The organism is Duganella flavida (assembly GCF_009857445.1).
Lineage (GTDB): Bacteria > Pseudomonadota > Gammaproteobacteria > Burkholderiales > Burkholderiaceae_D > Rugamonas > Rugamonas flavida.
Genome location: NZ_WWCN01000008.1, coordinates 169858 through 278559, shown reverse-complemented (window position 1 = coordinate 278559; position 108702 = coordinate 169858). Strand labels below are relative to the sequence as shown.

The following is a 108702-nucleotide window of genomic DNA, read 5'->3' as shown; positions in this document are numbered from 1 at the left end:
CCACCAGGGCAAACGCGGGGAAATAGTTGAAGAACAGGACCGGCAGCAGCACCGCCAGCAAGACCACAGCGGTAATAATCCTCGTTTTCAGCATCAGTTATCTGCCGGCTCGCCGTCGGCAAGCGCCTGCACGGCCGCCACGAATGGATCGGCCGCTTCTTCAGCGTTGCGCAACTTCCATTGCACGCCTATCCCCATCTCCTGCAGGAATACCGTGCTACGTGCCGACTGACTCATATGCCAAACCGCATCACAATTGCGTCCTCGCGTTGCCCGTTCGACGCCGGGTAGTAACCCTTGCGGCGACCGATCTGTTTAAATCCATAGCGCCCGTAAATCTCCAGCGCCCGCGTATTCGACGGCCGCACTTCCAGCAGCACCGATTCCATGCCCAGCCCGCGCGAACACGCCACGGCCTGGTTCAGCAAAAACCGTCCAAGGCCCTGCCCCTGCTTCTCCGCCGATACCGCCACATTCAGCAAATGCGACTCATCCACCACCGCCATCAACAGGAAGTAGCCGAGCAAATCACCATCCTGGTCGCGCAACACCCAGGCCTCGTAATTGCTGCTCAAGGAATCTTCAAAATTGGCCATACTCCAAGGATGCGGATAGACGCTCTGCTCCAGCGCATACACATCATCCAGATCCGTCTTTTGCATAGGCTCGTAATTGAGCCGGGCCAGATCCCAGACTGGCGCCGTCATGCGCCACCTTCCTTGGAGGCCGCCATTTCGCGGCGCTCAGCCTGCGTGTAGGCGACCTTGTTACGCAGGTAGAGCGGCTGCGCCTCGGCAGCCGTCACCGTGCGGCCAGCGGCAAACGCCAGCGCCGCCAGTTGCGCAACCTGCTCCGCATGCGGCATTACCTCGGCAAAACCACCAGCCGGAAAAGCCTCCGCATAGGCCGACAAACCATTGCCGCAAACGACCGGCGTCCCCTGCGGCTGTACATCACCCGGAGGCGATAGCACCGGCGGTAGCACTGCCACTGGCTGGCCGTTTTCAAAGCGATATTGCGCCCAATAGACCTCGCCCATGCGCGCATCCAGCACCACCAGTACCTCGGCAGCGCCGTGCTGCTGGTGGCAGGCCAGCGCCATCGCGTCCAACGTCACCACCGGCACTGCCGGCAGCTTGCCGCCGAACGCCAGCCCTTGCGCCACGCCGCAGGCGGTGCGCACGCCGGTGAACGAGCCGGGACCGGAGCCATAGGCCACCGCATCGCAATCCTGCAAGGCGATACCGGCTTCGGCCAGCAACTCCTGGATCATCGGCAAAATGGATTGGGAATGGGTACGCACGCCGTTCGAGGCGCGGCTGATGACGGTATCGCCCCGCAGCAGCGCGCAGGAAGCGGTTTCGGACGAAGTTTCAATGGCAAGAATGTTAGGCATCCCGTATTTTAACCCGACGCGCCAGCAGGCGCGACCCCGCGCGGGGAGGTAGAATACGCCCTTGGGCGCTGAGAGCGCCGTTTGCTGATGTGATTATGGCTAGCCTGACCCTGAATTCCGAAAACCGCGAAGACGTAGCCGCCGCCGTGGCGGGCGACCATTGGATCGTCGCCTGCCTGTGCGCCGCATGGTGCGGCACCTGCGCAAGCTACCGCGCCACCTTCGATGAAGTGGCCGAGCGCCATCCGGATAAATTTTTCATATGGATCGACATCGAGGACCATGCCGATATCGTCGGCGACCTGGACGTGGAAAACTTCCCTACCCTGCTAATCCAGCATCACGAAATGGTAGCCTTCTTCGGCACCATGCTGCCGGATGCGGGCATCGCCCACCGGCTGGTGCAATCGACCGCCGCGCAAAGCGACGAAGACATGCAGGAACTGATCATCAACAACGAAGAGCGCGCCCAGTGGCAGCGCGACTGCAACCTGCGCACCTTGCTGCGCGACGCGCTGTAAATTTATTTATTTTCGGGCGGGATCTCGCCAAATACATTTCCTGTTGCATGACCGGCGCGGCTGGACTCTGCGGAGGCGGAGGAAACGTCAAAACTGAAGACCGCGCCTGCGGCATCATCCTCCAACACCTTGTCGGCAAAGGATTTCAGGAGATAGTGTCCATGTCATCCACAATCGACTGGCGTACCCCCGCCGACTCCTGCGCATCGGCCACGCTGATGTAACTATCCCGAAGACTTGGCCGCGCTACTGTGCCAAAAAATGGCGCTTCCCGGCTGGCGGCGTGCGTGGCCTGCACGCTGGCCGCATTGGTAATCGATATCATGATGCTCACCATTGGTTAGCAAAGCAAACTACGCTGCAGATAGTCGATGGTGTAGCCGACCAACTCCTCGCTGCGCTGGCCGTTCTCGCGCTTCAAGGGCTCCGCCGACACCACCCCGCAGCCCAGCGCCAGCAAAAATTCTATCGACAGGCGGGAGGCGGCGTTCATATCCTCATAGGGTTAGCGGTAGGCTGCGCAGGCGTTTGCCCGTCAGCTTGAAGACGGCATTGGCCACCGCCGGTGCTATCGGCGGCACGGCCGGTTCGCCCATCCCCTCAGGATGCGCGGCACTCGGCAAGATGATGGTCTCCACTTCCGGCGCCTGGTTCAAGCGCACCACTGGATAATCATGGAAGTTGGATTGTTCAACTTTACCATCCTTGATGGTCACCGCCCCAAACAGCGCGGCCGACAAGCCAAACACCACGCCCGATTCGGCCTGCTGCGCAATCGTGTTCGGATTCACCGCCAGCCCGCAATCGATGGCGCACACAACGCGGTGCACGCGGATCTCCGTGCCTTCCACCGACACCTCCGCCACCTGTGCGACGATAGTGCCGAATGACTGGTGCAGCGCCACGCCATGCGCGCGGCCATCCGGCGCAGCACCAGCCTTGGCCACCGCCGCATCCAGCACCGCCAGATGGCGCGGGTGCTGGGCCAGCAGCTCACGACGGAACGCCACGCTGTCCTTGCCAGCCGCATGCGCCAGTTCGTCGATGAAGCTCTCTTTGAAGAAGGCATTGTGCGAATGACCCACCGAGCGCCAATACCCAAGCGGCACCGCGCTATCCACGATTACGTGGCTGATGCGCTGGTTGGCGAAGTGGTACTGCATATCGAATTCGCCTTCGGCCGTGGTCTTGTCCGGACCTCCCGGCGGCAAGCCGAGATTGCGCTGCATGAACTGGTGCGAAATCGCGCCGCTGGCCGACTTGTTATCGTAGCCCAGTACATTGCCCTTGGCATCCAGCGTGGCGCTGAAGCGCGCCAGTGACGCCGGGCGGTAGACGTCATGCGTGGTGTCGTCTTCGCGGGTCCAGATCAGCTGCACCGGGTAGCCATCCGCCAGTTTGGCGATGGCGACTACTTGTGCGACCATGTCGACATCCAGCCTGCGGCCAAAGCCGCCGCCCAGCATGGTCACTGTCAGCACCACGTTTTCCGCCGGAACGCCGGCCACCTTGGCCGCCACCTCCACCGCGAAGCCTGGCGATTGCGTCGGCGCCCACAGGAACACTTTGCCGTCTTTGACTTGCGCAGTGCAGTTGACCGGCTCCATCGCCGCATGGGCAAGGAACGGCGCGCGGTACTCGGCCTTCAAACTTTTGGCGACGCCTGCGGCCTTGCTCTCTACCGCATCCATGTCGCCTGCTTTGTAATAGGCGTAGCCCTCTTCCTTATCCAGCTTCGCCGCGAAGTCGGCGTAGATGGCGGCACTGGACAGGCCAGCCAGTGGACCGTCATTCCATTTGATCTCCATCGCCAACGCGGCTTGCCTGGCCTGCCAGAAGCTTTTGGCGATGACCGCGACGCCAGCGCCGGCGCCAGTCTTCTCCGGTAGCACGCCCGCGTAATCGACCACCTTCATCACGCCCGGCATCTTCAGCACGGCAGCGCTATTCACGCTGCCTACTTTACCGCCGATGACCGGCGACATGCGCACCGCCGCGTACAACATGCCCGGCGGACGCGCGTCGATGCCGAAGATGGCAGTGCCATTCACTTTGGATGGCGTGTCACGGCGCGGTTGCGGATGGCCGATCAATTTAAATTCCTGCGGCGATTTCAGACGCACCTCGCCTGGGGCCGCGGTGACAGCCTTCTCGGCCAGCGCGCCATACGCCAGTTGGCGTCCGTCAGCGTGGATCACGTGGCCATTCTCGGTGCGGCAGTCTTCCGCGCGCGCCTTCCATTCGGCGGCGGCAGCAGCAACCAGCATGGCGCGCGCGGTGGCGCCGGCTTCGCGCATCGGCTCCCACGCATCCTTCACGCTGGACGAACCGCCGGTGATGATCAATCCCAGCTCGCGCGCAACCTTGCCCACTACCCAGCTGACGGTGGACTTCAAACGCCCCGTGTCATCCGGATGGAACGGCAGGCCGTCTTTGAGCATGGCGATATTGCCAAAGATTTTATCGATGGGCGCTTGTACCACGCGCACGGCGGACAGCGGTACGTCCATCTCTTCCGCCACCAGCATCGGCAAGGCCGTGTACACGCCCTGCCCCATCTCGCTACGCGGCATGGCCACGCTGATGGTGCCGTCCTTGTTGATGCCTACCCAGCCGTTCAGCGCGACGCCGTCGCCGCTCAACGGCAAATGGTGTGATCCATTCAGGCGCTGGCGCGGCGGAGTGACACCCCAGCCGACCACCAAGGCCCCGGTCACTGCGAGCCCCCCCAGGATGAACCGGCGCCGCGATGGTTTTTTCGCTCCCTGCATAAAGTCTCCTGCGTTTTTTTATTTTTTCCAGCGAGTGTACATATCATCAGCGAGCAGCGGACGGCTGTAGAAGTAGCCCTGCGCCAGGTTACAGCCATGGCGCAGCAGGAAGGCTGCCTGCTCCTCGGTCTCCACACCTTCCGCAATCACGGACAGGTTCATGCTCTTGCCCAGCTGGATAATCGCAATCGCGATCGCTTCATCATTGACGTCAGTCGAGATGTCCTTGATGAAGGAGCGGTCGATCTTCAGCGTCTGCACCGGCAGCTGCTTCAAATAAGCCAGCGACGAATAACCGGTGCCGAAATCGTCAATCGCCAGCGCTACGCCGATCGAGTGCAAGTCGTTGATGAACACCATCGCGTCGCCGGTGTTCATAATCACCGACTCAGTCACTTCCAGCTGCAGGCGCTGCGGCTCCAGTCCAGTGTCCTGCAAGATGTCCGCCACCATGTTGACGATCGAGCCGCGCTCAAATTGTTTGGCCGAGAGGTTGACCGCAATTTTCGGCACATGCAGGCCAGCCTCCTGCCAGCGCACCATCTGGCGGCAGGATTCATGCAGCACCCATTTGCCCAGCTGATTGATGAAGCCCGTGTCCTCTGCCAGCGGGATGAAGCGGATCGGCGGGATCAGGCCCAGCTCCGGATGGTTCCAGCGCACCAGCGCTTCCACGCCGATCAAGCGGCCGGTATCGATTTCGACTTGCGGCTGGTAATTGAGGAAGATCTCTTCTTTTTCGATCGAGCGGCGCAGGAATGTCTCCAACCGCAGGCGCTCAACACCCTCGCCCGTCATCGACGGTGCGTAGAAGCTGAAACCATTGCGGCCGCGCGCCTTGGCCTGGTACATGGCCACGTCGGCGTTACGAATCAGCATATTCAGGTCGGAGGCATCGTCCGGGAACAGGCTGATACCCACGCTGCAGGTGACGAACAATTCATGGCCGGCCACCATGAACGGCTCTTCAAACATCTGCACCAGTTTTTCCGCGACCTGGCTGGCGCCGTACTGGTTGTCGATATTTTCCAGCAGGACGATGAATTCGTCGCCGCCCAAGCGCGCCAGCGTATCGCCTTCGCGCAGGCGGTCTTGCAGCGCCTTGGCGACTTGCTTGAGCAGCTCATCGCCAATGTGGTGGCCAAGTGTGTCGTTGACGTTCTTGAAGCGGTCAAGGTCGATGAACAGCAGCGCCAGTTGCTCACCGTCGCGCGAGGCGCGCTGCAAGGCGTGCTGCAAGCGGTCGTTGAACAGCAAGCGGTTTGGCAGCGCGGTCAGCGGATCGTGGTGCGCCAGGTGGTCTAGCTTTTCCTGCGATTCCTTGGCCTTGGTGATGTCGCTGAAAACGCCGACATAGTGCGTGGTGGCGCCGTACGGATCGCGCACCGCGCTCACGGTCAGGAATTCCAGATATAACTCACCGTTCTTGCGCAGATTCCACAGCTCGCCGCGCCAGAAGCCCTCTTCCACCTGTTGTTTCCACATCTCTTCGTAGAACCCCGGGTCGTGGCGGCCGGAACGCGTCAGCGTGCGGTCCTTGCCGATCACTTCGGCCTCGGTGTAACCGGTGATCAGCGTGAAGGCCGGGTTCACGGCAACGATGGTGCCTTGCGCGTCCAGCACCACGACGCCGTCGGCAATGTGCTCGATCACAGTGGCTGCCAGGCGTATTTTTTCTTCCGCCTCCTTGCGTGCAGTGATGTCGGCGAACACCCAGATGCTGCCTTCGTTGGCGCGGTTGCGGTCCAGCGCATAACCGCTGACCATGCACCAGAATACGGTGCCGTCCTTGCGGCGGTACTGGCGTTCTTCGCTGAAGTAGTCGCCCTGCGACAGCGATGGGTACTGACGCGCGCCCGACGATTCATAGTCGAACGCATTCAGGAACAGCATGGCGGTCGAGTCGCCGGTCATGGCGCCCGGCTCGTAGCCGAACAATTCTTCGCAGCGGCGGTTGACCGAAACGATGGAACGGTGACGCACGAACATCACGCCGAACATCACGTTATCCAGGATCGCGCTTTGCTCGGCCAGTAGCGCTTCGATGCGCATTTCATTGTGCTTGCGCTGGCTGATGTCGGAGATGATGCCGTCGACCCAAGGCGCTTCGCGGTCGCCGTGCGGTTCCGGTGGCTGCGGCTGGCCATTTTCCAGCACCCAGCGCTCGGCGCCGGAGGCATCGACGATGCGGTATTCAACTTCGTAGGACTGGCCGTCGCGGATGGCCTGCGCGATCACACGGCGCTGGCGTTTGCGGTCCTCCGGTGCAATCAGGTTGGTCCACGAGTGGGTGGTGCTACGCATGAATTGCGAGGCCGAGTAGCCGGAGATATCTTCAATGGCGTCGGAGACGAAATCAATCTTGCCGTCAGGGCGGAAGCGGAACACCGCGCCCGGCACCTGCGTGACGATGGTGCGGAAGCGTTCCTCGCGCTGGCCGATATCTTCGAACAAGCGCTTGATCGCTACCCGCATCTGCTCCAGCTGCTGCGCCAGACGGCCCAGTTCATCGCTGCCGGTGACGTCGAGGCGCGTTTCGAAATCGCCGTGGGACAGGCGGTCGGAGAAGCGCATCAATTTGCGCAGCGGTTTAATCAGGCGTGAATTCAGGAACAGCACGATCAGCAGCAGCGACACCGTCAGCTGCGCCGCCAGCACGAATACGTAGGACAGCTGCTTCTCGCGCAGCTCTTGTTGGCTGCGGGCGTCGTCCATCTCGACCATGATGCGGCCGATACGCTCGCCGCGCACCAGGATCTCGCGTTCGGCGCGATAAACGTTACCACTGGCGACGCGCGGCGAACGCACGTGCATGAATTGGGTGTCAGCCTGGCCGACCACCTGCACTTGCAGCACCGAGCGGTCGCGCATCACCGATTCGACCAGCGAGTGGGCCGATTCGGCATTCATATTCCACAGGGATTCCTGCATGCCCAGCGCCAGAATATCGGCGTTACGCTGCAGCGACTCGTTGAGGGCGACGCGCGCCGATTGCTGTTCATGCACGCCGATCAGCAGGTAGCTGCCGATGATGGCCGGGATCACCAGTCCACCAAATACCACCAGCAGCAGCGCGCCATAAATGGACAGACCATACAGCGCGCTCAAGCGGGCGCGCATTCGCTTATAGAGGGTACTAGTCATGCACCGGTACGGCGTAGTGATAAATTGGCATCATCGGTCTGTGCTTGTTACTTGATTGTTACTTGATGGGAATTATGCACGGAAAAATGAGGGAAAAGTGCCGGCACGAGCAAAAATCCCTCAGCCGCGCTATGATCGCGACTCTTTTCCCCACACATAGGAACCGCCATGACCACCTTCTCCATGTACTCCGCCTCCATTCCTGTGTTCAAGCAGATCCTGAATAGCCTGCACACCATCCTGGAAAAGGCCGAAGCCCACGCCACCGACAAGAAGATCGACCCGGCCGCACTGCTGCAATACCGTTTGTTCCCGGACATGCTGCCGTTCACCCGCCAGATCCAGATCGCCTGCGACTTCGCCAAAGGCGCAGCTGCTCGCCTGGGCGGCCAGGAAGTGCCATCGTATGAAGACAAAGAAGCCAGCTTCGCCGACCTGAAAGCGCGCATCGTCAAGACGCTGGAGTTCATCAACAGCGTGCCGCAAGCGCAAATCGAAGGCAGCGAAGACCGCGCCATCACCACCGGCAGCGGCGAGAAGACCAAGCACTTCGTGGGTCAGACCTATTTGTTCCACTACGCGCTGCCACACTTCTACTTCCACGCTACCACCGCTTACGACATCCTGCGCCACAACGGCCTGGAAATCGGCAAGAAAGATTTTATCGGTAGCTATTAATCAGGTGTTCCGGCGCGGGTAGCCCTGCGCCAGGATGCGCTGCCAGACCAGTTCCTTCTGGTCGGCAGTCATCGCCACCCAGTGCGCCACCTCGACCACCGTGCGGCCGCAGCCGCGGCAGATTTCATCAAAGGTGGTCGAGCATACCGCCACGCAGGGCGTGTCGGGACGAATCGGCGCATCGCTCATGGCTTCTCCATGAGTGGCTTTTCCATCAATTTCGCCCAGCCTTGATGCCCGAGCTGCTCCAGCTTCTCAATATTTTTATCGAAAATATCAGACGCGTCCGGGAAAGCCTCGACTGCGCGGTCAATGCTGTCTTCGCGCAGCAGGTGCAGCGTTGGATAGGGCGAACGATTGGTGTAGTTGCCGATGTCGTTTTCATCGGTATCGGCAAACTGGTATTGCGGGTGGAAGCTGGCCACTTGCAGGAAACCGTCCAGGCCCAAGTCTTCCAGCGCAGCATCGGCGACGTCGAGGAATTCGTTGTAGTCGAAGAAGTCGGTCAGCACGTTCGGGTGGATCAGCAGCGTGGTGTCGACTTTTTCAGCATCGGCGTCGGCCAGATACTGTAATTCTTCCATTAACTTTTCCAGCAGCTCTTCCGGCGTTTCCGCCTCGCTGACCACGTAACGAATCTGCTTTTTCACGTGCACCGCTTTGGCGAACGGACACAGGTTCAGGCCGATGACGGCCTTTTCCATCCAGTGAACGGTGTCGGCGATGACCACGTCGCGATCGATGGGACTACTCATATTGCTCTTCCTCGGTAACTGCTCAAAAACAGGATTGTACGCAAATTTGCTGCGATCTCGGCCTTATTTACGGTGAATTCTTGCTTATAAGAATTAGTCATATGGATGACATATTTCTTGACTCGACCCGGTGACCTTCGTACACTCCACGTTTAATTCATAGTCCACGCGATGTTTCCCGTCGCCAACCATGGAAAACTATGCAAGCACGAATTCCAAAATCTGCAGCACTGGCGGCACTGATCGCGCTACTCGCGCCGGCGTTGGCCCAGGCGCACGATGAGGCGCCGGGCCTGCCGACGGTCACCACCGCGCTGTCTCCCCTGCCGAAATCCCCCATCCCTGATGTCACCTCCCTGAAAACCATCAAGCCGGCCAAGGCGGTCGATGAAGAGGCTTTCCGCGAAAAAGACGTCTGGGGCCGCATTCGCAGCGGCTACGCGATTCCCGATGTGAATAACGAGCTGGTCGCGAAGCATGCTAATTGGTACGCCACCCGTCCGGACTACATTGCCCGCACCACCGCCCGCGCTTCGCTGTACCTGTTCCACGTGGTCTCCGAACTGGAAAAACGCGGCATGCCGACCGAACTGGCGCTGCTGCCGTTCATCGAATCCGCGTTCAATCCGAACGCCCTGTCCAGCGCCAACGCGGCCGGCATGTGGCAATTCGTGCCGGGCACCGGCCGCGATTTCAACCTGAAGCAGGATGCTTTCAAGGATGAGCGCCGCGGCATCCTGGCCTCGACCGACGCCGCCCTAACCTATCTGCAACGCCTGTACGATATGTTCGGCGACTGGCAGCTGGCCCTGGCCGCCTACAACTGGGGCGAAGGCTCGGTGCAGAAAGCCATCAAGCGCAACCAGGCCGCCGGCAAACCAACCGATTTCGAAAGCCTGGCCGACCTGATGCCAGCCGAAACCCGCAACTACGTGCCGAAGCTGCAAGCGGTGAAGAACATCGTCGCCAACCCGCAGCAATTCGGCCTGAGCCTGCCAGCCATCGACAACAAGCCGTATTTCACGGCGGTCGACAAGACTAGCGATATCGACCTGACCGTGGCGGCTCATCTGGCCGAGCTGTCGGTAGACGAATTCAAGGCCCTGAATCCACAGTTCAAGCGCCCGGTCATCACCGGCGACGAGCAGACCAAGATCCTGCTACCGAAGGAAAACGCCGAGAAGTTCCACCTGAACCTGGCCCAATGGACCAAGGAACTCTCAACCTGGACCACGCACAAGATCACCAGCGCGCGTGAAAGCATCGGCACCCTGGCCTCGCGCTTCCACACTTCGCCTGAAGTGATCCGCCAAGCCAACAATATCCCGCAAAAAACCGTGCTGAAAGCCGGTTCGACCATCCTGGTACCGAAGATTTCCACCTCGGCCAATCTCGACATCGCCCCGGACGTGGCCAACACCGCCACCGTGGAATACGAAGCCGAACGCGCTAATAGTGGCAAATCGGCCAATGGCTATAAACATGCCAAGGTATCGCTGGTCAAAGCACATGTCCCCCGCGACGCCGCCAAATCCAAGAGCCACCGCAAGAGCAATCACTGACAAAGGTTGCAGTTGCGGCGGTCTCGTCCTACAATCTCGGTCTTAAAAAAACACAACCCCACTGACGTCGCCAGCCAGCTCGTTTGAGCCAGCTGGAGCACGCAGTTGCAATCGGAGTCCCTATGGCGTTCTTGCAAGGTAAAAAAATCCTCATCACTGGTTTGCTGTCGAACCGTTCCATCGCCTACGGCATTGCCCAGGCCTGCAAACGCGAAGGCGCCGAACTGGCCTTCACCTACGTCGGCGAGCGTTTCAAGGACCGCATCACGGAATTCGCGGCCGAATTCGGCAGCAACCTGGTGTTCGACTGCGACGTCGGCAGCGATGAACAAATTGACGCTCTGTTCGCTGACCTGGGCAAGAGCTGGTCGCAACTGGACGGCCTGGTGCACGCGATCGGCTTTGCGCCGCGCGAAGCCATCGCTGGCGAGTTCCTGGACGGCCTGACCCGCGAAAACTTCCGCATCGCCCACGACATCTCGGCCTACAGCTTCCCAGCGCTGGCCAAAGCTGCGCTGCCGCTGCTGAAAGAAGGTTCGTCGGTACTGACCCTGTCTTACCTGGGCGCCGTCCGTGCCATCCCTTACTACAACACCATGGGCCTGGCGAAAGCCTCGCTGGAAGCATCGGTACGCTACCTGGCGGAAAACCTGGGCAAGCGCGGCATCCGCTCGAATGGCATCTCGGCCGGCCCGATCAAGACCCTGGCTGCTTCGGGCATCAAGGACTTCGGCAAGCTGCTGGGCTTTGCTTCGTCGCACGCACCGCTGCGCCGCAACGTCACCATCGAAGAAGTTGGCAACACCGCCGCCTTCCTGCTGTCGGACCTGGCATCGGGCATCACCGGTGAAATCACCTACGTCGACGGCGGCTTCTCGCACGTGATGGGCCTGAACGCGGAAGACTACGCGTAAGTCCCTGTCGCTGCCATGCAATAAAAGCCCTGCTTGCAGGGCTTTTTCTTATCTGAAAGATATTCCCTGGCGTGAAAAAAGTTTATACTTTGTGAAACTATAAACAACATTCAAACTAGGGTTGCACGTGAACAGAATGATCTCGCCGGCTCCGGCGCGTATGCGTAAGGTATTGTTCATCCTTAGCGAACTGCTCGATGAAGACGTAGAGTGGCTCGCCAATGCCGGCGACCGCCTGCGCTATCCCGTCGGCGCCGAACTGATTCCCTGCGGCGGCATGGTGGACAGCATTTACTTGGTACTCGACGGCACGTTCTCCGTACGGGCCCGCAATGGCGACCTGGTCACCGAACTCCATAGCGGCGAAGTCATCGGCGAGATGTCGCTGGTCGATCCGGCCCGCACCACCGCTTCGGTACAGGCCAACGAGGGCGCCTCGGCGCTGCGCGTTTCCCACACCCGCCTGCGCGACAAACTGAACACCGACGCCCCCTTCGCCGCCCGTTTTTACCGCGCTCTGACGGTATTCATGTCGGCCCGCATCCGCCATACCACCAGTCTGTTCGGCCAGGACGAGCAGCCTGCTGGGCCGCATGCAGAGCCGATCAGCGAAACCCAGCTGGAAAAAGCCCACCTCGCCAGCATGCGCTTCGAGCGCCTGCTCAAGCGCCTGGCCAGCTGACGGCAATGCGGCCTATACAAGATGGCGAAACTAGGGCATAATACTGGCCTTGTGCTGAATTCTGCATATAAGTTGATAGCAGGAAGCTATCGAACATTCAGCCAGTTGGATTTACGCAGCTACGCAAGCCTCACAGCGCATCATTAGGATGCCCTTATAAAGCCCTCCCGCCTCTGGTGTCGTCATTTGAGACACCGTCCCGGCGCAAAGCTTTTGTGCCGAAATTTCTTTCGATTTTGATTGAGTCATTTCGTATTGGTAGGCGTTGCTATTTCGCGTTCCGCTTCGGCGTGGGCGCTGCATTTTTACGAAAGAAAAGCATGACATTTGAAGCACTAGGTCTCAACACGTCCATCATTAAAGCCCTGACCGACGCCGGCTACACCGCGCCGACTCCAGTTCAGCAGCAGGCAGTTCCTGCAGCGATCGCAGGCAAGGACTTGTTGGTATCCTCCCAAACCGGTTCCGGCAAGACTGCAGCCTTCATGCTGCCGTCGCTGCACCGTTTGGCCGCTATCGAGCCGGCCCCTGCCGGCAAAACTCCTAATCAAGAAGCGCAAGCCGCCCGTGCCCGCAACGAGCGTCCACGTTTCAAAGCTGCCCAGCCAAAAATGCTGGTGCTGACCCCAACCCGCGAACTGGCGTTGCAAGTCACCACCAACACCGACAAGTACAGCGTCAACCTGCGCCGCATCAAGGCCGTGTCGATCCTGGGCGGTATGCCTTACCCTAAGCAGATGCAACTGCTGGCCAAGAATCCTGAGATCTTGGTCGCCACCCCTGGCCGCCTGATCGACCACATGGAATCGGGCAAGATCGACTTCTCGCAACTGGAAATCCTGGTGCTGGACGAAGCCGACCGCATGCTGGACATGGGCTTCATCGACGACATCGAGAAAATCGTCGAAGCGACCCCATCGACCCGTCAAACCATGCTGTTCTCGGCTACGCTGGATGGCGTGGTCGGCAACATGGCGCGCCGCATCACCAAAGAGCCACAGATCATCCAGATCATGAGCGCGGCCAACAAGCACGAAAACATCACCCAGCGCGTGCACTTCGTTGACGACCTGTCGCACAAGAACCGCCTGCTGGACCACCTGCTGCGCGACGAATCGCTGGACCAGGCGGTAGTCTTCACCGCCACCAAACGTGACGCCGACACCATCGCCGACCGCCTGAACATCGCCGGCTTCTCGGCTGCCGCACTGCACGGCGACATGCACCAGGGCGCGCGTAACCGCACCCTGGACAGCCTGCGCCGCGGTTCGGTCAAGATCCTGATCGCCACCGACGTTGCCGCCCGCGGTATCGACGTGCCGACCATCACCCACGTGTTCAACTACGACCTGCCGAAGTTCCCGGAAGACTACGTCCACCGCATCGGCCGTACCGGCCGTGCTGGCCGCAACGGTCTGGCGATCTCGCTGGTGAACCACGCTGAAGGCATGAACGTGAAGCGTATCGAGCGTTTCACCAAGCAGCTGATTCCAGTGAACGTGGTTGAAGGCTACGAGCCGAAGAAAACCGGCGCGGCACCACGCACCTCGCGTCCAGGCGGCTGGAAGCCGGGCGACAACCGCGGCGGCGCCAAGCCAGGCCAGCGTTCGTTCAGCAAGCCAAGCGGCGCACCACGCCGTGAAGGCGCCAGCGGTTCGAGCGAAGGCTACAAAGGTCCAGGCTTCAAAGCCAGCACCCCGTACAACAGCGACCGTCCACGTCGCAGCTACGGCGACCGTTAATTAAAAAAGCCACCAAGGCAAAACTTGGTGGCTTTTTTTTTACTTCCAACGGACCTATCGCACCCGGCGCGTCGCCAGTCCCAGCAGTGCCAAGCCACTGAGCAGCATGGCGTAGGTTTCCGGTTCCGGCACCGGACCTGCAACCAGCGTCCAGACACCGCTGATGCCCTGGGAATACTTCCTGAATGGGTAGTCGCAGCACTCAGCATCCGTAACCGAGGTGAACGCACCATTAGCCCGGGTTGATATGCTATTGAATATATCGTATTTAGTGCCCGCCACCCGATAGGTGCCGGAAACCCAGTTGATGTAGAAATTGGCTTCGTCGCTTCCCCACGGCAAGACCCCGCTAAAAGTAAAATCGCTGCCTTTGCCTATCGACGACGCCGACATGCTTTGTGCATAGTAGTCAGTAAGGAGTTTAAAACTATAAAAGTCCGTCGTCGCCAGCGCAGTACCGGGATGATAGCTAGCATTGAGCAACAGGGTGGCGGTTACTTCACTGCCCGCGGTCTTGCAGCCGTTGTTGCAGGTGCCGACAAATTGGTACTTGTAGCGCGGCTCAATCTTGATTGCCGCTTGGGCCATGCCGCTAAAGCACAGGCAGAACAGCAGCAGGCTAGCTAGTTTTTTCGCGTGTGAGAATAATTTCATGAGAAAACTCCTTCATTCCGGGGTGGTAAAATGTTGCCTTTATTGAATTCAACATTAGCACCGAAAAAAAAGGGAGCTTGACCGTACGTCTCATTAAATTCCTCAATTCACATGGTGCTTTTTTATTTGCACTTGAACTGCAAACGGATGGCATCCGTCTCGCCGGGCTTAAGTTTGCTGGCGGTTTCCTTGTCGATCACGTTCTGCTCTTCGCGCATGATGAGGAAGGAACCATCGGCCTGTTCGCTGAGGACGATATAGCCGCAATACAGGCTGGTATTGGCGTGCGCGCCGGAAAAATCGACTGCCGCGTAAGTGCCGGGCGCGGCCTGCGGCGGATTGTGATACCAGGTGACCTTCTTGATGTCGAGGCTGATTGGCTGGCCAGCCCGCGCATTGAAGTCCTGCGCCAGTAAACTCCAGCGTGCAAACGACATCTGCTGTTGCTGGGCTGCGCTCAGCATCGCATACGCCTCCTGATACTGCCCGCCCTGCTTCAATGAGAAGTATTTGCGGCTTAGCGCTTCGACACGCTCCTTTTGTTCGCTGCTAGCTTGCCACTTCGGGGAAAGGCTCTCCGCCATGCGCGCATTCATCGCTTGAAACTCTTCCATCAGCTTGTCGCAGGCTGCTTTACTGGCTTGGCAGAGCGCAGTCATCTTCATGTTGACGCCACCGTTTTCCTGCACCAGTTGACGTCGCACCACTGCGGGATGCGCGGCATGATCGGCTGGCGTAAATGACCAGATGGTCGAGGCGCCCTTTTCTTCAACAATAGTCCAGCCGCCCTGCGCGGAAATCGAAACATCGTTGCGCGCCTTAAGCGCCTCCAACGCAGCGGCGACGGTAGGATAACCAACACCGCCCTCCGCCTGCGCCAGCACGGTGGCGGGAAACATCATCGCTGCCAGAAGCAAAGTCCGCATCGCCATTCCTGTCAAATTAGTAATCCTGGACTTTAATCCCACATACTCTTTTTGACAACATTTAATGCTATGCTGAGCACCTTGATAACATTTAAAGGCGGCAATGATGAGCAATGTGAAAAAATGGTCGGCGGAGTTTCTCGGCACCTTCTGGCTCACGCTGGGCGGCTGCGGCAGCGCGGTGTTGGCGGCGGCGTTTCCTGGTCTGGGCATCGGTTTGCTGGGCGTGTCGCTCGCCTTCGGCCTGACAGTGGTGACTGGCGCCTATGCCTTCGGCCCGGTATCGGGCGGCCACTTCAACCCTGCTGTATCGGTCGGGCTGGTGATCGGCAAGCGCTTCAGCGCCAGCGAACTACCCGGCTACATCATTTCGCAAGTGCTGGGCGCAATTGCCGCAGCCGCTGTTCTGTACCTGATCGTTTCCGGCAAAGCGGGCTTCAGCGGCGTGGGCGGCTTCGCCTCGAACGGCTATGGCGCCAATTCGCCGGGTGGCTACAGCCTGCTCTCCGTGCTGGTCTGCGAAGTGGTCCTGACGGCGGTGTTCCTGCTAGTCATCCTCGGCGCCACCGCCAAGCGTGCTGCGGGTGGCTTCGGCGGCCTCGCCATTGGCCTGTGCCTGACCTTGATCCACCTGGTCTCGATCCCGGTCTCCAACACCTCAGTCAATCCAGCCCGCAGCACCGGCCCGGCACTGTTCGCCCAAACCGGCGCGCTGGGTGACCTGTGGCTGTTCTGGGTGGCGCCGATTGCTGGCGCCATCCTCGGTGCGCTGATCTACAACGCCTTGCTGTCGGAAGACTAAGACCGGCGGCGGCGCGAGATCAGCCCCAGCAGCGCCAGGCCGCCTAGCAGCATGGCATAGGTTTCTGGTTCCGGCACGGCCAGCACATCGCCGTCCCGCACCGCCATCGCGCCGATCAGCGCAGTCTTCGGCAACTCGGTGTTGAAGCCGGCGAAGAAGCTGAAGGCGTAGGCGTAATCGGCATGCGTGGCATGGGTGCCGGACAGCCAGACCAGCGCCGGAATCCCATCCGGGCTGGCAAACGGGCCATTGTTGCGCACGGGGATCTGCGGATTGCCGAAGCGATCCACGGCCGGCTGGTCGCCCAGCAGGTCGTAGAACAGGTGTGCCGTCTCCGAGCCGACGCCCTTGGCGGTGCTCGGGTAGTAGCTGGGATCATAGGTCTCGCCAGCGGTTGGCAAGTGCCAGCCGGTCAAGCCGCCCCAGTTGAGGGTGGCCCAGTTATTGGCCTGATCGAAGGTCATCACATTGGCGCCAGTGGTGGTGCGCAGCCAGGTAATGTTGTCATCGGCGTCGTACAAGTAGACGGCATTCGCATCGGTGGCAGCAACCGCATGGAACATCTGGTCGCGCCCGGCCAGCGGCGTGCTGGCCATCGCAGGCAAGGTGGTGGCAGCCAGCAGTAGCGCGGCGCCGATGGAGCTGAGTTTTTTATGATATTTCATGGGATATCCCTTGGGTTGGAACAGCAGGTTTAGACGCCAGTCCGGGCGCCAGCGGTGGTGCATTCATGCACTCCGGGTGCGCCGTGCCACGAAGCCGAGCAAGCCCAAACCAGCAAACAGCATTGCGTAGCTCGCCGGTTCCGGTACTGCCGATACGTTGATGTTGTCGATCTGGACGTAGCTCTGGCTCAGCAGGTTGCCAGTCAGGACTACCGAGGCCAGGCCAGTCCAACCCACGAAGTCGACTGGTGTCAGGAAGCCGACGTTGCTGGTTTGTACGACTCCCGACACGGTCGAGCCATTGGCAAACACGCCCTTGATACCCAGCTTGACGCTCGTCCCGGCGTAAGCGCCCGGCGAAAATTCGAGGCTGTTGAGATTGAACAGTCCAGCATCCTGGCGGCGGAAGGTGACGGCATTGGTCTCGGTGCCAGAGACGATGTCATGCGGTGCAAATGTCAGCACCGTGGTGCCGTTGTTATACGAATCGACGCCGCCGCTTAGCCCCAAGTAATCGAGCGCGGTAAACACAAAGCCTTGCGTGGTGAAGATGGTCGGACGCACGGCCACATGCGCCAGGTCGGCGTTATCGAAGGTGATGATGTCGGCGCGCGCCGGCAGCGCGGCACAGGCGGCAGCGCAAGCGAACACGGACAGCATGGACTGGACGGTAGTTTTCATGTTGAGTTCCCCTTTGGTTGAGTTCAGCCACTGTAGTCATGGCCGTTCGGCGGGGAAATACGGAAATCACCGTATTTTTGTCAACACATCAACGTTGAGGGGATGAAAACGGCGAAGCAGCTGCCGCGTCCCGGCGTGGACGCGATGCGCAGGGCGTAGCCGCACTGCTGGCAGAGGTTTTTGACGATAAACAGGCCCAGGCCGAAGCCTTCGCCCTGCCCGCCTTGCTCAAACGGTTGCAGCAGCCGCTCGCGCGCCGGTGCAGGAATGCCCGGCCCGGTATCGAACAGCTGGATTTCGACGCCATCCGCACGGCGCCGCGCGCCCAGCACGATGCGGCCGCTGGGCGTGTGGCGCACCGCGTTGGCCAGCAGGTTGGCCAAGATGCGATATAGCAGCAGCGAGGAGCCCGTCACCCGTACATCGCTGGCGCGCACCGACAGGCGCAAGCCCTTGACCTCAGCAGCCGGCTGGAACGCTAGTCCCAGCTGCCCAAAAACGGCAGCCAGCACGATCGATTCGGGCAAGCGCTGGTCTTGCCGCGCCTGCTCGATCAAATCCTTGAGCAGGGATTGCGCATAGGCCAGCGTGGTGTCGATATGCGCGGCGACCGGACCGTCTTGCGAGCCCAGCGCGCTGAACGCCAGCCGCAGCGAAGCCAGCGGCTGGGCGATGTCGTGGCTGGCTGACGCCAGCCGTAGCAAGCGTTCGTTGGCTTGCTCCAGCGCCGCTAGTTTGGTCTGCTCCGCCAGCAGCAGTTGCTCGGTCTCGGCCAAGTGGCGCAAGCGGCTCTCGGCCAGATGCGCATTGAAGCGCTCGACCTGGCTGACCAGCGCCGCGCCGAACAGCAAGGCCTTGAACAGGCAGCTAAATTTCGGGACGGCCTGGATGGAAAAGAACGGCGGCGGTTCCAGTTTGAAGACCACGAAGACCGCCACCATCAACGGGATAGCCAGCAACGTCGACACGCCCAGCAAATAAAAGCGCGCCGCCTCGATGCGCCGGACCACGCCCACGCAAGCGACCATGCAGCCGAACACGGCATAGGCCAGCGTGAGCATGATCAGTAGCGCGTCGAGCGGGTGGAGCAGGTGCGCGGCCAGCAGCAGCACGCCAATCAACAGCAGCGTCCGGTGCCAGCGGTAGAGGCGCGGCATGCTGGTCCGCATCTGGAAAAAGTCCATCGCAAAGCCGACATGCGCCATCAAGGCCAGCACGCCAAGCGCGCCGGGAGCCAGCATATTCCAGGCCGGCGCATGCGGCCACAGGAAGGCAAAATTGTAACCCTCGACCTGCGCCACGAAGAAGATATTGGTCAGCACAAAGATGCCATACATGCGGTAGCCCAGCACGCGACGGGCGCCAAGGCCCAGCACGGCCACCGGCACCATCGCCAGCATCAGGCCGGCCACCAGACCGCTGAACAGATGGGTCTCCGTGTCGTCGGCATTGAGCTGGTCGGCACGCCACCAGCGCGCCAGCATCGGCATGCTGCCGTGGGTATGGTAGAACACATAGACCGTGGCCACGCCGGGCGCCAGGGACAGCGGCGCCATCAGGCGGCGATGCCGGACCGGACGGTCGGCATAGGTGCTGGCGGCGTCCAGCGCCAGCACACTGCGTGCCCGGCCGCCTTGCACCTGGTAGACCTGCACCCGGTAGGCCGCCGGCATGCTGAGATCCAGCAGGCGCGCGCCGCCGCTGGTGGAAACATCGATGCGGTACCATTCGCCGCCGGCCAGCATCGGCACACCCAAGCCCGCCATCACTTGCGCGGCAACCGCATCCGGCAATGGCTGCACGCAGCCACGCAAACCGGCGTGGCCGTCCGCCGGTTCGGCACATCCCTGGGCCAGCGTGCGGCCGGCGCAGCAGCACAACAGCAATATCAATGTGATGAATCTTGCAAACAATGCCGCCCCCTGGGATGTTATCATTATTTTATCACCATCCCGAGCGACATCTTTATGGATATCCTGCTAGCTGACGACCACACTATTTTCCGGCAAGGCCTCAAGCTGCTGCTGCACAGCCAGGAAGGGATGCGCGTGGTGGCCGAGGCCGCCAGCCTCGACGAAGTCCAGCCGGCGCTGCAGCAGCAGTCGATCGACTTGCTGATACTCGACTACCACATGCCGGGCGGTGAATCGTCAGCGACGCTGGGGTATTGCAAGCAGCGCTATCCGAAATTGAAAGTGATCGCGCTGACCGGCACCCATTCCGGCATCGTCCTCAAGCAGTTGCGCGATGCGCGGGCAGATGCGGTCTTGCTCAAGGACTGCTCCGGTCCCGAGCTACTGCGCAGTATCGCGCAAGTCATGAGTGGTAAGACCGTGCTCAACGATGCGGTCCAACAGCAAATCGCCATCTGCGACGAGCAACTGACGGCACGCGAACTGCAGACGGTGCAATTGATTTATCAAGGCTACGCCAGTACCGACGTCGCGGCCCAGCTCAACCTGTCGGCCAAGACCGTCGACAAGCACCGCGAGAACGTCATGCGCAAGCTACAGGTCCACAACGTAGTCCAGCTGATCCACAAACTACGCCAGCTCAAGCTAGTGTGAAGAAGCGATCTCTGGAACGCATTGGCGCAGCGATGACGGCTGAAGAAATCCTCGAACAACTCAAGCTACTTGGGCTGGATAGCTACAAAAAAAGACTGCTCAATCATGGCGTAAGACCGTAAAGTGTGAATGGCCTCATCACATTGACAGAAGACTCAATCAATTTCGGCGAGAGGTCGAAGCATAATTCGCACGAGTTTTCAGAACGGCACAATATTCCAGTCCGAGCATCGTCTTCCAGTCTATGACTGCACCAATAACAACATCCGACCAAGATCAGGACATCACCGCGACGGTGTTGCGGGAGCGGTCGCGCTTGTGGAACTTTATCCGTCGCCGCGTGGCCGACCAGACCGACGCCGACGATATCCTGCAAGACGTGTTCTACGAATTCACTCAAGCCTACCGCCTGCCCGATCCGATCGAGCAGGCCAGCGCCTGGCTGTTCCGTGTCGCCCGCAACCGCATCATCGACCGCTTCCGCAAAAAGAAGGAAGTGGCGCTGGAAGACCTCGCCTCGTCCCACAACGACGAGGACGACGACTGCCGCCTCGACCTGATGCTGCCCTCGCCCGACGACGGCCCCGAGGCTGCCTACACCCGCGCCATGCTGCTGGAAGAACTGCAGCACGCGCTCGAAGCACTCCCCGCCAACCAGCGCGAGGTGTTCATCGCGCACGAACTGGACGGCATCAGCTTCAAGGAGATGGCGGCCCAAACCGGCGTCTCGATCAACACTTTATTGGCTCGCAAGCGCTACGCCGTGCTGTACCTGCGCCAGCGCCTGCAAGCCCTGTACGACGAATGAAAGGAGTACCTGCAAAATGCGTCACCACGACATGAGCTACAAGAAATTCAAACTGATGAAGGGCATCTTCATCCTCGCCTGCGCCGGCGTGCTCGGCCTGATTGTGATGGGGCTGTGGAACTGGCTGATCCCAGCCATCTTCCCCGGCGCCAATGCCGTGAATTATTGGCAAGCCCTCGGATTGCTGCTACTCTGCCGCATCCTGTTCGGCGGCTTCCGCGGCCATCACCGCAACTGGCACGAGAAGCGCGAGCACTGGCAGCGCTGGCAAGCCATGACGCCCGAAGAGCGCCAGGCCTTCTTCAAGAACCGCGCCAATTTCTGCCGCCCTGCGCCTAACGAAACGAAAGAATAAGCAATGCAAAAAACCCCTGCGCAGCCGTTCAGCGGCTACCAGAAAACTGTAGTGGCCATGCTGGCCTTCCTGCAGTTTGCCGTGATTCTCGATTTCATGATCATGTCGCCGCTGGGCGCGCTGATCATGCCGGACTTGCACATCGATCCATCCAAGTTTGGCCTGGTAGTGTCGGCCTACGCCTTCAGCGCCGGCATTTCCGGTCTGCTGACCGCCGGCTTTGCCGACCGCTATGACCGCAAAAAGCTGCTGCTGTTCTTCTACACCGGGTTCATCGCCGGCACCGTCTGGTGCGGCCTGGCGCAGAGCTTTGAAAGTCTGCTGGCCGCACGCGTGTTCACCGGCCTGTTCGGCGGCGTGATCGGCTCCGTGGTGCTGGCGATTTCCACCGACCTGTTCCCGCCGCAAATGCGCGGCCGTGTGATGGGCCTGATCCAGACCGCGTTTGCCGCCAGCCAGGTGCTGGGCATCCCGGCCGGCATCTATTTATCGAACCGGTGGAACTGGCACGTGCCCTTCATTGCCATGGCGGCCTTCGGCCTCATCGGCGGCCTGCTGGTGGCGTGGAAGCTGCAACCGGTGGACGCTCACCTCAAGCAGCCGCAAGAGCACAGCGCCTTCATGCACCTGTACCACACGGTGACGGAAAAGCGCTACCTGCTGGCGTTCTGCGTGACCGCCCTGCTGACCATCGGTGGCTTCATGCTGATGCCGTTCAGCAGCGCCTACATCGTCAACAATATGGGCATCGATTTGCAGCACTTGCCAACCGTGTACCTGGTCACCGGCCTGTGCACGATTTTCATCGGCCCGATGATCGGCCGCGCGGCCGATGCCGTCGGCAAGTTCCGCGTGTTCCTGTTCGGCACTGTGCTGTCGATGACGATGGTCGTGGTGTACACCCATCTCGGCCATGTACCGCTGTGGCTGCTGGTGCTGGTGAATTCGGTGCTGTTCGTCGGTATCTTCTCGCGCATGATTCCATTCCAGGCGATTTCGTCGACGGTGCCGAGCATGACCCAGCGCGGTTCCTACAATGCCATCAGCGCCTCGATCCAGCAGCTGGCCGGCGGCCTGGCGTCACTGGCGGCCGGTCACATCGTCACGCAAGCGCCGGATGGCCATTTGCAGCACTTCGACCGCATTGGCTACGTGGTGGTGTGCACTTCGCTGATCGCAGCCGTCCTGCTGTGGCGCCTGACGCGCGGCTTGCCGGTCGCCGCCGCGCCGCAAGCGCAAGCGGCTACCTGAGCGTCAAACCGTACTTGTCCGCCGTGCGCTGCATGAAGCCTGAGCTCTTCAGTTTTTCGAGCTCGGTGCGCACGGCCTGCACGGTGGCTGGCGGCGTGCCGAGGCTGGCCGCCACGTAGTAGTCGCCCATGCCGGGCATCGGCATGGCGCGCTCCAGCTGCGAACAGCGCACCTGGATGCGCTGGCATAAGTCCTTGAGCGTGCGTTCGGACGCCACCATCAAATCCACCCGCCCTACCACCACCTTGCGCAAATTGGTTTCGTCCAGCGCGCCCAGGTCCGCGTTCAGACCCAACTGGTGCAGCTGTTCTTCCACCACGTCGCCACGGTTGGCAGCGATGCGGTAGCGGCGCAGGTCTTCCACCGTGCGCACCTTGATATCGCGCCGCGATGCCAGCTTGTACAGATAAACGCTGCGCGGCGCCAGCGGCGTCACCCACTGGAACAGCTCCTCGCGCTCGGGCGTGCGCACGATGCTGTAGATGAGGACGTTAGGCTGGCTCCTGGCCATCTGGAAGGCGCGCGCCCATGGATAAATCTGTACGCTGTGGTCGATGCCGGCATGCGCCAGCGCGGCTTCCAGCACGTCGGTGGCGTAGCCGGTGACCTTGCCGTGCTCACGATAGCTGTAGGGGGCAAACTCCTCCGTCACCAGCGTCAGCGGCGTCGCCGCCACGGCAGGCACACCAAAAAGCAGCGCTACCGCCCCCACCCAGCGTATTAAATTGTTTCGACTAATTAAGAAAAGCCAATTTTGTTGCCGCATGGCATTATTTCGAATTATAATAATTACAGTTAGTCGTACCCACCACCAACCTTATCAGATTCAAAAGGGAGAAAGTGCATGAACTCCAGAAATATGGATGCCGCCTGCTTGCGCGCGCTACGCCGCCGAGGCCATTCCGACAGCAGCATCGCTGCTATGACGCCTGAAGAAGCGTTTTGCGAATACTGCGCTTACCACGGGATCATGAATCTCAATCCGGGTACGCTGGAGATGCTCGACAAGCTGCGCGGCGACGCCGGCAGGCAATAAAAAAAGCCACCTGACGGTGGCTTTTCAATTGGTGCTTAACGGTAGAAAGCTTCGACCGCGCCTTTCAGCTTGATCAGCATCGGATTGCCGTGACGATCCAGTGCTTTGCCGGCCGGGACCTTGATCCAGCCTTCGCTGATGCAGTATTCATCCACATCGCTACGCTCTTTGCCGTTGAAGGTGATGCCTACATCGTGTTCAAACACGGCGGCAACGTGGAATTTGCTGCGCGGATCGATCGACAGACGATCCGGCAGTGGTGGGAGTTGAGTAGTATCGTTCATGCCGCCATTATATCAGTTCACTCAGCTGGTTTTGAAGATCAGCTGCTTCACACGTTGCAACTTCGGCGCCACCACCGGCACCGTCAGCATGGTGCTGCCGATGGCCATCAGCAGCAGCGCGGTGAAGGTTTCGCTGGTGATGATCTGCTTGTCGAGCAGGATATTGGCGAAAATGATCATGATCAGCGCCTTGGTCTGCAGCAGCCAGCCGATGATGGAGGCCTCGCCCGCTTCCCACTTGAGGATCTTGCCGGCCACATGAATGCCCGCCAGCTTGCCCGTCACCGACGCCACCAGCAGCACGCCAGCCACCAGGAACACGGCCGAGCCGCCCATCGCCCAGTTGGTGCGCAGGCCGGTGCTGAGGAAGAATACCGGCATCACCGCCATCAAAACATTCGCGCGCAGGAAGTCCATTTTCTCCTGGTTGAACCATTCAGCATCCATCACTGCGCCAGCCAGGAAGGCGCCGACCATGAAGTGCAGGCCGGCCCAGTCCGCCGCAAACGCACACACCGCCAGCCAGATGAAGGATAAGTACCAGCGGTCGCTCTCCTCAATGCGCACCATCAGCATACGAAACAGTTTGGTCACGATGGCAAACGCCAGCAGGAAGCCCAGCTGGCGGCCGACGCGGTCCCAGTCCAGCAGGATCACGGCCAGCACGCCCCAGATGGCGATATCGTCCAGGCTGGCGTAGCGCAGGATGCGCTGGCCAATCGGCTGGCGCAGGATCTCCAGTTTTTCCATCAGCAGGATCAAAATCGGCAGCGCCGTCACCGCACAGGACATGCCCACGCCCAGCACAAACTGCCAGTCATGCGCTTTCGGGCCCATCCAGCCGGCATAGCCAACCAGGCCGATGGCGGCAATGCAGCCGAACAGCAGCGGCGTGCCCAGCGCCAACCCCGCCGTGATACTGCTCTCACGGCGGTGGGTCCAGGCTTTTTTCAGGTCCAGTTCAACGCCGGCGATCATCACGAAAATCATCACCGCCCACCAGGCGATGCCGTTCAGCGACTGCACCACTTGCGGGTTGAACACGAAGGAATAGTATTCCGGGTAGGCGCGGCCCATGATGCCCGGCCCCAGCAGGATGCCGGCAATAATCTGCACCACCACCAGCGGCGCGTAGTAATCGGTGCCGCCCAGGCGCCAGATCAAATACGGCACACTGAAAATAATGGTCATCGCGATCAGGAAGATCTCGGTGGTTCCCATATGCATTTCTATCCCCTGTTATGTAGTTATGTAATGATGAATGTGGAAACGATACCATATCTATCGCGGCGATGGCTGCATGTGGCAAAAAACTAACATTCAACAGATTTCAATGTCATTTACTTGATTACTCAAGTATATTTCAAGCATTAATCAAGAAAATGAGAGGATATCATGGACCGAGACACCATCAGCGCCAGCCTGGAATTCACGCTGCGCCTGGCACGCGCGCAAGCCGTGCTGGTGCGCCGGCTCGACCAGGTACTGGGCGGCTACCACGGCATCAGCTTCAACGACTTCATGCTGCTGCACTACCTGAGCCGCGCACCGGGCGGCCGCCTGCGCCGCGTCGACCTGGCCGAGCGCCTGGCGCTGACCGCCTCCGGCGTCACCCGCAGCCTGCTGCCGCTGGAAAAAATCGGCTTGGTCGAACGTCAGCAAGATCCACGCGACGCCCGCGTGGCGTATGCTGCCATCACCAACACCGGCCGCGAACTGCTCGGTAACGCCGTCACTGTCGCCGAGCAGATCAGCAAGGACTTGCTGCGCAGCTGCCCGCCCGCACAATTTGACGATTTGAGCAACGCGCTGGCCCTGGTGGCCGGCATGAACGCCTCCAACTCATGACTACGCTAAAACAAAACGCTAACTTCAAGTGGCTCACGCGCGGCGGCATCATCTCCTCCCTGGGCGACCAGATGAGCATGATCGCCCTGCCGTGGCTGGTGCTCAAACTCACCGGCGACACGCTGGCGCTCGGCTTCGTGATCGCGCTGATGAGCGTGCCGCGCGCGGTGTTCATCCTGCTCGGCGGCGCACTGGTGGACCGCTACTCGCCCAAGCGCGTGCTCATGCTCAGCAAGTACGCCAATGCGGTGCTGCTTGCCTTGCTGACGCTGCTGGTGCTGAACATCCACGCCATGCCGACCATCACGCTCAGCGAATCGCTCTCACTTACCGTCGCGCTGACGCCGCAGTTGTCACTGCAGCTGATCTACGCGCTGGCCTTGGGCATCGGTCTGGCGCAGGCGTTCGGTATCCCATCCGGGACCTCGATCATGCCGCTGGCCATCCCCGCTGAACACCTGCAAGCGGCCAACGGCGTGTTGATGGGCATACGCCAGTTGTCCATGCTGGTTGGTCCGCTGATGGCGGCGGCCCTGCTGGCGATTGCCGGCAAAGGCAGCGATGGCAATGGCGTAGGCGATGCGCGCGGCCTGGCGCTGGCCTTCGGCTTCGACTGCATCAGCTTCATCGTCTCCGCGTGGACGCTGGCAAAGGTGCAGCCACTCGATGCCGCTGCGCCGGAAGCGAAGGCAGCGCAAGCGCCGTCCTCCGTGCTGCGCTCAGTCGGCGAAGGCCTGCGCATGGTGTGGGACGATGTGCCGCTGCGCCTGTGCTTCATTTATTGGGGCACGGTGTCGCTGTTCATTGGCGGCGCGATGCAAGTGGCGATACCGGTGTTGGCCGGCGACCTGCATGGCGCCAGCACCTTCGGCATCCTGATGGGCGCACACGGTGCAGGCACCTTGATCGGCATGGGCATGGCCGCTAAATTCGGCAAGCATTTGCGCTTCGCGGAATTCGGCACCATGCTGCTGCTGGTCGACGCCATCGCCGGTGTTCTCGTCGCGCCGCTGGGCTTCGTGCACGCGGCGTGGCAAGCGTCCATGCTGATGCTGTCGCTAGGCCTGTTGGGTGGCTATATGCAGATTAACGTCTTCACGTGGATCCAGCGCCGTATCCAGCCGCACATGATGGGACGCGCCATGAGCATCTTCATGTTCATCTTCATGGGACTGGCGCCGTTGTCGGCGGCGACCACCGGATGGATACTGACGCTGGTCTCGCTGTCGCAATTGTTCGTCGGTGGTGGCATCATACTGGTGCTGTTTGCCACGGCGGCGTATTTGTTCACGCCGATCCGCAGCATCACCGCCAACGCATCATAAGGACACTGCATGGAAACCAAATGGCTGGAAGACTTCATCTCGCTGGTAGAGACCAATAACTTCAGCCGCTCGGCGGCGCTGCGCCACGTGACGCAGCCCGCTTTTTCTCGCCGCATCCAGTCACTGGAAAACTGGCTGGGCACAGACCTGATCGACCGTACCTCGTATCCAACGCGCTTAACGCCGGCGGGCATTGTGTTCTACGAGCAGGCGCTGGAGATGCTATCGAAGATCAACGGCGCGCGCGAAATGCTGCGTTCAAAACGCGCCGCCGCGCAGACCAGTATCGACCTCGCGGTGCCGCACACTTTGTCGCTCACCTTCGTGCCAAAGTGGCTGACCAAACTCGAAGAAGATTTCGCACCGATCCGCAGTCGCCTGATGGCATTGAACGTCCACGACGCCGTGCTGCAATTGGTCGAAGGCGGCTGCGACCTGCTGCTGTGCTATCACCATCCGCGCCAGCCGGTGCAGCTGGATCCAGGCCGCTACGACATGCTGGTACTGGGCCACGAATCACTGCGCGCCTATGCACGCTGCGATAAAAACAAGGTGCCCGAATTCAAACTGCCGGGCACCAAACGCGCACCGCTGCCCTTCCTCTCCTACACCAACAACGCCTACCTCGGGCGCATGGTGGAGCTGATTTTGAGCGATACCAAAACGCCATTACACCTGGAGCCACATTACGAAACCGACATGGCCGAGGGATTGAAAATGATGGCGCTTGAAGGACGCGGCATCGCCTTCCTGCCGGAATCTGCGGTCACCCGCGAGTTAAAACAAAAACAGCTTGCACGCGCCGACGGCGATACCTCGGACTGGGAAATCGAAATGGAAATCCGCCTGTACCGCGAGCGTCCGTCGGCGCACCGGCGCGGCAAACCGATCGTGGAGCGGCTGTGGGAATTCCTCGATGCGCAGCAAAATCACGGTGCAAAAAAACGCCGCGTTCCGGTATCGGAGAGATAACTATGCATTATTTGCATAGCCGAATGCGCATACAGCATTGGCCGCTCTAAAGGCTCCAAGCCTATGATTCGTCCCACTTGAGCACTGCCACGAGCAGTGTTCACTCAACGAATTCACAGGAGCCTTGAGCATGACCTCTGTACAAGCACAACACGCACTGCCTTCCTACCTCAACGCCGAAGATCTCGGCCCTTGGGGTGTCTATCTGCAGCAAATCGACCGCGTTACCCCGCACCTCGGTAGCCTGTCGCGTTGGGTCGAAACCCTCAAGCGCCCTAAGCGCATCCTGACCGTTGACGTGCCGATCGAGCGCGATGACGGCAGCATCGCCCACTACGAAGGCTATCGCGTGCAGCACAATATGTCGCGTGGTCCAGGCAAAGGCGGCGTGCGATTCCACCAGGACGTGACCCTGTCGGAAGTGATGGCACTGTCGGCGTGGATGACCGTGAAAAATGCAGCAGTCAACGTGCCATACGGCGGTGCCAAAGGCGGCATCCGTGTCGATCCCAAGACCCTGTCGCGTGGTGAACTGCAGCGCCTGACCCGCCGCTACACCAGCGAAATCAGCCTGATTATCGGCCCTAATAAAGACATCCCTGCACCGGACGTCAACACCAACGAACAAGTAATGGCGTGGATGATGGACTCCTACGCCATGATCGAAGGTAACCTGTCGACTGGCGTGGTGACCGGCAAACCAATCTCGCTGGGTGGCTCGCTGGGCCGCCGTGAAGCGACCGGCCGCGGCGTGTTCGTGGTAGGCCGCGAAGCCGCCGCCAAACGCGGTGTAACGATTGCCGGTGCACGCGTTGCAGTGCAAGGCTTCGGTAACGTTGGCGGCGTCGCTGCTACCATGTTCGCGGAAGCTGGCTCTAAAGTCATCGCCGTACAAGATCACACCGCAACCGTGGTGCACCAAGGTGGCCTGGATATCGCCCGTCTGCACAAGCACGTAGCGGAAACCGGCGCCGTTGCTGGCTTCCCTGGCGCTGAAGCGATCCTTGATCGCGATGCATTCTGGGACGTGGAATCAGACATCCTGATCCCGGCCGCACTGGAACAGCAGATCACCGCTGCCAACGCACCGCGCATCCGCACCAAGATCATCCTGGAAGGCGCCAACGGCCCGACCACGCCGGAAGCGGACGACATCCTGACTGATAAAGATGTGCTGATCGTACCGGACGTACTGGCCAATGCAGGCGGCGTCACCGTGTCGTACTTCGAGTGGGTACAGGACTTCTCCAGTTTCTTCTGGAGCGAAGACGAAATTAATGCCCGCTTAACTCGCATCATGCAAGATGCGTTCAATGCGGTATGGACCGTTGTGCAGGAAAAGAAAGTAACCCTGCGCACCGCAACCTTTATCCTCGCTTGCACCCGCGTGCTGCAAGCGCGTGAAGTGCGCGGTCTGTACCCATGATTCACTGAATCCCCAGCAGTTTGCGCCTGCACGGTTTTACGCCGTGCAGGCGTTTTTCGCATTGTAAGGAACAGCATATGAGTACTATCGAACAAAAAGCATTGGCCTATCACCGCGCAGGCAGCGCGGGCAAGATCGCCATCGAAATCACCAAGAGCGTGAGTACGCAAGAAGACCTGGCGCTGGCGTATTCGCCGGGCGTCGCCGCACCGTGTGTAGAGATCAAGCATGATCCGGCCAAGGCCTACGAATACACCGCCAAGGGCAACCTGGTGGGCGTCATCACCAACGGCAGCGCGGTGCTCGGACTGGGCAACATCGGCGCGCTGGCAGGCAAACCGGTGATGGAAGGGAAAGTCGTGCTGTTCAAAAAATTCGCCGGCATCGATGCGTTTGATATCGAGATCGACGAAAGCGATCCGGATAAACTGGTAGACATCATCGCCGCCCTGCATCCAACTTTCGGCGGCATCAACCTGGAAGACATCAAGGCGCCGGAGTGCTTCTACATCGAGCGCAAACTGCGTGAACGTTTATCGATTCCAGTCTTCCACGATGACCAGCACGGCACCGCCATCGTGGTCGGCGCAGGCATGCTGAATGCGATCGAAATGACCGGCCGCGATATCGCGACTGCGAAAATCGTCTGCTCCGGTGCCGGCGCGGCGGCCATCGCCTGCCTGGAACTGCTGGTGGACCTGGGCGCACAGCGCCAGAACATTTTTGTCTGCGACAGCAAAGGCGTACTGACCACCGAGCGTAATCTCGACGGCGAAAAGGCCGCATGGGCGCAGGATACTTCGGCCACCACGCTGTCGGAAGTGATGGAAGGTGCGGACGTATTCCTCGGCGTATCGGGTCCAGGCGTGTTGTCGCCGATGGACATCCAGCGCATGACGGCGCAGCCTATCGTGTTCACGCTGGCGAATCCGGAACCGGAACTGCGTCCGGAGCTGGTGCGTGAAGCGGCGCCGGATGCCATCATTGCCACCGGCCGTTCCGACTATCCGAACCAGATCAACAACGCGCTGTGCTTCCCTTACCTGTTCCGCGCAGCGCTGGACTCGGGCGCGACCACCATCAACCAGGAGATGAAGCGTGCTTGCGTGGTCGCCCTGGCCGACATGGCGCGTAGCGATGCTCGCTTCAGCAAAGACTACATCGTCCCGGGCCTGCTGGATCCGCGTCTGCTGAGCGGCGTTACGCCGAAGATCGCCACGGCGGCATGGCGCAGCGGCGTCGCTCGCAAGCAGCTGGTCGAACTGGAATACGCAGACGACCTGACCGACCTCGCCGAGTCGCTGCTGTAATCAGTCTTTGACGATCAGCGTACCGGCCATTTCCTCATGGCCGCTACCGCAGAAGTTATCGCACAAGAAGCCGAACCGCCCCACCCGGTCCGGCTTCAATGACACGCGCACCGGTTTGTCGATCATCAAGTCGGCACGCAGCTGGAACTCCGGAAGGCTGAAACCATGCGGAAAATCCACCGCCGTGAACTCCAGCACCACCGCCTCCCCTTTCTTCACTTCGATCACGTTCGGTTGATAGCGGAACTTGCGCGCCTCAATCTTGATGACGCGTTCCTTGGTTTTGGCTTGCGCCAGCACCACCAGCGCCAACGGCGCCGCCAGCAGCAGCCTGCGTTTGTTGGTGATCATGTTCATCCTTTCTGCGCTGCGAATTCTTTGATCTGGTAAGCCACCGGCTTCGCCTCAGCCTCCACTTCACGGAAGCCCAGTCCCTTGCCCGGCATCGCCGAGTCCCACGGTAATGGCGTACGCCGCTCCTGCGAACCCGGTGCAGGCAATGGGAAGATCAGTGACTTCGCCGAATGGTGCGCAATATGGCCGCTCAAATGGTGATGCTCCTGATGGATATGGCCGTAGAATACCGTCACGTTCTGGTAATGCATCAGTAAATCAATCGCCTGCTGGCCGTCGCGCGTGGCCCAGTCCCAGGTTGGCGCAAGGTCGAATAGCGGCCGGTGAGTCAACACGACGATGCGCGCATCCTTTGTCTGCTTGGCCAAATCTTCCTTCAGCCACGCCAGCTGCGCCTCGCCGATGCGCGCGCCGGGATCGGACACATTGTCGATCGCGATGAAATGCACGCCCTTATGATCGAAGCTGTAGTGCGTGCGGCCGAAGTGTTCGATGAACGCTTCACCCTTGTCCAGTGAGGCGTCATGCTCGCCCGGCAGGAAGTGGATATTCTTCACCTTTAGTTCAGCGACGATGGTCTTGAACTCCGTCATGCGCCGGCGGCGCTCGGCCGGATCGTCGGTGGTGTGAGTAAGGTCGCCGGTAAAGACGATGAATTCTGGCGGCTGCGCCAGCGCGTTGACCGCTTCCACCGCCTGCTTCAGCGTCTGCTCGGCTTCAGGATTGGCTGGGCCTTTGTAGCCCCAGTGCGAATCGGACAGCTGGACGAAATAGAAATCGTCGTAGCTGTTGTCGGCCAGCGCGTGGCCATAAAGACCGGACAGGAAGACGGCGCCTCCGCCCACTGCCCCCAGCCTGAGAAAATCCCTGCGATCTGTCATGTTATGCTCCTCTCGTGAGTAGTACGTTGGTCAGTCCTACCCACTAAAACTCGCATCGCGTACCCGCTATTCCCGGAAAAATATTTTTATTTTTTTCTGCGAAAAATGGGAATAAAACCCAGGCCTGCCGAGTCTTCATTCACTGGACCACTACATGGACAAGTATTTGGACGACGACGACACCGCCCGCTTCGAAGCGATGGCCATGCCACATCTGGATGCGGCCTACAACCTCGCGCGCTGGCTCACCCGCAACGAACATGATGCGGATGACCTGGTGCAGAATGCCTATCTGCGCGCCTTCCGCTTTGCCGGCGGCTTCCGCGGCGGCGATGCGCGCGCATGGCTGTTGACCATCGTGCGGCACACCTACTACACCACGCTGCGCGATGGACAAGCGGAACGCGGCGATGTCAGCTTCGACGAAGCCCTGCACGACCAGGATGCGGGCGGCGATCCCGCCGACATAGCCGCCAGCCACGACACCGCCCGCACCGTCAACGAGGCGCTGGCGCGGCTGCCGTTGGCCTTCCGCGAAGTGCTGGTGCTGAAAGAGATGGATGAACTGTCGTACAAGCAGATCGCCGAAGTGACGGCGGCGCCGATCGGCACAGTGATGTCGCGCCTGTCGCGCGCGCGCCAAATGCTGCTGGCGTATCTGGGAGAGTCAAAATGAATTGCCAACAAACGCAAGAGTTGATGTCGGCGTACCTCGATGGCGAGCTCGATGCAGCCGGCGCATCGCGCCTGCACGAGCATCTCGATAGCTGCGCCACCTGCCGCGCCACGATGGAGCAACTGGCGGCGCTGCATCAGCGCGTGACCACCGAGGCGAGCATGCATGCCGCGCCAGCGCACCTGCGCCACCGCATCCAAACGGCGCTGGCAGCGCAGCGTCATGCTGCAGCACCGTCGCGCCAGCAGCCGGCCCGCTGGCCTTGGGCATGGATCAACCTCGGACTGGCGACACTTGCCAGTGGCGCTTTTGCCATCACACTGTCGCTGTACTTGAACCAACCGTCGGCCGATACATTGCTGGAGCAGGAACTGGTCGCCAGCCATTTCCGCGCCTTGATGCCGAATCACCTGGCTGACGTAGCATCCACCGACCGTCACACCGTCAAACCCTGGTTCGCGGGCAAGCTTGATTTTTCGCCGCCGGTACACGACCTTGCAGCTGAAGGCTTCCCCTTAATCGGCGGCCGGCTGGACTATCTCCAACAACGGCCGGTGGCCGCGCTGGTGTACGGCCATCGCCAGCACATTATCAACGTGTACGTATGGCCGGCGAGCGCGCGTGGCATGCAGCACGGCGAGCACCAAGGTTTCCAGCTACTGCGCTGGTCACAGGAAGGCATGATCTTCTGCGCAGTCTCGGATTTGAACGCGCAAGAGCTGGCGGAATTCGCGCACCAGCTCCAGACTAAAGCGCCGGCTGCTCCGAGCGGGACTTCATCAAGCCGAGGATAGAACGGTGGAAGTCCTTCAGCACCAGCTTACCCCACAGGTTACCGTAGGTTTGCAAGCGCGACTTGTTGATGAAGCGCGTAGTCAGGCTCAGGTCCGTGCCGCCGTCCGGCGTGGCTTGAAGCGTGTAGCCGCCATCAACCAGTTCGAAGTATTCACCGTTGATTTCGACATGTTCGTCCAGCGCCTCACGCGGAATGGCGCCCTTCGGAACCACGAAGCGATAGCGCAAAGCATACGGCTTGCTCGATTCCGTCACCACCTCCTGGAACCAGACATGCTTTTCCCAGCGGCTGGTGCGCACGCCGTTATTCATCTGCGCCTCCAGCGGCCGTGGTAGTCCGATCAAGTGCACAAAGGAGAAACCAAGTTCGCTCGACCAGCACCGGCAAGGTCGAGCGGCCCACCCGGTCATGATTGTGTATCAGCCCCCGACCAGCCCACCGAGTATGGACGCAATAGTGCCGATGACGGGATGGACATTCGCATCCTACAATCCAAACCGCACCGTCAAACCATACGTAGCGCCGATCAAAATGCCGGCAATGACTTTTCGGGAAACCATCGTCTACCTCACCGGTTGCAATGCGATGACGGCCATGCCGGCCAGCGCCAGCACAGCGCCTATCGCATCGAAACGGTTCAACGCCACGCCGTCTACAAACCGGAGCCACAGCAGCGCGACGCAAATGTACGCGCCGCCATATGCGGCGTAAGTACGGCCCGCAGCTGTCGGATGCAACGTAAGCAGCCAGGCGAAAACAGCAAGCGACAAAGCCGCCGGCAACAACAGCCAGGCAGACCGGCCCTGCTTTAGCACCAGCCAAGGCAAATAGCAGCCGACGATCTCGGCAAGCGCAGTCACAAAAAACAGCGCGGAGATTTTAAAAAAATCCATGATCTAAAAATATACGAAGCAGTTAAGCCACTATCTGATCGACAGAACAACGGGCCAGCATCCGTTCAACGGTGGCATGAAATGCCGCGTAGTCGAAGTTTTTAGGCTTGCGTTTCATTTCGCCGATGCGTGCGATTGCACCTAACAAGATTTTTGAGAACTGCTCGAATTGCTCCCCTGCCGACAAGTCTTTCACGTCAGGCCAATTGAGTTGGCCGACGGAGATGAGCGATTTTGTCTTCGGGCGGTAGCTGGTGTAGCTGCTCATGGAAGTGAAATAATTGCACTAAAAACTCCGATGCTCTATCTTAAGTCGATGGCCGGTTCATCGTCCACATGACGCTGGCGATTTTCCAACTTCCGCCGATGACCTTCATCATTTGCCACGTTTCAATTCCATAGTTCTGCGTTTTTCCATCACGGACAAATTCATAGTCGAACATCACCCATGCCACGTTGCCGTCCTGGGTAATTTTCACGTTGTAGAACCGCTCTTCGATGGCTTCTTTGGACATGCCGATGACGCGTGCAAATTCGCCGTATCCGCCTGCACGCAAACCGTCGAATGTTGTGTCATGTTTGTCGCGCACGTATTCGATATCCTCCGGATTCATAGGCGAATCAAATAGGATATTGGAATTCAGAACAAGTGTAGAAAGTAGCTTCCGATCTTTAGTTTTGATAGCCGTCTGAAAATCTTCGATCACTTTGTTGATTGCCCGCGTATCCTCCGGGGTAGCGACATGCTTGCCGATGTAAGCCGGGACAGTATCAGTCGCATTTGCGTTAGCGCTATTCAAAAACAGGGATGTGACTACAAAAGCAAGGAGGAGGCGACGCATGAGGATCTTTCCAGGATAGAGAGGCTTTCATTTATAGCTAATTTCCAAAAATACAAGTTAACTTAAACCGGAAATCAGCCTAAATTTTATTGGTCCAGACGTAAGCACATAAGCAGTTCGTCGTAGAACCTCCCAACTACCCTCATGGAGCGAGGCTCTAATCCAAAAGTCTCAAAGCCCAAGGAGTCGTAAAGATTTTTAGCCCGGTGATTTTCGACGTTAACGGATAGATGGATTTGTAGGACGCCCATCTTCCTGGCGTGTTCCACAACACGCATGAGCAATTCTCGGGCGACGCCTTCCTTCCGCAGCTCAGGCTGCACGAACACGCCCCATAAGGTGGCCTTGTGGGACATTTGAACGAACGCTTCACGTCTTAGCCCGGCCATTGCAACTAGTCTCGTATCAACAAAAGCACCAAATACCACTTGATGGGCAGTCTGCTCTATCCTCGCCTGAATCTCGGCGGGAGTGCGCGATGCTTCTTCCTCGGCTGTAGACGAAACAGCGATAGGAGAATCGACAATCGCAGCAATGCGAAGGGCCTTAAAAGCGATGCCATCATCTACAGTTAGCGGCCTAATGCAAATAGCTTGGCAAGAAATATGTTTTTCGCGTTGCATTTCGAGATAAATTTTACGAGAGTTATAGTGCGCGAATTGCATCAGCAGTCGCCAGCACATGCGCCTGCATTACCGCCGTACCCTGCGGCTGATCCAGCCCCGGCCCGCCAGCCAAGATCGAAAACCGGCGCTCCGTCGCCGTATCATTCACCTCAGCGAAGACCTGTGAAGCGGACAACATACCTGCGGCGATAAGCAGCAATGCCCTGCAAAGATTTTTCATCTCATGCTTTCATTAATCAAAGCGACAGCTCGCGCCACGCCATTTTCAGTTGCCATTGCACGGGCGACGGCGGTGGCTCGTACCTGCATCTCGGGACGCAGCGCCTTGATGCGGGCAGCGAGTTGTTTGGCGCTGACGCTGCTGCGCTTCGCCAGTTTGCCCGCCACGCCGAGACGCTGCAGCTCTTTACCCCAGTGTTCCTGCTCGCTGATGTGTGCAACAACCACCGACGGTTTGCCCGCCAGCGTCGTCGATTGCGTGGTGCCGGCGCCGCCGTGATGCACCACCGCCGCGCAACGCGGGAACACCAGGTGATGCGGAGAGGCGCTCACATACAGGATCTGCGTATCCGATCGGAAGCCGCAAGCCGCTGCATCGTGCGTCTGGATGATGGCGCGGCAGCCTGCCAGTTTGGCCGCTTCGGTGAGCAGGCGCAGATGCTCGCTTTGATTGGAAATGTCGCTTGGCGTCCAACTGCCGAAGCTCATATAGACCGGCGGCTCGCCTGCCGCGAGGAAGACTTCCAACTCCTCCGTCAAGCGCCCTTCCAGCGTGATGTTCGGCATATCGAGGAAGCCGCATACCTGCAGCGATGACGGCCAATCCGGCTGGCGCTCGCAGATCTGCGGGCTCACTGCGGCCAAGGTCAGGTAAGGCGACAGCCACACATCGCTGACCACATCCTTGGTCGCAGCCAAGCCCACTTGCGCGCGCAAGCGATTGACGTAGGGACTCAACACGCGATGCAGCAAGATACGCGTAAGCCACCACAAAAATTTGTTGAAGATGCGCGGAAGGCCTAGCGGATGACTGTAAGCGCTCGGTATCGCCGCATGCGACAGCAGCACGCTCACATAGGGCTTGCCCGCATGCTCCGCCGCGATCTGCAAGGGATGCATGAAGTAATGGCCCACCAGCAGGTCCGACTCCGCCGCCAGTTCGCGGGCTGCGGAGAACATCACGTCCTCCGCCGGTCCAAAGCAACGCCGCAGGATTAAAGACATCTGCTTTAGGGGATCGCGCGAACTAAGGATAGACCAGCCAATCTCCGCGCCCTCCTCTGGCGTGATGACCGGCGACGCCAGCACGCGGATGCGCACACCGGCAGCCGAAGTCACGCCGGCGTAGGCATCACTATCCACGCAGGTGATCAGCAGCGTGACCTCATGCCCCGCCAGTTGCAAGCCTTCCGCCAGAGCCAGGAACGGCCGGATGTCGCCGTGGCTACCCCACGTTTGCAGACCTATCTTCATGCCTGCTTGCGCTTCGCGATCCAGTCATTGATCACGCGCTCCAGCACCGACAGCGGCAAGGCGCCATGCGACAGCACTTCGTTATGGAACTGCTTCAGATCGAATTTATCGCCCAGCTCCTGCTTGGCGTGCTCGCGCAGCGCCAGTATCTTCAGCATGCCGACCTTGTACGCCAAGGCCTGCCCCGGCGCGACGAAGTAGCGCTCGATCTCCGCCGTCACATCGCCTTCGGCCATGCCGGTGTTATCCATCATGTAGCTGATGGCCTGCTCGCGCGTCCAGTGCTTGTAGTGAATACCCGAATCGACCACCAGTCGCGTGGCACGCATCATCTCATCGCGCAGGCGGCCGAGGTTATCGAGCGGATTCTGCTCGAAGCCCATCTCATACGCCAGCCGCTCGGCATACAGCGCCCAGCCTTCCTGGTAGGCAGTGAACGGCAGCACGCGGCGGAAGAACGGCACGTCCTGCATTTCCTGCGCAATCGCGATCTGGAAATGGTGGCCTGGTATGCCTTCGTGATAAGCCAGCGTGCGCATGGCGAATTTCGGCGTATCGCCCGGATTGCGCATGTTCGCGTAGAACACGCCCGGACGCGAGCCGTCGAAAGAACCCATCATGTAATACGCACCCGGCGCAGTCGCTTCCGACGACGGCGGCACCTGCTCCACTTTTACGCCCAGTTTAGGACGCAGGTCGAACGCGCTGCCCAGGCCTTTGTTCACATCATCCAAAATAGCTTGATACTGCGCCAGCATGGCCTTCTTGCCTTCCGGGGTATTCGCATATTGCTGGTCGGGCGAACGCGCCAGCTGCTGCACGCGCGCGCCGATAGTGCCATCACTGAGGCCTTGCGACTTCAGGATAGCGTCCATCTCCGTACTCACGCGCGCCACTTCCGACAGGCCCAGTTCATGCACCTGCTGCGGCGTCATGTTGGTGGTAGTGTGCATGCGCACAGCCCAGGCGTAGTAGGCGTCGCCGTTCGGCAGACTCCATGCGCCGTTGTTTTCCTTGGCCTTGGGCGCCAGCGCCTCGAAGTAGCTGATCAAGCCGCGATAGGCCGGATACACCTGGTCCTTCACAGCACCAGCAACGGCGGCCAGCAAGCGCGTACGCGTATCGCCATCCATTTCCGCTGCGGGGATCTTGTCCAGCTTTTCCTTGAAGGTGACGTACAGCGGATGCTGCTCTGGCGCGACGGCGATCATGCCGTTCATCTGCTTGAGCACCTTCTCCACCGTGAAGCGCGGCGGGATGATGCCGCGCGATTCACGCAGGCGCAAGCTCTCCGTCAGCTGCGTGAATTTGACCGGGAACAGCTTCAAACGCGTGATGTAGTTCTCCGCCTCGACCTTGCTTCCAACCTGGTGCACCTGCCCCATGAAATCCGGCAGCGCGCTTTGCACGCCCTGCATCTGGTTGACCGGGAAGTCGTGCTTGTCGAACGCTTCGCCGTCCGCTTGTATCTGCAGGTAGTAGGACAGCGTGTCGTACGACAGCTGGCCTTCGCGGTCCAGCTGATTGCGGTCGTATTGTTTGAGCGTGGCGAGGCTGTTCTTCACCAGCTCCAGCGCCTTTTGCTCGCGCGCGGGCGAAGCGTCATCCAGCTTGGCGCTGTAAAAGTCCGCCCAGCCGGGCAGGATGCGCATGGACGACAGCATCTCCGGACTGTCGATGGCGAATGCCGCAAACACCCTGGTGTAGAACCAGTTCAGTTTCAGCGGCTTGAAGTAAATCGTATGGGCGATCAGTGCCGCCACCACCAGTACCACGGTAGCCAGCGCAATCGCCAGCCATTTGAATACGCGCTTCATGCAGCACACTCCCCATCATGATAATTATTTTTCAATTATGTAATGAGCAACGTGCTGCATGCAAGTGATTAATGCATCTTCATTAACCGTTGGCGATGCGGCGGATTTCGTCGTCAGCGTGCGATGCGGCAGGAGCAGCGGCAGGCTTGCGCGCTCGGCCACGCAGGCCAGTCACGCTGGCGGTGTGCGACTCCAGCTTGAATACGTCCACCACGTGGGCCAGACTGGTGGCCTGGTCCTGCAACTCCTGTGCGGCGGCCGACGCCTGCTCGACCAACGCAGTGTTCTGCTGCGTCATGCTGTCCATTTCGCCGATGGCGTTGTTGACTTGCTCGATACCGGCCGTCTGCTCCATGCTGGCGCCACTGATTTCGCCCATGATCTCGGTCACGCGTTTCACGCTGGTCACCACTTCATGCATGGTCTCTGCGGCCTTGTGCACTTGCGCAGAGCCGGCGCCTACTTTGTCGACCGAGTCATCGATCAGCGTCTTGATTTCCTTGGCCGCTGCGGCCGAACGCTGCGCAAGGCTGCGCACCTCGGTCGCCACGACAGCAAAGCCGCGCCCCTGCTCACCGGCGCGCGCTGCTTCCACCGCCGCGTTCAACGCCAGGATATTGGTCTGGAAGGCGATGCCGTCGATGACCGAAATGATGTTGGCGATCTTCTTCGACGACGCGTTAATCGACGCCATGGTCTCAGTCACCTGCTCCATCACCTGCCCACCCTGCTCCGACACATTGGACGCCGACACTGCCAGCGTATTGGCCTGCATGGCGTTGTGCGCATTCTGGCGCACGGTGCCGGTCAGTTCTTCCATCGCCGTGGCGACCTTCTCCAGCGATTCCGACTGGTGCTCGGTACGCGCCGACAGATCGCGGTTGCCGCTGGCGATTTCCGACGAGGCGGTGGTGATGTGGTTAGTCCCCTCGCGTACCTGGCCGACGATGGACGACAGGCTGTCGCGCATGGCCGCAATCGCGTGTAGCAGGCTGGTTTTGTCGTTGGCTTTCACTTCCACGTTCACCGACAGGTCGCCCTCGGCGATCTTGTTGGCGATATCGGTGGCGTAGGCAGGCTCGCCGCCCAGCTGCTTGAGCAGCATCTGCGTATTCACCCACGCAATCGCCATGCTCACCACCAGCGACAGCACCGCTTGCAGCACGATCCACAGGAAGGCGTCGTTCGCATGCGCATCCACGCCGGCGCTGGCGGCGCGAGTCTCGTCCTGTGCGGCCTTCAGCACCACGGCGATATCGGCCACGATCTGGCGGCGCAACGGGCTGCATTCGTTGGTCAGGAAGGCGGCGAAGGCTTGCGCGTCACCGGCAGTGCGCAGCTCGCGCACGCGCTTGAGCGCATCAGCCATCTTCAGCAAGCCGCTGCGCACCTTGTCGAAATTGGCATCGCCCTTGAAGGCAGGGGTCATTTTCTCCAGCGCGGCCAAATAGACAGCGCGCTGCTCGTCCAGCAGTGTAAGTTCTTTTGCGGCCTGCGCATCGTCGGCAAAGATGTAGGCATTACGCGCGGCCAGGCCGGTCTGCGCCAACGCTTCGCGCGCCACGTACATCGGCTCCAGCTTGGTGTCCATCAGCTGCTGCTCGTTGTGGAAGGCGTTGGTGATCGAGTTGGTACGTACGATGGCGAAGGTCGCCATGATCAGCATCAGCGCAGTCAACGTCCCGAAGCTCAGCGCCAGCTGGGTACCAATTTTTAGTTTTTTAAACGCTTCCATCATCATCCCGTTTGCAAAACGACAGACGATGCCGCAAATTGATGAGTTTGTCTACGACAAACAGGGTTCAGCGGCTGCGCGTGACGTTATAAGCCAACAGGTGATCGTCGTCGCCGGCCAGCAGCACGGCGTGATCGGCAAACAGCATCTGGCGGAACACGGGACTAGTGCCCAGCGCGGCGCGGCCAGGCAGGATGAAGCGGGATACCGACGGCGTTTGCGCCGACAGCGCATCTGAACCGATCGTGTAATCGGCCAGCACCAGTATATCGCTGCTCGGGTCTCCAGTCTTGAACGTTCCATACACGCTGCTGGCGATGGAGAGGCCGCCGCTGAAGGCATGCGCATCGATCTCCGTCTCATGCGGGTTGCCGTTCCAGTTGGTGGACAGAGTCTCCTGCGTCAGGTCGGTGCGGCCGGTGGGCAGCACTGGCGCGCCGTTGTTATCGACCGCCACTCCCATCACACCGCCGGTGGTGGTGATGGTGGCTTTACCGTTCCACAGCACGCCCATTTTTCCGCTGGCGTTAAGCGCTACCGGATAGGGCTGCGAGCCGCCGGTATTGATTGAGCGGATGGTCGGGGCGCCCGCGCCCTTGGCCCACATGGCCAGCGTGGCGCCGCCACCTTCCATCCATGATGCGAGCACTACGCCGCCGTCCGCCGCCACGCGCGGATGCAACGCCGAGGTGGAAATCATGAATGGCGGCGTAAGCTGCTTGCCGTTGAAATCGAATTTGCACAGCTTGAGCACATACTGGGTCTTGTCAGTGACCGGCAGCAGCGAGAAAGTAGTGGCCACCCAGAAGCCGTTACCATCCACCGCGCCGCCGTTTTCGGCCGCCGCATATTCAGTGGTGGATGTCGCCGCTACGACCGGATAAAGATCGGTGGCGCTGCCGGCCAGCTTGGCCTGCGCGTCGAAGTGCAGCAACTTGGTACCGGCGCTGGCCTGCACCATGATGAAGCCATCCGGCGACAGCAGCATCAGCCACTCGCCTGTGTAGCCGGCGGCCAGCGAGAAACCGTAGTCGGTGCTGGAGACCAGCTTGCCCTGCTTATCCAGCACGCTAAGCCGCGTGCCCGCATACGCCGGCTGGCCATTCTTGGTGACGAAGGAGGCGGAGCGCGAACGCACCACGATATGATCGCCGACCACCAGCGCGTCCGTCATCGCTGCCAGCGAACCAACGGTGGCGGGATCGGAAACGGAAAAGGTGGTGGAGGCAGTGGAGCCGCTGGAAGAACTACCTGCGGTGGCATTTCCGGAGGAGGAACCGGAACCACCACCACAAGCGCTCAGCACCAACAATACAGAGAGAAGTAAAGCACGCATTCAACCAGTATAAAAAGAAAAACAACTTCTCCCTACACCGCCCACATGGCCTCGCGAGCCAGCATGATGACCTGCGAGACCATTAGCAGCACATTACTGCTGACGGACTACCGTACCGCCCTTCATTACAAACGACACTTTGGTCAGTTCGGTGGCGTCTTCGGCTGCATTGCCCTTGACGGCGATGATGTCGGCGAACTTGCCCGCGCTGATCGAACCGACGCGGTCTTTCCAGCCCAGCAGGTCGGCGGCGTTGATGGTCGCAGCCTGGATGGCCTGCATCGAGTTCATGCCGTATTTGACCATGTAGTAGAACTGCTTGGCGTTGTCGCCGTGCGGATAAACGCCGGCGTCGGTACCGAAGGCCATTTTGGCGCCGCCGTTGAAGGCTTTGCGGAAGTTATCGCGCTGCAGCTGGCCGAGTGCTTTTTCTTTTTCGATCGACTCCGGCAACATGCCGGCCTTCTCGCCTTCCTGCAGAATGAAGTCATCGTCGTAGATATCCATCACCAGGTAGGTGCCCTTCTCTTTCGCCAGCTTGATGTTGGCTTCATCGATCAGGCTTGCGTGTTCAATCGAATCCACACCGGCGACAATCGCATCGTGAATCGCGCTGGTGCCGTGGGCGTGCGCTGCCACCTTGCGGCCCAGCTTATGCGCTTCGTTGACGATGGCTTGCATCTCCTCCAGCGTGTACTGCTGTGCGCCCGGCTCGTCACCTTTCGACAGCACGCCGCCGGATGCGCAGATCTTGATCACATCCGCACCGTACTTGGCCATCTCGCGCACCTTGGCGCGCGCTTCCCACGGGCCGTCGGCCACGCCGCGGCCGGTGAAGTTCATATCCGGCGGCAGCAGGTTTTCGTCGCAGTGGCCGCCCTTGATGCCGATGGCGTAACCAGCGGTGCGCATGCGCGGGCCGATAAAGTCGCCGTCGTTGATGGCATCGCGCAGCGCCACGTCGCCAAAGCCGCCGGCGCCGACGTTACGGACGGTGGTGAAACCGGCTTCCAGCGTTTTACGCGCGGAACGTACGCCGTACAGCGCGGCGCGGGTGTCCGATACGCCCAGCGAGTTGTAGCCGCTCAGATAAGGATCAGCGGTCAGGTGGGTATGCATGTCGATCAGGCCTGGCAGCACGGTCTGCGCCGACAGGTCGATCACCTTGGCGCCCGCCGGCACGGTGATCGAAGCGGTCGGGCCGACGGCGCTAATGCGCTCGCCGGTGATAACGATGGATTGGTCTTTCAGCACGGCGCCGGCGACCACGTCGACCAGCTTACCGGCGCGGATCACAGTGACTTGGTCCGCTGCGTTGGTTTGCGCAACCGCGCCCAGGATGGCGGTAGAAATCAGGAGATGCTTCAGTTTCATGGAGGGCGCCCTTGTTTTTATCGAAAACAAAAAGCATAGCAGAGCCCCCGCCAAAAGCGAAACTATCCGGGCCAGGCGCAGGTGCGGAATCCTGCAAAGAGATCGTCGCGCTCCGGCAGCTGAAAATGACGGAATTTGGCCGAGCCAAAACGCGATGGCGTAGCGAATGAAGCACCACGCAGCACCTGGTGGGTGTGGAACCACGGTGCGGAGTATTCGCGGTAACGGTCCGCCTCGAAACCGGGATAAGGCTCGAACGGCGAGGCAGTCCACTCCCACAGCTGGCCCCAGCGGAAGGCTGGGTGGCCCGAAAGCGCGGCATACTCCCATTCGGCTTCCGTGGGCAGGCGGCGTCCGGCCCAGGCGCAATAGGCCTGTGCTTCATATAGATTCACGTGCCTTACCGGCTCGCCTCCACCCAGCGTGGACAGCTTCCCAAAGCGCATGGTGCGCCACTGCCCGCCGTCGCGCTGCCAGAAACGCGGTGCGGAACGCTCCTGCCGCATCAGCCAATCCGCGCCCGCATTGCTCCAGAACTGGCGGTTGTCGTAGCCGCCATCAGTGACGAAATCTGCATACTGGGCGTTGGTTACCAAACCACTATCCATGCGAAACGGCGCTACATGGAAGGCGTGCTGTCCGCGTTCGTTATCAAATGTGAAGCCGGCGCCGGCCTTGCTCCCCAGTTGCAGCGCACCGCCGGGGAAGCCGATTTCTGACGGCGCGAAGGCGCCCTGCGCGTCGCCGATATGTGGCAGCGGCGCTGGCAGGCCCAGTGTCTGCAAGGTATAGAGGAAGGCTTCGCCGTGCATGTCTTCCTGCGCCAGCGCCAGGCGATAGGGGTACAGGGCGTCGTCCGTGTTGGCCTCGCGCGACAGTTTATCCAGCACGCGGTCCAGCACTTCGTGGCAGTAGGTCTTGACGCCGCCGGTGCTCGGCAAGTCCAGTGTCCAGCGCGCGCGTTGCGGCACGCGCTCGGCGTCGAACCAGTCATCGCCCTTGGTCAGCAGGCAGTTGCCGTTGGCGTCTGCCGGGTGGCTGGATGCCGCTTCGCGCAGGATGTACCACTCGGCGAACCAGGCGATGCGGGCCAGCTCCCACAAAGGCGGATTAATCATGCGTAGCTGCGGCACGCGCGGTGATGCATCCATGCCGGCGGCGGCAAAACACTCGAACAGCGACAGCGTATAATCCCGTGCATGCTGCAGGGCCTCGGCCAGCTGCTGCGACGTGGCGTTCCGGAAGGAAGAAGAGCTGGAAGTCATGCGCCGATTGTAATACAACAGGATTCCCATCATGAGCAACGAAGCAATCAAACTGACCTCTTTCTCCCACGGCGGCGGCTGCGGCTGCAAAATCGCGCCCGGCGTGCTGTCCGAAATCCTGAAGAACTCCAGCGGTTTCGCGGTGCCGAAGGAACTGCTGGTGGGGATCGAAACCTCTGACGATGCCGCCGTCTACAAGCTCAATGACGAACAGGCGCTGATCGCCACTACGGATTTCTTCATGCCGATCGTGGACGATCCGTTTGATTTCGGCCGCATCGCCGCCACCAACGCTATCTCCGACGTGTACGCGATGGGCGGTACGCCGATCATGGCGCTGGCCTTGGTGGGCATGCCGATCAACAAACTGCCGATTGAAACCATCGGTCAGATCATCAAAGGCGGCGAATCGATTTGCGCCGAAGCGGGCATTCCGATTGCAGGCGGCCACACCATCGATTCGGTGGAGCCGATCTACGGGCTGGTGGTGATGGGCCTGATCCATCCATCGAAAGTAAAGCGCAACGCCGACGCCAAAGCAGGCGACGTACTGGTGCTGGGCAAACCACTGGGCGTAGGCGTGCTGTCGGCCGCACTAAAAAAAGGCGCGCTCGATGACGCGGGCTACCAGGCCATGATCGCCAATACCACCAAGCTGAATAAGCCAGGCAAGGCCTTGTCCGAACTGACCGGCGTGCACGCGCTGACCGACGTCACCGGCTTTGGTTTGCTGGGCCACCTGCTGGAACTGGCGCGCGGCGCCAAGCTGGAAGCGCATCTGGACATGAAACAGATCCCGCTGCTGCCGGGCGTAGAACAACTGGCGCATGACGGCTACTTCACCGGCGCCTCCGGCCGCAACTGGGCTGCCTACGGCAGCGACGTCACGTTGGCCGAATCGATCACGCCGGCCCAGCACTCGCTGCTGACCGACCCGCAAACCTCGGGCGGTCTGCTGGTCTCGTGCAATGCCAGCAGCGTAGATGAAGTGCTGGAGATATTCCGCAATCAAGGCTTCGGCGAAGCCGCCGTCATCGGCCGTATGGCGGATGGCCCTGCACGCGTCAACGTCACAGCGGCGCAGCCAGAATGCTAAGGCTGCACCAGTTTATCAAGCGTTTCAGCCGGTATCGCATGTATGACAGCTTTCACGTCAACATTCACGATGCGGGCCAGAACCTCGTAAGCATGCGCATTAATAGCGTCTGAAGGCCCATTCGCCATTTGCTCTTTCCAGTTTGCGTAAATGGGAGGGATCCTCTCCCTTGTATTCATCTGGCCAAGAATCAGGGGCTCGCTGGCGTCTTTAAGCTGCGCCGCAATCCGAAAACTGCAAAACGCGACACTACGTTCGTCTATCCCGAACATATTTAGCTTGGTCATCATGACGACGCCATCAAAAAACTCACCGCTGACGGGACGCTTGTCAATCACGATGCGCATGCCTCCCGGCGCTACTTCCGGCGCTGTTTCGACCGCGTAGCCGCGTTCACGGAATGCCTCCGTCACTGCCTTCGCCGCAATTTGAGTGAAAGTAGCACCAGGAGCTGGAACCTCCAACTGCTCCCGATTGAACGAAGCAAAACCCTGATCAAAATACGCAATGACACTTCCAAGATTACCATCAATGGCCAACCGCAGCGGAGTGGCGGCTTGCCATTCTGCACCAGGGCATTCCACCTTGCCGCTTAATGACGGCGCCTGTTTAACCCAGTGCGGCACCCGCATTGGCAACAAAATACCACCGGCAGGGAATAAGAAATTATTGCCACCGTCGATCCAAGGATACTCACTTGCCAGCGGTGGATTTGGTAACAGCGCACCTTCGCACAAGGCTTGCGCTTTCTGCTGATAGGCGCTCGCCAAAATATCCGCTGCCTGCCCCGGCGTGCCGCGAACGACTAACAAATAGCCATCGACAGTCTTATGCTGGTCAAAGCGGATGCCGTCGCCCGGCGCGGCATTGGCTACAGAAGTCAGAAAAACAAAGATGGCACTCAACATGCGTTTCATCTCGTCCCTTTCCAGGAGTAGTGGCAGCAAGCATCGCCCCGATCCTATGTTTTTATACTAACGATGTCAAATACGCATAACTCTTCTTCACATCAAATCGCTTGACGGCTGCGGCGGGGATCGCTTACATTCTAGGAATGATCTCGCATCTGCACCTATCCGCTTTCCTGCTATCGCCTGCCAGCGCCCTATCGCTAGCAGCGCGTCTACTAGCACGCGTTTAATCCGCGTCCCTGTTGTACCCCAGTGCCGGCCATAAGCCGCACCTGCCTTCAAAAAATCAGGAAAGTCGTACCGATGCTCCCAGCTTTTTCGCACCTGCTAAAACTACCGATCGGTTGCCGCGCCTAGTATTCCGTGGCCGCGCCGCAGCCTTTCGCCACATCGTTTAGCACACCCCACCACAGAATTCAGGAGCACTACCATGATGTTGCAGAACCCAGCGAGCAAATACCGCGCCTTCCCAGCCGTCCAACTTACCGACCGCACCTGGCCGAACGCGATTATCAGCAAACCGCCAATCTGGATGAGCACCGACCTGCGCGACGGTAACCAGGCGCTGATCGAGCCGATGAGCATCGAGAAAAAACTGCGCATGTTCGACTTGCTGATCAAGGTCGGCCTCAAAGAAATCGAAGTGGGCTTCCCTTCCGCTTCGCAGACCGACTTCGATTTCGTGCGCATCCTGATTGAAGAAAAGCGCATCCCGGACGACGTCACCATCATCGTGCTGACCCAGTCGCGCGATGAACTGATCCGCCGCACCGTGGAATCCTGCGTTGGCGCCAAGCGCGCCATCATCCACTTGTATAACTCGGTGGCGCCGGTATTCCGCAAAGTGGTGTTCGGCATGTCGCGCGAAGAGATCACCAGCATCGCCACCACCGGTGCCAAGCTGGTAAAAGAATTGACCAAGCAGCACCCGGACACCGACTGGGGCTACGAGTACACGCCAGAATCCTTCTCTACCACGGAGCTGGACTTCTCCAAGCATATTTGCGACGCCGTGATCGCGATCTTCGAACCGACTCCGGGCAAGAAGATGATCATCAATCTGCCGTCGACTGTGGAATGCAGCACGCCTAACGTCTACGCCGACCAGATCGAATGGATGTCGCGCAAACTCTCCCGCCGCGATTCGCTGATTATCTCGGTCCACCCGCACAACGACCGCGGCACCGCTGTGGCATCGGCAGAACTGGCCGTGATGGCCGGCGCCGACCGCGTCGAAGGCTGCTTGTTCGGTAACGGCGAACGCACCGGCAACGTCGATCTCGTGACCCTGGCACTGAACCTGTACACCCAAGGCGTACACCCCGGCCTGGACTTCTCCGACATCGACGAAGTACGCAAGGTGGTTGAAGAGTGCAACCAGCTGCCGGTGCACCCGCGTCACCCGTACGTTGGCGACCTGGTATTCACCGCCTTCTCCGGTTCGCACCAGGACGCAATCAAGAAAGGTTTCGCCAAACAGGAAGCCGATGCAATCTGGGAGATCCCTTACCTGCCGATCGATCCGCAAGACCTGGGCCGCAGCTACGACGCCGTCATCCGCGTCAACAGCCAGTCCGGCAAAGGTGGTATGGCCTACTTGCTGGAACAGGACTTCGGTCTGGTGCTGCCACGCCGCCTGCAAATTGAGTTCAGCCGCGCGGTGCAGCAAGTGGCCGACCAGACCGGCCTCGAAATCACCGCTGAAGGCATCTACAACATCTTCAGCAAAGAGTACTTCGAGCAAAATGCGCCATACGCCTACCAGTCGCACAAAATGGTGGAAGACACCTGCAGCGATGAACCGGTGCAGATCGATATCGCCATGATCCATCACGGCGCGCCACTGGCGCTGCAAGGCGGCGGCAATGGTCCGATCGATGCCTTCGTCGATGCGCTGGGTCTCGACATCAAACTGATGGACTACCACGAGCACTCGATCGGTTCGGGCGCCAACGCCAAGGCGGCATGCTATGTTGAACTGCGTCTGGCCAACGGCCCGACCCTGTTCGGCGCAGCCACCGACAGCAACATCCTGACCGCGTCCTTCAAGGCCGTGCTGAGTGCAGTCAATCGCCAGCTGGCCCGCGTGGAAGCAGCCGAAGGTAAAGTAGCAGCCTGATAGTAGCTTGAGCGTGGATGGGACGCGCGTCCCGTCCACGCAACATCTCTCCTCACCTCTTTTCCGCACCGCAGCATTCAACGCTATACTGGTTTTTCGTTTCTAACGAGGAGCCGGCGAAGACTGGATCAAGGCCGAAGCGGCAGCCACGGTCAGCACCACCACGCGCGCCAATTCGGCGCTGACGCTGGAACTCTTCACCACCGACACGCCTGCGCGCACGGAGCAAATCCGCAGCGAGATGGACGTCAACAAAAAAACCATCACCGCCGCGCTGGAGACGCTCGACAAGCTGCTCGCCACCGATGAAGGCAAAGCCCTGCTGGCCCGCATCCGCGATGAGCGCAAGGCTTACGTGGCGTCCTTCACGCAGGTCGGCAGGATGCTGGCGGACGGCCAGCGAGATGCCGCCCTCGCCCAGCTGCGCACCGACATGCTGCCCAAGCTCACGCGCCTGCAGGACAGTGTGCGCGAGTTGAACGAGATGCAGAAGGCCACTGTGACGAAGAACGGTGAGCTGGTCATGCACGATATCGCAATGGCGCGGCAGGTGATGGCTTGGCTGGGCGTGGTCGCACTGGCGCTGGGATTGGCGCGCGCCGTGGCGGCTGGCGATTTGACACGCAATATCAGTAGCAAGCAGCGCGACGAAATGGGCCAGCTGCTGGAAGCACTGGGGCAGATGAACGACAACCTCGCCCACATCGTCGGCCGCGTGCGCAGCGGCACTGGTGCGATCAACACGGCATCGGCGGAAATCGCCAGCGGCAATCTGGATCTGTCGTCGCGCACCGAGCAGCAAGCCAGTTCGCTGGAAGAGACGGCGGCGTCGATGGAGGAGTTGACCAGCACCGTCAAGCAGAACGCGGCCAATGCGCATCAGGCTAACGAGCTGGCGCAATCAGCCACCGAAGTAGCGCAGCGCGGCGGCGCGGTGGTGGCGAAAGTGGTGGATACCATGAACGCGATTAACGACTCGTCGCGCAAGATTGTCGACATCATTACGGTCATCGACGGCATCGCCTTCCAGACCAATATCCTGGCATTAAATGCGGCGGTGGAAGCGGCGCGCGCTGGAGAACAAGATTGATGATTCGGTCGACAAGGTGGCAACAGGCGCACAGCTGGTCGATCTGGCTGGCAGCACCATGAACGAGGTGCAGGACAGCGTGCGCCGTGTAACCGAAATCGTTGGCGAAATCACGCAGGCGAATCATGAGCAAACCAGCGGCATTGAACAAATCAACATCGCCATCAGCCAGATGGATCAGGTGACGCAGCAGAATGCAGCGCTGGTGGAGCAAGCCGCCGCCGCTGCCGCCGCCATGCAGGACCAGGCGGGCGAGTTGAATCAGGTGGTGAGCCAGTTCCGCCTCAGCGCGCCGGACGCTGCACGGCGAGCCTTGGCAGCGCGTTAAGTTTTGGCTGTGCGCTTGCTGGCACGCTCGCCCAGCCAGTTGACGACTTTGGTGTCGTAGCTGGCGAGGCTCTTGCGGCCGACGCGCTGCGCCAAGTCTTGCAAGGTCTGTTCGGCTAGCGCTTCTTCCATACGTTGCTGGGCGCTGATCATCACCGCGTGCACGGCGCAGGTACCGGACGTCGCCCAGGTTGGCGGCTCGCCATCAAACACTGCACAACGCGAACGAATTTCGCGGCACTCAAACAGCGCCTTCTCGCCATCGATGGCGGTCACTACATCCAGCACGCTAATCTTGTTGGCCGGACGCGCCAGCATAAAGCCGCTCTTCACGCCCTCAGTCGCCGCAACCAGTCCCGCCTTGGCCAGCTTGGTGAAAATCTTGGCAAGAAAATCAAGTGGCACGCCCTGCAACTCAGCCAGATCGCGCACGCTCGCATCCCGCCCTTCGCCAGATTCACCGACAAGGAACAGCAGGCAATGAAGGCCGTATTCAACTCCTGAACTGATATGTGGAGCGCACTCTCGGCAGCCCGCCTGCGCCACCTGGAAGGCAAGCAGGAAGCCATCGACATCACCATCATCTCGCCGCAGCCGGAACTGCACATTCGCCCTCGCCTGTACGAGGCAGACCTGTCGGGCATGAATCCATCGCTGGTGGAATTGTTCAAGGCAGCGGGCGTGCGCTACATCGCCGGCATCGTGCAACAGATCCACCCGCAAGACCACGCCGTCGCCTACACGGACGCCAACGGCCAACAGCAATCCTTCAACTACGACAAGCTGATTCTGGCCAGCGGCAGCACACTGTTCCGCCCTGCCATCCCGGGCCTGAAGGAGCATGCTTTCAGCGTCGACCAGTTGAGCGAAGCGCAGGAACTAGACCAGCACCTGAAAGCACTGGCGCAACGCCCTGCCAGCAAGGCGCGCAATACGGTAGTGGTGTGCGGCGGCGGTTTCACCGGGATTGAAACAGCGGCCGAAATGCCGGCCCGCCTGCGCGCCATCCTCGGTGCGGATGCGGAAACTGAAGTCATCATCGTCGAACGCAATGATGCAATCGGCCCTGACCTGGGCGCCGGCCCGCGCCCAGTCATCGAGCAATCGCTGCGCGACAAGGGCGTGATCCTGCGCCTCGGCGATGCAGTGGCAGCGGTTGATGCCAACAGCATCACCACCGCCAGCGGTGAACGGATCGAAGCCGATACCGTCATCTGGACCGCCGGTGCACGCGCCAGCGCACTGGCAACGCAAGTGTCGGGCGAACGCGATTCGTTCGGCCGCCTGCACGTCACGCCCTCACTGCGCGTCGGCGACAGCGACATCTACGCCACCGGCGACATGGCGCGCGCCGCATCGGACAAAGTGGGCAACCACGCATTGATGTCGTGCCAGCACGCGATGAACCTGGGCCGCTCGGCCGGTCACAATGCGATGGCCGATGTACTGGGCCTGCCTGCCCTGCCTTACGACCAGGAGTTGTACGTGACCTGTCTCGCGCTGGGCACGGGCGATGCGGTCTACACAGAGGGCTGGAACCGTGAAGTGAAAATGTCGGGCGCCGACGCGGCAGCGTTGAAGCACAACATCAACACGCTGTGGATCTACCCGCCGCAAGCCGACATGGACGAAATCATCGCCAAGGCCGATCCCGCCAGCCGCCCGGTTCAGTACAGGTAAGACCTAGCGTTGCGCCAGGCGGATGCCGGTGAACTGCCAACGCGCGCCAGCCGGGAAGAAATTCCGGTAGCTGGCGCGCGCATGGCCCTCCGGCGTCGCCAGAGATGAACCACGCAGAACGTACTGGTTCAGCATGAATTTGCCGTTGTATTCGCCCAGCGCGCCCTCGGCAGCAGCGAAGCCGGGATACGGCGCGTAGCTGCTGCTGGTCCACTGCCAGCAGTGGCCAAACATCTGCGCTGCATTCGCTTGCGCGGCGGCGTACTCCCATTCTGCCTCGGTAGGCAAACGAGCGCCGGCCCAATGTGCATAAGCATCCGCTTCATATAACGAGATATGCGTGAGTGGTCGATTCAGGTCCAGCGGCTGCATGCCGTGCAGCGTGAACTCCTGCCATGCTCCCTGCTCGTCCTTGAACCAGTAGATCGGCGCATCCAGCTTCTGCGTGCGCACCCAATCCCATCCCTCGGCCAGCCACAGTGCCGCATTCGCATAACCTCCAGCCTCGATGAAGGCCAGGTACTCGCCATTTGTCGCCAGTCGTGAAGCCAATGCAAACGGCGCCACATACTGCTTGTGGCGCGGCAGTTCATTATCAAAGCAGAAGCCTGCACCGTCATGGCCGATATCAGTCAGCCCGCCTTCGTAATGTAGCCACGCCAGCGGCGGGGCCGCAGCAGCGGCAGGCTGCGGCGCATCCAGATACGCAGGCCGCAGCTGGCTTTGCGCCAGCAGATGCTTGACGTCGGTCAGCATCAACTCCTGGTGCTGCTGCTCGTGCTGCATGCCCAGCGTGACCAGCATCGCCAACTCGGCGCGCTGCGCTGCTGGCAGTTCGCTCTCCAGCAGGCGCGCGATGCGCGCATCAACGTTGGCGCGATAGGCCCGTACTTCCGCCATCGCGGGCCGCGTCAGCAAGCCACGCTGCGCGCGCGGATGCTTTTCGCCGATGCCGTTATAGTAAGAGTTGAACAGGATGCGAAACGCCGGATGGAACGGTGCAAAGCCGCGCTCCATGCGCTCAAGGATGAAGGTCTCGAAGAACCACGTGGTGTGTGCGAGATGCCATTTGATCGGGCTTGCATCCGGCATCGATTGCGCGCCGCAGTCTTCGTCGGACAACGGCTCGGTCAGTGCCAGTGTGTGCTTGCGTACTGCCGTGTAGCGGGCCTGCAAAGAATCCATCGTCAATCCGGAATGGTGCGTGCGTGGAAGACGGCGAACCACTGTTCGTCATCGGTCCACGTGTGGGTAGTGGCAAAGCCGGCCCGCTCCAGCAAGGTGGCAAAGGACTGGCGCGTGTATTTGTAGCTATTCTCGGTGTGGATGCGCTGGCCGCGTTCGAAACGCCGTTCGCCGCCCTGCCAGCGCACCGTGAGGTCGCATCGCGCTTCCACGTGCATCTCGATGCGGCTATGTTCGAAATCGAAGTAAGCGATGTGCTTCCACTGCGCGACCTCGAAGTCCGCGCCAGCCAAGTGGTTCACGTGGCGCAGGATATTCAGGTTGAAGGCTGCCGTGACGCCCAGCGCATCGTCGTAGGCAGCATCCAGCACTTCATGATCCTTGATCAGGTCTGCGCCGATCAGCAGATCGCCGCCGTTGGAGCGCAAGCTGCGCAGGAAATTCACTGCCTGCTCGGGCGTGAAATTGCCGATGGACGAGCCAGGGTAAAAGAACACGCGATGCGCCTTGCGCACGCTGTCCGGCAGCGTAAAACTGCTGGAAAAATCCAGTCCCAGCGCCGTCATCTCGATATGCGGGAAGCGCTGCCGCAGCTGCTCCACAGCACCCAGCAAGAACTCGCGCGAGATATCAACCGGCACATACTGCGCCGGATGCAGCAACGGAAACAGCGACGCCGCCTTGGCGCAATTGCCCGCGCCGAGATCAATCAGGGTGGAGCCGTCACCGACCACGCGTGCCATTTCCGGGCCATGCGCCGCAAAAATCGAGGCTTCGGTACGGGTTGGATAATATTCGGGCAACTCGCAGATAGCTTCGAACAGCTTGGAGCCCAGCCCGTCGTAGAGAAACTTGGGCGAGATATGCGCGGCAGGGGCCAACAGGCCGGCGTTGATTTCGGCGATAACCGCCGCACTGCCGTGGGACATATGCATGGGATGCGCTGCCTTTATCTGGGGTATTTTTGTTATGATAGCCGAATATCCTTTTTCGTAGCGCCTCACATAAGGACCATCCTCATGAAAATCTCCCTCAAGTCTATCTTCGCCGCCAGCCTGATGCTGGCCGCTTCCTGGTCCCACGCACAATCGGCCGATCACGTGTTCCGCGTCTCCGCCATTCCGGACGAAGCGCCGACCGAACTGCAACGCAAGTTCAAGCCGCTGGGCGAATACCTTGAGAAGAAGATCGGCATGAAAGTCGAATTCACTCCGGTAACCGACTACGCCGCCTCGGTGGAAGCGCTGATCAATAAAAAAGTCGACATGGTGTGGTTCGGCGGCTTCACCTTCGTGCAAGCGAATGACCGTAGCAAAGGCCAGATTACACCACTGGTGCAGCGTACCGAAGATGAAAAATTCCGCTCGGTGTTCGTTACCACACACAAGGACATCAACAGCCTGAATGATCTCAAGGGCCGTACACTGAGCTTCGGTTCCGAGAGCTCGACCTCGGGCCACCTGATGCCGCGCTTCTACCTGCTGCAATCGAAGATCAATCCGGACACCGACCTGAAACGCATCGCCTTCTCCGGCGCACATGACGCCACCGTGGCCGCCGTTGCAGGCGGTAAGGTCGATGCCGGCGCGCTGAATATCTCGGTCTGGGAAAAACTGGTGGAAGCCAAGAAGGTCGATCCAGCCGTGGTGCGCGTGTTCTACACCACTCCTGGCTACTACGACTACAACTGGTCGGTGCGCACCGACATGAACGCGGATCTGAAGAAAAAACTCAGCGACGCTTTCCTGGCGCTGGACATCAACAAGCCTGAAGACAAAGCCATCATGGACCTGCAGCGCACCGTCAAGTTCATCCCGACCAAGGTAGACAACTACAAGAACATTGAAGCCGCAGCCAAGAACGCTGGCCTGCTGAAGTAAATGCCGACGTATCAACTGCACAACCTCACCGTGCGCCACATCGGCGCGCGGTCGTCGTCCGCGCTGCAAGCGATTAACCTGACCATCGAACCGGGCGAGCAACTGGCCCTGATCGGCCCTTCCGGCGCCGGCAAGACGACTTTGCTGGCAACGCTGTCGCTGTCCCATCAACCGGCTGAAGGCAGCTTCTCCGCCTTTGGCGTGGATCCGTGGGCGCTGGGCGAAGCGGTGCGTCATCGCTTGCGCGCGCAGTTATTCCTGGCGCCGCAAACACCGCCGCTGCCGCCGCGCCAGCGTGTGGTGACGGCGGTGCTGGCCGCGCGCTTGCCACAATGGAGCGTATGGCGTGCGCTGGTTTCGCTGTTCAAGCCTGCCGATCCCGAGGCGGCGTGGCAGGCGCTGTCACGTTTTAATCTCGGCGACAAATTGTATTCGCGCGTAGACCGGCTGTCTGGTGGTGAGCGCCAGCGCTGCGGCTTGGCGCGCTTACTGCTGTCGCCAGCCAAGGCGCTGCTGGTGGACGAGCCTTTGTCGGCGCTCGATCCCGCGCTGTCCGAGCTCACACTGAATACGCTGCGCGAAGAAGCTCGCGCGCGCAACGCCACGCTGATTTGCAGCTTGCACCAGGTCGATTTGGCGCTGGCGCATTTCCCACGCATCGTCGCCCTGCGCGACGGCCGCATCGCTTTCGACCTGCCGCGCGAACAAGTCACGCCGCAGATGATCGCCGCGCTGTATCAAGGCGAGCAGCCAACCGAGGCAGCGCCGCAGCAGCCCGACGACGCAATGGCCGTCAAGCCCGGCGTAGGCGCTTGCCTGTAATGGCCTCGCTCGACCCGCGCCACGTCGCCGTCGCGGCCTCCTTCCACCGCGATCCGGCCCTGCGCGGCCGGATGCTCGCCATCCTGGCGGCGCTGGTGGTGCTGTGGCCTACGCTGGTGCTGACCGAATTCAAACCCTGGATCCTGCTGGACGAGCAAAGCCTGTCGGCCACAGGGCGCTTCCTGGCCGACTTCCTCGTGCCCGCACACAGCGCCGAATTCCTCGACATGCTGCTGCGCGAAACCTGGAATACCGTCGCTATCGCCACCGCTGGCCTCACGCTTGCGCTGCTGGGCGCCATTCCGGCGACGTTGATCATCAATGAGCAGCTGTCGATTTCCATGCTGGGCACGGGCCGCATGCGTTTCATCGCGCGCGCCGTGCGGCAGGTGGTGCGCTGGCTGCTGGTGCTGCTGCGTTCCGTGCCGGAGCTGGTGTGGGCGCTGCTGTTCGTGCGCATCATCGGCCTTGGCCCGACGGCGGGCGTACTGGCGATTGCCCTCACCTACTGCGGCATGCTGGGCAAGGTGTACGCCGAGATCCTCGAATCGTCCGACCGCCACGCCAGCGACACACTGCTAGCCAATGGCGCCGGACGCTTGCAGGCACTGTTGTACGGCACCCTGCCGGAAGCCGCAGCGGAGCTGATGTCCTACACCGTCTACCGCTGGGAGTGCGCGATCCGCGGCTCGGTGGTGATGGGCTTTGTCGGCGCGGGCGGCTTGGGCCAACGCATGGATGAATCGATGAAAATGCTGGCCGGTGCGGAAGTGGCGTCCATGCTGCTGGTGTTCGTCGCACTGGTGGCACTCGCTGACCAATTCTCCAAAGTGCTGCGCCGGAGGCTGGGATGAACCAACATATGCCTAAACCACCGCGCCACGACTGGACCATCATCGTGATGATGGCGATGCTGGCCGTGCTGGTCGTTGCCAGCTTCGCCACGCTGCCGCTGAAGTGGCACGAGTTCTTCACGCTGGGAGCCATCAACAGCAGCATGGAGCTGCTGGCCGGCTTTGCGCCGCCGGAGACTGGCCTGCCCTTCCTCACCAAGACCTTCTGGGCCACGCTGGAAACGCTGGCCATGTCCGGCCTTGGCACTTTGCTGGCCGTGATATTCGGACTGGCCTTTTCGCTACCGGCATCCGGCCGTTTCGGCGCTGCACCACGCGCTGCCATGCGCGCAGTGCTCAACGTCCTGCGCTCGATTCCTGAACTGGTGTGGGCTTCCGTCATGCTGATCGCCGCCGGCCTTGGGCCGCTGGGCGGCACGCTGGCACTGGCCGCGCACACCGCCGGTGTGCTGGGCCGCCTGTTTGCCGACTCGCTGGAAAACGCCGCGCCGCTGCCGGAACAAAGCCTGCGCACCAACGGCGCCAGCGCCACTGCGGCCTTCCTCTACGCCACGCTACCGCAAACCCTGCCGCAGATGATGTCCTACACTCTGTACCGCTGGGAGAACAACATCCGCGCCGCCGCCATCCTCGGCGTGGTCGGCGCCGGTGGCCTGGGCCAGATGCTCAAGTACCACCTGTCGCTATTCCAGATGCCGCTGGCCGCCACCGTCATCCTCGCCATGCTGTTGCTGGTGGCGCTGGTCGATGGCGCCAGCTTTGCCCTTCGCCGCTCACTGACACGATAATGCTAGAACTACGCAAGCTCTCCAAATCCTACGGCGGCCGTCCGGTGCTGGACCAGCTGTCGTGGACCTTCAAGGCCGGTGAATTCGTCTCTATCATGGGAGACTCCGGCGTCGGCAAATCGACGCTGCTGAACCTCATCGCTGGCCTCGATACGCCCGATGCGGTCAACGGCGAATCGCCCATCATCGTTGATGGCATCCCCATGTCCGGTCTCGATGACGACGCCGCCACCAAGCTGCGGCGCGCGCGCATGGGCTTCATCTTCCAGGCTTTCCACGTGCTGCCGCATTTAACGCTGCTGCAAAACGTCGCCCTGCCGCTGCTGCTCAACGGCCTGCCCACCGCGCGCGCGGCGGAAATGCTGGACGCCGTCGGCCTCGCAGGCCGCGAACACGACTTCCCCCACCAACTCTCCGGCGGACAAATGCAGCGCGTGGCGATCGCCCGCGCGCTGGTGCACCGCCCGGCCCTGGTCCTCGCTGATGAACCGACTGGTAATCTCGATCCTGATACCGCCGACGCCATCCTGACGCTGCTGCAACGTGAAATCAAGGCCACCGGTGCGTGCGCCATCATGGTGACACATTCGCAACTCGCCGCTAAAAAGACAGACAAAATCCTACAACTATCCAAAAGTGGGCTACAAGAAACAACAATCGTCAACCCGTTTGAGCAATAAATAACATAATTTATTTGTCAAACCCTCCACTTTTTTTTTAGCCGTAGTATTATTGAAATTAACTTGCATGGTTATCAAGAATGTTGAGTCGCGTACCACATTCGAACCAAAAAATGTGGGCGCTAGCCTTGCCGGGAAACGTACTTTTTCAAAACGTTTAGAGCAAAGGAGGAGCAAACCATGAACGTACGGCAGAAGAAGCTGGAACTGATCGAAGCCATGAATCGTGCTCGGGCACTGGAACCATCCAGTTTTGTCCCAAACAAGCTTCTTGACACTTTGATCGAAAAAATGAACTTGAAGAACGATGCAGAGTTGTGTCGGGTACTGGAAGTTCAGCCACCAATCATCAGCAAGATCCGTCACCGAAAACTAGCCGTCGGTGCCACGATCCTACTGCGTATGCATGAAAAATCAGATATCAGCATTCGCGAGCTGAAAGATCTGTCCACCGCGTCTATGCATTGATCTGCCTAGCTCATCATGCCATGCCAGGCGCCGGCATGCGGTATCCGGCGCCCTTTGATTTGCGCCTGCCTTAGCGACCAGCCCAAACCCCGCTGAACGCTAATTCTCTTAGCACTAATCCCCTAGCATTTCTCGTATTTCCAATTCCTCGACTTACCTTCTGCGATCCATTCGACGGCTTGTTCACGCCTGCGCGCGCGCGTGGCTTCGGTCTTGGCTTCGTTCAGCCAATCAGCGTACTCACGCTGTTTGCCCGGCGTGAAAGTATTAAAGTGCTTGCGCGCGGCCGGTACGGCGTCCAGCGCGGCGTTCAGGTCATCAGGAATTTCCAGCGGCCGTGGCGTGGCCGGTTTGGCGCGCGCGGGCGCAGCGACGCCATCGTCATTGAGCTTCATGGCTTGCTTGATGTACCCGGTCAGCACCTTCTTCGACGGCAGGTCCTTGACGCTGGTGATCTTGCCAAAGTGGCCCATCGCTTCGCGGTTCACATCATCCGCCGCCATCAGCAACTCGGCCTTCCAGAAATTCAGCGCGCAATGCGCCTTGAAGGAAGCCATGCTGCACATCATGCCCTTGTACATAAAGTGCGGGAAGCTCCACTTCATGGTCTCTTCCGCATCAGGGCAGGCGGCATGCACCACGGCGCGCAAGTGTTCGAGGATGGGCTGCGCAAAGTCGGCCGACTTGGCGATGTAGGCGTCGACGCGCGGATCGATGGTGGGCATATGTCGTCTCGTTAGAAGTATTCCGGATGCTGCGCCACCATGCCGGCTTCGAATTTATTCACTGCTTCAAAGTTCGCAAAGCCTTGCGCCAGGCGGCGGCCTGTGTCCCAGCTACGCCAGGCACGCGGGCTATCGTACTGCATCAGCAGCACATCGCCCAGATCCTTGTAGGCTCCAACCAACACTGGATTCACTTGCAGCACCTCCGTGAACAGGCGCTCCGCTTCCTTCAACTGCTTCATGCGCGCACGGTGATTGGCTTCGAAGATCTTCAGCACATACGCCTTGCGCGGCGCCTGCACGCGCAGCGCTACCAGCGTTTTTACCGCCCCTTCAATCTCATTGCCCTTGGTGGGGTTGATGGCAGCGAGCAGCAGACCCACGGTAGGTGAAGCCTTCACCGCTTCTTTCTGCTCCTCCGTCAACGACATCGGCGCACCAGTGGATAGTGAGCATTCCAGCTGACCTAGTATTGCATCGAGTGCGTGCGGTTCGTTGAAATCGGCGCCGCTATCGCAAGGATACTGTGCGCGGAAAGCCGTCACCTGCGCCGGCTTCATGGCGACGATGCGGTCGAACAGCGCATCCAGCCCGCTGGTGCTCATTTCGCGCTGGTAGCCTTTCAGGTCGTAGGCTTGCGGTTCTACCGTGCGCACCGCGCTGATATCGAGCCGCGCTGTGCGGTCGCCGCTGATGAACAAACTGATATGCGCGGGAATGACGCCGCCCTTGGCCAGCTTGTCCAGCAACTGCGGATGGCCGCCCTCGGCATAGCGCATGAAACGCGCGAACTGCGCGGCGTCGCCCGCAGCCACTTTGGCGCCGGCATCGCTCCATGCCGCCAGCTTGACGCCACCGATGGAATAGCTGCGCGTGCCGCCCTCCACCTTTTCGTCGATGGCGCCGGGCGCGCCATTAAGCAGCGACAGCTCATTTTCCTGCACCGCCATATTCATCACCGGCACATCGATCTTGGCCGCTGCCAGCATGCCCTGCAAGCCCACGCGGTTCTGCATTTCCACGACACGGAAGCCCAGCGTATCGAACAGCGAATACTCCACATACTCCTTGGCGGCGGTGTTGACCGCAAAACGGCGGTGCGTCTTGAAGTCGTAAATCACGCGCCCTTGCGACGTGTCGACCGCCATATAGCTGTCGGCCAGCGTGACATCCATTTGCGTGGTGCGGTCCTGCAGCGTGGAACTGACATGCATGGTGACAGCTGCCAGTGCCTGCGGCGCGCCGGCCAGCGCCAGCAAAGCGGGGAAAATAACGGTCGTCAGGCGCATACCATGTCCCAGAGAGAAAAATGCATCATAGAGGGAATCACAGCGGCAGTCTGTAACATTTCGTTGCACCATACACATAGTTCATATACACAAAAGGGGGATCTGGCATATGCTCCAGACTATGCATACTCGACATATCACCCGCTACGCTGCGGCGCTGCTACTGCTCGCCGGCTGCGCCACGCCCCCAACCCCGCCTGCGCCGCCGGCCGATCCGGCGGCCTTGAGCAGTGCGCTGAATCGCATCACCTGGGGCGTCAACCTGACCACCTACCAGCAGGCCGAAAAACTCGGCTACGAGGCGTGGCTGGAACAGCAACTGCATCCGCGCCCCGCCGTGCTGCCCGCCGCTGCGCAGGCGCAGATCGACGCCATGACCATTTCGCAAAAGCCGCTGCCGAAACTGGTAGAGGAGCTGGAAGCCCAGCGCCGCGACTACGACAAGGCGATGGTCGATGACGATGCCAAGAAAGCCGCGCAACGCGCCTACCAGCAGGAGCTGAACCGCCTCGCGAAAGAAGCCGCCACCCGCTCGCTGCTGCGCGACCTGTACTCGCCCAACCAGCTGCAGGAGCAAATAACGTGGTTCTGGATGAACCATTTCAACGTCCACCAGGGCAAAGCCAACCTGCGCGTGCTGGTGAGCGACTACGAAGAAAGCGCCATCCGCCCACACGCGCTGGGCAAGTTCCGCGACCTGCTATCGGCCACGCTGCGCCACCCGGCCATGATCCGCTATCTGGATAACGAACAAAACGCCGCCAACCGCATCAACGAAAACTACGCGCGCGAAATCATGGAGCTGCACACGCTGGGCGTGGACGGCGGCTATTCGCAGAACGATGTGCAGCAGCTGGCGCGCATTCTCACCGGCGTCGGCGTCAACCTGGGCGACAAGATGCCCAACGTGCGGCGCGATAAGCAGGACCAGTACCAACGCCACGGCCTGTTCGAATTCAATCCGAATCGCCACGACTACGCCGACAAAGTCTTCCTCGGCCAGACCGTGAAAGGCCGCGGCCTGGCTGAAGTGGATGAAGCGCTGGACCGCCTGTGCCGCCATCCCGCCACCGCGCGCTACGTCAGCCGCAAGCTGGCCATCTACTTCGTGGCCGATGAACCGCCGCCGCAACTGGTGGAGCGCATGGCTGCGCGCTTCCAGTCCAGCGATGGCGACATCGCCGCGGTGCTGCGCGTGATGTTCACGTCGCCCGAGTTCACGCAATCGCTGGGCCACAAGTTCAAGGACCCGGTGCATTACGTGGTCTCCGCCGTGCGCCTGACCTACGATGACAAAGTGATTCTCAATACCGGACCGATGCTGAACTGGCTCAATCGCATGGCCGAACCGCTGTATGGCCACCAGACGCCGGACGGCTATCCGCTCACCGAATCCGGCTGGGCCAGTCCGGGCCAAATGACCACGCGCTTTGAAATTGCCAAGGCCATCGGCGGCGGCGCTGCAGGCTTGTTCCGCGGCGAAGGCGCGCAGCCGCAGGAAAAGCCAGCCTTCCCGCAGCTGTCGAATGCCCTGTATTACCAATCGCTGAAAAAAACGCTGGCGCCGGCCACGCAGCAGGCGCTGGAACAAGCCGCCTCGCCGCAGGAATGGAACGCGCTGTTCCTCTCATCGCCGGAACTGATGCACCGCTAGGAGAAGCACCATGAAACGCCGTACCCTGATCAAAACACTGGCGGCGCTGCCTGCCGCCGCCATCGCCGGCCAGCTGTGGGCCGCACCGGCCAGAAAGACGCGCTTGCTGTTCGTCTTTATGCGCGGCGGCTACGATGCCGCCAGCCTGCTGGCGCCCATCTCCAGCGACTACTACTATCAAGTGCGGCCGAATATCGCCATCCCCAAGACCGCTGCGTTGGCAGTGGATAGCGACTGGGGCTTGCACCCTGCCCTGCGCGACACCATCTACCCACTGTTCACGGCGGGGCAAGCGGCGTTCGTGCCGTTCGCCGGCACCGAGGACCTGTCGCGCAGCCACTTCGAAACACAGGACAGCATAGAACTGGGCCAGGCGCTGGACCGCAAGCGCGACTACCGCTCCGGTTTCCTGAACCGTCTGGCCTCGACGCTCAACGCAGACCGTGCCAACGCCATCTCCTTCACCGACCAGCTGCCACTGATCATGCAAGGCTCGCTGCAAGTGCCCAACACCGCGCTGCGCAACGTTGCCAAGCCGGCCGTCGATGCGCGCCAGGCGAAAATGATCGCCGCCATGTACGAAGGCACGGCGCTGGCGCAGCCGGTGCGCGACGGTTTCACCGTGCGCGAAGATTTGATGAAGGACCTGGCCGGCGAAATGGATGCGGCCAACCGCAACGCCATCACCGCCAAGGGCTTCGAACTGGAGGCGCGCCGCATCGCCAAGGCCATGAAGGAGCGCTACAACATCGGCTTTGTCGATGTCGGCGGCTGGGACACCCACGTCGGCCAGGGCAACGCCACCGGCTACCTCGCCAACCGGCTGGAAGAACTAGGACGCGGCCTGGCCGGTTTCGCCCAGGAGATGGGGCCGGAGTGGAAGGATACGGTGGTGGTGGTGGTCAGTGAATTCGGCCGCACCTTCCGCGAGAACGGCAACCGTGGCACCGACCACGGACATGGCAGCGTGTACTGGGTGCTGGGCGGCAGCGTCAATGGCGGCAAGGTGCGCGGCGAACAAGTGCAGGTCGAGCAGCCAACGCTATTCCAGAACCGCGATTATCCGGTACTGAACGAATACCGCGCCCTGCTTGGTGGCCTGTTATCCCGCATGTACGGCCTGAACGCCGGGCAGATTGAGCACATCTTCGGCACCCCGGGCCGCGACCTCGGTTTGGTCTGAGTAGCTTAAGCAGCAGCGTGTTCATGCAGCCACGCCGTGGCTGCATCAGCCGGCATCGCTGCCGTGTATAGATACCCCTGGAATGCGCCGCAGCCGATGTCGCCGAGGAAGGCCGCCTGCTCCGCGCTTTCCACGCCCTCCGCCACCACGTTCAGCCGCAGGTCATGCGCCAGCTGGATCACCAGCTTGACCACCGCATCGGCGTCACCGCTGTCCGGCACACCGAGCAAAAAACTCTTATCCAGCTTGATGGTATTGACCGGCAGTGCGCGCAGATAACTGAGCGAGGAATAGCCGGTGCCGAAATCGTCCAGCGCCACCATGAAGCCCTGTGCGCGTAGCTGCTCAATGATATTGCTGCCGTTGCGCTCCAGCTCTATCGCATCGCGCTCAGTGAGTTCGATTTCCACATCGTCGGCTTCCACCCCGCACTCGGCCAGCGCCGCCAGCAGCTGCACGATATAACCGGCATTCTGCAACTCTTTGGCGCAGGTGTTGATACAGATGTGAATGCCGTCCAGCCCCGCGTCACGCCAGTGGCGCAGTTGCGCAAAGGCGTGCCGCGCCACCCAGCAGCCAAGTTCCGGCAACAAGCCCATCTCGCCCGCCAGCCCGATCGCATATTCCACCGGCTGCTGCCCCAGGTAGCCGGGCAGGCGCAGCAAGGCTTCCATCGCCACCGTGTGACCGGAACGGTTCAGTATCGGCTGGTAGACCAGGTCGCAGCACTTGTCCGTGATCAGGTGCCGCAGCTCATGATGATCGGCGTTTTTGCGGTGCGCCACTTCGTCCAGCGCTTCGGTGTAATAGTGATAGCGGTTGCGGCCCGCATTCTTGGCGTGGTACAGCGCCTGGTCGGCCCTCTTCAGCAAATTGTCCGACGTGACGGCGTCCCCCGGGCAGACCGCGATACCAATGCTGGCGCTGATGTTGACTTCGCGCTCGCCGATCATGAACGGCTTGGCCAGCTCGCTCAGCAGCTTGTCCGCCAACAGGCCGCCGCTGGCCGGCGACGGCGCGTACAACTGCATGAGCCCGAACTCGTCGCCGCCAAGCCGCGCCACGTAATCGCTGGCGCGGCTGCTGTCGCGGATGCGCTGCGCGGCCATCCGCAGCAGCAAATCGCCGGCATGGTGGCCCAGCACATCATTGACTTCCTTGAACTGGTCGAGGTCTATCATCATCAGCAATAGCAGCTCGCCGGTGCGCTCGGCCAGCGACACCATTTCCGAACGCCGCGTGTCGAAAGCGGCGCGATTCGACAGCCCGGTCAGCACATCGATAGTGGCCAGGCGACGGATTTCATCTTGCGCCAGCTTGCGCTCGGTGATGTCACGCAGGATTTTCAGGTAGCCGCTGGGCTTGCCGTTCTCGCCTGGAATAGGTGTGAGCACGCCGTCGGCCCAGAACATGGAGCCATCGCGCCGCAGGTGCCAGCGGTAGTCGGAAGCGCGGTCCCACTGCGCCGCCTGCTGCATCTCGCGCTGGTGCTCGCCTTCGGTCTGGTCGTCCACGGTGAACAGCCGGTCCATATTGAGACCGATAATTTCCTGCGGCGCGTAGCCGAAAATCAGCTCGGCGCCAAGGTTCCAACTGTTGATGAGGCCCTGCGTATCGACAGTGAAAATGGCGAAGTCGCGCACGTTCAGGTAAATCTGGCGCAGCAGCACCTCCGGCGGCAGGTCGGGCGCAATTACAGAAGTCAGAGGAGGAGTCATGGCAGTGGCCGTCGGCTAAAACAAGTTAGACCACAGCCCCGCCGATGAGTTCACACAGCGTTCAGCCGCTGCTCCATGCGGGCCAGCGCGCGCATGAACAACTCCGGCTCATCGGCCGCGCGCGCCAGCACCAGCGCGCCCTGGATGCCGCCAACCACGTCCTCGGCCAACGCCAGCGCCGTGCCTTCGTGGTGGCCGCCGCGTTGCAAGGCGTGCGCCAGCGCCTGCACCCATTCGGCAAAATACGACTGCACCTTGACGGCAAACCGGTCGCGCTCCAGCCCGAGCGCAAACACGCCCACCAGGCACACTTTGCGGCCGGACAGGAAGTAACGCCCAACCGCCTTGAACATGTCGGCCACGCCCAGCCGCACATCGGCGGCGGCGCGCAGCGGCGCGAACACCTGGCTGCGGAACCAGCCATCGATCTCGTCGAGCACGGCTTCGGCCATCTCCTCTTTCCCGCCGGGGAAAAAATTATAGATGCTGCCTTTGCCCAACCCCGTGCCTTCGCTGATGCGCGCCAGGCTGGCGCCTTCAAAACCGTAGGTGCGGAACACCTCGGCCAGCAGCGGCACGGCATCGCTGCGTTCACCCATTACTCGTGGCATGTTTTACAAACCTGAATTTAAAAACCTAAGTCGCTCAGCCCCGCATGGTCAGCCGGGCGCGGTGCATTGATATCCCAATGGAATTTGCGCTCCGAGGCGGCGATCGGGTGTTCGTTGATGCTGGCCAGGCGGCGCTGCATCAAGCCGTCCTCCGCGAACTCCCAGTTTTCGTTGCCGTAGGCGCGATACCACTGGCCGGAATCGTCATGGTATTCGTAGGCGAAGCGAACTGCAATGCGGTTGCCGTCATGCGCCCACAATTCCTTGATCAGACGGTACTCCAGCTCGCGCGTCCATTTGCGCTGCAGCAGGCCGACGATGGCGGCGCGGCCGGTAACGAATTCGGCACGGTTGCGCCAATAGCAGTCTTCCGTGTAAGCCAGCGAGACCTTCTCGGGATTGCGGGTATTCCAGCCATCCTCGGCGGCGCGGACTTTCTGGATGGCGGTTTCACGGGTGAACGGTGGCAGTGGCGGACGGCTCATGACAGCTCCTTCTTAAGTTGTACCAATCGGTACAATCACTTTAAACCTCAGTCCGGCAAGATGCAAGAAAAAATTTTAAGCGCGCAGCTGATGCGCCAGTTCGCGGCCCGGCGGGGTGAGCTGGACAGTGCCGCTGATGCCGCCCTCCTCCAGCACCAGCGTCACCAGTCCGGCTTCTTCCAGCATGGTCAGCTGGCGGCGCAGCACGCTCATCGGACGCTGCGCCTGCTTGCTCAACCGGGCCAGCGAGCACTGCTTGTCCGGACGCTCGATTTCCATCTGCAGCAGCGCGTCCAGCACGCCGGCCAGGGCGGCCATGGTTTGCTCGTCCATACTCTTCAGCTCGTTTAAGAAATTCACAATTTTGCACTATACTCAGTTTATGAACAAAAAAACTGAAGGTCACATCGAAGCCTATACCCATCCTGCAGCCGGCTGGGGCGCTTTGAAGCAAGTGGCGATTAACCTGGTGCGTGAGAAGGTCGCGGGCGGCAACTACAAAACACTACTCAAGCAAAACCAGCCGGATGGCTTTGACTGCCCCGGCTGCGCATGGCCCGACCGCGAACACGCCTCCACCTTTGAATTTTGCGAAAACGGCGTCAAGGCAGTGGCAGCGGAAGCCACCGGAAAACGCGTGCGGCCCGAATTTTTCGCCGCCCACACCGTCACCGAACTGCTGGCACAATCAGACTACGAACTGGAACAGCACGGCCGCCTGACCGATCCGATGGTGTACGACGCCGCCAGCGACAAATACCAGCCTATCGCCTGGGACGATGCATTCGCGCTGATGGCACGCCACCTCAAGGCCCTGCCCGATCCCGACCAGGCGACGTTTTACACCTCCGGCCGCACCGGCAATGAAGCGGCCTTCCTGTTCCAGCTGTTCGTGCGCATGTACGGCACCAATAACTTCCCGGACTGCTCCAACATGTGCCACGAGCCGACCAGCCGTGGGCTGCCGGGCACTGTCGGCATCGGCAAAGGCACCGTCACACTGGAGGATTTCGAGCACACCGACACGCTGCTGATCTTCGGCCAGAATCCCGCCACCAACCATCCGCGCATGATGAATGAACTGCGCGATGCGGCACGGCGCGGCGCCACCATCGTTTCGATCAATCCGCTGCGCGAGCGCGGACTGGAACGCTTCACCAGCCCCGCGCACGCGCTGGAAATGCTGACCGGCTCCAGCACCCAGATCAGCACTTTGTTCATCCAGCCCAAACTAGCCGGCGACTTCGCGCTGGTCAAGGCCATGGCCAAACGGTTAGTAGAGCGCGACGATGAAGCGCTGGCCGCAGGTCTGCCGGGCCTGCTGGACCGCGACTTCATCGTCCAGCACACCAGCGGCTACGACGCCTTTGAACAAGACCTGCGCGCCGAAAGCTGGGATGTGCTGTTGCAGGAATCGGGCGTGCCGCGCGCGCAGATCGAGCAACTGAGCGACATCTACATCAAAGGCAAGAACGTCATCAGCACCTGGGGCATGGGCCTGACCCAGCACAAGAACGCACTGAAGACCATCCAGATGCTGTCCAACCTGATGATGATGCGCGGGCAAATCGGCCGTCTGGGCGCGGGCCTGTGCCCGGTGCGCGGCCACTCCAACGTGCAGGGCGACCGCACCATGGGCATCGAAGAAAAGCCGGCCAAGGCCTTCCTCGACCGCCTGCAAAAAGTCTTTCACTTCGAGCCGCCGCGCGAGCACGGGCTGGACACCGTCGACAGCATCCAGGCCATGCTGGATGGCCGCGTCAAAGTCTTCTTCGGCATGGGCGGCAATTTTGCCATGGCCACGCCGGACACGCCGCTCACCTTCGACGCGCTGCGCAAGTGCGACCTGACCGTGCACGTGGCAACCAAACTGAATCGCAGCCACCTCGTGATGGGCAAGGACGCGCTGATCCTGCCCACGCTGGGCCGCACCGAGATCGACCTGCAAAACGGCGTGCCGCAAGGCGTGACGGTGGAAGATTCGATGAGCATGGTGCACCTGTCCTTCGGCATGAACAAGCCAGCCTCGGACAACCTGCTGTCGGAAACCGCCATCGTCGCCAGGCTGGCGCACGCCACGCTGGGCAGCGGCAAAGTGGACTGGCTAGGCGCCGCATCCGATTACGCCAGCATCCGCGACATGATCGAAAAAGTGTTCGACGACTTCCACGATTTCAACGCACGCGTGGCGCATCCGGGCGGCTTCCATTTGCGCGTAGCCTCGCGCGAGCGTGACTGGCGCACGCCGAGCGGCCGCGCCCAGTTCGTGCCGCATGCGGTCGATCTGGACACGCCGATCCACCGCGCCCGCGCCATACATGGCGAGCGCCTGATGGTGCTGATGACCGCACGCTCGCACGACCAGTACAACACCACCATCTACGGCCTGGATGACCGCTATCGCGGCGTGTTTGGCCTGCGCCGCGTGGTCTTCATCAACAAAGAAGATTTGGTTTTATTAGGCTTGAAGAACGGCGAATACGTCGACCTGGTCAGCGTCTGGGAAGACGACGTCACGCGCCGCGCCGACCGATTCCTGCTGGTGGAATACGACATCCCACGCGGCTGCCTCGGCGCCTACTTCCCCGAGACCAACGGCCTGGTCCCCCTCCACAGCACCGCCGACGGCGCCGGCACCCCGACCTCCAAGTCCATCCCAGTCTTGCTGGAGCGCTCCGGCATTACTGGATAGCGATGATAAGGTTTGTAGCTTTTATTTTAGGTATTGCACTGTGCGGCCACGCCCCTGCCATACCCATCCGGGCTTATTTGAGCGTGCATCCAAGCTGCATGCACATCTCCAGATACAGTCCCGGGTGTCGCGGGGAACATCCGTCAAGCTACGCGTTCCAGCCCATCTTGCCTATGTACGCAGATTGTTGATACCGTTTAGTTAGGTGTATTCGACGCAGCCGTCTTGCCGGCAGAAGCTGACTAGTTTGATGCCGGCTTCGGCGGCGATGTCGATGGCCAGGGTGCTGGGCGCGGAAATCGTCGCCAACATCGGGATGTTCATGCGGGCAGCTTTGCGTACTAACTCGTAGCTGGCGCGGCTGGACATGAAGACGAAGCCGCGTTGCATGTCCACGCCTTCCAAGGCCAGATGGCCGATCAGTTTATCCAATGCGTTGTGGCGGCCGACGTCTTCACACACCCGCAGCACCGCGCCGTCCGCGCTGCACCACGCTGCTGCGTGTACGCCGCCGGTGGCGCGTTGCAATTCCTGGTATTGCCCCAGCTCAGATGCAGCGCGCGCGATGGCCGGCTGCAATGGCCCGGCCAGCGGTGCGGCTTCGATGCGTTCGGGCTGCAAATCCAGCAGTTCCAGGCTCTCGATACCGCACACGCCGCAGCCGCTGCGCCCCGCCATCGAGCGGCGCTGCTGTTTGAGCTGCACGAATTCCTGGGTGGCGATGGTGATGTCGATCTCGAAGCTGCGCGCATGTTCGCGCACTTCAATATCGAAAACATCGGAAGCCTGGGACACTAGTCCTTCGGTCAGGGCAAAGCCCATTGCAAACGGCTGGAGGTCACGCGGCGTGACCATCATGACGGCATGCGAGATGCCATTGAAAACCAGCGCGACCGGCACTTCTTCGATCACGCGGTCGGTGGTGCGAGCGGCGTCCGCACCGCGATGGCGCGTTACCGGGCGTTCCTGAAAACCCGCCTTGTCCGACTCCAGATCCAACTTCATCGCAGCCCCGCAGAATAAGCACAACGGCTTATTCTACACGGGGCCGCACAACCACGTCAGGCAGCCTGCTGCTCGCCGACGCCATAGTGGCGGGCGTAGCGCGAATCCAGGTTCGCCAGTGGCATCAGCAGGAACAGGTCGGCCGATTCGAAATCAGGATCCCATGCAGGATCACCGCAAATCCACGCGCCCGAACGCATATAGCCTTTCAACAGCGCAGGCACTTGCGGTTTCTGCGCGGCTTCCAGTTTCGAGAACGGGAACGGCAGGTGCGGGGTGACGCGGTATTCAATCGGCGCCAGGTTCTTGGCGATCAGTTGCTGGTACACGGCGACCGCATTGTGACCGCCATCGGCCAGCGAGATGCTGGCGCAGCCGACCAGGAATTCGGCGTTCTCACGGCGCATGTACTCGGCCAGGCCGGACCACAGCAGCATGATCACGCTGCCGCCACGATAATCTGGGTGGATGCAGGCGCGGCCTGCTTCCACGATGCGGCCACGGATGTTATTCAGGCGGCCCAGGTCAAACTCGCCTTCCGAATACAGGCGACCCAGCTTGCGTGCGCGGTTGGCGCTCAGCAGACGGTAGGTGCCGACGACCATCAGGCTGTCGGCGTCGCGGACGATCAGGTGGTCGCAGTGTTCGTCGAATTCGTCGCTATCGAGACCATCAGCGTTTTGCAGCGCGCTCAGGCCCATCGTGTCGATAAACACCTTGTAGCGCAGGCGCTGGACTTCGCGCAGTTCTTCCGGCGTGCTTGCCATACTGAGAACCAGCTTGCCAGACGCTGCTCGGACGTCCGCTTGTATGATCGAGGTTTGCATGCTTCATCCCTTTTATGATGTGGAAGACGAAGCAAGCGTAACCAGCGAATACTTCAAGAAAATGACAGCAAAATGTCATTTTCGTGACATGTTGTTTTTTTAATGCCCAGGCACCCGCGTGAAGGTATCTTCATCGTATTTGAGCGCGGCGATGCTGCCGTCAACGGCTGTGACGAACACGAATTTGTCCCAGCCGTTGATGCCCACGCCCAGCCGCGTGCGGAAGGTATCGTAGTGCCATTGTTCGAGTCGGCCCGTCATTTCGGCCGCAGTGCCGAAGCGGATCACCAGGCTGTCGCCATCCAGCGTCACCACTGCATCGCCCCACGCCGGATGGCGGTAGGTGCCAGCGTAATCGGCCAGCGGGTGGCTATGCTTGGTGCCGGCGATGCGCTTGGCGTCTTCGGCATCCTGCTTGGCGTGCTTTTCTTTTTTCAGGCCGCCGTACAGGGCCAGTGCCTCGCCATTCCAGTCGCGTGACGCAGCGCCAGAGTACACGTCCAGCACTTTCCACATCAGCGCATGTCGAAATTCCGCGTGATCGAGGTTACCGAAGATGTAGACGCCCAATTTGGCATCCGGCAGCAGGCCGATGATGGAGGTACGTCCGTTCATGCTCCCGGTATGCATGGCGACGAACTGGCCACGGTAATCCTGCAGGAACCATCCAAAGCCGTAGGCGGTGAAATGGGGCTTGGTCAAGGCGGTGGTCGGGTAGCCGAATTGCTCCTGCTGGACCGCCAGCTGCGGCGTGAATAGCTCCTTGAAATTAGCCTCGCTCACCAGCTGCTTGTCATTCACTTTGCCACCTGCAAGCAGGAAGGCTAGCCACTTGCCGGCATCGTGGGCGTTCGACCATGCGGCGCCGGCGGCGGGCACAATGTCGACCGAGCTATCAGGAACGGTACGCACTACGCCGTCGATTTCCGCGTGCGGGATCGACACGTTGGTGCGCTTCGCAGCCAGCATCTTGAGCATGGTCGGCGCGCTCTCGCTCATGCCGATGGGCGCCATGATGCGGGTGGCGATGAAGTCTTCCCAGCGCTTGCCCGATACCGCTTCAATCACCTGGCCGGCAACCTGGTACATCACGTTGTTGTAGACGAAATCGGAACGCAGGGCTGCCGTGGCGGGCACGTATTCCAGCCTGCGCAGCACTTCTTGCGTGTCCATGTCTTCGCGCGCCCACAGGAAGTCGGCATCCTGCACGCCGCTGCTGTGGCGCAGCGTATCGCGTATGGTGACGTGTTCGGTCAGGTAGGTGTTCGGCAGGCGCAGCTTGGGCAGATACTTGATGACCGGATCATCCCAAGCCAGCTTGCCTTCATCAACCAGCATGGCCAGCGCCAGCGCGGTCATGGCTTTGGTGGTCGACATCATGCCGAACATGGTGTGCATGTCGACCTTGCCCGGCTTGCCGATCTCGCGCACGCCGAAGCCTTTTTCGTAGACCACACCTTTATCGTTCACCACGACGATGGACAGCCCCGGAACCCTCCAGTCGCTCATGCCCTTGGCAATGAATGCATCCAGTTCGCTGCTGGCTGCAGCGACGGAGACTGCCGCCGGCTGCTTGTCTGCCGCAGTGGCGGGCATGATGCTGCCCACCGCCGCTGCCAACGCCACGGCGAGTGCGATATTCCAGCCGAGAGCGCGCATGGTGCTTAGGCTTTCTTTGGACGGCCGGTCTTCAGTTGCGGCAGGCTAGCCAGCACTTTCTTCAGGGTGGCGAGGTCGATCTGGGCGATCAGGGCAACGCCGACGCGCAGCAGCTCGCTCTTCTTGACTTCAAAACCGGCTTTCAACGCGGTCTTCTTCACTTGGCTCAGCACTGCGTATTCGGCTTCCGGCATGGTGAAGCTGTCGCGCACCAGTTTTTCTTTGATGGCTTTCACTTTCACTTCAGGAGCGGCTGGCTTGGCGGCGACTTTCGGCTTGGCGGCGGCTTTTGGAGCAGCTTTTGGTGCGGCTTTCGGTGCGGCGGCTTTCGGCGCCGGCTTTGCGGCTGGTTTGGCAACAACCTTGGTCGCTGGCTTCGCAGCAGCAGTTTTCGGCGCCGGTTTTACGGCGGCTTTCACGGCTGGCTTGACGGCGGCTTTCGGCGCTGGCTTAGCTGCGGGTTTCGCGGCAGGCTTGGCGGCGGCGACGGTTTTGGTTGCGGCGGTTTTCGGGGCTGCTTTGGTGGCCATACTCACTCCAATTTAATCAACAATATAAATAGTATATATCATTTCAGGTGAACTGCTACACGGCTGAACAGTTGATCGGGATTCACCGGCTTGCGCAGAAAATCTACCGCCCCCACGCTGCGCCCCATCGCCTCGTCTTCCTGCAGGCTTTTAGCGGTCAAAAACACCACCGGAATGGCTGCGCTGGAGGGATCGGCTTTCAGGCGACGGCAAGTCTCGAAGCCGTCCACGTCCGGCATCATGATATCAAGCAGGATCAAGTCCACCTTGGACGACGCCACGATCTGCAGCGCTGTCGCGCCGCTGGTGGCCACCTTGGTGTTGTACTTATCCTTCAACAGACCGGAGATCAGTGTGATGTTGTCCGGCGTGTCGTCGACAATCAGCACCGTTGATCGATGAATCGTATTCATGTTGTCTCCTGTTTTTTGATTGCTTCGCCCAGCAGCTTGCTGGCCGCTTCAAATTCGTATTGCTCCATATGGTGATTCAAGCGCGCCATCTCCGACGGCGTCAGCGCAGTCGCCAGACAGGCCTGCACGCGCGCGAAATAATCCACGCTCTCACCACTGAATTCCGCCAGTAGCGCCGCCAGGTCCAGCATCGCCTGCCGCGCATTGCCCGTGCTGGCATAGGCTGCACCTTCGCCCGGCTCCTGCAACGGCGGCACCGGCGGAATCACCTTCATCGACATACCCAGCCAGCGCGATAACACGCTATACAAACGTTGCGGATCGATCGGTTTAGTGATGTAGTCCTGCATACCCTCTTCAATGCAGCGCGCCTGCATCCCAGCCAATGCGTTCGACGTCACGGCGATAATCGGCAACTCGCTGAAACGGCTGTCCACTCGCAGCAGGCGCGTTGCCTCGTGGCCGTCCATCACTGGCATGCCGAGATCCATCAGCACCAGGTCATAGGCGCGCGGACCGGCCTCCATCAACCTCGCTACCGCTTGACGGCCGTTGTCCACCACTTCCACATCCAGCCCTTGCAGCTCCAACAGCGCGCGCGTGACGTCCTGATTGTCGGCGCTGTCTTCGGCCAGCAGCACGCGCGCAGTACGGCGCGGTGACGCGTCCAGCCGCAAGTCACCCACCGGACCGTTGTGCAGCGCCGATTGCACCGCCAGCGCCGCAGCATCGGACAAATCAAACGGCAGGTCGAAATGGAACGTCGAACCGCGATCGACCTCGCTCTGCACCTCGATATTCCCGCCCATCAGCCGCACCAGCTGCTGCGAAATTGACAGGCCCAGACCAGTGCCGCCGTACTGGCGCGTGGTCGAGCCATTGGCTTGACTGAAGGCGCGGAACAAGCGCGATTTCTGCTGCGCCGTCATGCCGATGCCGGTATCGCTGACGGTGAAGCGCACCACCGTCTTGCCGTCGCTCTGGTCGAGTAGCTCGCAGCGCAATTCCAGTTTGCCCTCCAGTGTGAACTTGACCGCGTTATTCACCAGGTTAATCAGCACTTGCCCCAGCCGCAGCGGATCGCCCACCAGATAGCGCGGCACCTCCGGCGCCATACCGATCACGAAGGTCAACCGCTTGTCGGCTGCGCGCTGCGCCGTCACGCTGTTCACGCTCACCAGCACATCCTCCAGCGAAAACGGAATCGCCTCTACTTCCAGTCGCCCTGCCTCGATCTTGGAAAAATCGAGAATGTCGTTAATGATGCCCAGCAGCGTCAAGGCGGCGCGATGAATTTTGCTAATGTAATCGTGTTGGCGCGCCGTCATCTCGGTGCGCAGTGCCAGGTAGGCCATGCCGATTACGGCGCTCATTGGTGTACGGATCTCGTGGCTCATATTCGCCAAAAATTCCGACTTGGCGATGTTGGCCGCTTCCGCCATTGCATTCGCGTTCACCAGTTTTTGCTCGCGCTCGCGGCGCTCGCTGATGTCGCGGATGAAGGCGCAGAACTCGAAGCCTTCGCGTTCCTCTGCCTTCACCTGCGTAATCGCCAGTTCAATCGGGAATTCCTCGCCGTTGCGGCGCAGGGCATACACCTCGATGCGCGTGGCCAGTACGCCACTGCTGCTACCGCCACTGAGATAGCGCTGCATGCCGCGCTTGTGGTCATAGCGGAAGCGCGGCGGGATGATGGTCTTGTCCAGCTCAAGCCCCAGTGCCTCCTCGCGTGGCCAGCCGAAAATCATCTCCGCCTGCTTGTTCCAGCCGACGATGCGCCCCTCCAGGTCCATACGCACCACCGCATCCAGCGCCGTATCGACGATGGTTTGCAGCTTGGCCTGGCTGTCGCGCGCCTGCTGCATGCTGCGGCTCAGTTCCGCCGTACGGTCGCTAATGCGGTGCTCCAGTTGTGCATTCAGGTCGCGCAGTTCGCGCTCGGCGTCGCGCAATCGCGTCATGGTGTCACGGAAGCGCAGCACCGCATCCGACAGGCGGCCTACCTGGTCGGCGCGGCCCAAGCCGGACAGCTTGATATCGGTCTCGCCGCGCGTCAGCTTTTCCAGCCCGATGCGAATGTCAGCAAACGGCCGCGCCGCGCGCCGTCCGACGATAAAGATGGAGAGCACGATGCCCAGCGCCAGCAACAGGTTAGCCGCCACCGTGTTGACGATCTGGCGCTGCAAGTCCGCATCCATCTGCTGGCGCGAATACGCCAGGTCGATCGAACCGACCGGATAGCTGCGGCGCGCATCGCTAAACTGGATCTCGCGCCGCACGTGGATCGATGATACCGGCTCCTTCATCGGCGATACATAGCTGGCCAGCTCCGCGCCGTTCGGTCCAAGCACGCGCAGCACCAGCACTTCCGGCGTCGCACCGGAGGCATCGACCACGCTGGACACCGCCGCACTATTGATGTCGAACAGTGGCCGCGCCAGCGCCTGCGACAGCACCGCCGCCAGCCGTTCGGCGCGTTCGCGCAGGTTTTGTTCGGCCTCGCTGCGCAAGGTGCGCATCACATAGGTCGTGTAAATGGCGGTGGAAATCGCCACCGCGAGAAAAATCCCAAAGCCCAGCCGCAGCAGGATATTGCGCCGCCACGCCAGCCGCAGCGACGCGAACGGACCGCCGCCGGACGCCATCTTGTCCCGCGTGTTAATGGCGGACTCCCTCGGCCTGCGCCAGCTTTTTGTAGGCCGGGCTATTGCGCACCTGCTCCACAGCGCTCCAGATTTGCGCCGCCAGCTGCGGCTTGGACGCCACCAGCGCGTGCGACAAAATCAGGAAGTACGGCTTTTCGATGATGGGTATCGGCAGTTGCTCCAGCTGCGGCGCCAGCGGGCCACGCATCAAACCGGCGGCGTCGCTGCCGCCCAACGCCGCTGCCGCCAGCCGTCCGGCGATCAGTTTGCGCGCCAGTTCGTCGGCACGCTGGCTGCCCTCATCCACTTCCAGGTTCTGCGCGCGCAGCACGTCGCCCACCGAATAGCCAAGCTGGAAGCCGATTGCGCCATCGAGATTGCTGAAATGCTTGCCATCCCAATCCACCTTGCTGCCCTTGCGGCGCAAGAGCACATACGTATCAATGTGCATACGCTTGCCGGTGTCGATATTTTCGCCGCCCGGATATTCCCCAAGCTCGCGCCGGTCAGGCTTGTAGCTGACGGCGAACGCACCATCCACCGCATTGGCCTTCAGCTGCGCCAGGCAGCGCTTCCACGGGATGCTCTGGAAATCAAACTGCACATCGATGCGCTGTTCGACCAGTTTGAGTAATTCGAAATTGAGGCCGCCGCCCTTCTCGGTGCGCCACGGCAGCACGTCCTGCGCTTCAAAACACAGGGTCACGGTTTCTTTGGCCACTGCGGCCGCCGGTAGCGACAAGACTAGCATTATGCAAGTGCAAAAGTGCGTCATCCTGTCGAACATATGGGCTCCCGGTTAGCCGCTGGTGCGGATAGTGAAGTCTACACCGACTTCGTCCCACTGCTCCTGCTCCTTCTCCAGCCAGTAGGATAATGTGGGGTGCTCGGCCACCCATTCGCGCCGGATTTCCAGCTCGATGCGGCTCTTGAAACGCAGCTTGATCTGGGTGAAGTCGATATCGATCCGCGAGTGCATGAACAGCACCGCCAGCCGCAGGGCCACGATGGCCTTGGCGAAGTCCGGTTCGGCCAGCAGCTCCACCACCTTGCGCAGATTGCCCTTGTGCGCCACGATCATGCAGCTCATCACACGCTGCTCGCGCGAAGTGAAGCCCGGCAGGTCAGCGTTCTCGATGATGTAGGCGGCGTGCTTGTGGTAGCCGGTGTGCGACACCACCATGCCCATTTCGTGCAGCAGCGCGCTCCAGTACAGGTGGCGGCCGTATAGATCGGTCGACGGCTTGGTCTGGGCGTACAACGCCAGCGCATCGTCGGCCACGCGGTTGGCACGGCGCTCATCGACATGGAAGCGCTGTACGCAAGCCTGCACCGATTGTTCGCGGCGATCGCGCTTGGTGGAACGCAGGTGCAAGTCCCACATCACGCCCATGCGCAGGCCTGCTTCGATCGGCACTACCTGCGGGATACCCAGCTCGCGCACCAGGCCTAACAAAATCGCCAACCCGCCGATGATGGTGGAGGCGCGGTCCGGTTTCAGGCCTGGCATGTCGATCTTGCTTACATGGCCGTATTCGATGAAGCGCTGCTTGAGCGCTTCCAGCGTCTGCAAATTGACTTCCTTGCCCAAGCCGTTCTTGACGATGATATCGGCGATGGTGCGCGCGGTGCCGGAAGAACCGTAGCACTGCTTCCAGAATTGCGGCAGGTACGGCGGCGCGGCGTCTTCAAAATGGCTGCGCGCCGACAGGATGGCCGCTTCGAACGACGGCCCATCTACACGCCCGCCGATGAAGAACGACAGGCTTTGCTTCACCGTGCCGACGCTGAACGATTCAACCTTGTCGATTTCCTGCCCACGGCCGAGGATCAGCTCCGTGGAGCCACCGCCGATGTCGATCACCAGCCGCCGTTCGCCGGGCAGGTTGACCGAGTGCGCCACGCCCATGTAGATCAAGCGGCCCTCCTCCTCGCCGGAGATGATCTCGATCGGGTGGCCGATAGCCAGTTCGGCCTCCGGCAAGAAAGCGTTGGAATTGCGCGCCACGCGCATGGCGGAAGTGGCGACCACGCGCACCGCATCCAGCTTGTAGCCGGCCAGCACAGCGCGGAAGTTTTTCAGGCAGTTGAGGGCCGATTGCATGGCGGCCGGCGTCAGGTTGCCGTCCTTGTCCAGTCCAGCGGCCAGGCGGATCGGCTCACGCACGCTTTTCAGAACGCGTATTACCTCGCCATCATGCTTGCCGATGTGGAGGCGAAAACTATTGGAACCTAGGTCTACAGCTGCATACATATTAGGAATCTGACTAAACGATTTATATCATTATAAGACGATAAGCCCGATTTGTTACAGCTTGATGACTTCGGCCTCCATTACGCGGTTATGGCCTGCCTGTTTTGCGGCTTGCAGCGCCTCGTCGGCACGTTTGAACAGGCTAACGGTGGTGTCTTCGGCGCGGATCACGGTCACACCCAGGCTGGCCGTCATATTGATCACAGCCTTCTCGGCCTTCACCGGCAGCGCGGCGACAGCGTTGCGGATACGCTCCGCCACCATGGTCGCATCCTCAATCGAGGTACGCGGCAGCAGCACGGCGAATTCGGCGCCGCCCAGGCGGCCCATCTGATCCGAGTCGCGCAGTTGCTTTTTGCAGACATCGACCATGGCCTTCAGCACCATGTCGCCGGCCGGATGGCCATAACTGTCGTTGACGCGCTTGAACTGGTCGAGGTTGAGCACAATCAGCGAGGTCGGCATGCCGGGACGGCGCGCCAGTGCGATCCATGGCGTCAGCGCCTGGTAAAAACCGCGCCGGTTGGGCACATCGGTCAAGGGATCGACCACTTCCAGCCGCGCCAGCTCGCCCTGCGACTGCTCGCGCACCAGCAGCAAATAGCCGAAAGCGTTGCTCAGCATCATCAAATACACGGCAACCACGCCCACGCCCTGTACCATCAGCGTGCTGATGCCGTTGACGCCTTCCGGCAACAGCGACCACAGCCCGCGCAGCACCACGGCGGCGCTCAGCACCAGCATGGCCGTCACCAGGTAGCGCCGCAGCGGGGTACCGGTGCGCCAGCCGCGTCCCAGCGCAGCGGCGCCGGCCACAAAGAAGAAGCCCGCTGCCACCGAACCGATGGCGATGCGCACACCGGCCGGGGCTTGCAGCAGCCACGCACCCGCATACAAACCAATGGAGGCGCCCAGCGCCGGCAACAGGTATTGCCGCCACACGCGCCGTCCGGCCTGCTCCCATAGCGCCGAAGCGTCGAGCGCAAAGCCGGCAAACAGCACCGCGTTAGCAAAGGGAATGGTCAGGAAATCGGGCAGGACGCCGCGGAAATACAACAGGCCCCAAGCCACGGCCTGGCACTGCTTGGCCCAGGTCCAGGTGGCGTGCACGCGTGCGGCGTTGCCGCTGCGCCGTGCGCCTGCCTCAAAAAAGAATAGCGCCGCGTACAGGCTGAGATTGCCCAGCGCCAGCGCCAACAACAAGGTTTTTATATCCATGACCGTGGCCCGATCTCAGTCCGAGACCTCAGACCTCGTGTTCCACATTGCTACTGCCGTCGCCCATCTTGCTGGCCCAGGCTTGGGTGAAGAAGATCTTTTCATCCTCGGTCGGGCTGTCGTGCCAGAACACGATCAGCGTGCCCTTGTGGTCGTGCAGCTGGCTGACCTTCTCGATGAAGCTCTGCTTGCCGGCCAGATCGGCCAGTGCCGCCACGTAGCCGTAGACGCGGCTCAGGCGCTCCAGGCGGTCCGGCTCGGTGAAGCTATTGGTGGCGGTAAGCGTAGGGTGGTCTAAAAACATCGTATCTCTCTCCAAGGTGGCCGCCGGAGGGGCTGGCCTGTGCTAACGCCATGCTACTATGATTCCCTACGTAAATCCACAATCCAACAAAACTTGACGCCCCCCACCAAGCCCATGCTGCGCCCCCAAGTCCACACGCACGGCGACAAGCGCCGCTTGGAGTTCCAGCCCGGCATGGTGCAGAGCGAGATGCGCTTGTCGCGGCCCGATGACCTGGTGCTCAGCTACGTGCGCGCCATGATGTGCTTTGTGCTGTTTCATCCACAGCCCGAGCATATCTTGATGGTGGGGCTGGGCGGCGGCTCGCTGGCCAAGTTCTGCTACCGCTATTTGCCGCAGTGCCGCATCACGGTGCTGGAACTGAACCCGGACGTGATCGCCTTGCGCGAGCAGTTCGCCATCCCGCGCGACAACGCCCGCTTCCGTGTGATCCAGGCCGATGCGGTCGAGTACATGGCCGAGCTGGACAACAGTGCCGACGTGCTGCTGGTGGACGGCTTCGACGCCGAGGGCTTGCCGCCGGCGCTGGGCAGCGTCGCCTTCTACAACGACTGCCGCCGCGCCTTGCGCCCGGGCGGCGTGATGGTGACCAATATCTTCAGCTACGACCCGAATTACAGCGTCATGCTGCGCCGCCTGCGGCAAGTGTTCGCCGGCCGCATCTGCTGGTTCCACGGCATAGCCGGCAACAACCGCATCCTGTTTGCGGTCAAGGGTGGCGGCGCTTCGCCGGCGCTGGCCATGCAGCAGAAAGTGGCGCGCACCGGCGGCCTCGCTCTGCCCCTGCTGAACCGCCTGCTGGCGCACTGGATCGTACTCAAAATGCGCTGGGCCTGAGGCCAAGCTGAGACCAATCCGAGCGTGGTGTTTTAACAAATGAGTCTGTCACCACGGCATGTTTTGTGACACACTAGCTATCAATCCTGCGGCCCCCAGCCCCGTCCGCGCCCTGCTACCCTGCCCTCCGGAAAGCGCGTCATGCCGTCATCACGCAAGTCATCCCGGATTTCGCTGGCGGCGATCCTGACGCTGATGACCGGCCTCGCCGTCACCGGCCTGCTGTTCGTGGCGGTCAGCGCGCTGGAATACAGCAAGATGGAATTGAGCTTCCAGCAGCGCGGCCACATGCGCGCCGCCGCCATCCGCCGCGGCATGGACGATACACTGGAACTGGTCACCATCCTCAACAGCCTGTTCCGCACCATGGGCGTAGTCGACCGCGAACAATTTGCCGCCTTCACCCAGCCGCTGCTGGAACGTTACCCATTTGTACAAGCTTTCAATTTCCACCGGGTGATGGACACCGCCAGCGCGCGCCGCTACGAGGCCGAGGTGCGCAAGCAGCATCCCGACTTCGTGCTGCACGATGCCAACCGGCAGCCGCTCAGCCCGCGCCCACAGCACATCATCGTCGACTATCTGGAACCACTGGAAGGCAACGAAGCCGCCTTCGGCCTCGACGTCGCCTCGCTGCCATCGATGGCGCGTGTGATTGCCGAAGCGGTCGACAGCGGCCAGCCGCGCACCACCACACTGATGAAGCTGGAGCAGGAACGGGCGCTGCAAAAAGGCTTTGTGATGATGATCCCGGTGTACCGCGCCGGCGCCGAGCTGGGCACAGCGGCGCAGCGGCGCGCGGCGTGGCTGGGCAACACCAGCGCCGTGATCCGCTCGGCCGACCTGGTGCAGAAAATCCTGCTGGCGGCCGATCTGCTGGACGACCGCGAGCTGATGCTGCAGGTCTACATCGGCGACGACACCCGGCCAGCCAACCTGGTCTACACGCGCGGCGCGCCGGCCGATGAACCGCCGGCGCCGCGCTCCTTTCAGCGCTGGCTGGCGTTCGACTACCGCGAGCCGTTCGTGCGCACCTTCAGCGCGGCTGGCAAATCCTGGCATGTGCGGGTCACGCCGCTGCCGCGCCCCTTCCTGCCGCATCATCTGGGCTCGCTGTCGACATTGGTCGGTGGCGCCCTGTTCTCGCTGCTGACGGCGGCCTTCGTCAACTCGCTGGCACGCCGCTCCAAGCGGGTGCAGCGGCTGGTGGACGAGCGCACCGAGGCGCTCAAGGCCAGCAACGACAAACTGGCCGAAGACGTGGCCGCCCGCAAGCGCACCGAGGAAGCCCTGCAGGAAAGCGAGCACCGTTTCCGCCGCCTGCTGGCGCTGTCGTCGGATTGGTACTGGGAGCAGGACGAGGAATTCCGCTTCACCAACATCACCGGCGGCTTCTTCGACAAGGGCAAGCAAGATCCCAAACTGTTCATCGGCAAGACGCGCTGGGAACTGCACCCGGAAATGTGGGACAACCGCTGGGGCCGCGACCACCGGGCCACGATGGAGGCTCACCTGCCCTTCACCAACCTCGAATACTCGCTGCCCGGCGTGGACGGTGCGGTCCACTGGTTCAGCACCAGCGGCGAGCCGGTGTTCGACCGCGAGGGCAAGTTCAAAGGCTATCGCGGCACCGGCACTGAAATCACCGAGCGCAAGCTGGCCGAACAGCGTATCCAGCACATCGCCCACCATGACGTGCTGACCGGCTTGCCCAACCGCGTGCTGCTGCAGGACCGGCTGAGCCAGGCCGTGGCGTTTGCCAACCGCAGCGGCAAGCCGCTGTGGGTCATGTTGATCGACCTCGACCGGTTTAAATTCGTCAACGACAGCCTCGGCCACAAGGCCGGCGACCAGCTGCTGAAAACCGTGGCCCAGCGCCTGCAGGACAGCGTGCGCGAAAGCGACACCGTGGCGCGGCTGTCGGGCGACGAGTTTGTGGCCATCCTGACCGAATATCCGGAAGAAGCCACGCACGACATCGCCCAGCGTATCATGCGCGCTGTGACCCAGCCGGCCATGCTGGAGGGGAAAGAATTCTTCGTCACCTGCTCCATCGGCGTGGCGGTGTATGGCGCCGATGGCACCTCGGCCCAGCGCCTGATCGAGCATGCCGACATCGCCATGTACCGCGCCAAAAAACTGGGCCGCAACAACACCCAGTTCTACGAGCCGGCCATGAACGAAGAGGCGCGCGAACGGCTGCGCATCGAAAGCGCGCTGCGCAATGCACTGGAGCGGCAGGAATTCGTGCTGCACTACCAGCCGCAGGTGGACTTGCAGAGCGGGCGCATCGTCGGCATGGAAGCGCTGCTGCGCTGGCAGCATCCGGAGCTGGGCATGGTGGCGCCGAACCGCTTCATCGGGCTGGCCGAGGAGACCGGGCTGATCGTGGAAATCGGCGCCTGGGTGTTACGCACCGCCTGTGCGCAGGCGCGCAGCTGGATGGATAATGGCCACGGCATGCTGCGTATCGCCGTGAACCTGTCGCCGCGCCAGTTCAGCGAACCGCAGCTGCTGTCGTCGATTGCCGAAGTATTGCAGGAAACCGGACTGCCACCGGCCTGCCTCGACATCGAGCTGACCGAAGGCCTGTTCATGCACGACGTCGCGCAAGCGGTGGAATTGCTGCACAAGCTGAAGGCGCTGGGACTGGCGCTATCGATCGACGATTTCGGTACCGGCTATTCGAGCTTCTCGTATTTGCGGCATTTCCCGATTGACGTGCTGAAGATCGACCGCTCCTTCGTCAGCGACATCAGCGAGGATGACGAGGCGGCAATCGTGGTCTCCATCATCGCGCTGGCGCACAATCTCAAGCTGCGCGTGATTGCCGAAGGCGTGGAGACCGAAAGCCAGGTCGACTACCTGCGCCGCCATGGCTGCGACGAAATGCAGGGCTACTACTTCAGCCGGCCGCTACCGGCTGCGGAATTTGAACAGTTGCTGCGGCAGGGACGAGATCTGCAAACGGTTGCGGCTTAGCCTTGGGTTTAGGATTGCGCTTGCGCGGCTTGGGCGCCAGCATCGTACCCGAGCACTTGAGCGCGCCGCAACGGCAGGCGAACTCGCGCTTGATGGCGGCAGTGTGACGGCCTTCGTAAATCAGCGGGTAAGAATAGCTGAGCTCCTCGTCCTGCTTGATGTCGTGCAGGGCGTAGATGAAGATGGTGCCATTCTCTTCCTCGATGGCCTCGCAATTCGGTTCGCAGGAATGGTTGATGAAGCGGGCCTCGTTGCCGTGGTCGCCGCCATCGATCACATTGCCGTTGGCCAGGCTGAAAAAGAAGGTGTGATTGTGTGGCCCGCCTTGCACCTCGGCGCGGATCTGCGCCTCCTCCCAGGTAATTTCGCGGCCGGCATACTCCACAACCCGTTCACCCGGCACGATATCGCGCCGCGCAAACACCCCATTGCCGTGTACGGAAGAGCGCTCGACTCGATACGCTGGGACTTGCTCAGGAGCTGGCTGAAGACTGGCGTCGGACATGGCAATCAAGAGGATCAAAGATCATTCGATTAAACCACAGCGCTAGCGCGGATTCAATTGGAATCCATCAAAAACCCAGTTCGGGGTCAGCTCTGTCATTTGGACACGCAACTACGACCTTTGACATTGATCAAAACCGTCATTAAGAACGCATGCTTAAAAGTAGAAAATCCGCGAAGTCTTCGACAGCTGAAATTTTCTAAGGCATATTGAGATTTCTCAAACATCAGTCGCGCGTGTCCAAATGACAGAGCTGACCCCGAATTTTCAAACTGCATGGCTGCGCATCAGCTGGTGCATTTCCGGGCAGCGCCCTTCTGATGACAGGCCTTGGATCACGCCTTGGCGGTCGGCTTCATTGCGGTTCTGGCTGATTTTCCATTTACCTTCAAGCGAGCGGATCGGGATTTCTACGCCAACGATGGCGCGCAATTGGGTGGCGATGAAATCTTCCGGCGCATCGGACACGCTCCACGGCTGCTCGCGCTGGCTTTCGAGGTTGGCGGTCATCTGGCCGACTTGTTCGCGCAGCCAGGCTGCATCGTCCATCACTTGCGGCCTACCGCGTGCCTGCACCATCACGAAATTCCAGGTCGGCACTACTTTCTCGTGCTCGGCTTTCGATGGATACCATGATGGTGTGATGTAGCTTTGCGGGCCCTGGAACACAATCAGCGCCTCAGTGCCGGCACGCAGGTCGTCGAGCTGTTTGTTGTTGCGCGCCAGATGCGCGCGCAACACGTCGCCGTGCAACGAGAACGGAATCTGGTTTGCGGTCAACCCGTCACTGCCGGTCGTGATCAACATTGCCAGCGGATGCGCGCGCATCAGTGCTTGCAGTACCTCTACGCGCTCCTCGCGAAACATGGCGGGACAATGCACGAACTCTCCTTTATTCGTCCGGCGCTTTGAACAGGTTCTCCAGGTCCGCGCGCGTGGTTGGCTTGCGCACCACGCCTTTGCGGCCGGTGTACTCTTCTTCGATATTGTCGCGGTAGTAGCTCCACGCTGAGCCGGAGGTGGACAGCTTGCGCCACACTTCGTTGCCGACACCCGAATAGTCCATGGCCGTGCCGTCGTCGAATTCCACCCGCAGCAGCTTGTCGCGCGTGTCGTAGCCTATGGCCCGCAGCTTCCCCGCATTGATGCGCTTCATTTCCATGCCGGCCTCCTGTTGTTATCGGTTTAGGTGCTGCCGCGCTGAATGAACTGGAAGCCGGTGTCGGTCAGCCCGGCCACTGCCTTGCCGTCCAAACGGTCCAGTATCGCTTGCGCTGCCACACGTCCGATATTAGCGCCATCGACGCGTACAGTCGATAGCGGCGGATAGGTTCGCGCTGCAAAATTCAGGTCGCCGAAGCCGACCACCGCCAGTTGTCCCGGCACACTGAGCCCGCGCGCGATAGCTTCCGTTAATACGCCATGCGCCAGTGTGTCGGAACTGCACACCACAGCATCGACGTCTGCACAGCGCTCCAGCAGCAGCGACAGGCCATCCCGCCCCAGCGCGAAGGTGGATGGCAGTGGCATCATCTGCACCGCCGCCACCTGCACGCCATGCTTGGCCAGCCCAGCCTGCAAGCCTTGATTGCGCCGCGCCGCACGCGGATCTTCCACCGCAAGAATCGCAATCCGCTTGTAGCCTTGCTCCAGCAAGTGCTGTGCGATCGCATGCCCCACTTCCTCGTGCGAGAAACCGACCATCATGTCGATAGGTGATGGCGTCAAATCCCAAGCCTCTACCACCGGCACTTGCGCGGCCTGCAAGCGGCGTCGCGTGCTGTCGGTATGCAGAGAGCCGGTCAGGATCACGCCGTCCGGCCGCCGGCTCAGGATGGTCTCCACCAGCACTTCCTCGCGCCAAGCCTCGTAGCTCGACAGACCCAGCATGACCTGATAGCCAGCCGCCGTCAGGTGGTCACTGGCCGCCTGCACCATGTCGGCAAAGATCGGCGTGGAGATAGTCGGCAGCACCAGCGACACCAGCCGACTGCGGTTGGACGCCAATGCCCCCGCCATCATGTTCTTGACGTAGCCGGTCTGCTGCACCGCCGCCTGCACCTTGGCCACGGTGTTCGGGCGCACCAGGTGCGGCTGATTCAGCGCACGCGACACGGTAATCGGCGACACCCCGGCGATCTTGGCCACATCGGCCAGCGTGGCGCCGCTGACCTGCATTTCCCCGGTATTCGTCCGCAAAGTGCGCAGATCGCTCATGACAGCCTCGATAAAAAAAGATGTTCCATTCTAGCATCGTGCATCATTTTTTATCATTTATTTAGCTTGAGTTTACCCATTCATCATTCTAAGATTGAAATGACAGCGCAATCATTCAAGAAGGAAAAATCATGAACGAGACACCACGTATCACCGCCATGCAAATCATCCCAGTGGCCGGCCGCGACAGCATGCTGCTCAACCTCAGCGGCGCCCACAGCCCCTACTTCACCCGCAATATCGTGATCCTGACCGACAGCGCCGGCAACACCGGCGTCGGCGAAGTGCCGGGAGGCGAGAAGATCCGCCTGGCGCTGGAAGACACTCGCGCCCTGCTGCTGGACCAGCCGATCGGCAATTACAATGCCCTGCTCAACGCTGCCCGCGCTGCGCTGAATGGCCGTGATGCCGGCGGCCGTGGCCTGCAAACCTTCGACCTGCGCATTGCCGTGCACGCCATCACCGCGCTGGAAGCGGCGTTGCTCGATTTGGTCGGCAAATTCCTCGGCGTGCCGGTGGCCGCCCTGCTCGGCGAAGGCCAGCAGCGCAAGGAAGTGGAGATGCTGGGCTACCTGTTCTACATCGGCGACCGCAAAGCGACCGACCTGCCCTACGCCGACACACCAGCCGACGCCACTGACAACTGGTCGCGCGTCCGCAACGAAGCGGCGCTGACGCCGGACGCCGTGGTCAAGCTGGCCGAGGCGGCCTACGAACGCTACGGCTTCAACGACTTCAAACTGAAAGGCGGCGTGTTCCGCGGGGAGGAAGAAATGGAAGCCGTCACCGCCCTGCACGAACGCTTTCCGCAAGCGCGCGTGACGCTCGATCCAAACGGCGGCTGGCTGCTGAAAGACGCGATCCGCCTGTGCCGCGACAAGGGCGATGTACTGGCCTACGCCGAAGACCCATGCGGCGCCGAGAACGGCTACTCCGGCCGCGAAGTAATGGCCGAGTTCCGCCGCGCCACCGGCCTGCTGACCGCCACCAATATGGTCGCCACCGACTGGCGCGAAATGCGCCACGCAATCCAGCTGCAATCGGTCGACATTCCACTGGCCGATCCGCACTTCTGGACCATGCAAGGCTCGGTGCGCGTGGCGCAGATGTGCCATGAATGGGGCCTGACCTGGGGCTCGCACTCGAACAATCACTTCGACGTGTCACTGGCAATGTTCACCCACGTGGCCGCCGCCGCGCCGGGCAAGATCACCGCCATCGACACCCACTGGATCTGGCAGGACGGCCAGCACCTCACCAAGAATCCGCTGCAGATCAAAGGCGGCATGGTGCAGGTGCCGACCACGCCGGGCCTCGGCGTCGAACTGGACATGGATGCCATCGAAGCAGCCCACCGTCTCTACAACAACATGGGGCTGGGCGCGCGGGACGATGCGGTGGCGATGCAGTTCCTGATCCCCGGCTGGAAGTTCAATAACAAAATGCCTTGCATGGTTCGCTAAAAAAACACAACAAGAACCAAGGAGACATTTATGAATACCGCAGCAACTACCGCAGGCGGCGACGTGCTCGCCGCCTCTACCATACTCGACACGGCCGTCAGCAAAGTCAAATGGCGCATCCTGCCGCTGTTCGTGGTGATGTTCATCGCCAACTACATCGACCGCGTCAACATCGGCTTCGTGCGTTCGCATCTGGAGAAAGACCTCGGCATCGGCGCGGCAGCGTTCGGTTTTGGGGCGGGCATATTCTTCCTCGCTTACGCACTGTTCGAGGTGCCGTCCAATATTTTGCAGCAGCGTTTTGGCGCCAAGGCCTGGCTGACCCGCATCATGGCCAGCTGGGGCGTGGTGGCCACCGGCATGGCCTTCGTCCAGGGCGAGACCTCGTTCTACGTGATGCGCTTCCTGCTGGGCGTGGCCGAAGCCGGCTTCTTCCCCGGCGTGGTGTACTACTTCACGCAGTGGCTGCCGAACCGCGAGCGCGGCAAGGCGATGGCGATTTTCCTGAGTGGTTCAGCACTGGCATCGGTGATGTCCGGCCCGCTGTCGGGCGCGCTGCTGTCGATCGACGGCGGCGGCTTCCACGGCTGGCAGTGGATGTTCATCATCGAAGGCCTGGCTTCGGTAGCGCTGTGCTTCGTGGTGTGGTTCTGCCTCGACTCGAAGCCGGAAGATGCGAAGTGGCTCAGTGACGCCGAGCGCCACGCGCTGGCCACGGTCATCGCCGCCGAAAAGAAGGAGCGCGACGCTAGCAAGCCTCCGCACGCCAGCATGTTCACGCTGCTGAAGGACAGCCGCATCGCCTTGTTCTGCTTCATCTACTTCGCGATCCAGCTGACCATTTACGGCGCCACCTTCTGGCTGCCGAGCATCATCAAGAAGATGGGCCAGTTCACGGAACTCCAGGTCGGCTTGTTCAACTCGATACCGTGGATTATCTCGATTGCGGCGATGTATATGTTTGCCACGCTGGCGCAGAAGTATCGCCATCAGCAAGCGTGGGTGGCAGTGGCACTGCTGATTGCGGCCTGCGGCATGTTTGCTTCCACCACCGGCGGTCCGGTATTTGCGTTCGTGGCGATTTGCTTTGCCGGCATCGGCTTCAAGGCGGCTTCGTCGCTGTTCTGGCCAATTCCGCAGGGCTATCTGGACAGCCGCATCGCCGCAGCGGTAATCGCGCTGATCAACTCGCTGGGCAATCTTGGTGGCTTTGTCGCTCCGGCCACCTTCGGCTATCTTGAGCAGAAGACCGGCTCGATCCAGGGCGGCCTGTACGCGCTGGCGACGGCCTCGGTGATCGCATCGGGCCTGGTGTTCCTGACCCGCCGCAAGCGCTAGCGCTTATTTTTTGCGGTTCCCGTGCACCATTTGGCGGGCTTGCTTGCGCAGCAGCGCTTGTTCCCAGCGCTGCTTCTGCTCTTCGGTTTCCGGCACCAGCGCCGGCACTTCCACCGGTTTGCGATGCGAGTCCACCGCCACCATCGTGAAGTAGCAGCTGTTGGCGTGGCGCACCAGGCGCTGCTGGATGTTCTCCGTCACCACGCGGATACCCACTTCCATCGAGGTGCGGCCGGTGTAGTTGATCGAGGCCAGGAAGGTCACCAGCTCGCCCACGTGGATCGGCTGCAGGAACATCACCTGGTCCACCGACAGCGTCACCGTGTAAGTGCCGGAATAACGGCTGGCGCAGGCGTAGGCCACGCTATCCAGATACTTCAGGATGGTGCCGCCGTGGACGTTGCCTGAAAAATTAGCCATATCTGGCGTCATCAATACGGTCATGCTCAACTCGTGCGCTACCCAGTTCATCGGTTTTTCCATTGCCAGACTCCTTTTGTATTGGTCTCCATGCTATCTGCTAAGCTTGTCATTCGCAAATAGTTATCAAAAGACGAGCAGTTGGATCAGCGTCGATGGCTTTCGGTGAGGAGTTGTTCGATGTCTTCGGCAACCTCGGGGCAGGCGTCGAGGACCGGGTCGAGCGGCGACCAGGCGCCGGGGTCTTGCTTGAGAGCGCGTTCGGCCAGCTGGGTCAGCATCGCCAGGCGGTCGGCGCCGACGGTGCCGGCCAGGCCTTTCAGCGTGTGCAGCGCCGGCAAAGCGGCAGTGATGTTGTGCTCGGCCAGAGCGGCTTGCAGCTGCGCGGCCAGCTTATCCACCTCCACCACGAAACTGCGCAGCGCGATCAGGTAGACCGACTCCAGCCCACCCATGCGCTTCAAGGCCGCCGCCGTGTTCAGCCCAGCGTCGGGCAGCGGCGTGGCGCCGCCCTCGTCCGCCACGGACGGCATCGCTACCGCAACCGGCGCCGCCTCGGCCGCACCGCCGCGCCGGGCGTGGCGCAAGATCACTTCAATCAGCTGCGCCAGATCGAACGGCTTGCCGATGTGGTCCACCATGCCCGCCTCCAGCGCCGCGATGCGGTCGGACGCCAGCGCATTGGCCGTCATCGCCACGATCGGCGGTGTCAGCTGGCCCAGCTTGGCCTGGATGGCGCGCGTCGTCTGGTAGCCGTCCATCTCCGGCATCTGGATGTCCATCAAAATCAGCTCCGGCAACAGCCCGGACCTGCTCAGCACGCCCAGCGCCATCTGCCCCGAACTGGCCACCACCACTTGCGCGCCCTCGCAGCCCAGCAGCTCGCTGGCGACTTGCTGGTTGGCCGGATTGTCCTCCACCAGCAGCAAGCGCACGCCGTCCAGCCGCCGCAGCGACGGCGCCGCCACCCGCGACAAGGGCTTGCGCTGCTCAAGCCGCGCATCGGCCACCGCATCGAACAGCATCGACGCGGTCACCGGCTTGACCACAAAGCCATCCAGCACCGGCTCCATCTCGCGATGCCGCTGCGCCAGCAGCTCGCGGTCATAGGCGGTGACCATCACGATCAGCGGCGTTTTGCCCTCCGGCGCCAGCTGGCGGATACGGCAGCTGGTCTCCCAGCCATCCAACGCCGGCATGCGCCAGTCGATGAACACCACGTCGTACGCCTTGCGCCGCGCGATCTGTCCGGCAATCGCATCCAGCGCCTCATAGCCGTCGGCCGCCAAGTCCACCCGCCAGCCGAACGAAGACGCCATCTCGCGCAGCACCGTGCGCGCCACCGGATTGTCGTCCACCACCAGGCAGGACAGGCCGCGCATCAGCGCATCCTGCGCCGGCAGCAGGGCAACCGAAGCGCTTTCCGGCTGCTCGTCGGCGACGCCGAAAGCGACCGTGAAATCAAACACGCTGCCATGCCCCACTTCGCTCACCACGCGCAGCGTACCGCCCATCAGCCGCACCAGCCGCTGGCTGATGGCCAGCCCCAGTCCGGTGCCGCCGTAGCGCCGCGCAGTCGAGGCCTCGGCCTGCGAGAAGCCATCGAAGATATGCTCGCACTGCTCGGGCGCGATGCCGATGCCGGTGTCGCGGATCGAAAACGCGATGACCAGGCTAGCCGCGTCCTGCGCTACCAGCTGGGCCGACACCACCACCTCGCCGCGCTCGGTGAACTTGATGGCGTTGCCGGCCAGGTTGAGCAAAATCTGCTGCAGCCGTAGCGCATCGCCCACCACCATGGACGGCAATTCCGGCGCCACGCGGAACAGCACTTCGATATTCTTGCTGCCCACATTGGCCGACAAAATCACCGCCAGGTCGCGCCACAGCTTGTCGAGCCGGAACGGATGCGGATCGAGCGCCAGCTTGCCGGCCTCCACCTTGGAAAAATCCAGCACATCGTTGAGCAGGCCCAGCAAGGCGCTGGCGGCAGCGTGCGCCTTGTCGACGTAATCGAGCTGGCGGCCGTTCATTTCGGTCTGGCGCAGCAGCTGCAGCATGCCCAGCACCGCGTTCATCGGCGAGCGGATTTCGTGGCTCATATTGGCAACGAAATCCGACTTGGCGCGGCCGGCCTGGTCGGCGGCCTCCTTGGCCTGCAGCAGCGCATCGTGGGCGGCGCGCATCTCGGTGCTATCCGTACTGCTGCCGACCCAGCTCAGCACAACGCCATTGCCATCTTTTTGCGGCAGCGCGTGGTTGTCGAAGATGCGCCACTCGCCGTCATGGCGGTGCAGGCGGCAGTCGCAGCGGAACTCGCCACCATCTTGCAGCGCGCGCTGCCAGGCCGCCGTCACCACCGGCATGTCATCGGGATGGATCACCCGCGACCAGTCGCCGGCGGCAATCAGCTGCGCGGCCGGCACGCCGCTGAAGGCCTCCCAGTGATGGCTCATAAAATCGATGCGCAATTCCGGCGTAGCGGTCCACACCATTTGCGGCAAGCCCTCGGTGAGCGAGCGCCAGCGCGATTCCGACGCCGTCAGCTGGGACAGCGAGGCTTGCAGCGCGCCCTCCGCTTCCACCAGCGCCTTCAGCGCCTGGTACTGCTTGCGCAAGCCGTAGCGCACGCCCAGCAGCAGCGCCAGCGCCAGCCCGACCAGCAAACCGAGAAAGACGGTAGCGTTGCGCACTTCCTTGTACCACGGCGCGAGGAAATCCTCGCTGGCCAGCCCCACCGCGACAAATACCGGATAGACGCCGATCTTCTCCACACTGATGGTCCGCTCCACCCCATCATTCAAGCTGACGACGGTGTAGGTCGCGCGCCGTTGCTTGCCATCCAAAATCGCTTGCGTGGGCGGCTGGACCTTGATGGTGCTGCCAAACTCCATATTCGGCGACACCGGATAGCGGTGCAGCAAACGCCGCTTGTCGTCGATCAGCACGATGGAGCCGTGTGCACCGACATTCAGCGCAGAAAACACTTCGTCGATACGGGAGTTGTTCATCAACACATACGCCGTGCCGCCAAAGCTTCCGTCCGGCAAGGTCAGCGGATACACCAGTGGCAGCACCCACTCGCCGCTAATGCGCGACTTGACCGGGATGCCAAACACCAGCTCGTGCTCGTTTTGCACGCGCGCATAGAATTCGCGGATGGTCAGGTCTTGCGGATGGGCGAGGTCAATCTGCTCGCCGTAGATCACCAAGCCGGCCGCGTTCGAGCCACGCACTGCCTGCGCCTGCGGCAAGCGTTCCTTCAGGTTGCGCAAATAGGCACTGAATTTCTCGTCATCGAAGCGGTGTTCTTGGTGCAGGGTGCGGAATTCCAGGTCGGCGCGGCGCATGGCCAGGTCGACTTCCTGGAAATGAGAGTGCAGGAAATTTTCCAGCGAGACCACGAGGTTGTGCGAGGTTTCCTCGGCGCTGGCGTAGTAGCGCAGGCGGCTCTGGTTGAGCACATACACCACAAACAGCGAGACGATCAGCAACACCAGCACCACGGCCGCCACTAGCACACCGAATAGTTTGCGAAACTTTTGCAGCGTGGTGAATCTCATGGCATGCCCGGACTCGTGTTTGCTGTATTGGCTCTACATTACAGCAAAAAAAACGCCCCTGAAGGGCGTTTTTATCAGCGTTGCATTAATAGCCTTGGCTGATGATGTCTGCCAGCGACTCCCTGCCCTTGTCGCTGATTTCGAAACCGCCTTCGGCGCGTTCAAGGATGTGGGATTTTTTACCGAGGAACATGGCGACGTCGGCGTCGATCGGCGCACCGGCCTGCTCGGAAAGCGCGCGCAGCGCCTGCACGCAACGGCGCAGGAAGATCGCCTGCTCGCCTTTTTCGGTCAGCGAAATGCGGCCGTTGTGGGCGATGCTGATCAGTTTCAAGCCCGACAAGCGCTTGCTGTTGCGGCCGACGCACGCACTGACGCGATCGCCCTTGATGCCGCGCTTGACCTCGTACAGGGCGTCATATTCGTCCTGCGTGAATTTTTCGTTCTTCATTGCCATTTTTTCCATAAGAGACTGCTGCGGCCCTCATGGTACGCGCACGGCGGCGCGGCGGCAAGGCAAGACGCAGCCGCGCTCAGGCAACCAGACGAATAAAGTATTTATTGGAACGCTCGGATCAGCAGCCACACCAGGCCGATGCTGGCAAACGCTGCAATGCAGATCATGGCTTGTACACGCTTGGTATTCAGGGCGACAGTACGGCGACCGAGGTAGATTTTATTGTGTAACGAGTTGCCCATGATTGCTCTCCGTGAACAGAAATCGACGACATGACTAAATTATAGAAACTCTTTCATTGCCGCTGTGTGACAGTCAGCACAAATAGGAAAAATTGTATCCATCGAGCAACAATTTGATGCGTGGAACCAGCATACCGTCCGTTCCACACAACGGACGGTGCGCTGGGCCACACAAGCACATAATCTATCGTCAAGTTTTCACTGCCGGCTTGGGTGGTTCGGGTTCTTCGATGGGGGCGTGATCGGGCGGCGGGCGCTGGTCCGGAGGCGGATCTTTTTCCGGCTGCGGCGGTGGCATGTCGGGGTCGGGGGTGCTGTGCATACGGCTCTCCTTCAAATGACTGGCTTTCAGTGTCGGGCAAGCGGCGCCGCCTGCAAAGGAGGAAATGCCGCCCGGCGTGCAGTGGCGCACCCTGTACAATGACGGCTTTTTCCCGCCGAGACAGACCATGAGCACCGTCCCACTGAACGATGACGAATACGAGCAACTGGACCAGCTGCTGGCCGCCATCAGTCCGCAATCGATGGATGTGGCGCGGCTGGAAGGCTTGCTGACCGCGCTGGCGGTGGGTCCGGCAGAAGTAGCGCCGGAGGAATGGCTGCCGCTGGTGTGGGGCGGCGCGCCGGGTAATGCAGAAGCCGAAGCGCTGGTGCTGCGCCACTACGCCTACATGCAAACCTGGATGCAGAAAGACCCGGCCAGCTTCGAACCGATTTACGAGTGCGGCGGTAGCTGGACCGCCGAAGCGTGGTGCGCCGGTTTTGTGGCCGGCGTGGCGCTGGCGGGCGAGGCTTGGGCGCCGCTGCGCGCGCAGCAGCCGGCACTGCTGGCGCCGTTCCAGCCACCAGGCAACGCTGCCAAGGTGACGTCATCCGTGATCCAGATCCGCGCCTTCTTCCACGCACCGGTAGCAAAAGTGGCCAAGGCCGGCCGCAACGATCCCTGCCCTTGCGGCAGCGGCCAGAAGTTCAAGAAGTGCTGCGGCGCTTAAGCCCGGCCGACACCACAACCAGCACGGCTAGCGACAGCCAGGCAAACCAGTCACCCCAGCGCGCGTACAGCGTGCGCGACTGGTACAGCGGCACGGCGGCGACCAATTGCGCATCGCCGCGCGCATCGTCGGCATCGGCGATGACGCGGCCACGGTCATCGGACAGCGTCAGGTTGCCGCGCCGTGCGGCGCGCGCCAGTGCAAAGCCGCTTTCAACACCGCGCATCACCGCCATGCGGCCGTGCAGCCAGCCATCCACGCCGAAGTCCCATGCCGGCGCCAACAGTAGGTGGGCGTTGAGCGCGGAATAGCCGGCGCCGGTGTCGTGGAAATCCAGATCCTTGCATACCGCCAGGCCAGTCTGGGTGCCGGGCAGGATGACGCGCTCAACGCCCGGCTGGTACTGGCTTTCCAGGCCGGGAATCAAATGGTGCTTGGCATAGCTGACCGGTGCGGTTGCATCCGGCATGAACGCCAGCGCCCGGTTGGCGCCACCGGTGGCCACGCCAGCGACGATGGTCACGCGCAGGCGTGCAGCGCTGGCGGCCAGTTCTGGTATCGCCGCTGCCGGCGCAACAAACGCCGTTTCCGGCAGCACGATGGTTTGCGCACCTTGCGCCGCCATCACATCAATGGCGTGCAGATAGCGTTGTAGCAGCGCCTGCCCTTCCGGGGTTGAGAGGTTGGGCCGCGTTGGTCCGGCCAGCGATGCCAGTCCGATGCGCGCGCTGCCGCTGGGCTTCTGCTGCAAACGCAGCGCGCCGTAAGCGAAGGCCGCGCCAACCAGCGCCAGCGCGATCACGCCAGCTTGTACATTGCGGCGGCGTTGCGGATCCGGCAGCAGAATTAACGCTGCCGCTGCGGGCGCAAGCAGCACGGTAAAAGTGATGCCCCAGATGCCGGCCACACTGGCCAACTGCAAAATCGGCAGCACATCCATCTGGCTGTAGGCCAGGCTGCCAAAGGTGCCGTGCGGCGACAGTTGCGTATTAACGTATTCCAGCACCACACCCAGCGCGGCAAACGCCAGCATGGCGGACACCGGCCGCTGCACCAGCCACAAGCGGCGGAACAACAGCACCTTCAAGGCGAAACCCAAACCGGCGCCGGCGGCGATCTGCAGCGCGACGCCAAGCGGCAAGCCGATCACGCTGTGCACGTAATCCCATTGGTTCAAGCCGGTGCAAGCGCCGGCGGCAAACGCCGCCAGTCCTGCCAGCCACCAGCGCAGGAGCGGCGCCAGCAGCAATAGCGGCAACGGCGCCAGCCACACCAGCCCCGGTTGCGGCGCCAGTCCGGCGCCAAACCACAACGCCACGCCGGAGGCGGCGGTTGCCACCAGGATCACCGCACGTTGCGCGCTCATTTGCCGTTGATGATGGACTTCAGCAGCACAAAGGTTTCGTGATGAATGGCTTGCTCATTGGCCTTGAACTCCTTGTCGGCCTTGATGTAGGCCGGCTTCTTCAGTTCGGCCTGTTCGTCAGCAGTCGGCTTGGGGACGGTCGGATACAGCTGCGCGCCGCTGTTGTAGGTATCGTGCAGCACGCGCTTGCCGTAGCTCGACTGGTAGAACTTGGTCATCTCGGTCAGCGTTTCCGTGCTCATCAGCTTGGCGATGGGCGTTGCCAGCCGGGTGTAGACCAGTTCCGGCTGCAGGTTGATGACCTTGTCCATGACTTCCTTGCGCTGCGCAGGCGAAGCATACTGGCTCATGCCGGCGGTCATGCGCATCATCTTCTCGGCCTGCATGGCGGCCATCAAATCATGCGCAGCCTTGATTTGGGTGGCGTCGGGATTCGGCGTGGCGGCGTGCACAGCGCCGGCCAGCAGTGTGGCGGCCAGGAATGCGATAAAAGACTTCATAGGTTCTCCTAGTTAATTTTTTAGCATTCTAGCCTGAAGCATCATTTGATGCGGAAAATCACGTCTACCGTTTGCGACCAGCGCAGCACTTCAATGGCAAGGAAATCCTTGTCGGACGGCGCCGCGTCCACGGTGCGGTTGTTGCGGTAGTACAGGTCGCCGGGCATCAGACCCACGGCGTTGGTCAGGTTGCGCAACTGGCTGGACGAGATCGCGCTGACCGCGCCCACCTTCTTGCCCAAGCCAGCCGCCATCGCCTCGGCACGGCGTTGCGCATCCTTGACAGCATTGGCAGTCAGCTCCTGTTCGGCTTTCTCGCGGTCGGTGCGGCCGAAGGTCGTCGACAGATGATCGAGGTTGGGCATGGCCAGCAGGGCCTGCATCAGCGGACGCCATTTGCCGAGGTCGCGCACCACGATGTGAACCGAGCTACGGATAGCGTAGTCGGCTTCAGTGGATCGCATCTCCTTGCGCATGTCACGCATGGTAGCGCTGGCTTCGCCGTCCACCATCAAAGCCTGCACCTGCGCCGCCCGCTCCGCCACCAGCGCCGCCGCTGCCGCCGGATCGGCGTTGAAGGCGGTGATATCAAAATCGATCTCGCCCATATCGGGCACGATCATGGCGAAGCCCTCGCCGGCGGTGTGAATGAAGGGATACTCAGGCAAGCTGGACGCCTGGGCAGCGAACGGCAACAAGGCAACGGCAACGACAAGTGCTTTGAACATGGTTTGCTTCCTTAGTTGAAGAAAACGCATTATTCACAATGTAGACAAACTTGTCTACATAATTCGGGGTCAGCTCTGTCATTTGGACACTCGGTGACGATGCTTGAGAAAAATCAAAGTAAGCTCCCAAATACCGGCATCGCAATTCCGATTGCGCTAGCGCAAATATGCGCTCGGCTCACGGCCATACACTCGCCGTATGACCCGGCCACTACGAATCGAGTACAAAGGCGCCCTCTACCATGTCACCGCACGCGGCGATAGGCAGGACAGTATTTATCGCTCAGACAGCGACCGCCTGGTATGGCTTTCCCTGCTGGGCGACACCTGCACGCGCTTCAATTTTGCGGTACACGCCTACTGCCAGATGACTAATCACTACCACTTGCTGCTGGAGACACTCAACGGCCGGCTGAGTCTCGGCATGCGCTACCTCAATGGCAACTACTCGCAGTACTTCAACCGCCAGCACGACCTGGTCGGGCATGTATATCAGGGGCGCTACAAAGCCATTCTGTGCCAGCATGAAAGTTATTTACAGGAGCTATCACGCTACATTGAATTGAACCCGGTGCGAGCAGGCATAACATCAATGCCGGAGAAGTGGCCGTGGAGCAGCTATCGCGCCACCATCGGGCTGGAAGATGCACAAGCATGGCTGCAACTTGATTTGGTGCTGGCGCAATTCGGCAGCAATCGGCGCGAAGCTCAACACGCCTATCGGGAGTTTACACTTGCAGGAATTAAGGGCGCCAGCCCGCTGCGCGCGGTGAGAAATCAATTGTTGCTTGGCGATGAGGCATTTTGCCAGCAGGTAATCGGCAAGAATGTGCCGGGGGATCTGTCTGAGATCAAACGCAATCAACGAAGCGCGATTATTTTGCCGCTAGCAGAATACTTTGTACGATATCGCTCGCCGAAAGAAGCGATGGCGTGCGCTTACCTGTCAATGGCTTATTCCATGCCCGAAATCGCCCGCTTTGCGCGGGTTTCGGTCAAAACGGTGAGCCGCGCGGTAAAAACCTTCGTCAAAGAACAGCGGATGCCTTGATAAACATCAAAAGTGCTCACTGCGTGTCCAAATGACAGAGCTGACCCCGAAAACAGAGCTGACCCCGAAAACAAAAAAGCTCCCCGAAGGGAGCTTTTCTGATGAATATTGGCGGAGAGGGTGGGATTCGAACCCACGGTAGGGTCGCCCCTACGCTTGATTTCGAGTCAAGTACATTCGACCACTCTGCCACCTCTCCTGGTGCAACATTTTTACTACTTTTTCTCACATCCAAACAAATGGCGGAGAGGGTGGGATTCGAACCCACGGTAGGGTCGCCCCTACGCTTGATTTCGAGTCAAGTACATTCGACCACTCTGCCACCTCTCCGTTTTCCCACCTGCTGCTGCGAGAAGGCAAGATTATAGCAGGTGCTTGAGAAAATGGAAGGGCAAATTTACGCTTTCAACGAAGTTTGTCCGCCCATGTACGGACGCAGCACTTCCGGGATCTCTACCGAGCCATCTGCCTGCTGGTAATTTTCCAACACAGCGACCAGCGTACGGCCCACGGCCAGGCCCGAACCGTTTAGAGTGTGCAGCAGTTCCGGCTTGCCTTGGGCATTGCGGAAGCGTGCCTGCATGCGGCGCGCCTGGAACGCTTCGCAGTTCGACAGCGAGGAAATTTCACGGTAGGTGTTCTGCGCCGGCAGCCACACTTCCAGGTCATAGGTCTTAGTAGCGCCAAAGCCCATATCGCCGGTGCACAGCGACATCACGCGGTATGGCAGGCCCAGGCGCTTCAGGATGGTCTCGGCGTGGCCAACCATTTCTTCCAGCGCAGCGTACGAGTGATCCGGATGCACCACTTGCACCATCTCGACTTTGTCGAACTGGTGCTGGCGGATCATGCCGCGGGTGTCGCGGCCGTAGCTACCCGCTTCCGAACGGAAGCATGGCGTGTGAGCAGTCATTTTCAGCGGCAGCGCTTCAGCCGCCACGATGTCGTCGCGCACGATGTTGGTCAGCGAGACTTCCGAGGTCGGGATCAGGTAGAAGGTTTCGCCCTCGCCTTCCGCACCGCCTTTTTTCACCGAGAACAGGTCGGCTTCAAATTTCGGCAACTGGCCGGTGCCGCGCAGCGAATCGGCGTTGACCATGTAGGGGGTGTAGCACTCGGTGTAGCCGTGCTCGTCGGTGTGGGTGTTCAGCATGAACTGCGCCAGTGCGCGGTGCAGACGGGCGATGCCGCCTTTCATCACCGAGAAGCGCGAGCCGGTCAGCTTGGTCGCAGTGTCGAAGTCCAGGCCCAACGGGGCGCCAACGTCGACGTGGTCCTTGATCTCGAAATCGAAAGTACGGGGCGTGCCGACTTTACGCACTTCCACGTTGCCGGTTTCATCGCTGCCAACCGGAACCGACTCGTGCGGCAGGTTCGGGATCGTTTGCACGAAGTCGCTGATCTTGGCCTGCAACTCGCTCAGTTTCACTTCGTTGGCCTTGAGCTCGTCACCCAGGCCGGCCACTTCTGCCATCACGGCGGTGGTGTCTTCGCCCTTGCCCTTCATCATGCCGATCAGCTTGGACTGCGAGTTGCGTTTGCCTTGCAGTTCTTCGGTGCGGATCTGGATCGCTTTACGCTCCAACTCGAGGGCGTTAAACGCGTCCACGTCGAGCTTGAACTTGCGGGCCGCCAGGCGTTCGGCGACGGTGGCGATGTCTTTACGGAGAAGTTGGATATCAATCATGGGAACAAGGTGCCGTTTGTATCGAAAACGTCAATTGTACCAAGATGAAGCCACTTCCTCGCGAGTTTTGCGCAGCCCGCCGGCTGCCGCCATTACAGGGCGGCTTTTTCAGCGGCGGTCAGGCGTTTGGCGCTGACGGTGACGGTAGGCATATCGGCCTTGGCGACCATGGCCACTTTGGCGACTGGGGCAACGATGTCGGCGCGGTCATCAGCGGCGGTAGCGAAGGTGGTGGCGCCGGCGATGATGGTGGCGGCCAGGAAGATGATTTCCATGTTTTTAGCGATGTTCATGATGTACTCCTTCAGGTGGTTAGTCAGTAAGTGCTGCGGTATGGTTGTACTGTACCTAAAGGCGTTCTGGCTTGCGATGGGGATGCGACGAAGCGCCAAAATCGGCGCCTGAAATGCAAAAGGAAGGATCAAGCTGCGCTGCGCAGCACACCAGGGCGGTCAGCTTCGCGGTGCACCAGCTCCCCCAGCGTGGCGATGGCGGCCTCCACCCGTGGGCTCCAGGCATTGCCGCAATTGAGGCGCAGGTAGTTGCTGTATTTACCAGAGGCAGAGAACAGCTGGCCCGGCATGAAAGCCACGCCTTGCGCAATGGCGCGCTCGTGCAAGGCCAGCGCATCGACCTGCCCCGGCAAGCTGACCCACACCACAAACCCGCCCTGCGGCTCGGACACCGTGCACTGCTGTGGGAAGGCGGCGCAAATCGCATCCGACATGCGGGCGATGCGCTGCGACAGCGCGCGCCGCATCTTGCGCAGCTGGTTTCCGTAGGCGCTGCCGGTGAGGAAGTCGGCCAGCACGGCCTGGAAGAAATGGCTGGTGGCGCCGCTCGACACCATTTTCAGCACCGCCACCTCTTGCGCATAGCGCCCGGCCAGCACGTAGCCGACCCGCGCGCCAGGGCTCACCGCTTTGGAGAACGACGAGCACAGCATCACATTGCCGCTGGCATCGTAGGCTTTGACGGGCCATGGCCGCTCCGGCGTAAAGCACAGGTCGCCGTACACATCGTCTTCGATTAGCGGGACATTGTGCTTGCCCACCAGCGCCGCCAAGCGCTGCTTGTTCGCTTCCGGCATGATGCAGCCGAGCGGGTTGTTGGCATTGGGGATCAACAGCACCGCTTGCACCAGGCTGGCATTCAGCGCCAATTCCAGCGCGTCGATCGAAGGCCCGGTTTTCGGATGGGTGGGAATTTCCAGCGCCTTCATGCCCAGCGATTCAATCAGCTGCAGCAGCACGAAATAGGTGGCCGATTCAATCGCAATCGTGTCGCCCGGCTTGGCAACGGCGCGCAGGCACAGGCTGATGGCCTCGGTGCACGAGCCGGTGACCACGATTTCGTTGGGGTCTACATGCCCCCAGTCGATCGCACGGCGCACGATCTGGCGGGCGAATTCGGGATAGTTGGTCTCGTAGCAGCTCACCGCGCTCAGCAGCGTTGCATCGCGGCGAGCCACTGCCGCCACCGTTTTTTGCATGCGCTTCATCGGCAGCATTTCGCCCAGCGGCCACGACGAGCCCATTTGCACCAGCGCCGTGTCTTCATTGGCCTTCAGCACCCGCATCAGCAAGTTCTGGATGCCGACGAAAGCCGGCTCCTGCAACTGCGGCGCATCGTTCATTACCGCCATCATGCGCGGACGGTGACGCACGTAGTAGCCAGCTTGCGGACGCGCTTCCACCAAACCGCGATCCTCCATCAGCCGCAGCGCCTGCAGCACGGTACTGACCGATAGCCGTTTCTGCTGCGCCAGGTGGCGGATCGACGGCAGGCGGTCGCCCGGCGCGAACACGCGGTTAGCGATCAGTCCACCCAGTTCATTTGCCAGTTGTTCGTAGAGATTGCTCATCGCCCGATTGTGCGCCCTGCCCGCACGGCTACGACAGGTACAGCACCGTAAAATTTTGACCATCACAGTTTAGCCAAGCAGCCGCTGTGATGGTAACAATTTCGTTTTGCTGCATCTGTTATGGTCCCGGCCTGGCCCGTATTCTGGTAGCCACAGGAGGATAGCCATGAAACCGGAACTCATCTCAGTGCAGCAAGGCCAGGCCGAATACCGGCTGACGCAAAACCATCCGCTACGGCTCGCCTACGCGGCCGGCCAGTACATTGAATGCCTGGACGGCACGGCGTGGATCACCGCCTACGACCAGGAAACCGACTTCGTGCTGAGGCGCGGTCAATCCTTCGAGGTGCCCAATGATGGCCTGATGCTGATCGAGGCGGTTGGCGCCAGTTCAGTCCGAGTTCGCCTGCCTTCACGCCCTGCCAGCCGCTGGTCGCGCGCTGTAGGATTTCTCCTACGCAACTAATCGTGCGCCACAAACTCCTTGAAATTTGTACGATGCGATCAACAGTACAGCCTTCAAGGAGAAGCCATGAACATCAATACTTTGAAAATTGCAGCTGCAGGCGCCGCGCTGGCGATGGCCACCGGCTGCTCGACCATGGGCGGCTCGTCGTGGAAAAACAATGAACCGCCGCCGCCAGCCAATCCTAACTTCGCGGTTGAGATGAACAAGTTCAACGCCCAGTTCCCGAACGACAAGGCGACCAAGTACGAGGATCTCTCGCTCAACTACAACAATGCAAAGAAACTGGATGAACGCGGCAACTGCCACGATCTGGCGCAGCATCCGGTAGTGATCGTGCTGACGCTGGACGCAGCTGGCAAGGTCACCCGCACCACCACCGACGTCGACAGCAAGAAAGCGGAATGCTTCCGCCAGGCCTACGCTTCGGCGCAGTTGCCGCCGCCACCGTTTGCGCCGTACCAGAAGCCGATCCGCCTGCGTTAATTAAGCGGCGTCTTCTTCCTCTGAACTTTCGTCATCATTTTGTGCTGGTTTCTCCAGCCATTTGATGACGATGTCGTTGAAGCGCTCGGGCGCGCGCAGCATCGGCCAGTGGTCGGTTTCCATCGCCACCACCTTGCAGCCTTCCTTGGCGGCCAACGCCTCAGTCCACTGCGGCGAATGGAACATGAACGGCTTGCGTGTGCCGTAGATGTACAGCATCGGCACTTTCGGCACGAACGGCACCAGCGAGTTGTATGAACCGCCAGCGCCGGCGGTGAGGATGTAGTACGGGTAATTCATGCCCGAGGTGATGAACTCGCGCGGCGACGGCGCGCCCAGTACGCGGGCCATGGTCTTGGTCATCATATTGCCGACCGGGCCGCCCATTGCCCACGCCAGCGCCAGCGTGCTCTGGTATCCACCCACCATCATTTTCTGGCCGACCGAGCGCGAGCGGCCAGTCGCTTTCGATTGCGCATCGCCGATGTCGACACCAACGATAGCCGACACCAGTGTCTTGTTCCGCATATAAAACTCGTAGCCGAACACACAGCCCCAGTCGTGCAGCATCAGAATGACTTTCTGCTTCTGGCTAACGGTGTTCACGATGTGCAACAGCACGCGGATCATGGCGTTCAGCGTGTACGAGCGGCGCGGCTTTGCCAGATCGAAGCCCGGTAAGGTGAAGCGCACACAGCGATAGCGGCTCTTCAACTCGGCTACCTGAGCATCCCACACGCGATAGGTATCCGGCCAGCCATGAATCATGACGATGGTCTCGGTGCCCTCACCTTCAATAAAAATGTCGACACCGTCGACCACCTTCGCTGGCTGCATGCTCTTCCTCTAAAGCGGCAAAGTCATTCGTGAATGTTCTATCTTACAACATCCCGCTTTACTTTTTGCCGGCGTCCTCGTCCAGCTTGCGCAGGAAGGCCATTTTGTCGGCGATCTTGGTTTCCAAGCCGCGCGGGACTGGCTGGTACCAGCCCGGCTCGCGCATGTCGTCCGGGAAGTAGGTTTCGCCGGCGGCGTAGGCGTGGGGCTCGTCGTGGGCGTAGCGGTATTCGTGGCCGTAGCCCAGTTCTTTCATCAGCTTGGTCGGGGCGTTGCGCAGGTGGACTGGCACTTCGCGCGATTTGTCTTTACGGACAAAGGCCATTGCTTCGTTGAAGGCGTTATAGCCGGCGTTGCTCTTGGCGGCAATCGCCAAGTAGATCACCGCCTGCCCCAAGGCCAGCTCGCCTTCCGGTGAACCGAGGCGTTCGAAGGTGTTGGCAGCGTCGTTGGCGATTTGCATGGCGCGCGGGTCGGCCAGGCCGATGTCCTCCCACGCCATGCGCACGATACGGCGCGACAGGTAGCGCGCGTCGGCGCCACCGTCCAGCATGCGGCACAGCCAGTACAGCGCTGCGTCCGGATTCGAGCCGCGCACTGATTTGTGCAGGGCCGAGATCTGGTCGTAGAAGTTGTCGCCGCCCTTGTCGAAGCGGCGCGCGTTCAGGGTCAGCGCATTCTGGATGAACTCGGCAGTAATCTTGTTGGTCTTGGCCGCGTTGGCAGCGGTGCCGGTGACTTCCAGCAGGTTCAGCAAGCGGCGGCCATCGCCGTCGGCGTAGCCGATCAGGGTGTCGATGGCGGCTTCTTCAAACTCCAGCTGGGTCAGCACTTTCTCGCGGGCGCGGTCGACCATCTGGCGCAGCTCGGCCTCATCAAACGACTTCAGCACGTAGACCTGCGAGCGCGACAACAGTGCCGAATTCACTTCAAACGAAGGGTTCTCGGTGGTGGCGCCAATCAGCGTCACCAGGCCGGACTCGGCGTACGGCAGCAATGCATCCTGCTGCGACTTGTTGAAACGGTGGATCTCGTCCACGAACAAGATGGTGTGCTTGCCCATGTCGAGGTTGTGCTGCGCCTGCTCCATCGCGGCGCGGATATCTTTCACGCCGGAGAACACGGCCGACAAGGCAATGAACTCGCAGTCGTAAGCCTTGGCCGTCAAGCGCGCCAGGGTGGTCTTGCCGGTACCCGGCGGGCCCCACAAGATCATCGAATGCGGCTGGCCCGACTCAAACGCCAGGCGCAAGGGCTTGCCCGACCCCAGCAGGTGGCGCTGGCCGATGACTTCATCCAGCGTCTTGGGCCGCAGGGCTTCAGCCAGCGGCTGGCGCGGTTCAGTGGAAAATAGATCTGCCATGTTATTGGATAGAGCCCGTCATTCCCGCGCAGGCGGGAATCCATGCTGTGCTTGCCGGCCTGCGCTCTATGGATTCCCGCCTGCGCGGGAATGACGCAGGGGGGTCAATTATTGAATACGTCCGCGCCCTTCGGCATGACAAATTTAAAACTCGCCGCATTCAGCGCCGGATTTTTTTCAATGCCTTTAAACGTCAGCACTGACGACTGGCCAAAACTATCCTTCAACTCCATCAGCACCGGCAAGCCATCGCGCAGGCCGATGATGATTTGTTCGAACGAGGTGTCCTTGGCCTTAGGCACCGCCTTCAGCAATTCGACGCCATCCTTGGCGCCAGCTTCGCTCAGCGTAAAATTCTTTTCCAGGTCATTGCTGCCAAACAGGATGGCCGCAGGGGACGAGCCCAGCGCATCGCCCAGCTTCTTCACCGTGACTTGATTCAAGTCCTTGTCGTAGATGTAGAGCTTGTCACCATCGGCCTGCAGCACCTGCTCGTACGGCTTGGCATAAGACCAGATGAATTTGCCCGGACGGGCAAACACAAAGGTGCCGCTCGCCGGCGTCGACACTTTCGGCGTGTCACCGGTGCTGCTTTTCACCTGGCGCTGGACGAATTCGCCCTTGGCTGCCTTGGTGGTCGAGACGAAGCTCTTGAACTGTTCCAGCGCGCTGGCGTGGGCGCCGCCTGCCAGCAGCAGGCCGGCAGCCAGCGCCGCGATTGCTTTAAAACGAGTCATACGGTTTATCCTTTTATTCTGCACTGGCAGCCGGCACGAGAATGTCGCGGTTGCCGTTCGATTGCATGGCGGAGACCACGCCGCTATTTTCCATCTGTTCCAGCAGACGTGCCGCGCGGTTGTAGCCGATGCGTAGATGGCGCTGCACCAGCGAGATCGAAGCGCGGCGATTTTTCAGCACCACTTGCACCGCCTGATCGTACATCGGATCGGCTTCGCCGCCGCCCTCGCCCGCAGGCGCACCGTCAGCACCACCGCCCTCGCCTTCCAGCGTGCCGCCTTCGAGGATGCCCTCGATGTAGTCCGGCTCGCCGGTTGATTTCAGATGTTTCACCACGCGGTGTACCTCGTCATCGGACACGAAGGCGCCGTGCACGCGCACTGGCAGGCCGGTACCGGGCGGCATATACAGCATGTCACCCATGCCGAGCAAGGTCTCCGCGCCCATCTGGTCCAGAATGGTACGGGAGTCGATCTTGGACGAGACCTGGAACGCAATCCGGGTCGGGATGTTGGCCTTGATCAGGCCGGTAATCACGTCGACCGATGGGCGCTGGGTTGCCAGAATCAAGTGCAGGCCAGCGGCACGGGCTTTCTGCGCGATACGGGCGATCAGCTCTTCCACCTTCTTACCGACCACCATCATCAGGTCGGCCAGTTCGTCGATGATGATGACAATGGTCGGCAGTTTTTCCAGCGGCTCCGGCGAATCCGGCGTCAGGCTGAACGGATTCGGAATATGCTCTTCGCGCTTCTTGGCGTCGGCAATCTTGGCGTTGTAGCCGGCCAGGTTACGCACGCCCAGCTTGGACATCAGCTTGTAGCGGCGCTCCATTTCGTTCACCGCCCAGTTCAGCGCGTGGCCGGCCTGGCGCATATCAGTCACCACCGGCGCCAGCAGGTGCGGGATGCCTTCGTACACCGACATCTCCAGCATCTTCGGATCGATCAGGATCATGCGCACATCTTTAGGATCGGACTTGTACAGCAGCGACAGGATGGTGGCGTTAATCCCCACCGACTTACCGGAACCCGTCGTACCCGCCACCAGCAAGTGCGGCATCTTGGCCAGATCGGCCACTACCGGCTTGCCAGCGATGTCCTTGCCCAGCGCTACCGTCAGCGGCGAGGCATTGTCGTTGTAGACCTTGGAGCCGACGATCTCGCTCAGGCGCACGATCTGGCGTTTCTGATTCGGCAGTTCCAGCGCCATGTAATTTTTGCCGGGAATGGTCTCAACCACGCGGATCGAGGTCAGCGACAGCGAGCGCGCCAGGTCGCGCGCCAGATTCACAATCTGGCTGCCCTTGACGCCGGTGGCCGGCTCAATCTCGTAACGGGTAACAACCGGGCCTGGATAGGCCGCCACCACCTTGGCCTCCACGCCAAAGTCGGACAGCTTTTTCTCAATCAGGCGGCTGGTGAATTCCAGCGTTTCGATGGACACGGTTTCCAGCACCTCGGCCGCCTCATCCAGCAGCGACAGCGCCGGCAGTGCCTCGTCGCCACTGGCGCGCGGCAAATCGGTGAACAGGCTGGCCTGACGCTCCTTCTCGACACGCTCGGACTTGACCACCGTCGTCACCTGCGGCTCGACCTTGATCACCGGCGCAGCTACTGGATGCTTCTCCACGTGCTTGGCGCGCTCGTGCACCACGACTTCCTCGCGCTTGACGGCAGCCACTTCGCCTTGGCGGCGGTCTTCACGGTACTGGTAGCGCTGCACGAACCAGTCGATGGCGCTCTCGATGCCGCCGCCGATGCGCTCGGCCACCGCCATCCACGACACATGGAAGAACAGGCTGAAGCCCAGTCCAAACAGCAGCAACAGCAGCAAAGTCGCGCCGGTGAAACCAAACGCCACGTGGGACGAATGGCCGATCATCTGGCCCAGCACACCGCCGGACACCAGCGGCAGCTGGGCATGGCCGGTCAGCGTGCGCAAGCGCAGGAATTCAAGGCCGACGCTGCCAATAAACAGCAGCACGAAACCTATCGCGCGGATCAGGCCTTCCTGCTCATGCTCTGGATCGGGTTCGTTCGACAGCACGTATTTTTGCGTCAGGCCCTTGTAGCCCTTCCACACAAAGCGCATCACGCAAAACGCCCACCACCAGGCGGACAGGCCAAAAATATACAGCAGCAGGTCCGACAGCCAGGCGCCGGTGCGGCCGCCCAGGTTGTGGATCAGCTGAACCTTGGCCTCGTGCGACCAGCCCGGATCTGCCTTGTCATAAGTCGCCAGGATCAGTACGAAATACACGCCGAGCACGGCCAGCGCCAGCCACCGCGCCTCCGACAGCAGCCGCACCAGCCGGTTTGGCAGGGGCTGGCGCTCGGTCGGGG

At 60.9% G+C, this 108702-nt stretch carries 108 protein-coding genes, 2 tRNA genes and 2 pseudogenes (1 of these 112 only partly in view); 40 read left to right on the top strand and 72 right to left on the bottom strand.

Annotated elements, in window-relative coordinates:
- The 4 genes and pseudogenes from GTP46_RS15020 to tsaB all read right to left on the bottom strand — a co-directional run.
- Positions 1 to 94, bottom strand: a pseudogene (locus GTP46_RS15020) (phosphatidate cytidylyltransferase); the annotation flags it as partial.
- Positions 94 to 237: a hypothetical protein gene (locus GTP46_RS29485; protein ID WP_202414278.1), complete on the bottom strand. Its 144-nt coding sequence runs from the start codon at positions 235 to 237 to the stop codon at positions 94 to 96. The gene GTP46_RS29485 and the pseudogene GTP46_RS15020, both read right to left, overlap by 1 nt.
- Positions 234 to 707, bottom strand: coding sequence for a ribosomal protein S18-alanine N-acetyltransferase (gene rimI, locus GTP46_RS15015; protein ID WP_161007430.1), 474 nt, complete (start codon positions 705 to 707; stop codon positions 234 to 236). Before rimI ends, GTP46_RS29485 begins: the two co-directional genes overlap by 4 nt.
- Entirely contained in the window at positions 704 to 1396 is a 693-nt protein-coding gene (gene tsaB / locus GTP46_RS15010; protein WP_161007429.1) for a tRNA (adenosine(37)-N6)-threonylcarbamoyltransferase complex dimerization subunit type 1 TsaB, read from the bottom strand. The genes rimI and tsaB overlap by 4 nt, the downstream gene beginning before the upstream one ends.
- A 95-nt stretch (positions 1397 to 1491) precedes the next feature.
- Here tsaB and GTP46_RS15005 point away from each other — a divergent pair, with 95 nt between their 5' ends.
- Entirely contained in the window at positions 1492 to 1917 is a 426-nt protein-coding gene (locus GTP46_RS15005) for a thioredoxin family protein (protein WP_161007428.1), read from the top strand.
- A 145-nt stretch (positions 1918 to 2062) separates the two neighbouring features.
- On the opposite strand, the gene GTP46_RS15000 is transcribed toward GTP46_RS15005, so the two are convergent.
- From GTP46_RS15000 to GTP46_RS14985, 4 genes are read right to left on the bottom strand one after another with little or no spacing between them, the layout of a single operon-like run.
- Positions 2063 to 2242, bottom strand: a complete 180-nt coding sequence (locus GTP46_RS15000) for a hypothetical protein (protein WP_161007427.1) — start codon at positions 2240 to 2242, stop codon at positions 2063 to 2065.
- A gap of 15 nt (positions 2243 to 2257) precedes the next feature.
- A complete protein-coding gene (locus GTP46_RS14995; RefSeq protein ID WP_161007426.1) occupies positions 2258 to 2410 on the bottom strand; it encodes a hypothetical protein in 153 nt (50 codons plus the stop codon).
- Positions 2411 to 2414: 4 nt separating this feature from the next.
- On the bottom strand, positions 2415 to 4688 hold the full coding sequence (locus tag GTP46_RS14990; RefSeq protein WP_161007425.1) for a xanthine dehydrogenase family protein molybdopterin-binding subunit: 2274 nt from the start codon (positions 4686 to 4688) through the stop codon (positions 2415 to 2417).
- Between the two features lie 18 nt (positions 4689 to 4706).
- Positions 4707 to 7832, bottom strand: coding sequence for a bifunctional diguanylate cyclase/phosphodiesterase (locus GTP46_RS14985; RefSeq protein ID WP_161007424.1), 3126 nt, complete (start codon positions 7830 to 7832; stop codon positions 4707 to 4709).
- Positions 7833 to 8000: 168 nt separating this feature from the next.
- Here GTP46_RS14985 and GTP46_RS14980 point away from each other — a divergent pair, with 168 nt between their 5' ends.
- Positions 8001 to 8510, top strand: a complete 510-nt coding sequence (locus tag GTP46_RS14980) for a DUF1993 domain-containing protein (protein WP_161007423.1) — start codon at positions 8001 to 8003, stop codon at positions 8508 to 8510.
- Here GTP46_RS14980 and GTP46_RS14975 read toward each other — a convergent pair whose 3' ends face one another.
- Both GTP46_RS14975 and GTP46_RS14970 read right to left on the bottom strand, forming a co-directional pair.
- Positions 8511 to 8699 (bottom strand): DUF1289 domain-containing protein, encoded by a 189-nt coding sequence (locus GTP46_RS14975; RefSeq protein WP_161007422.1) that lies wholly within the window; start codon positions 8697 to 8699, stop codon positions 8511 to 8513. It lies immediately after the preceding gene.
- Positions 8696 to 9265, bottom strand: a complete 570-nt coding sequence (locus tag GTP46_RS14970) for a DUF1415 domain-containing protein (protein WP_161007421.1) — start codon at positions 9263 to 9265, stop codon at positions 8696 to 8698. Before GTP46_RS14970 ends, GTP46_RS14975 begins: the two co-directional genes overlap by 4 nt.
- 200 nt (positions 9266 to 9465) lie before the next feature.
- Between GTP46_RS14970 and GTP46_RS14965 the strand changes: the two genes are divergently transcribed.
- The 4 genes from GTP46_RS14965 (at position 9466) to GTP46_RS14950 (ending at position 14165) form a co-directional block, all read left to right on the top strand.
- The gene (locus tag GTP46_RS14965; RefSeq protein WP_202414277.1) at positions 9466 to 10827 is read left to right on the top strand and encodes a transglycosylase SLT domain-containing protein; all 1362 of its coding nucleotides are present in this window, start codon (positions 9466 to 9468) and stop codon (positions 10825 to 10827) included.
- Positions 10828 to 10949: 122 nt separating this feature from the next.
- Positions 10950 to 11741 carry an enoyl-ACP reductase FabI gene (gene fabI, locus GTP46_RS14960; protein ID WP_161007420.1) on the top strand — a complete coding sequence of 264 codons (792 nt, stop codon included), beginning with the start codon at positions 10950 to 10952 and terminating at the stop codon, positions 11739 to 11741.
- Positions 11742 to 11901: 160 nt separating this feature from the next.
- Positions 11902 to 12423, top strand: a complete 522-nt coding sequence (locus GTP46_RS14955; protein WP_161007419.1) for a cyclic nucleotide-binding domain-containing protein — start codon at positions 11902 to 11904, stop codon at positions 12421 to 12423.
- 320 nt (positions 12424 to 12743) lie between these two features.
- Entirely contained in the window at positions 12744 to 14165 is a 1422-nt protein-coding gene (locus GTP46_RS14950; RefSeq protein ID WP_161007418.1) for a DEAD/DEAH box helicase, read from the top strand.
- 54 nt (positions 14166 to 14219) lie between these two features.
- Here the strand turns inward: GTP46_RS14950 and GTP46_RS29480 are convergent, their stop codons facing one another.
- Complete coding sequence (locus GTP46_RS29480; protein ID WP_202414276.1) at positions 14220 to 14819, bottom strand: PEP-CTERM sorting domain-containing protein; 600 nt, start codon at positions 14817 to 14819, stop codon at positions 14220 to 14222.
- A 122-nt stretch (positions 14820 to 14941) separates the two neighbouring features.
- Complete coding sequence (locus GTP46_RS14940; RefSeq protein WP_161007417.1) at positions 14942 to 15751, bottom strand: DUF4019 domain-containing protein; 810 nt, start codon at positions 15749 to 15751, stop codon at positions 14942 to 14944.
- Positions 15752 to 15848: 97 nt separating this feature from the next.
- Here GTP46_RS14940 and aqpZ point away from each other — a divergent pair, with 97 nt between their 5' ends.
- Positions 15849 to 16547, top strand: a complete 699-nt coding sequence (gene aqpZ / locus GTP46_RS14935; protein WP_161007416.1) for an aquaporin Z — start codon at positions 15849 to 15851, stop codon at positions 16545 to 16547.
- Here the strand turns inward: aqpZ and GTP46_RS29825 are convergent.
- The 3 genes from GTP46_RS29825 to GTP46_RS14920 all read right to left on the bottom strand — a co-directional run bounded on the left by GTP46_RS29825 (position 16544) and on the right by GTP46_RS14920 (position 19785).
- Positions 16544 to 17212, bottom strand: coding sequence for a PEP-CTERM sorting domain-containing protein (locus tag GTP46_RS29825; RefSeq protein ID WP_229258951.1), 669 nt, complete (start codon positions 17210 to 17212; stop codon positions 16544 to 16546). The two genes, aqpZ and GTP46_RS29825, sit on opposite strands and share 4 nt — an antisense overlap.
- 63 nt (positions 17213 to 17275) lie before the next feature.
- Positions 17276 to 17893 (bottom strand): PEP-CTERM sorting domain-containing protein, encoded by a 618-nt coding sequence (locus GTP46_RS14925; protein ID WP_161007415.1) that lies wholly within the window; start codon positions 17891 to 17893, stop codon positions 17276 to 17278.
- An 80-nt stretch (positions 17894 to 17973) separates the two neighbouring features.
- Positions 17974 to 19785, bottom strand: a complete 1812-nt coding sequence (locus tag GTP46_RS14920) for a sensor histidine kinase (protein ID WP_161007414.1) — start codon at positions 19783 to 19785, stop codon at positions 17974 to 17976.
- A 75-nt stretch (positions 19786 to 19860) separates the two neighbouring features.
- Here GTP46_RS14920 and GTP46_RS14915 point away from each other — a divergent pair, with 75 nt between their 5' ends.
- From GTP46_RS14915 to GTP46_RS14900, 4 genes are all read left to right on the top strand, one after another.
- Positions 19861 to 20460 (top strand): response regulator, encoded by a 600-nt coding sequence (locus GTP46_RS14915; protein WP_161007413.1) that lies wholly within the window; start codon positions 19861 to 19863, stop codon positions 20458 to 20460.
- Between the two features lie 244 nt (positions 20461 to 20704).
- The gene (locus tag GTP46_RS14910; protein WP_161007412.1) at positions 20705 to 21268 is read left to right on the top strand and encodes an RNA polymerase sigma factor; all 564 of its coding nucleotides are present in this window, start codon (positions 20705 to 20707) and stop codon (positions 21266 to 21268) included.
- A 16-nt stretch (positions 21269 to 21284) separates the two neighbouring features.
- A complete protein-coding gene (locus GTP46_RS14905; protein WP_371869667.1) occupies positions 21285 to 21623 on the top strand; it encodes a hypothetical protein in 339 nt (112 codons plus the stop codon).
- A gap of 3 nt (positions 21624 to 21626) precedes the next feature.
- Positions 21627 to 22874, top strand: a complete 1248-nt coding sequence (locus GTP46_RS14900; RefSeq protein ID WP_161007411.1) for an MFS transporter — start codon at positions 21627 to 21629, stop codon at positions 22872 to 22874.
- Here GTP46_RS14900 and GTP46_RS14895 read toward each other — a convergent pair.
- Positions 22867 to 23550 carry a substrate-binding periplasmic protein gene (locus GTP46_RS14895; protein ID WP_161007410.1) on the bottom strand — a complete coding sequence of 228 codons (684 nt, stop codon included), beginning with the start codon at positions 23548 to 23550 and terminating at the stop codon, positions 22867 to 22869. The two genes, GTP46_RS14900 and GTP46_RS14895, sit on opposite strands and share 8 nt — an antisense overlap.
- Before the next feature lie 168 nt (positions 23551 to 23718).
- Between GTP46_RS14895 and GTP46_RS29475 the strand changes: the two genes are divergently transcribed.
- Positions 23719 to 23910 (top strand): hypothetical protein, encoded by a 192-nt coding sequence (locus tag GTP46_RS29475; RefSeq protein WP_202414286.1) that lies wholly within the window; start codon positions 23719 to 23721, stop codon positions 23908 to 23910.
- Between the two features lie 35 nt (positions 23911 to 23945).
- Here the strand turns inward: GTP46_RS29475 and GTP46_RS14890 are convergent, their stop codons facing one another.
- Together GTP46_RS14890 and GTP46_RS14885 are read right to left on the bottom strand one after the other, a co-directional pair.
- Positions 23946 to 24194 (bottom strand): DUF3297 family protein, encoded by a 249-nt coding sequence (locus GTP46_RS14890; protein WP_161007409.1) that lies wholly within the window; start codon positions 24192 to 24194, stop codon positions 23946 to 23948.
- Positions 24195 to 24215: 21 nt separating this feature from the next.
- A complete protein-coding gene (locus tag GTP46_RS14885) occupies positions 24216 to 25421 on the bottom strand; it encodes a cation:proton antiporter (protein WP_161007408.1) in 1206 nt (401 codons plus the stop codon).
- A gap of 168 nt (positions 25422 to 25589) precedes the next feature.
- Here GTP46_RS14885 and GTP46_RS14880 point away from each other — a divergent pair, with 168 nt between their 5' ends.
- From GTP46_RS14880 to GTP46_RS14860, 5 genes are all read left to right on the top strand, one after another.
- Positions 25590 to 26042 (top strand): MarR family winged helix-turn-helix transcriptional regulator, encoded by a 453-nt coding sequence (locus tag GTP46_RS14880; protein ID WP_202414275.1) that lies wholly within the window; start codon positions 25590 to 25592, stop codon positions 26040 to 26042.
- Positions 26039 to 27367: an MFS transporter gene (locus GTP46_RS14875; RefSeq protein ID WP_161007407.1), complete on the top strand. Its 1329-nt coding sequence runs from the start codon at positions 26039 to 26041 to the stop codon at positions 27365 to 27367. The genes GTP46_RS14880 and GTP46_RS14875 overlap by 4 nt, the downstream gene beginning before the upstream one ends.
- Before the next feature lie 9 nt (positions 27368 to 27376).
- Positions 27377 to 28339 (top strand): LysR substrate-binding domain-containing protein, encoded by a 963-nt coding sequence (locus tag GTP46_RS14870; protein WP_161007406.1) that lies wholly within the window; start codon positions 27377 to 27379, stop codon positions 28337 to 28339.
- A 130-nt stretch (positions 28340 to 28469) separates the two neighbouring features.
- Complete coding sequence (locus GTP46_RS14865) at positions 28470 to 29765, top strand: Glu/Leu/Phe/Val family dehydrogenase (RefSeq protein ID WP_161007405.1); 1296 nt, start codon at positions 28470 to 28472, stop codon at positions 29763 to 29765.
- Between the two features lie 77 nt (positions 29766 to 29842).
- Positions 29843 to 31075, top strand: coding sequence for a malic enzyme-like NAD(P)-binding protein (locus GTP46_RS14860; RefSeq protein WP_161007404.1), 1233 nt, complete (start codon positions 29843 to 29845; stop codon positions 31073 to 31075).
- On the opposite strand, the gene GTP46_RS14855 is transcribed toward GTP46_RS14860, so the two are convergent.
- Both GTP46_RS14855 and GTP46_RS14850 read right to left on the bottom strand, forming a co-directional pair.
- The gene (locus GTP46_RS14855; RefSeq protein WP_229258949.1) at positions 31076 to 31426 is read right to left on the bottom strand and encodes a cupredoxin domain-containing protein; all 351 of its coding nucleotides are present in this window, start codon (positions 31424 to 31426) and stop codon (positions 31076 to 31078) included.
- Between the two features lie 2 nt (positions 31427 to 31428).
- A complete protein-coding gene (locus tag GTP46_RS14850; protein ID WP_161007402.1) occupies positions 31429 to 32310 on the bottom strand; it encodes a metallophosphoesterase family protein in 882 nt (293 codons plus the stop codon).
- A gap of 154 nt (positions 32311 to 32464) precedes the next feature.
- On the opposite strand from GTP46_RS14850, the gene GTP46_RS14845 reads away from it, so the two are divergent.
- Both GTP46_RS14845 and GTP46_RS14840 read left to right on the top strand, forming a co-directional pair.
- The gene (locus GTP46_RS14845) at positions 32465 to 32986 is read left to right on the top strand and encodes a sigma-70 family RNA polymerase sigma factor (RefSeq protein ID WP_161007401.1); all 522 of its coding nucleotides are present in this window, start codon (positions 32465 to 32467) and stop codon (positions 32984 to 32986) included.
- Positions 32983 to 33780, top strand: a complete 798-nt coding sequence (locus GTP46_RS14840) for an anti-sigma factor family protein (protein WP_161007400.1) — start codon at positions 32983 to 32985, stop codon at positions 33778 to 33780. The genes GTP46_RS14845 and GTP46_RS14840 overlap by 4 nt, the downstream gene beginning before the upstream one ends.
- Here GTP46_RS14840 and GTP46_RS14835 read toward each other — a convergent pair.
- From GTP46_RS14835 to senA, 12 genes are all read right to left on the bottom strand, one after another.
- Positions 33734 to 34093 carry a hypothetical protein gene (locus GTP46_RS14835; protein WP_161007399.1) on the bottom strand — a complete coding sequence of 120 codons (360 nt, stop codon included), beginning with the start codon at positions 34091 to 34093 and terminating at the stop codon, positions 33734 to 33736. The two genes, GTP46_RS14840 and GTP46_RS14835, sit on opposite strands and share 47 nt — an antisense overlap.
- A gap of 252 nt (positions 34094 to 34345) precedes the next feature.
- On the bottom strand, positions 34346 to 34675 hold the full coding sequence (locus GTP46_RS14830) for a YnfA family protein (RefSeq protein WP_161007398.1): 330 nt from the start codon (positions 34673 to 34675) through the stop codon (positions 34346 to 34348).
- A gap of 22 nt (positions 34676 to 34697) precedes the next feature.
- Positions 34698 to 34943, bottom strand: coding sequence for a hypothetical protein (locus tag GTP46_RS14825; protein ID WP_161007397.1), 246 nt, complete (start codon positions 34941 to 34943; stop codon positions 34698 to 34700).
- A gap of 40 nt (positions 34944 to 34983) precedes the next feature.
- A complete protein-coding gene (locus GTP46_RS14820; protein WP_161007396.1) occupies positions 34984 to 35517 on the bottom strand; it encodes a Cif family virulence factor in 534 nt (177 codons plus the stop codon).
- A gap of 86 nt (positions 35518 to 35603) precedes the next feature.
- Positions 35604 to 36182 (bottom strand): GNAT family N-acetyltransferase, encoded by a 579-nt coding sequence (locus GTP46_RS14815; protein ID WP_308495431.1) that lies wholly within the window; start codon positions 36180 to 36182, stop codon positions 35604 to 35606.
- Complete coding sequence (locus GTP46_RS14810) at positions 36163 to 36363, bottom strand: hypothetical protein (RefSeq protein WP_161007395.1); 201 nt, start codon at positions 36361 to 36363, stop codon at positions 36163 to 36165. The genes GTP46_RS14815 and GTP46_RS14810 overlap by 20 nt, the downstream gene beginning before the upstream one ends.
- Complete coding sequence (locus tag GTP46_RS14805; protein WP_161007394.1) at positions 36360 to 37616, bottom strand: glycosyltransferase; 1257 nt, start codon at positions 37614 to 37616, stop codon at positions 36360 to 36362. Before GTP46_RS14805 ends, GTP46_RS14810 begins: the two co-directional genes overlap by 4 nt.
- Positions 37613 to 39433 carry a DUF885 domain-containing protein gene (locus GTP46_RS14800; RefSeq protein WP_161007393.1) on the bottom strand — a complete coding sequence of 607 codons (1821 nt, stop codon included), beginning with the start codon at positions 39431 to 39433 and terminating at the stop codon, positions 37613 to 37615. The genes GTP46_RS14805 and GTP46_RS14800 overlap by 4 nt, the downstream gene beginning before the upstream one ends.
- Before the next feature lie 82 nt (positions 39434 to 39515).
- Complete coding sequence (locus GTP46_RS14795; RefSeq protein ID WP_161007452.1) at positions 39516 to 41168, bottom strand: methyl-accepting chemotaxis protein; 1653 nt, start codon at positions 41166 to 41168, stop codon at positions 39516 to 39518.
- A gap of 67 nt (positions 41169 to 41235) precedes the next feature.
- The gene (locus tag GTP46_RS14790) at positions 41236 to 42504 is read right to left on the bottom strand and encodes a hypothetical protein (RefSeq protein ID WP_161007392.1); all 1269 of its coding nucleotides are present in this window, start codon (positions 42502 to 42504) and stop codon (positions 41236 to 41238) included.
- 93 nt (positions 42505 to 42597) lie between these two features.
- Positions 42598 to 43878: a Xaa-Pro dipeptidase gene (locus GTP46_RS14785; protein ID WP_161007391.1), complete on the bottom strand. Its 1281-nt coding sequence runs from the start codon at positions 43876 to 43878 to the stop codon at positions 42598 to 42600.
- Positions 43879 to 43940: 62 nt separating this feature from the next.
- Positions 43941 to 45143, bottom strand: coding sequence for a selenoneine synthase SenA (gene senA / locus GTP46_RS14780; protein ID WP_229258948.1), 1203 nt, complete (start codon positions 45141 to 45143; stop codon positions 43941 to 43943).
- A gap of 31 nt (positions 45144 to 45174) precedes the next feature.
- Between senA and selD the strand changes: the two genes are divergently transcribed.
- A complete protein-coding gene (gene selD, locus GTP46_RS14775; RefSeq protein WP_161007390.1) occupies positions 45175 to 46239 on the top strand; it encodes a selenide, water dikinase SelD in 1065 nt (354 codons plus the stop codon).
- Here selD and GTP46_RS14770 read toward each other — a convergent pair.
- Positions 46236 to 47156 (bottom strand): hypothetical protein, encoded by a 921-nt coding sequence (locus GTP46_RS14770; RefSeq protein ID WP_161007389.1) that lies wholly within the window; start codon positions 47154 to 47156, stop codon positions 46236 to 46238. The two genes, selD and GTP46_RS14770, sit on opposite strands and share 4 nt — an antisense overlap.
- A 424-nt stretch (positions 47157 to 47580) precedes the next feature.
- On the opposite strand from GTP46_RS14770, the gene leuA reads away from it, so the two are divergent.
- Together leuA and GTP46_RS30195 are read left to right on the top strand one after the other, a co-directional pair.
- The gene (gene leuA / locus GTP46_RS14765; protein ID WP_161007388.1) at positions 47581 to 49269 is read left to right on the top strand and encodes a 2-isopropylmalate synthase; all 1689 of its coding nucleotides are present in this window, start codon (positions 47581 to 47583) and stop codon (positions 49267 to 49269) included.
- Positions 49270 to 49387: 118 nt separating this feature from the next.
- Positions 49388 to 50687, top strand: a pseudogene (locus GTP46_RS30195) (methyl-accepting chemotaxis protein); the annotation flags it as partial.
- Here GTP46_RS30195 and GTP46_RS29470 read toward each other — a convergent pair.
- Positions 50684 to 51232, bottom strand: coding sequence for an RrF2 family transcriptional regulator (locus GTP46_RS29470; protein ID WP_371869664.1), 549 nt, complete (start codon positions 51230 to 51232; stop codon positions 50684 to 50686). The pseudogene GTP46_RS30195 and the gene GTP46_RS29470 overlap by 4 nt on opposite strands.
- Here GTP46_RS29470 and GTP46_RS29805 point away from each other — a divergent pair.
- Positions 51197 to 52366, top strand: a complete 1170-nt coding sequence (locus GTP46_RS29805; protein WP_161007387.1) for an NAD(P)/FAD-dependent oxidoreductase — start codon at positions 51197 to 51199, stop codon at positions 52364 to 52366. The two genes, GTP46_RS29470 and GTP46_RS29805, sit on opposite strands and share 36 nt — an antisense overlap.
- Positions 52367 to 52369: 3 nt before the next feature.
- On the opposite strand, the gene egtB is transcribed toward GTP46_RS29805, so the two are convergent.
- Positions 52370 to 53551: an ergothioneine biosynthesis protein EgtB gene (gene egtB / locus GTP46_RS14745; protein ID WP_161007386.1), complete on the bottom strand. Its 1182-nt coding sequence runs from the start codon at positions 53549 to 53551 to the stop codon at positions 52370 to 52372.
- Positions 53552 to 53553: 2 nt separating this feature from the next.
- Positions 53554 to 54486, bottom strand: a complete 933-nt coding sequence (egtD, locus tag GTP46_RS14740) for an L-histidine N(alpha)-methyltransferase (protein WP_161007385.1) — start codon at positions 54484 to 54486, stop codon at positions 53554 to 53556.
- An 84-nt stretch (positions 54487 to 54570) separates the two neighbouring features.
- On the opposite strand from egtD, the gene GTP46_RS14735 reads away from it, so the two are divergent.
- The 6 genes from GTP46_RS14735 (at position 54571) to GTP46_RS14710 (ending at position 59043) form a co-directional block, all read left to right on the top strand.
- On the top strand, positions 54571 to 55431 hold the full coding sequence (locus GTP46_RS14735) for a putative selenate ABC transporter substrate-binding protein (RefSeq protein WP_161007384.1): 861 nt from the start codon (positions 54571 to 54573) through the stop codon (positions 55429 to 55431).
- Positions 55432 to 56253 carry a phosphonate ABC transporter ATP-binding protein gene (locus GTP46_RS14730; RefSeq protein WP_161007383.1) on the top strand — a complete coding sequence of 274 codons (822 nt, stop codon included), beginning with the start codon at positions 55432 to 55434 and terminating at the stop codon, positions 56251 to 56253. It abuts the gene before it with no gap.
- Positions 56253 to 57107, top strand: a complete 855-nt coding sequence (locus GTP46_RS14725; RefSeq protein ID WP_161007382.1) for a PhnE/PtxC family ABC transporter permease — start codon at positions 56253 to 56255, stop codon at positions 57105 to 57107. The genes GTP46_RS14730 and GTP46_RS14725 overlap by 1 nt, the downstream gene beginning before the upstream one ends.
- Complete coding sequence (gene phnE / locus GTP46_RS14720; RefSeq protein WP_161007381.1) at positions 57104 to 57895, top strand: phosphonate ABC transporter, permease protein PhnE; 792 nt, start codon at positions 57104 to 57106, stop codon at positions 57893 to 57895. Before GTP46_RS14725 ends, phnE begins: the two co-directional genes overlap by 4 nt.
- The gene (locus GTP46_RS14715) at positions 57895 to 58575 is read left to right on the top strand and encodes an ABC transporter ATP-binding protein (RefSeq protein ID WP_161007380.1); all 681 of its coding nucleotides are present in this window, start codon (positions 57895 to 57897) and stop codon (positions 58573 to 58575) included. Before phnE ends, GTP46_RS14715 begins: the two co-directional genes overlap by 1 nt.
- 180 nt (positions 58576 to 58755) lie before the next feature.
- Positions 58756 to 59043 carry a hypothetical protein gene (locus GTP46_RS14710; protein ID WP_008447145.1) on the top strand — a complete coding sequence of 96 codons (288 nt, stop codon included), beginning with the start codon at positions 58756 to 58758 and terminating at the stop codon, positions 59041 to 59043.
- 122 nt (positions 59044 to 59165) lie between these two features.
- Here the strand turns inward: GTP46_RS14710 and GTP46_RS14705 are convergent, their stop codons facing one another.
- Positions 59166 to 59768: a YdeI/OmpD-associated family protein gene (locus GTP46_RS14705; RefSeq protein WP_161007379.1), complete on the bottom strand. Its 603-nt coding sequence runs from the start codon at positions 59766 to 59768 to the stop codon at positions 59166 to 59168.
- Positions 59769 to 59779: 11 nt separating this feature from the next.
- The gene (locus tag GTP46_RS14700; protein WP_161007378.1) at positions 59780 to 61057 is read right to left on the bottom strand and encodes a hypothetical protein; all 1278 of its coding nucleotides are present in this window, start codon (positions 61055 to 61057) and stop codon (positions 59780 to 59782) included.
- A 121-nt stretch (positions 61058 to 61178) separates the two neighbouring features.
- Here GTP46_RS14700 and GTP46_RS14695 point away from each other — a divergent pair, with 121 nt between their 5' ends.
- On the top strand, positions 61179 to 62711 hold the full coding sequence (locus GTP46_RS14695) for a DUF1800 domain-containing protein (RefSeq protein WP_161007377.1): 1533 nt from the start codon (positions 61179 to 61181) through the stop codon (positions 62709 to 62711).
- A gap of 10 nt (positions 62712 to 62721) precedes the next feature.
- The gene (locus tag GTP46_RS14690; RefSeq protein ID WP_161007376.1) at positions 62722 to 63894 is read left to right on the top strand and encodes a DUF1501 domain-containing protein; all 1173 of its coding nucleotides are present in this window, start codon (positions 62722 to 62724) and stop codon (positions 63892 to 63894) included.
- 5 nt (positions 63895 to 63899) lie between these two features.
- Here GTP46_RS14690 and GTP46_RS14685 read toward each other — a convergent pair whose 3' ends face one another.
- The 4 genes from GTP46_RS14685 to GTP46_RS14670 form a co-directional block, all read right to left on the bottom strand.
- Positions 63900 to 65612, bottom strand: a complete 1713-nt coding sequence (locus GTP46_RS14685) for a putative bifunctional diguanylate cyclase/phosphodiesterase (RefSeq protein ID WP_161007375.1) — start codon at positions 65610 to 65612, stop codon at positions 63900 to 63902.
- Between the two features lie 50 nt (positions 65613 to 65662).
- Positions 65663 to 66223, bottom strand: coding sequence for a TetR/AcrR family transcriptional regulator (locus tag GTP46_RS14680; protein ID WP_161007374.1), 561 nt, complete (start codon positions 66221 to 66223; stop codon positions 65663 to 65665).
- A gap of 17 nt (positions 66224 to 66240) precedes the next feature.
- Positions 66241 to 66708 (bottom strand): nuclear transport factor 2 family protein, encoded by a 468-nt coding sequence (locus GTP46_RS14675; RefSeq protein WP_161007373.1) that lies wholly within the window; start codon positions 66706 to 66708, stop codon positions 66241 to 66243.
- A gap of 75 nt (positions 66709 to 66783) precedes the next feature.
- Positions 66784 to 67041, bottom strand: a complete 258-nt coding sequence (locus GTP46_RS14670) for a helix-turn-helix domain-containing protein (RefSeq protein ID WP_161007372.1) — start codon at positions 67039 to 67041, stop codon at positions 66784 to 66786.
- Between the two features lie 49 nt (positions 67042 to 67090).
- Between GTP46_RS14670 and GTP46_RS14665 the strand changes: the two genes are divergently transcribed.
- Positions 67091 to 69400 (top strand): FdhF/YdeP family oxidoreductase, encoded by a 2310-nt coding sequence (locus GTP46_RS14665; protein ID WP_161007371.1) that lies wholly within the window; start codon positions 67091 to 67093, stop codon positions 69398 to 69400.
- A gap of 201 nt (positions 69401 to 69601) precedes the next feature.
- Here the strand turns inward: GTP46_RS14665 and fdhD are convergent, their stop codons facing one another.
- The 10 genes from fdhD to GTP46_RS14615 form a co-directional block, all read right to left on the bottom strand.
- Positions 69602 to 70405, bottom strand: a complete 804-nt coding sequence (gene fdhD, locus GTP46_RS14660; protein ID WP_161007370.1) for a formate dehydrogenase accessory sulfurtransferase FdhD — start codon at positions 70403 to 70405, stop codon at positions 69602 to 69604.
- Between the two features lie 56 nt (positions 70406 to 70461).
- Positions 70462 to 71232, bottom strand: a complete 771-nt coding sequence (locus GTP46_RS14655) for a GNAT family N-acetyltransferase (protein ID WP_161007369.1) — start codon at positions 71230 to 71232, stop codon at positions 70462 to 70464.
- 99 nt (positions 71233 to 71331) lie between these two features.
- Complete coding sequence (locus GTP46_RS14650; protein ID WP_161007368.1) at positions 71332 to 72891, bottom strand: serine hydrolase; 1560 nt, start codon at positions 72889 to 72891, stop codon at positions 71332 to 71334.
- Positions 72892 to 72896: 5 nt separating this feature from the next.
- On the bottom strand, positions 72897 to 73421 hold the full coding sequence (locus tag GTP46_RS14645; protein WP_161007367.1) for a hypothetical protein: 525 nt from the start codon (positions 73419 to 73421) through the stop codon (positions 72897 to 72899).
- Between the two features lie 38 nt (positions 73422 to 73459).
- The gene (locus GTP46_RS14640) at positions 73460 to 73834 is read right to left on the bottom strand and encodes a response regulator (protein ID WP_161007366.1); all 375 of its coding nucleotides are present in this window, start codon (positions 73832 to 73834) and stop codon (positions 73460 to 73462) included.
- Positions 73831 to 76479 carry an ATP-binding protein gene (locus GTP46_RS14635; RefSeq protein ID WP_229258946.1) on the bottom strand — a complete coding sequence of 883 codons (2649 nt, stop codon included), beginning with the start codon at positions 76477 to 76479 and terminating at the stop codon, positions 73831 to 73833. Before GTP46_RS14635 ends, GTP46_RS14640 begins: the two co-directional genes overlap by 4 nt.
- Before the next feature lie 13 nt (positions 76480 to 76492).
- Positions 76493 to 77230: a transporter substrate-binding domain-containing protein gene (locus tag GTP46_RS14630; protein WP_229258945.1), complete on the bottom strand. Its 738-nt coding sequence runs from the start codon at positions 77228 to 77230 to the stop codon at positions 76493 to 76495.
- A gap of 48 nt (positions 77231 to 77278) precedes the next feature.
- Positions 77279 to 78733 (bottom strand): Ppx/GppA phosphatase family protein, encoded by a 1455-nt coding sequence (locus GTP46_RS14625; protein WP_161007365.1) that lies wholly within the window; start codon positions 78731 to 78733, stop codon positions 77279 to 77281.
- Between the two features lie 54 nt (positions 78734 to 78787).
- Positions 78788 to 79951: a GGDEF domain-containing protein gene (locus GTP46_RS14620; RefSeq protein WP_161007364.1), complete on the bottom strand. Its 1164-nt coding sequence runs from the start codon at positions 79949 to 79951 to the stop codon at positions 78788 to 78790.
- Between the two features lie 28 nt (positions 79952 to 79979).
- Positions 79980 to 80255, bottom strand: a complete 276-nt coding sequence (locus GTP46_RS14615) for a hypothetical protein (RefSeq protein ID WP_161007363.1) — start codon at positions 80253 to 80255, stop codon at positions 79980 to 79982.
- Between the two features lie 114 nt (positions 80256 to 80369).
- Between GTP46_RS14615 and GTP46_RS14610 the strand changes: the two genes are divergently transcribed.
- The gene (locus tag GTP46_RS14610) at positions 80370 to 81092 is read left to right on the top strand and encodes a fused MFS/spermidine synthase (RefSeq protein ID WP_161007362.1); all 723 of its coding nucleotides are present in this window, start codon (positions 80370 to 80372) and stop codon (positions 81090 to 81092) included.
- Between the two features lie 141 nt (positions 81093 to 81233).
- Positions 81234 to 84074, top strand: a complete 2841-nt coding sequence (locus GTP46_RS14605) for a bifunctional diguanylate cyclase/phosphodiesterase (RefSeq protein ID WP_161007361.1) — start codon at positions 81234 to 81236, stop codon at positions 84072 to 84074.
- Here GTP46_RS14605 and GTP46_RS14600 read toward each other — a convergent pair.
- The 4 genes from GTP46_RS14600 to GTP46_RS14585 all read right to left on the bottom strand — a co-directional run bounded on the left by GTP46_RS14600 (position 83998) and on the right by GTP46_RS14585 (position 86796).
- Positions 83998 to 84597, bottom strand: coding sequence for an SET domain-containing protein (locus GTP46_RS14600; protein ID WP_308495430.1), 600 nt, complete (start codon positions 84595 to 84597; stop codon positions 83998 to 84000). The two genes, GTP46_RS14605 and GTP46_RS14600, sit on opposite strands and share 77 nt — an antisense overlap.
- A gap of 249 nt (positions 84598 to 84846) precedes the next feature.
- A complete protein-coding gene (locus tag GTP46_RS14595; protein ID WP_371869663.1) occupies positions 84847 to 85461 on the bottom strand; it encodes an FMN-binding negative transcriptional regulator in 615 nt (204 codons plus the stop codon).
- 10 nt (positions 85462 to 85471) lie between these two features.
- Complete coding sequence (locus tag GTP46_RS14590; protein ID WP_161007360.1) at positions 85472 to 85741, bottom strand: KTSC domain-containing protein; 270 nt, start codon at positions 85739 to 85741, stop codon at positions 85472 to 85474.
- A gap of 23 nt (positions 85742 to 85764) precedes the next feature.
- On the bottom strand, positions 85765 to 86796 hold the full coding sequence (locus tag GTP46_RS14585; protein WP_161007359.1) for a LacI family DNA-binding transcriptional regulator: 1032 nt from the start codon (positions 86794 to 86796) through the stop codon (positions 85765 to 85767).
- Between the two features lie 131 nt (positions 86797 to 86927).
- Here GTP46_RS14585 and gudD point away from each other — a divergent pair, with 131 nt between their 5' ends.
- Positions 86928 to 88259 (top strand): glucarate dehydratase, encoded by a 1332-nt coding sequence (gene gudD / locus GTP46_RS14580; protein WP_161007358.1) that lies wholly within the window; start codon positions 86928 to 86930, stop codon positions 88257 to 88259.
- A gap of 30 nt (positions 88260 to 88289) precedes the next feature.
- Positions 88290 to 89597, top strand: coding sequence for an MFS transporter (locus GTP46_RS14575; protein ID WP_161007357.1), 1308 nt, complete (start codon positions 88290 to 88292; stop codon positions 89595 to 89597).
- Positions 89598 to 89600: 3 nt separating this feature from the next.
- Here GTP46_RS14575 and GTP46_RS14570 read toward each other — a convergent pair whose 3' ends face one another.
- The 4 genes from GTP46_RS14570 to GTP46_RS29465 all read right to left on the bottom strand — a co-directional run bounded on the left by GTP46_RS14570 (position 89601) and on the right by GTP46_RS29465 (position 94279).
- Positions 89601 to 90068: an acyl-CoA thioesterase gene (locus GTP46_RS14570; protein WP_202414284.1), complete on the bottom strand. Its 468-nt coding sequence runs from the start codon at positions 90066 to 90068 to the stop codon at positions 89601 to 89603.
- A 95-nt stretch (positions 90069 to 90163) separates the two neighbouring features.
- Entirely contained in the window at positions 90164 to 93580 is a 3417-nt protein-coding gene (locus GTP46_RS14565) for a response regulator (protein WP_161007355.1), read from the bottom strand.
- A gap of 85 nt (positions 93581 to 93665) precedes the next feature.
- On the bottom strand, positions 93666 to 94031 hold the full coding sequence (locus GTP46_RS14560; RefSeq protein ID WP_161007354.1) for a hypothetical protein: 366 nt from the start codon (positions 94029 to 94031) through the stop codon (positions 93666 to 93668).
- A 107-nt stretch (positions 94032 to 94138) separates the two neighbouring features.
- The gene (locus tag GTP46_RS29465; RefSeq protein ID WP_202414273.1) at positions 94139 to 94279 is read right to left on the bottom strand and encodes a hypothetical protein; all 141 of its coding nucleotides are present in this window, start codon (positions 94277 to 94279) and stop codon (positions 94139 to 94141) included.
- A 449-nt stretch (positions 94280 to 94728) separates the two neighbouring features.
- On the opposite strand from GTP46_RS29465, the gene GTP46_RS14555 reads away from it, so the two are divergent.
- Positions 94729 to 95271 (top strand): UPF0149 family protein, encoded by a 543-nt coding sequence (locus tag GTP46_RS14555; protein WP_161007353.1) that lies wholly within the window; start codon positions 94729 to 94731, stop codon positions 95269 to 95271.
- Here the strand turns inward: GTP46_RS14555 and GTP46_RS14550 are convergent.
- Genes GTP46_RS14550 through GTP46_RS14540 form a run of 3 tightly spaced genes read right to left on the bottom strand, consistent with a single transcriptional unit; the run spans position 95249 to position 97865 of the window.
- A complete protein-coding gene (locus GTP46_RS14550) occupies positions 95249 to 96637 on the bottom strand; it encodes a nitrilase-related carbon-nitrogen hydrolase (protein ID WP_161007352.1) in 1389 nt (462 codons plus the stop codon). The genes GTP46_RS14555 and GTP46_RS14550 overlap by 23 nt on opposite strands.
- A complete protein-coding gene (locus GTP46_RS14545; protein ID WP_161007351.1) occupies positions 96634 to 97137 on the bottom strand; it encodes a DUF2059 domain-containing protein in 504 nt (167 codons plus the stop codon). Before GTP46_RS14545 ends, GTP46_RS14550 begins: the two co-directional genes overlap by 4 nt.
- A 41-nt stretch (positions 97138 to 97178) precedes the next feature.
- On the bottom strand, positions 97179 to 97865 hold the full coding sequence (locus GTP46_RS14540; RefSeq protein ID WP_161007350.1) for an SIMPL domain-containing protein: 687 nt from the start codon (positions 97863 to 97865) through the stop codon (positions 97179 to 97181).
- A gap of 199 nt (positions 97866 to 98064) precedes the next feature.
- Between GTP46_RS14540 and GTP46_RS14535 the strand changes: the two genes are divergently transcribed.
- Complete coding sequence (locus tag GTP46_RS14535) at positions 98065 to 98916, top strand: transposase (protein WP_161007349.1); 852 nt, start codon at positions 98065 to 98067, stop codon at positions 98914 to 98916.
- A 109-nt stretch (positions 98917 to 99025) separates the two neighbouring features.
- Here GTP46_RS14535 and GTP46_RS14530 read toward each other — a convergent pair.
- The 5 genes from GTP46_RS14530 to GTP46_RS14510 all read right to left on the bottom strand — a co-directional run bounded on the left by GTP46_RS14530 (position 99026) and on the right by GTP46_RS14510 (position 102467).
- Positions 99026 to 99115 (bottom strand) — tRNA-Ser (locus GTP46_RS14530).
- Positions 99116 to 99156: 41 nt separating this feature from the next.
- Positions 99157 to 99246, bottom strand: a tRNA-Ser gene (locus tag GTP46_RS14525).
- Between the two features lie 67 nt (positions 99247 to 99313).
- Entirely contained in the window at positions 99314 to 100603 is a 1290-nt protein-coding gene (gene serS, locus GTP46_RS14520) for a serine--tRNA ligase (RefSeq protein ID WP_161007348.1), read from the bottom strand.
- A gap of 92 nt (positions 100604 to 100695) precedes the next feature.
- Positions 100696 to 100896 carry a hypothetical protein gene (locus GTP46_RS14515; RefSeq protein WP_161007347.1) on the bottom strand — a complete coding sequence of 67 codons (201 nt, stop codon included), beginning with the start codon at positions 100894 to 100896 and terminating at the stop codon, positions 100696 to 100698.
- A 128-nt stretch (positions 100897 to 101024) separates the two neighbouring features.
- A complete protein-coding gene (locus tag GTP46_RS14510; protein ID WP_161007346.1) occupies positions 101025 to 102467 on the bottom strand; it encodes an aminotransferase-like domain-containing protein in 1443 nt (480 codons plus the stop codon).
- 166 nt (positions 102468 to 102633) lie between these two features.
- Here GTP46_RS14510 and GTP46_RS14505 point away from each other — a divergent pair, with 166 nt between their 5' ends.
- A complete protein-coding gene (locus tag GTP46_RS14505; protein ID WP_161007345.1) occupies positions 102634 to 102933 on the top strand; it encodes a DUF2917 domain-containing protein in 300 nt (99 codons plus the stop codon).
- Positions 102934 to 102999: 66 nt separating this feature from the next.
- Positions 103000 to 103419: a hypothetical protein gene (locus tag GTP46_RS14500; RefSeq protein WP_161007344.1), complete on the top strand. Its 420-nt coding sequence runs from the start codon at positions 103000 to 103002 to the stop codon at positions 103417 to 103419.
- Here GTP46_RS14500 and GTP46_RS14495 read toward each other — a convergent pair whose 3' ends face one another.
- The 4 genes from GTP46_RS14495 to GTP46_RS14480 all read right to left on the bottom strand — a co-directional run.
- Positions 103420 to 104256, bottom strand: a complete 837-nt coding sequence (locus GTP46_RS14495; protein ID WP_161007343.1) for an alpha/beta fold hydrolase — start codon at positions 104254 to 104256, stop codon at positions 103420 to 103422.
- A 58-nt stretch (positions 104257 to 104314) separates the two neighbouring features.
- Positions 104315 to 105619, bottom strand: coding sequence for a replication-associated recombination protein A (locus tag GTP46_RS14490; protein WP_161007342.1), 1305 nt, complete (start codon positions 105617 to 105619; stop codon positions 104315 to 104317).
- 104 nt (positions 105620 to 105723) lie between these two features.
- The gene (gene lolA / locus GTP46_RS14485) at positions 105724 to 106356 is read right to left on the bottom strand and encodes an outer membrane lipoprotein chaperone LolA (RefSeq protein WP_161007341.1); all 633 of its coding nucleotides are present in this window, start codon (positions 106354 to 106356) and stop codon (positions 105724 to 105726) included.
- A gap of 13 nt (positions 106357 to 106369) precedes the next feature.
- On the bottom strand, positions 106370 to 108702 hold the 3' portion of the coding sequence (locus GTP46_RS14480) for a DNA translocase FtsK (protein ID WP_161007340.1). 79 nt of this gene lie beyond the right edge of the window; 2333 of the gene's 2412 nt are visible here — the last part of the coding sequence; its start codon lies off the right edge, out of view; the stop codon is at positions 106370 to 106372.

Coding starts and splice junctions, on each gene's coding strand:
- GTP46_RS14575 (WP_161007357.1), top strand. CDS start 88,290: ATGAATACCGCAGCAACTACCGCAGGCGGCGACGTGCTCGCCGCCTCT.
- GTP46_RS14515 (WP_161007347.1), bottom strand. CDS start 100,896: ATGAACATCGCTAAAAACATGGAAATCATCTTCCTGGCCGCCACCATC.
- GTP46_RS14565 (WP_161007355.1), bottom strand. CDS start 93,580: ATGAGATTCACCACGCTGCAAAAGTTTCGCAAACTATTCGGTGTGCTA.
- GTP46_RS14555 (WP_161007353.1), top strand. CDS start 94,729: ATGAGCACCGTCCCACTGAACGATGACGAATACGAGCAACTGGACCAG.
- GTP46_RS14510 (WP_161007346.1), bottom strand. CDS start 102,467: ATGAGCAATCTCTACGAACAACTGGCAAATGAACTGGGTGGACTGATC.
- GTP46_RS14915 (WP_161007413.1), top strand. CDS start 19,861: ATGGATATCCTGCTAGCTGACGACCACACTATTTTCCGGCAAGGCCTC.
- GTP46_RS14550 (WP_161007352.1), bottom strand. CDS start 96,637: ATGAGCGCGCAACGTGCGGTGATCCTGGTGGCAACCGCCGCCTCCGGC.
- GTP46_RS14795 (WP_161007452.1), bottom strand. CDS start 41,168: ATGGAAGCGTTTAAAAAACTAAAAATTGGTACCCAGCTGGCGCTGAGC.
- GTP46_RS14545 (WP_161007351.1), bottom strand. CDS start 97,137: ATGAAGTCTTTTATCGCATTCCTGGCCGCCACACTGCTGGCCGGCGCT.
- GTP46_RS14725 (WP_161007382.1), top strand. CDS start 56,253: ATGGCCTCGCTCGACCCGCGCCACGTCGCCGTCGCGGCCTCCTTCCAC.
- GTP46_RS14495 (WP_161007343.1), bottom strand. CDS start 104,256: ATGCAGCCAGCGAAGGTGGTCGACGGTGTCGACATTTTTATTGAAGGT.
- GTP46_RS14970 (WP_161007421.1), bottom strand. CDS start 9,265: ATGAGTAGTCCCATCGATCGCGACGTGGTCATCGCCGACACCGTTCAC.
- serS (WP_161007348.1), bottom strand. CDS start 100,603: ATGATTGATATCCAACTTCTCCGTAAAGACATCGCCACCGTCGCCGAA.
- GTP46_RS14700 (WP_161007378.1), bottom strand. CDS start 61,057: ATGCGCCTGACGACCGTTATTTTCCCCGCTTTGCTGGCGCTGGCCGGC.
- GTP46_RS14800 (WP_161007393.1), bottom strand. CDS start 39,433: ATGAAGCGCGTATTCAAATGGCTGGCGATTGCGCTGGCTACCGTGGTA.
- GTP46_RS14850 (WP_161007402.1), bottom strand. CDS start 32,310: ATGACAGATCGCAGGGATTTTCTCAGGCTGGGGGCAGTGGGCGGAGGC.
- GTP46_RS14670 (WP_161007372.1), bottom strand. CDS start 67,041: ATGGACGAGCAAACCATGGCCGCCCTGGCCGGCGTGCTGGACGCGCTG.
- GTP46_RS14685 (WP_161007375.1), bottom strand. CDS start 65,612: ATGACTCCTCCTCTGACTTCTGTAATTGCGCCCGACCTGCCGCCGGAG.
- fdhD (WP_161007370.1), bottom strand. CDS start 70,405: ATGAAGTTGGATCTGGAGTCGGACAAGGCGGGTTTTCAGGAACGCCCG.
- GTP46_RS14490 (WP_161007342.1), bottom strand. CDS start 105,619: ATGGCAGATCTATTTTCCACTGAACCGCGCCAGCCGCTGGCTGAAGCC.
- GTP46_RS14785 (WP_161007391.1), bottom strand. CDS start 43,878: ATGAAACTGAAGCATCTCCTGATTTCTACCGCCATCCTGGGCGCGGTT.
- GTP46_RS14505 (WP_161007345.1), top strand. CDS start 102,634: ATGAAACCGGAACTCATCTCAGTGCAGCAAGGCCAGGCCGAATACCGG.
- GTP46_RS14635 (WP_229258946.1), bottom strand. CDS start 76,479: ATGGCGTCCGGCGGCGGTCCGTTCGCGTCGCTGCGGCTGGCGTGGCGG.
- GTP46_RS14890 (WP_161007409.1), bottom strand. CDS start 24,194: ATGAACGATACTACTCAACTCCCACCACTGCCGGATCGTCTGTCGATC.
- GTP46_RS14640 (WP_161007366.1), bottom strand. CDS start 73,834: ATGAATACGATTCATCGATCAACGGTGCTGATTGTCGACGACACGCCG.
- GTP46_RS14630 (WP_229258945.1), bottom strand. CDS start 77,230: ATGCTAGTCTTGTCGCTACCGGCGGCCGCAGTGGCCAAAGAAACCGTG.
- GTP46_RS14880 (WP_202414275.1), top strand. CDS start 25,590: ATGGACCGAGACACCATCAGCGCCAGCCTGGAATTCACGCTGCGCCTG.
- GTP46_RS14985 (WP_161007424.1), bottom strand. CDS start 7,832: ATGACTAGTACCCTCTATAAGCGAATGCGCGCCCGCTTGAGCGCGCTG.
- GTP46_RS14610 (WP_161007362.1), top strand. CDS start 80,370: ATGCTGCGCCCCCAAGTCCACACGCACGGCGACAAGCGCCGCTTGGAG.
- lolA (WP_161007341.1), bottom strand. CDS start 106,356: ATGACTCGTTTTAAAGCAATCGCGGCGCTGGCTGCCGGCCTGCTGCTG.
- GTP46_RS29475 (WP_202414286.1), top strand. CDS start 23,719: ATGAACTCCAGAAATATGGATGCCGCCTGCTTGCGCGCGCTACGCCGC.
- GTP46_RS29480 (WP_202414276.1), bottom strand. CDS start 14,819: ATGAAATTATTCTCACACGCGAAAAAACTAGCTAGCCTGCTGCTGTTC.
- GTP46_RS14830 (WP_161007398.1), bottom strand. CDS start 34,675: ATGGATTTTTTTAAAATCTCCGCGCTGTTTTTTGTGACTGCGCTTGCC.
- fabI (WP_161007420.1), top strand. CDS start 10,950: ATGGCGTTCTTGCAAGGTAAAAAAATCCTCATCACTGGTTTGCTGTCG.
- GTP46_RS15000 (WP_161007427.1), bottom strand. CDS start 2,242: ATGATATCGATTACCAATGCGGCCAGCGTGCAGGCCACGCACGCCGCC.
- GTP46_RS14500 (WP_161007344.1), top strand. CDS start 103,000: ATGAACATCAATACTTTGAAAATTGCAGCTGCAGGCGCCGCGCTGGCG.
- GTP46_RS14980 (WP_161007423.1), top strand. CDS start 8,001: ATGACCACCTTCTCCATGTACTCCGCCTCCATTCCTGTGTTCAAGCAG.
- GTP46_RS14715 (WP_161007380.1), top strand. CDS start 57,895: ATGCTAGAACTACGCAAGCTCTCCAAATCCTACGGCGGCCGTCCGGTG.
- GTP46_RS14875 (WP_161007407.1), top strand. CDS start 26,039: ATGACTACGCTAAAACAAAACGCTAACTTCAAGTGGCTCACGCGCGGC.
- egtB (WP_161007386.1), bottom strand. CDS start 53,551: ATGGATTCTTTGCAGGCCCGCTACACGGCAGTACGCAAGCACACACTG.
- GTP46_RS14710 (WP_008447145.1), top strand. CDS start 58,756: ATGAACGTACGGCAGAAGAAGCTGGAACTGATCGAAGCCATGAATCGT.
- senA (WP_229258948.1), bottom strand. CDS start 45,143: ATGACTTCCAGCTCTTCTTCCTTCCGGAACGCCACGTCGCAGCAGCTG.
- GTP46_RS14535 (WP_161007349.1), top strand. CDS start 98,065: ATGACCCGGCCACTACGAATCGAGTACAAAGGCGCCCTCTACCATGTC.
- GTP46_RS14705 (WP_161007379.1), bottom strand. CDS start 59,768: ATGCCCACCATCGATCCGCGCGTCGACGCCTACATCGCCAAGTCGGCC.
- phnE (WP_161007381.1), top strand. CDS start 57,104: ATGAACCAACATATGCCTAAACCACCGCGCCACGACTGGACCATCATC.
- GTP46_RS14770 (WP_161007389.1), bottom strand. CDS start 47,156: ATGAAACGCATGTTGAGTGCCATCTTTGTTTTTCTGACTTCTGTAGCC.
- GTP46_RS14940 (WP_161007417.1), bottom strand. CDS start 15,751: ATGGCGATGCGGACTTTGCTTCTGGCAGCGATGATGTTTCCCGCCACC.
- GTP46_RS14815 (WP_308495431.1), bottom strand. CDS start 36,182: ATGCAATTCGCGCACTATAACTCTCGTAAAATTTATCTCGAAATGCAA.
- GTP46_RS15005 (WP_161007428.1), top strand. CDS start 1,492: ATGGCTAGCCTGACCCTGAATTCCGAAAACCGCGAAGACGTAGCCGCC.
- GTP46_RS14975 (WP_161007422.1), bottom strand. CDS start 8,699: ATGAGCGATGCGCCGATTCGTCCCGACACGCCCTGCGTGGCGGTATGC.
- GTP46_RS14675 (WP_161007373.1), bottom strand. CDS start 66,708: ATGAGCCGTCCGCCACTGCCACCGTTCACCCGTGAAACCGCCATCCAG.
- GTP46_RS14900 (WP_161007411.1), top strand. CDS start 21,627: ATGCAAAAAACCCCTGCGCAGCCGTTCAGCGGCTACCAGAAAACTGTA.
- GTP46_RS14605 (WP_161007361.1), top strand. CDS start 81,234: ATGCCGTCATCACGCAAGTCATCCCGGATTTCGCTGGCGGCGATCCTG.
- GTP46_RS14690 (WP_161007376.1), top strand. CDS start 62,722: ATGAAACGCCGTACCCTGATCAAAACACTGGCGGCGCTGCCTGCCGCC.
- GTP46_RS29465 (WP_202414273.1), bottom strand. CDS start 94,279: ATGGGCAACTCGTTACACAATAAAATCTACCTCGGTCGCCGTACTGTC.
- GTP46_RS14950 (WP_161007418.1), top strand. CDS start 12,744: ATGACATTTGAAGCACTAGGTCTCAACACGTCCATCATTAAAGCCCTG.
- GTP46_RS14910 (WP_161007412.1), top strand. CDS start 20,705: ATGACTGCACCAATAACAACATCCGACCAAGATCAGGACATCACCGCG.
- GTP46_RS29825 (WP_229258951.1), bottom strand. CDS start 17,212: ATGAAATATCATAAAAAACTCAGCTCCATCGGCGCCGCGCTACTGCTG.
- GTP46_RS14585 (WP_161007359.1), bottom strand. CDS start 86,796: ATGAGCGATCTGCGCACTTTGCGGACGAATACCGGGGAAATGCAGGTC.
- GTP46_RS14855 (WP_229258949.1), bottom strand. CDS start 31,426: ATGATCACCAACAAACGCAGGCTGCTGCTGGCGGCGCCGTTGGCGCTG.
- GTP46_RS14730 (WP_161007383.1), top strand. CDS start 55,432: ATGCCGACGTATCAACTGCACAACCTCACCGTGCGCCACATCGGCGCG.
- GTP46_RS14665 (WP_161007371.1), top strand. CDS start 67,091: ATGAACAAAAAAACTGAAGGTCACATCGAAGCCTATACCCATCCTGCA.
- egtD (WP_161007385.1), bottom strand. CDS start 54,486: ATGCATATGTCCCACGGCAGTGCGGCGGTTATCGCCGAAATCAACGCC.
- GTP46_RS14840 (WP_161007400.1), top strand. CDS start 32,983: ATGAATTGCCAACAAACGCAAGAGTTGATGTCGGCGTACCTCGATGGC.
- GTP46_RS14695 (WP_161007377.1), top strand. CDS start 61,179: ATGCATACTCGACATATCACCCGCTACGCTGCGGCGCTGCTACTGCTC.
- GTP46_RS14885 (WP_161007408.1), bottom strand. CDS start 25,421: ATGCATATGGGAACCACCGAGATCTTCCTGATCGCGATGACCATTATT.
- GTP46_RS14835 (WP_161007399.1), bottom strand. CDS start 34,093: ATGAATAACGGCGTGCGCACCAGCCGCTGGGAAAAGCATGTCTGGTTC.
- GTP46_RS14925 (WP_161007415.1), bottom strand. CDS start 17,893: ATGAAAACTACCGTCCAGTCCATGCTGTCCGTGTTCGCTTGCGCTGCC.
- GTP46_RS14965 (WP_202414277.1), top strand. CDS start 9,466: ATGCAAGCACGAATTCCAAAATCTGCAGCACTGGCGGCACTGATCGCG.
- GTP46_RS14790 (WP_161007392.1), bottom strand. CDS start 42,504: ATGCGTGCTTTACTTCTCTCTGTATTGTTGGTGCTGAGCGCTTGTGGT.
- GTP46_RS14810 (WP_161007395.1), bottom strand. CDS start 36,363: ATGAAAAATCTTTGCAGGGCATTGCTGCTTATCGCCGCAGGTATGTTG.
- aqpZ (WP_161007416.1), top strand. CDS start 15,849: ATGATGAGCAATGTGAAAAAATGGTCGGCGGAGTTTCTCGGCACCTTC.
- GTP46_RS14625 (WP_161007365.1), bottom strand. CDS start 78,733: ATGTATGCAGCTGTAGACCTAGGTTCCAATAGTTTTCGCCTCCACATC.
- GTP46_RS14540 (WP_161007350.1), bottom strand. CDS start 97,865: ATGTTCAAAGCACTTGTCGTTGCCGTTGCCTTGTTGCCGTTCGCTGCC.
- tsaB (WP_161007429.1), bottom strand. CDS start 1,396: ATGCCTAACATTCTTGCCATTGAAACTTCGTCCGAAACCGCTTCCTGC.
- GTP46_RS14620 (WP_161007364.1), bottom strand. CDS start 79,951: ATGGATATAAAAACCTTGTTGTTGGCGCTGGCGCTGGGCAATCTCAGC.
- GTP46_RS14590 (WP_161007360.1), bottom strand. CDS start 85,741: ATGGAAATGAAGCGCATCAATGCGGGGAAGCTGCGGGCCATAGGCTAC.
- rimI (WP_161007430.1), bottom strand. CDS start 707: ATGACGGCGCCAGTCTGGGATCTGGCCCGGCTCAATTACGAGCCTATG.
- GTP46_RS14735 (WP_161007384.1), top strand. CDS start 54,571: ATGAAAATCTCCCTCAAGTCTATCTTCGCCGCCAGCCTGATGCTGGCC.
- GTP46_RS14570 (WP_202414284.1), bottom strand. CDS start 90,068: ATGAACTGGGTAGCGCACGAGTTGAGCATGACCGTATTGATGACGCCA.
- GTP46_RS14845 (WP_161007401.1), top strand. CDS start 32,465: ATGGACAAGTATTTGGACGACGACGACACCGCCCGCTTCGAAGCGATG.
- GTP46_RS14805 (WP_161007394.1), bottom strand. CDS start 37,616: ATGAAGATAGGTCTGCAAACGTGGGGTAGCCACGGCGACATCCGGCCG.
- GTP46_RS14990 (WP_161007425.1), bottom strand. CDS start 4,688: ATGCAGGGAGCGAAAAAACCATCGCGGCGCCGGTTCATCCTGGGGGGG.
- GTP46_RS14955 (WP_161007419.1), top strand. CDS start 11,902: ATGCGTAAGGTATTGTTCATCCTTAGCGAACTGCTCGATGAAGACGTA.
- GTP46_RS14825 (WP_161007397.1), bottom strand. CDS start 34,943: ATGAGCAGCTACACCAGCTACCGCCCGAAGACAAAATCGCTCATCTCC.
- GTP46_RS14870 (WP_161007406.1), top strand. CDS start 27,377: ATGGAAACCAAATGGCTGGAAGACTTCATCTCGCTGGTAGAGACCAAT.
- GTP46_RS14680 (WP_161007374.1), bottom strand. CDS start 66,223: ATGCCACGAGTAATGGGTGAACGCAGCGATGCCGTGCCGCTGCTGGCC.
- GTP46_RS14820 (WP_161007396.1), bottom strand. CDS start 35,517: ATGCGTCGCCTCCTCCTTGCTTTTGTAGTCACATCCCTGTTTTTGAAT.
- GTP46_RS14865 (WP_161007405.1), top strand. CDS start 28,470: ATGACCTCTGTACAAGCACAACACGCACTGCCTTCCTACCTCAACGCC.
- GTP46_RS29805 (WP_161007387.1), top strand. CDS start 51,197: ATGTGGAGCGCACTCTCGGCAGCCCGCCTGCGCCACCTGGAAGGCAAG.
- selD (WP_161007390.1), top strand. CDS start 45,175: ATGAGCAACGAAGCAATCAAACTGACCTCTTTCTCCCACGGCGGCGGC.
- GTP46_RS14650 (WP_161007368.1), bottom strand. CDS start 72,891: ATGCGCGCTCTCGGCTGGAATATCGCACTCGCCGTGGCGTTGGCAGCG.
- gudD (WP_161007358.1), top strand. CDS start 86,928: ATGAACGAGACACCACGTATCACCGCCATGCAAATCATCCCAGTGGCC.
- GTP46_RS14995 (WP_161007426.1), bottom strand. CDS start 2,410: ATGAACGCCGCCTCCCGCCTGTCGATAGAATTTTTGCTGGCGCTGGGC.
- GTP46_RS14560 (WP_161007354.1), bottom strand. CDS start 94,031: ATGAAGAACGAAAAATTCACGCAGGACGAATATGACGCCCTGTACGAG.
- GTP46_RS14860 (WP_161007404.1), top strand. CDS start 29,843: ATGAGTACTATCGAACAAAAAGCATTGGCCTATCACCGCGCAGGCAGC.
- GTP46_RS14905 (WP_371869667.1), top strand. CDS start 21,285: ATGCGTCACCACGACATGAGCTACAAGAAATTCAAACTGATGAAGGGC.
- GTP46_RS14615 (WP_161007363.1), bottom strand. CDS start 80,255: ATGTTTTTAGACCACCCTACGCTTACCGCCACCAATAGCTTCACCGAG.
- GTP46_RS29485 (WP_202414278.1), bottom strand. CDS start 237: ATGAGTCAGTCGGCACGTAGCACGGTATTCCTGCAGGAGATGGGGATA.
- leuA (WP_161007388.1), top strand. CDS start 47,581: ATGATGTTGCAGAACCCAGCGAGCAAATACCGCGCCTTCCCAGCCGTC.
- GTP46_RS14655 (WP_161007369.1), bottom strand. CDS start 71,232: ATGCAAACCTCGATCATACAAGCGGACGTCCGAGCAGCGTCTGGCAAG.
- GTP46_RS14645 (WP_161007367.1), bottom strand. CDS start 73,421: ATGGCCACCAAAGCAGCCCCGAAAACCGCCGCAACCAAAACCGTCGCC.